92 protein-coding genes, 2 tRNA genes and 2 pseudogenes (2 of these 96 only partly in view) are annotated in these 115,343 nt (G+C 57.8%); 47 read left to right on the top strand and 49 right to left on the bottom strand.

From position 1 onward, the window contains the following. The 8 genes from dpdJ to JFU47_RS01495 form a co-directional block, all read right to left on the bottom strand. A protein-coding gene (dpdJ, locus tag JFU47_RS01530; protein WP_201180327.1) for a protein DpdJ crosses the window boundary here: on the bottom strand, positions 1-4,353 show its 5' portion. 105 nt of this gene lie to the left of the window's left edge; only the first 4,353 of its 4,458 coding nucleotides appear in the window; it begins with the start codon at positions 4,351-4,353; its stop codon lies off the left edge, out of view. Beyond that, positions 4,353-5,105, bottom strand: a complete 753-nt coding sequence (locus JFU47_RS01525) for a hypothetical protein (protein WP_201180324.1) — start codon at positions 5,103-5,105, stop codon at positions 4,353-4,355. Before JFU47_RS01525 ends, dpdJ begins: the two co-directional genes overlap by 1 nt. Continuing rightward, positions 5,092-8,190, bottom strand: a complete 3,099-nt coding sequence (gene dpdH, locus JFU47_RS01520; protein WP_201180323.1) for a protein DpdH — start codon at positions 8,188-8,190, stop codon at positions 5,092-5,094. Before dpdH ends, JFU47_RS01525 begins: the two co-directional genes overlap by 14 nt. Next, the gene (gene dpdG, locus JFU47_RS01515) at positions 8,187-9,080 is read right to left on the bottom strand and encodes a protein DpdG (protein ID WP_201180322.1); all 894 of its coding nucleotides are present in this window, start codon (positions 9,078-9,080) and stop codon (positions 8,187-8,189) included. The genes dpdH and dpdG overlap by 4 nt, the downstream gene beginning before the upstream one ends. Beyond that, on the bottom strand, positions 9,080-11,557 hold the full coding sequence (dpdF, locus tag JFU47_RS01510) for a protein DpdF (protein ID WP_201180320.1): 2,478 nt from the start codon (positions 11,555-11,557) through the stop codon (positions 9,080-9,082). The genes dpdG and dpdF overlap by 1 nt, the downstream gene beginning before the upstream one ends. Then, the gene (gene dpdE / locus JFU47_RS01505; protein WP_201180318.1) at positions 11,557-14,637 is read right to left on the bottom strand and encodes a protein DpdE; all 3,081 of its coding nucleotides are present in this window, start codon (positions 14,635-14,637) and stop codon (positions 11,557-11,559) included. Before dpdE ends, dpdF begins: the two co-directional genes overlap by 1 nt. 8 nt (positions 14,638-14,645) lie before the next feature. Beyond that, complete coding sequence (locus tag JFU47_RS01500; protein ID WP_201180316.1) at positions 14,646-14,900, bottom strand: hypothetical protein; 255 nt, start codon at positions 14,898-14,900, stop codon at positions 14,646-14,648. Positions 14,901-15,209: 309 nt separating this feature from the next. Then, entirely contained in the window at positions 15,210-15,509 is a 300-nt protein-coding gene (locus tag JFU47_RS01495) for a hypothetical protein (protein WP_201180315.1), read from the bottom strand. 119 nt (positions 15,510-15,628) lie between these two features. On the opposite strand from JFU47_RS01495, the gene JFU47_RS01490 reads away from it, so the two are divergent. Continuing rightward, positions 15,629-16,501, top strand: a complete 873-nt coding sequence (locus JFU47_RS01490) for a WYL domain-containing protein (protein ID WP_054615462.1) — start codon at positions 15,629-15,631, stop codon at positions 16,499-16,501. 535 nt (positions 16,502-17,036) lie between these two features. Here JFU47_RS01490 and JFU47_RS01485 read toward each other — a convergent pair. Beyond that, positions 17,037-17,423, bottom strand: coding sequence for a hypothetical protein (locus JFU47_RS01485; RefSeq protein ID WP_201180314.1), 387 nt, complete (start codon positions 17,421-17,423; stop codon positions 17,037-17,039). Positions 17,424-18,037: 614 nt separating this feature from the next. On the opposite strand from JFU47_RS01485, the gene JFU47_RS01480 reads away from it, so the two are divergent. From JFU47_RS01480 to JFU47_RS01370, 23 genes and pseudogenes are all read left to right on the top strand, one after another. After that, positions 18,038-19,465: a DUF262 domain-containing protein gene (locus JFU47_RS01480; protein ID WP_201180313.1), complete on the top strand. Its 1,428-nt coding sequence runs from the start codon at positions 18,038-18,040 to the stop codon at positions 19,463-19,465. Further along, a complete protein-coding gene (locus tag JFU47_RS01475; RefSeq protein WP_201180312.1) occupies positions 19,462-21,420 on the top strand; it encodes a DUF262 domain-containing protein in 1,959 nt (652 codons plus the stop codon). Before JFU47_RS01480 ends, JFU47_RS01475 begins: the two co-directional genes overlap by 4 nt. A gap of 689 nt (positions 21,421-22,109) precedes the next feature. Then, positions 22,110-22,823, top strand: coding sequence for a vWA domain-containing protein (locus JFU47_RS01470; protein ID WP_201180311.1), 714 nt, complete (start codon positions 22,110-22,112; stop codon positions 22,821-22,823). Next, a complete protein-coding gene (locus tag JFU47_RS01465; RefSeq protein WP_088235354.1) occupies positions 22,823-23,092 on the top strand; it encodes a WXG100 family type VII secretion target in 270 nt (89 codons plus the stop codon). Before JFU47_RS01470 ends, JFU47_RS01465 begins: the two co-directional genes overlap by 1 nt. 16 nt (positions 23,093-23,108) lie before the next feature. Further along, positions 23,109-24,422, top strand: coding sequence for a hypothetical protein (locus JFU47_RS01460; protein WP_201180310.1), 1,314 nt, complete (start codon positions 23,109-23,111; stop codon positions 24,420-24,422). Further along, the gene (locus tag JFU47_RS01455) at positions 24,419-24,754 is read left to right on the top strand and encodes a hypothetical protein (protein WP_201180309.1); all 336 of its coding nucleotides are present in this window, start codon (positions 24,419-24,421) and stop codon (positions 24,752-24,754) included. Before JFU47_RS01460 ends, JFU47_RS01455 begins: the two co-directional genes overlap by 4 nt. Next, complete coding sequence (locus JFU47_RS01450; protein WP_096767012.1) at positions 24,747-24,977, top strand: hypothetical protein; 231 nt, start codon at positions 24,747-24,749, stop codon at positions 24,975-24,977. Before JFU47_RS01455 ends, JFU47_RS01450 begins: the two co-directional genes overlap by 8 nt. Further along, on the top strand, positions 24,974-27,742 hold the full coding sequence (locus JFU47_RS01445) for an FtsK/SpoIIIE domain-containing protein (protein WP_201180308.1): 2,769 nt from the start codon (positions 24,974-24,976) through the stop codon (positions 27,740-27,742). Before JFU47_RS01450 ends, JFU47_RS01445 begins: the two co-directional genes overlap by 4 nt. After that, positions 27,739-29,529 carry a Card1-like endonuclease domain-containing protein gene (locus JFU47_RS01440; protein ID WP_242485032.1) on the top strand — a complete coding sequence of 597 codons (1,791 nt, stop codon included), beginning with the start codon at positions 27,739-27,741 and terminating at the stop codon, positions 29,527-29,529. Before JFU47_RS01445 ends, JFU47_RS01440 begins: the two co-directional genes overlap by 4 nt. Beyond that, a complete protein-coding gene (locus JFU47_RS01435) occupies positions 29,526-29,993 on the top strand; it encodes a VWA domain-containing protein (protein WP_201180304.1) in 468 nt (155 codons plus the stop codon). The genes JFU47_RS01440 and JFU47_RS01435 overlap by 4 nt, the downstream gene beginning before the upstream one ends. Next, the gene (locus JFU47_RS01430; RefSeq protein WP_201180302.1) at positions 29,990-30,709 is read left to right on the top strand and encodes a PP2C family serine/threonine-protein phosphatase; all 720 of its coding nucleotides are present in this window, start codon (positions 29,990-29,992) and stop codon (positions 30,707-30,709) included. Before JFU47_RS01435 ends, JFU47_RS01430 begins: the two co-directional genes overlap by 4 nt. Beyond that, on the top strand, positions 30,702-32,045 hold the full coding sequence (locus JFU47_RS01425; RefSeq protein WP_201180300.1) for a protein kinase domain-containing protein: 1,344 nt from the start codon (positions 30,702-30,704) through the stop codon (positions 32,043-32,045). Before JFU47_RS01430 ends, JFU47_RS01425 begins: the two co-directional genes overlap by 8 nt. After that, on the top strand, positions 32,042-35,488 hold the full coding sequence (locus JFU47_RS01420) for a DEAD/DEAH box helicase (protein ID WP_201180299.1): 3,447 nt from the start codon (positions 32,042-32,044) through the stop codon (positions 35,486-35,488). The genes JFU47_RS01425 and JFU47_RS01420 overlap by 4 nt, the downstream gene beginning before the upstream one ends. After that, positions 35,482-37,443 (top strand): hypothetical protein, encoded by a 1,962-nt coding sequence (locus JFU47_RS01415; protein ID WP_242485031.1) that lies wholly within the window; start codon positions 35,482-35,484, stop codon positions 37,441-37,443. The genes JFU47_RS01420 and JFU47_RS01415 overlap by 7 nt, the downstream gene beginning before the upstream one ends. A 3-nt stretch (positions 37,444-37,446) precedes the next feature. Further along, positions 37,447-40,191, top strand: a complete 2,745-nt coding sequence (locus JFU47_RS01410) for a chromosome partitioning protein ParA (protein WP_201180297.1) — start codon at positions 37,447-37,449, stop codon at positions 40,189-40,191. Continuing rightward, positions 40,181-43,552: a DNA-binding protein gene (locus JFU47_RS01405; RefSeq protein WP_201180295.1), complete on the top strand. Its 3,372-nt coding sequence runs from the start codon at positions 40,181-40,183 to the stop codon at positions 43,550-43,552. Before JFU47_RS01410 ends, JFU47_RS01405 begins: the two co-directional genes overlap by 11 nt. Before the next feature lie 171 nt (positions 43,553-43,723). Then, positions 43,724-43,876: pseudogene (locus JFU47_RS01400) on the top strand (DUF4113 domain-containing protein); the annotation flags it as partial. A 202-nt stretch (positions 43,877-44,078) separates the two neighbouring features. Beyond that, positions 44,079-46,037: a patatin-like phospholipase family protein gene (locus tag JFU47_RS01395; protein ID WP_201180292.1), complete on the top strand. Its 1,959-nt coding sequence runs from the start codon at positions 44,079-44,081 to the stop codon at positions 46,035-46,037. Positions 46,038-46,513: 476 nt separating this feature from the next. Then, positions 46,514-46,762, top strand: a complete 249-nt coding sequence (locus JFU47_RS01390) for a hypothetical protein (RefSeq protein WP_201180291.1) — start codon at positions 46,514-46,516, stop codon at positions 46,760-46,762. Next, positions 46,759-46,995, top strand: a complete 237-nt coding sequence (locus JFU47_RS01385; RefSeq protein WP_201180290.1) for a hypothetical protein — start codon at positions 46,759-46,761, stop codon at positions 46,993-46,995. The genes JFU47_RS01390 and JFU47_RS01385 overlap by 4 nt, the downstream gene beginning before the upstream one ends. A gap of 196 nt (positions 46,996-47,191) precedes the next feature. Continuing rightward, entirely contained in the window at positions 47,192-48,139 is a 948-nt protein-coding gene (locus tag JFU47_RS01380) for a toll/interleukin-1 receptor domain-containing protein (protein WP_201180289.1), read from the top strand. Positions 48,140-48,206: 67 nt separating this feature from the next. Continuing rightward, entirely contained in the window at positions 48,207-48,794 is a 588-nt protein-coding gene (locus JFU47_RS01375) for a transcriptional regulator (RefSeq protein ID WP_140678206.1), read from the top strand. A gap of 103 nt (positions 48,795-48,897) precedes the next feature. Beyond that, positions 48,898-49,191, top strand: a complete 294-nt coding sequence (locus JFU47_RS01370; RefSeq protein WP_201180288.1) for a hypothetical protein — start codon at positions 48,898-48,900, stop codon at positions 49,189-49,191. 902 nt (positions 49,192-50,093) lie between these two features. On the opposite strand, the gene JFU47_RS01365 is transcribed toward JFU47_RS01370, so the two are convergent. From JFU47_RS01365 to JFU47_RS01350, 4 genes are all read right to left on the bottom strand, one after another. Beyond that, positions 50,094-51,416 (bottom strand): tyrosine-type recombinase/integrase, encoded by a 1,323-nt coding sequence (locus JFU47_RS01365; RefSeq protein WP_140678202.1) that lies wholly within the window; start codon positions 51,414-51,416, stop codon positions 50,094-50,096. Positions 51,417-51,588: 172 nt separating this feature from the next. Next, positions 51,589-51,675: transfer RNA gene (locus JFU47_RS01360), tRNA-Leu, on the bottom strand. Between the two features lie 195 nt (positions 51,676-51,870). Beyond that, positions 51,871-51,944: transfer RNA gene (locus JFU47_RS01355), tRNA-Cys, on the bottom strand. Positions 51,945-52,148: 204 nt separating this feature from the next. Beyond that, on the bottom strand, positions 52,149-52,370 hold the full coding sequence (locus JFU47_RS01350) for a DUF3079 domain-containing protein (protein WP_033055179.1): 222 nt from the start codon (positions 52,368-52,370) through the stop codon (positions 52,149-52,151). A gap of 172 nt (positions 52,371-52,542) precedes the next feature. Between JFU47_RS01350 and JFU47_RS01345 the strand changes: the two genes are divergently transcribed. The 5 genes from JFU47_RS01345 (at position 52,543) to JFU47_RS01325 (ending at position 56,091) form a co-directional block, all read left to right on the top strand. Further along, positions 52,543-52,890, top strand: coding sequence for a hypothetical protein (locus JFU47_RS01345; protein ID WP_201180287.1), 348 nt, complete (start codon positions 52,543-52,545; stop codon positions 52,888-52,890). A 93-nt stretch (positions 52,891-52,983) separates the two neighbouring features. Beyond that, positions 52,984-53,514, top strand: a complete 531-nt coding sequence (locus JFU47_RS01340) for an iron transporter (protein ID WP_008153602.1) — start codon at positions 52,984-52,986, stop codon at positions 53,512-53,514. Beyond that, positions 53,515-53,847, top strand: coding sequence for a cupredoxin domain-containing protein (locus JFU47_RS01335; RefSeq protein WP_201180286.1), 333 nt, complete (start codon positions 53,515-53,517; stop codon positions 53,845-53,847). It begins immediately after the preceding gene. Positions 53,848-53,869: 22 nt separating this feature from the next. Next, on the top strand, positions 53,870-54,724 hold the full coding sequence (locus JFU47_RS01330) for an FTR1 family iron permease (RefSeq protein ID WP_201180285.1): 855 nt from the start codon (positions 53,870-53,872) through the stop codon (positions 54,722-54,724). Next, positions 54,712-56,091, top strand: coding sequence for a 4Fe-4S binding protein (locus JFU47_RS01325; RefSeq protein ID WP_201180284.1), 1,380 nt, complete (start codon positions 54,712-54,714; stop codon positions 56,089-56,091). Before JFU47_RS01330 ends, JFU47_RS01325 begins: the two co-directional genes overlap by 13 nt. Positions 56,092-56,120: 29 nt before the next feature. On the opposite strand, the pseudogene JFU47_RS01320 reads toward JFU47_RS01325, so the two are convergent. The 12 genes and pseudogenes from JFU47_RS01320 to JFU47_RS01265 all read right to left on the bottom strand — a co-directional run bounded on the left by JFU47_RS01320 (position 56,121) and on the right by JFU47_RS01265 (position 72,609). Beyond that, positions 56,121-57,738 (bottom strand): annotated as a pseudogene (locus tag JFU47_RS01320) (methyl-accepting chemotaxis protein). Positions 57,739-57,831: 93 nt separating this feature from the next. Then, a complete protein-coding gene (locus JFU47_RS01315) occupies positions 57,832-58,527 on the bottom strand; it encodes an anaerobic ribonucleoside-triphosphate reductase activating protein (protein WP_201180283.1) in 696 nt (231 codons plus the stop codon). Beyond that, positions 58,524-58,691: an anaerobic ribonucleoside-triphosphate reductase gene (nrdD, locus tag JFU47_RS33260; RefSeq protein WP_017338867.1), complete on the bottom strand. Its 168-nt coding sequence runs from the start codon at positions 58,689-58,691 to the stop codon at positions 58,524-58,526. Before nrdD ends, JFU47_RS01315 begins: the two co-directional genes overlap by 4 nt. 32 nt (positions 58,692-58,723) lie before the next feature. After that, the gene (locus JFU47_RS01305; RefSeq protein ID WP_201180282.1) at positions 58,724-60,739 is read right to left on the bottom strand and encodes a ribonucleoside triphosphate reductase; all 2,016 of its coding nucleotides are present in this window, start codon (positions 60,737-60,739) and stop codon (positions 58,724-58,726) included. A gap of 388 nt (positions 60,740-61,127) precedes the next feature. Further along, positions 61,128-62,120 (bottom strand): GTP 3',8-cyclase MoaA, encoded by a 993-nt coding sequence (moaA, locus tag JFU47_RS01300; protein ID WP_201180281.1) that lies wholly within the window; start codon positions 62,118-62,120, stop codon positions 61,128-61,130. A gap of 25 nt (positions 62,121-62,145) precedes the next feature. Next, positions 62,146-63,105 (bottom strand): peptidylprolyl isomerase, encoded by a 960-nt coding sequence (locus tag JFU47_RS01295; protein WP_140678185.1) that lies wholly within the window; start codon positions 63,103-63,105, stop codon positions 62,146-62,148. A 10-nt stretch (positions 63,106-63,115) separates the two neighbouring features. Continuing rightward, positions 63,116-63,796: a respiratory nitrate reductase subunit gamma gene (gene narI / locus JFU47_RS01290; protein ID WP_123366638.1), complete on the bottom strand. Its 681-nt coding sequence runs from the start codon at positions 63,794-63,796 to the stop codon at positions 63,116-63,118. Further along, positions 63,789-64,544, bottom strand: a complete 756-nt coding sequence (gene narJ / locus JFU47_RS01285; protein WP_140678183.1) for a nitrate reductase molybdenum cofactor assembly chaperone — start codon at positions 64,542-64,544, stop codon at positions 63,789-63,791. The genes narI and narJ overlap by 8 nt, the downstream gene beginning before the upstream one ends. A gap of 2 nt (positions 64,545-64,546) precedes the next feature. Continuing rightward, the gene (gene narH, locus JFU47_RS01280) at positions 64,547-66,085 is read right to left on the bottom strand and encodes a nitrate reductase subunit beta (RefSeq protein ID WP_123366640.1); all 1,539 of its coding nucleotides are present in this window, start codon (positions 66,083-66,085) and stop codon (positions 64,547-64,549) included. Between the two features lies 1 nt (position 66,086). After that, on the bottom strand, positions 66,087-69,860 hold the full coding sequence (locus JFU47_RS01275) for a nitrate reductase subunit alpha (RefSeq protein ID WP_140678179.1): 3,774 nt from the start codon (positions 69,858-69,860) through the stop codon (positions 66,087-66,089). A 69-nt stretch (positions 69,861-69,929) separates the two neighbouring features. Beyond that, positions 69,930-71,327 carry a NarK family nitrate/nitrite MFS transporter gene (locus JFU47_RS01270; protein WP_201180280.1) on the bottom strand — a complete coding sequence of 466 codons (1,398 nt, stop codon included), beginning with the start codon at positions 71,325-71,327 and terminating at the stop codon, positions 69,930-69,932. Next, on the bottom strand, positions 71,305-72,609 hold the full coding sequence (locus tag JFU47_RS01265; RefSeq protein WP_201180279.1) for an MFS transporter: 1,305 nt from the start codon (positions 72,607-72,609) through the stop codon (positions 71,305-71,307). Before JFU47_RS01265 ends, JFU47_RS01270 begins: the two co-directional genes overlap by 23 nt. Positions 72,610-72,914: 305 nt before the next feature. On the opposite strand from JFU47_RS01265, the gene JFU47_RS01260 reads away from it, so the two are divergent. From JFU47_RS01260 to JFU47_RS01245, 4 genes are all read left to right on the top strand, one after another. After that, positions 72,915-74,717, top strand: coding sequence for a HAMP domain-containing protein (locus JFU47_RS01260; RefSeq protein ID WP_140678173.1), 1,803 nt, complete (start codon positions 72,915-72,917; stop codon positions 74,715-74,717). Continuing rightward, a complete protein-coding gene (gene narL, locus JFU47_RS01255; RefSeq protein ID WP_201180278.1) occupies positions 74,714-75,361 on the top strand; it encodes a two-component system response regulator NarL in 648 nt (215 codons plus the stop codon). Before JFU47_RS01260 ends, narL begins: the two co-directional genes overlap by 4 nt. A gap of 86 nt (positions 75,362-75,447) precedes the next feature. Next, the gene (locus tag JFU47_RS01250; protein ID WP_201180277.1) at positions 75,448-76,122 is read left to right on the top strand and encodes a Crp/Fnr family transcriptional regulator; all 675 of its coding nucleotides are present in this window, start codon (positions 75,448-75,450) and stop codon (positions 76,120-76,122) included. A 74-nt stretch (positions 76,123-76,196) separates the two neighbouring features. Then, on the top strand, positions 76,197-76,595 hold the full coding sequence (locus JFU47_RS01245) for a putative zinc-binding protein (RefSeq protein ID WP_201180276.1): 399 nt from the start codon (positions 76,197-76,199) through the stop codon (positions 76,593-76,595). An 825-nt stretch (positions 76,596-77,420) separates the two neighbouring features. On the opposite strand, the gene ubiT is transcribed toward JFU47_RS01245, so the two are convergent. The 7 genes from ubiT to norR all read right to left on the bottom strand — a co-directional run bounded on the left by ubiT (position 77,421) and on the right by norR (position 84,142). After that, positions 77,421-77,891, bottom strand: coding sequence for a ubiquinone anaerobic biosynthesis accessory factor UbiT (ubiT, locus tag JFU47_RS01240; protein ID WP_201180275.1), 471 nt, complete (start codon positions 77,889-77,891; stop codon positions 77,421-77,423). Further along, positions 77,885-78,775, bottom strand: a complete 891-nt coding sequence (locus JFU47_RS01235) for a U32 family peptidase (protein ID WP_201180274.1) — start codon at positions 78,773-78,775, stop codon at positions 77,885-77,887. The genes ubiT and JFU47_RS01235 overlap by 7 nt, the downstream gene beginning before the upstream one ends. Before the next feature lie 10 nt (positions 78,776-78,785). After that, positions 78,786-79,781, bottom strand: a complete 996-nt coding sequence (ubiU, locus tag JFU47_RS01230; protein WP_033059066.1) for a ubiquinone anaerobic biosynthesis protein UbiU — start codon at positions 79,779-79,781, stop codon at positions 78,786-78,788. A 76-nt stretch (positions 79,782-79,857) separates the two neighbouring features. Then, on the bottom strand, positions 79,858-81,093 hold the full coding sequence (locus JFU47_RS01225; protein ID WP_201180273.1) for a molybdopterin molybdotransferase MoeA: 1,236 nt from the start codon (positions 81,091-81,093) through the stop codon (positions 79,858-79,860). Further along, positions 81,090-81,644 carry a molybdenum cofactor biosynthesis protein B gene (gene moaB, locus JFU47_RS01220; RefSeq protein ID WP_123366649.1) on the bottom strand — a complete coding sequence of 185 codons (555 nt, stop codon included), beginning with the start codon at positions 81,642-81,644 and terminating at the stop codon, positions 81,090-81,092. The genes JFU47_RS01225 and moaB overlap by 4 nt, the downstream gene beginning before the upstream one ends. Before the next feature lie 248 nt (positions 81,645-81,892). Then, complete coding sequence (gene pdxH / locus JFU47_RS01215) at positions 81,893-82,540, bottom strand: pyridoxamine 5'-phosphate oxidase (protein ID WP_201180272.1); 648 nt, start codon at positions 82,538-82,540, stop codon at positions 81,893-81,895. A 72-nt stretch (positions 82,541-82,612) separates the two neighbouring features. Beyond that, positions 82,613-84,142: a nitric oxide reductase transcriptional regulator NorR gene (gene norR / locus JFU47_RS01210; RefSeq protein WP_201180271.1), complete on the bottom strand. Its 1,530-nt coding sequence runs from the start codon at positions 84,140-84,142 to the stop codon at positions 82,613-82,615. 156 nt (positions 84,143-84,298) lie between these two features. Here norR and ytfE point away from each other — a divergent pair, with 156 nt between their 5' ends. Continuing rightward, positions 84,299-84,973, top strand: coding sequence for an iron-sulfur cluster repair protein YtfE (gene ytfE / locus JFU47_RS01205; protein WP_201180270.1), 675 nt, complete (start codon positions 84,299-84,301; stop codon positions 84,971-84,973). A 75-nt stretch (positions 84,974-85,048) separates the two neighbouring features. On the opposite strand, the gene JFU47_RS01200 is transcribed toward ytfE, so the two are convergent. Together JFU47_RS01200 and JFU47_RS01195 are read right to left on the bottom strand one after the other, a co-directional pair. Further along, positions 85,049-85,486 carry a hypothetical protein gene (locus JFU47_RS01200; RefSeq protein WP_201180269.1) on the bottom strand — a complete coding sequence of 146 codons (438 nt, stop codon included), beginning with the start codon at positions 85,484-85,486 and terminating at the stop codon, positions 85,049-85,051. Positions 85,487-85,514: 28 nt separating this feature from the next. Further along, on the bottom strand, positions 85,515-86,705 hold the full coding sequence (locus tag JFU47_RS01195) for an NnrS family protein (protein WP_201180268.1): 1,191 nt from the start codon (positions 86,703-86,705) through the stop codon (positions 85,515-85,517). A 572-nt stretch (positions 86,706-87,277) separates the two neighbouring features. On the opposite strand from JFU47_RS01195, the gene JFU47_RS01190 reads away from it, so the two are divergent. Next, positions 87,278-87,961, top strand: a complete 684-nt coding sequence (locus JFU47_RS01190) for a Crp/Fnr family transcriptional regulator (RefSeq protein ID WP_008156275.1) — start codon at positions 87,278-87,280, stop codon at positions 87,959-87,961. Then, positions 87,958-88,158 (top strand): protein DnrP, encoded by a 201-nt coding sequence (locus tag JFU47_RS01185; RefSeq protein ID WP_201180267.1) that lies wholly within the window; start codon positions 87,958-87,960, stop codon positions 88,156-88,158. Before JFU47_RS01190 ends, JFU47_RS01185 begins: the two co-directional genes overlap by 4 nt. A gap of 200 nt (positions 88,159-88,358) precedes the next feature. On the opposite strand, the gene JFU47_RS01180 is transcribed toward JFU47_RS01185, so the two are convergent. The 6 genes from JFU47_RS01180 to JFU47_RS01155 form a co-directional block, all read right to left on the bottom strand. Next, positions 88,359-90,200 carry a nitric oxide reductase activation protein NorD gene (locus JFU47_RS01180; protein ID WP_201180266.1) on the bottom strand — a complete coding sequence of 614 codons (1,842 nt, stop codon included), beginning with the start codon at positions 90,198-90,200 and terminating at the stop codon, positions 88,359-88,361. Between the two features lie 78 nt (positions 90,201-90,278). After that, positions 90,279-91,706, bottom strand: a complete 1,428-nt coding sequence (locus tag JFU47_RS01175; RefSeq protein ID WP_201180265.1) for a cbb3-type cytochrome c oxidase subunit I — start codon at positions 91,704-91,706, stop codon at positions 90,279-90,281. Between the two features lie 3 nt (positions 91,707-91,709). Next, positions 91,710-92,150, bottom strand: coding sequence for a c-type cytochrome (locus tag JFU47_RS01170; protein WP_123366660.1), 441 nt, complete (start codon positions 92,148-92,150; stop codon positions 91,710-91,712). Positions 92,151-92,413: 263 nt separating this feature from the next. After that, on the bottom strand, positions 92,414-92,671 hold the full coding sequence (locus JFU47_RS01165; RefSeq protein ID WP_201180264.1) for a cytochrome C oxidase subunit IV family protein: 258 nt from the start codon (positions 92,669-92,671) through the stop codon (positions 92,414-92,416). 10 nt (positions 92,672-92,681) lie between these two features. Beyond that, positions 92,682-93,269: a cytochrome c oxidase subunit 3 gene (locus tag JFU47_RS01160; protein WP_201180263.1), complete on the bottom strand. Its 588-nt coding sequence runs from the start codon at positions 93,267-93,269 to the stop codon at positions 92,682-92,684. Next, a complete protein-coding gene (locus tag JFU47_RS01155) occupies positions 93,253-94,056 on the bottom strand; it encodes a CbbQ/NirQ/NorQ/GpvN family protein (protein WP_242485030.1) in 804 nt (267 codons plus the stop codon). The genes JFU47_RS01160 and JFU47_RS01155 overlap by 17 nt, the downstream gene beginning before the upstream one ends. 199 nt (positions 94,057-94,255) lie before the next feature. Between JFU47_RS01155 and JFU47_RS01150 the strand changes: the two genes are divergently transcribed. The 11 genes from JFU47_RS01150 (at position 94,256) to JFU47_RS01100 (ending at position 103,484) form a co-directional block, all read left to right on the top strand. Further along, positions 94,256-95,944: a nitrite reductase gene (locus tag JFU47_RS01150; RefSeq protein WP_140678137.1), complete on the top strand. Its 1,689-nt coding sequence runs from the start codon at positions 94,256-94,258 to the stop codon at positions 95,942-95,944. A 24-nt stretch (positions 95,945-95,968) separates the two neighbouring features. After that, a complete protein-coding gene (locus tag JFU47_RS01145; protein WP_201180262.1) occupies positions 95,969-96,283 on the top strand; it encodes a c-type cytochrome in 315 nt (104 codons plus the stop codon). A gap of 16 nt (positions 96,284-96,299) precedes the next feature. Further along, positions 96,300-96,626, top strand: coding sequence for a c-type cytochrome (locus JFU47_RS01140; protein ID WP_242485029.1), 327 nt, complete (start codon positions 96,300-96,302; stop codon positions 96,624-96,626). Next, positions 96,623-97,801 (top strand): cytochrome D1 domain-containing protein, encoded by a 1,179-nt coding sequence (locus JFU47_RS01135; RefSeq protein WP_201180261.1) that lies wholly within the window; start codon positions 96,623-96,625, stop codon positions 97,799-97,801. Before JFU47_RS01140 ends, JFU47_RS01135 begins: the two co-directional genes overlap by 4 nt. 1 nt (position 97,802) lies before the next feature. Further along, a complete protein-coding gene (locus JFU47_RS01130) occupies positions 97,803-98,261 on the top strand; it encodes an Lrp/AsnC family transcriptional regulator (RefSeq protein WP_201180260.1) in 459 nt (152 codons plus the stop codon). Further along, the gene (gene ahbB, locus JFU47_RS01125; protein WP_201180259.1) at positions 98,258-98,773 is read left to right on the top strand and encodes a siroheme decarboxylase subunit beta; all 516 of its coding nucleotides are present in this window, start codon (positions 98,258-98,260) and stop codon (positions 98,771-98,773) included. Before JFU47_RS01130 ends, ahbB (JFU47_RS01125) begins: the two co-directional genes overlap by 4 nt. Further along, entirely contained in the window at positions 98,766-99,209 is a 444-nt protein-coding gene (locus JFU47_RS01120; protein WP_201180258.1) for an Lrp/AsnC family transcriptional regulator, read from the top strand. Before ahbB (JFU47_RS01125) ends, JFU47_RS01120 begins: the two co-directional genes overlap by 8 nt. After that, entirely contained in the window at positions 99,184-99,699 is a 516-nt protein-coding gene (gene ahbB, locus JFU47_RS01115) for a siroheme decarboxylase subunit beta (protein WP_201180257.1), read from the top strand. The genes JFU47_RS01120 and ahbB (JFU47_RS01115) overlap by 26 nt, the downstream gene beginning before the upstream one ends. Before the next feature lie 206 nt (positions 99,700-99,905). Further along, complete coding sequence (gene nirJ, locus JFU47_RS01110; protein ID WP_201180256.1) at positions 99,906-101,084, top strand: heme d1 biosynthesis radical SAM protein NirJ; 1,179 nt, start codon at positions 99,906-99,908, stop codon at positions 101,082-101,084. A gap of 70 nt (positions 101,085-101,154) precedes the next feature. Continuing rightward, positions 101,155-101,994, top strand: coding sequence for a uroporphyrinogen-III C-methyltransferase (gene cobA / locus JFU47_RS01105; protein WP_140678120.1), 840 nt, complete (start codon positions 101,155-101,157; stop codon positions 101,992-101,994). Further along, complete coding sequence (locus JFU47_RS01100) at positions 101,991-103,484, top strand: nitrite reductase (RefSeq protein ID WP_201180255.1); 1,494 nt, start codon at positions 101,991-101,993, stop codon at positions 103,482-103,484. The genes cobA and JFU47_RS01100 overlap by 4 nt, the downstream gene beginning before the upstream one ends. A 768-nt stretch (positions 103,485-104,252) precedes the next feature. On the opposite strand, the gene JFU47_RS01095 is transcribed toward JFU47_RS01100, so the two are convergent. From JFU47_RS01095 to JFU47_RS01055, 9 genes are all read right to left on the bottom strand, one after another. After that, positions 104,253-104,996 carry an SDR family NAD(P)-dependent oxidoreductase gene (locus JFU47_RS01095; protein ID WP_140678117.1) on the bottom strand — a complete coding sequence of 248 codons (744 nt, stop codon included), beginning with the start codon at positions 104,994-104,996 and terminating at the stop codon, positions 104,253-104,255. 110 nt (positions 104,997-105,106) lie between these two features. Further along, positions 105,107-105,610, bottom strand: a complete 504-nt coding sequence (locus JFU47_RS01090) for a nitrous oxide reductase accessory protein NosL (protein ID WP_201180254.1) — start codon at positions 105,608-105,610, stop codon at positions 105,107-105,109. A 33-nt stretch (positions 105,611-105,643) separates the two neighbouring features. Next, on the bottom strand, positions 105,644-106,474 hold the full coding sequence (locus JFU47_RS01085; RefSeq protein ID WP_140893079.1) for an ABC transporter permease: 831 nt from the start codon (positions 106,472-106,474) through the stop codon (positions 105,644-105,646). Continuing rightward, entirely contained in the window at positions 106,471-107,394 is a 924-nt protein-coding gene (locus JFU47_RS01080; protein ID WP_201180253.1) for an ABC transporter ATP-binding protein, read from the bottom strand. Before JFU47_RS01080 ends, JFU47_RS01085 begins: the two co-directional genes overlap by 4 nt. Then, the gene (locus tag JFU47_RS01075) at positions 107,391-108,680 is read right to left on the bottom strand and encodes a nitrous oxide reductase family maturation protein NosD (protein WP_201180252.1); all 1,290 of its coding nucleotides are present in this window, start codon (positions 108,678-108,680) and stop codon (positions 107,391-107,393) included. The genes JFU47_RS01080 and JFU47_RS01075 overlap by 4 nt, the downstream gene beginning before the upstream one ends. 27 nt (positions 108,681-108,707) lie before the next feature. Continuing rightward, the gene (nosZ, locus tag JFU47_RS01070) at positions 108,708-110,630 is read right to left on the bottom strand and encodes a TAT-dependent nitrous-oxide reductase (protein ID WP_446739625.1); all 1,923 of its coding nucleotides are present in this window, start codon (positions 110,628-110,630) and stop codon (positions 108,708-108,710) included. A 53-nt stretch (positions 110,631-110,683) separates the two neighbouring features. Next, entirely contained in the window at positions 110,684-112,897 is a 2,214-nt protein-coding gene (gene nosR / locus JFU47_RS01065; RefSeq protein ID WP_242485028.1) for a transcriptional regulator NosR, read from the bottom strand. Positions 112,898-112,974: 77 nt separating this feature from the next. Continuing rightward, entirely contained in the window at positions 112,975-114,363 is a 1,389-nt protein-coding gene (gene hemN / locus JFU47_RS01060; RefSeq protein WP_201180250.1) for an oxygen-independent coproporphyrinogen III oxidase, read from the bottom strand. Between the two features lie 6 nt (positions 114,364-114,369). Beyond that, positions 114,370-115,343, bottom strand: partial view of a coproporphyrinogen III oxidase gene (locus JFU47_RS01055; RefSeq protein ID WP_201180249.1) — the 3' portion only. The gene runs 373 nt beyond the window's last position; the window shows 974 of its 1,347 coding nt (coding positions 374-1,347); its start codon lies beyond the right edge, outside the window; it ends in the stop codon at positions 114,370-114,372.

The raw sequence follows: 115,343 nt of genomic DNA, 5'->3' as shown, positions 1-115,343 counted from the left end.
TAACTGAATATCAGAAATCAGTTGCGAGATTTTGGTGATCTGCGCACGCGGCAGTAACAGGTCTGCTCGCCCTGCTCGGCATAACACCTTGTGCAACTCAGCCAAGTAATCAGGAGAAAATTGAACATGCGGTTGGGTCTCAGCAAACAGCAAACTGCCAAGCAAGCGCTCGGTGGTAGCAACACTATGTTGGAATGGGTTGTAGTAACTCATTTCAGACTGGCGAATGGCATGACCACGTGGCCACAACAACCCCTGATTGCGACAAAGGCCTTGGAACACCTCAACGGGAGATGCCTGCCTACCCAACTCTTTGGTCGCTAGTGCATGAGCAACGATATTCAGACCCCACTCAAGGCCGCTATGGGCCTCCAACGCTCGCCAACTGCTCAGTAAATCAAGCAAGTTTGCGTCAGTGGAGTCACTGCTACCAGGTCTTAAAACTCTCGAATGCAACACACTCAAAAAACTGTGACTCAGGGTAAAGCCCTCGCTGAGCAGAAGTCGGTGCAACTCTGCATTGGCATCACGACGCTGCTGCAGATCACCGGCCCCTCTCACCGCGGCTAGCGCATCGGCCAGACTACCCCCAGGGGCTACCTGCTCCAGCAATTGGAAAAGATGAAAATCGATCTGCTCATAGTCACCTGGCTGCAGGCTACGCGCGAGAGTATTAAGAACGCGAAGCGGATCCTCGAAATATGCTTGCTCCAGGCGACTTATAATTCCGTTGCCCCCAGCCTCCGCCTCATTCAACCAAACTTCTAGGCAGTCCTCCAGCCAAAAAGCATCGGCCACCACCACCCGTTCATCAACATCTGGCAACAGTACGCACATTGCTCGCTGGGCAGCGCCAGCCAGGGTATTGGCTAGCAATGTGCGACCCCAGAGGAGCAATTCAGGTAGCAAATCTACATCAACCCACAATGCACGGGCGCACTCCTGTAGGCCGTTAAGCAGATCATCTCGTGCTAGCAACTCACGTAAATCTGTTTGCAGTTTTTGCTCTTGCACAGAGTCCAACTGCTCATCGGGTTGAAACAAACTCTGTGGGATTATGCGCAAACGCTCAATACCGGCCGCCGTGTGCAACCGGGTGAGGGCACTGGTTATTGGTTGAGGTTCTGTAGGATCCAGACTAAGGAACTCTCCAGCCAGCGCAGCTAAATAACACTCTGCAACCCAATTTGCCTTGAACGAATCACCACCAAAAATATCTAGTTGATCAACAAGATGACGGAAGAACACAGGGCGGAGTCCATGTAAAACCTGCGGATTTGCCAACATATCGACAATCACTTGATCACTAATCCGAAATCGAATGCGCATACCATCGACCCATTGCCGAGCACCGATAGCAACAGGTTCACCACTGCGCTCCCAATCAAATCTGACTCGGGTACTTGCACCGTTGGTAAACCGTAAAGTGGCTTGCGCCGCAGTGCTAAAACGCACCACCTCCAGAGGAGTCATTTGCTGGTGCAAACAGAAGGTCACATCGGTAAGATTTCTCCCCCAACTGCCAACTGGAGGCTCATGCAACTCAGTCAGTGACGGCACACGAAACTCGGCCTGCCACACTAGTCGCGCGTTGCTTTTCTCAGTTAAATTTAACTTCGGCTCGAGACGGCGGGTATAGACAGCATTAGGACGCAGTACTGTCAAGGACTGAGCAGCGCTACTGCCAACCGAGCCTTCATCGCGCAACTGCTCGCCAAAAGCCTCACAGACCTCAAACCCAGACTGTTGGATGGAGTCAGGCTCAGGAACAAAATTTACTGGAATTAGCCAGTCAGCATCCAAGTTACTGTCAATGGCATACCGCTTTGAAATTCGTCCTGGGGCAAACTCGCGTAGCGCTTGGAAAATTGGCAAATCTCTCCACTCGACGCTCAAATCCACCCCGCGCACCAAGGCGATAAACAGACTAGGTAAGCTGAGTTCGCTAAACAGCGCTTCGGGGATAAATTCCGGCAGCGGCGAACTCCCTTTAGCCACATCCTCCCACAGTTGGCCATTGGCGCTCCAATCGGTAACTAGTTTGCGCTGCAGCGCAGGTAGTAGTTCAAACATTACCGAACGCGGGGGTGCCCAGAGAATGCGCAGCAGAGTACCGTTATCAACCTGGAGGGCATCTTTTAGATAGGCGGTAAACTGATCTTGCTGGCTGCTTGGTTGCAGTAATTGCTCAACCAAAATCAGTAGTCGCTTGCAACTACTCTTATTAGCCTGAGGCTTACGAAGTATCGTCCACACGGCACCACTACCTAATTGCGCACTTAGCCAGTCGAGCAGTGCCATAGCCGCCTGCATTTTCTGAATATGGCTGTTGTGCAGCGGTAGACCCTGCCGCTTAATTTCTGGGCTAAGCAACTCTTCGTAGCGTTGAAATGCAACTCGATCACGACCGAACTCGGAGAGAACTACCAACATCCAAGGGCGCATGTTGCGAGAGCGGCCTGCACGGCCCTTGCGCTGCAAATAGGATGCAACATCACGCGGTGCCTTATGCTGCAGGACTGCCCCCACTGCCGGGTCATTGAAGCCTACCTCAAGTGAAGCCGTAGCAACGACAATCTCAGCGTCAGCATCGACCCCTGCATCCTGGCTCGACGTACGACCGACTACCGCACGATCATCCTCACCGAGCAAATGGCCGATATCTGTGCCCACTCGCCAGTCTTGCCCCAGACGGATACGTTCTAGTGGATGCGTCGCTTCCTGCTCATCTTCATCCTGCCGATCCTTTGGACCACGCAGGCTAGCCAGTGTTGGGTGATGGGGTGTTAGCCCCCACTTATTCGTGCGCCATCCTTCAGCATCTGCTAGCTGGTGATAAAGACGATTGTTCGCGTCCAAGTCGTCGGTAAAGACAAATGCTTTACTTCCCCACGTCCCCTTAGAACAGCTCTTGCGGGCATCCAGAATACGCCTAGTTAGCATGCTGGCCTGAATGGTGGTCGACAGCAAAGCAGTCTGTGAGACCGGATCACCGCGCAGTACCATCAGGTACTCCGCGCCTTCATCAATCATTTCATCAGACAACGGTTCAACCAGTTCAACATGCTCGTCGCGCGCCCCGACCAGTTCGGCAAAAAAACGTGCGGCATCGACTAAGGTTGCAGATAGCCCAACAAAATGTGGTCGGCATTGAGCGCGTTTCATCCAACGCCGCAGTAAATAGGCCGTCTGAGCTCCGCTACCGCCACCGTAAGTGTGCACCTCATCGAGTAACACTAGCGCTGGCCCCGCTTGCGGGCCAACACCAAACAGATGGTTACAACTGTAATCCCCAAGTCTCCGATTGAGCATCTCAGTGGTGGTAAACAAAATGTCCGGCGGAACATCGGTCTGGCAGCGACGAGTCAAAGCCACCTCGTCATCGGCTACGTGGTGCCCGCAGCGATTGCAGTTAACCTCTTTAAGGTTGGCACGCCATTCCATCTTTCCGCCGCAACTGCTGCTCGGGCAACGTAGTAGGTCAAACGCCAAACTTGGTTTCTTCGTTTTAAAATCTACCCCCGCCCATCGCCACTCAGTAGGAGTATCTCCGTACAGTGCACCGATGCGAATCTTGCGGCCAGTTCCGGTTTGCATCAGACCATCGAGTTTACGACACTGGCTCCAGGCTTCCATAAACTGGTCTTTGAGCAGTTCATTGCGCGGATAGATGGCTAGAATCCGCACCCTGGGCGTGTGATCACTCAGCAGGTCTGCAGCTAGCGAGGCTAGGCCTGGTAAATAGAACGACAGCGTCTTACCACTACCAGTACCGGCACAAACGATGGTGCCGGAGGCATGAGTCGGTCGGTAGCGATGCTCACTAAAAGCCTGCAAAATACTTGATGTGGCGCGGGACTGAAAACCGGCCAAATTTCGCAGATTGCTGGCTGGATTGAGTAACAACTCAATGGCGGCCTTTAAATATTCAGGATCACACAGTGTCGACAACTGCAACCACTTCGGCAGCAATTGCGCCACATCATGATCGCGTTTGGGGTAACTACGAGGCCGACGCAAAAATCGGAAATCCGACACTAACGTACGAGCGCGACCTATCGGTTGGTTGAGAAACCATTGCCGAAGGTTGCGGTACAGGTGCGCCGCCTCGCCCATACGCGTCCGGTAAACATTTGTGAGCCCTTCAGGATGGGGCACCTCGATGAGCATCGCGTGCTTGCTCAACGCAATCAGCACATCATAGGGATCGTGATCAGGCAGTACTTCTTCCAGGATTGTCAACACCTCATCTTCGCTGAAGAAACCACCGGTATCGCCCCAAACCAACAAGCTGGTTTCCTGCTCTTCCAACTTGTCCAAGCAAGCGTGCAACTGCCCCAGAGTAATGGTCATCAGAAAGCTTTCCGACTAACTGTGAACTGCTCCAGCAGATCGTGTTTTTGAAGCCACTGAAAAGCCTCTAGCGTCATCATGGACAGCGGTGCCCGCCCAAGACTTGCGAGTTGATTAAGTTGATTAAAAAAGCGGCCAACATCTGCTGGCAGATCGAAATCCATCTGATCCCGCACCTGCTGCATGCGTTCAGCCAGTTTCTTTAACTCTTGAATAGACCAAACGGTCTCAGGCATCTGTTTGGCTTGTGCCAAGAACTGCTTACGAAGAGCGACGTATTCCGTATAGAATTTCTCGACGCCAGGAATACCGCGCTGGGTATCGAGCATCACCTGCTCAACACGGCATAAGCTATCAAGTTGAGCGGTCCAATTTTTCCAACACGATATAACTTTTTCTTCTAACTCAGTGGTTAGTTTGCCGAGTGCTACCTGAGCATTATCAAGCGCATCATCCTGACGGGCCGCAGATTTTTTCTGAGACCAAACGTCAGTGAAAGCTTTAAGACTTACAATTGCTTTTCCGCATTGCTTTTGTAGTTCAGTACTTAATTGCATCGACTCGGGAGCATCTACCGGAAGCGCCTTGAGCACCGCCGCATTGGCCACCATAACTTTAAGACTACTGGCGATATTTTGGAAGCGCTCATAGATATGCTTACAATCCTCGATGGATTCACGGGACTGTCCAGCAGACTGACTTAACAGTTGTTCACTGCGCAGACTTTGGACCTGCTGTTCAAGCATGCTCATGATTTTCGTCCCGCAGATCAGTCACAGTTTTAGCCATTTCATCAAGTAGACGGGTCACACTGTCTTGAGACTGCTTCAAAATGTCGCCTCCCCACTTCTCATTTTCCGACTCTAACCTAGGCAACACGAAACCGTAAAATATGTTCCAATTGGTTAGCACCTTCACTACTAACTCCAACCGTAGACCATCAAGTTGGTTGACTCGTTGCAAGCGCCTAATCACATCCGTTTCTTCACGGAGTGCAAGCAGGTCTTTAACCACTCTCCAACTCTCACTGTCTTTCAAGGCAACCAGTGAGGCCTGCATTTTCTTAGCATTAGGGAAATCTGGCAGTGTTGGATAATGCTGCCCACCAACACTGATATCACGCACCAGCCCCGCCATCTCATCTAGCAAAGAACAGAAGGTATCTTGTCGAGTACAACCATCTAACACTTCAACAACATTGATTGACGGTCGCAGAGCTTGAGTTATTGTGTTTGACAATTTCACTAGTTGAGGGTCTTGGTTGGTCTTGGCGACTTTAAAAGCGTTGAGTGCTAGATCTCCATCCATCCCGTGATCATTCGCGGAAACTAGTTTCAACCAGGCCTCACGCTGATCATCCCATTTCTCAAGCACTTGCTCGCGTGCTTGCTTTAGCTCTGGCACAACTGCCGACATCTCACTCTCACGAATCTCCTCAGCGGTTCTGAGTAATTCGTTTAAGCGCTGACGGTCATTATTGCTGTCCGTCAGCAAACCCAGTGTCATGGCCGATTGCAGTTGCTTACCTAGTACGCCTGGTAAGGCTTGCCGCATCTCGACCGCCAGTGTCTGCAACATGTCCGGCACCCAGTACGCGGCGAAACTCTGATAGAGAAGATAATCCCCGAACCCGTTGGGATACCCCCACCCGATGTCGCGGTCAGACTTGCGGTTAAAGTATTCGTAACGGAGCAGTGCAAGTGCTACACCCTGCAGAAATTCTGCTTTCTGCGGAAGCTTAAAATCCTCTTCCAAGCAAAAATGCATCTTACTTCCCGCGTTATTACCCATAGCATAAGGAAGCTCGATAAGTATACGACTTGAAATCTTCAGAGAAGGCTTTTCCTTTAGGCCAATCCAGTCCAGGCGTGCATACTGCTCATACATCCCCAAGAGGCCTGCCCGTAGAATACGAGCCTCTTCTTGCCCAAGCTTTTGCTTACGCTGAAACCAAAGGGTGACAACCTCTTCTAATAGGTGCAACTCTAGCTGATTGGAGTCAACAGTCTCAGGGGATAATTCTGGTAAGGCGCCCTGTTTTACCGCTCGAATTGAGGTTTCCGAAACTATGGATCCACTCGGGGTAGCCTCATAAATACTCAATCCGTCCTTGAGCATTGCAGCTAGGCCGTCTAAACCAAAGATCCTGGCAACCCGGCGATCCATCTTTCTTTGCAGATCTTCGATCGAGCGACTGTCATATCCCCAGATCGCGGCTAGTGTTTTGCATCGCTCTGGCTTTTCAAGCTTCTGCAAAGCACCTGACAATCCAGCCTTAACTTTAATCCCGGCAAAGTCAGCGGGCGGAAACGCCTTCGACAAGCATGTTTTCCGGTAATTGCTTAGCGTGCGCAAGAGAATCTCGTTCAATACCTGGCGGGGATTAAACTTGAGTTCTTCATCGCCTTTACGACAAAAACTATCTGCCAGTGCAGCAATGGCATTACGATTAAAAGGGAATAATGGCACTCCAAACGTAGCATACCCGAATGCTTTTAAGTCATCGCTATCGTCATCGGGATCTGACCAAACTGGCGGCCACGAATCAGATTTTCGAACTAACCAAGAAGATTTCAGCGCCTCACTGCCAAAGCGGGCGGCATTCAGATAACGTCCGCAGAAATTGACAATTCGCTCTAAGGTCTGCTCAGGGTCTTGTCCCTGCTCACGAATATGCCACTCATATTGCGCACGGGTTTTAATTGTATCCTGACGCCGCAAATAGCCTTGGTAGCCATCGGTTACCGCAATCGCCGAACGCAGCGTGCATAACTCCTGCTCACCATCACGCACCGATTCCTCCAGCAAACTGTCTATGAGCACGTCTTCAATAGCGGAGATTGCCGCCATGTCCTCTACCAGTACCACCAGAGTGCGGTTTTGTTGTTTCAGTGAGCGGCGTATCTCTTTGAACAGGTCTTGAAAACTGCCACCATTGAATTGAAAAAGATATCCAAAAACCGTACGTGTAGACTCACCAAGAACTTCATTCAGTACGCGGGCCGCACCCTCACGCGCAAGTTGGTTGGTGTTCAACTGGGTCTGACTGACACACTGCCGTGCGCTTAGACATAAGTCATCAAGATTGAAACTAAAGTCAAGATCCCCGTCCTTGATTTGGTAATCGTTACGGAGAAGTTCATGATCAGTTGCCCCCTGCGTCAAACGACTAGCAAACTGGTGTATGCAATGCTCTGGTTTAAGCAGGCTTTTTTTGAAGTTAGGGTCAGTAATTAACTCTGAGAGACCCCGACCAGGCAGTGTATAGGTTTGAATATCTCGCAAGCGCTGCGCCTCTTCAGCCCTCAACTGCTGACGTGCCGATGGATGTTCACGGTAATACGCCACCTTCTGAGCAGCATCTTGGTGCAACTCATTCAACTGCTGAGACATGAATGTTAGCAACAGGTCCGCAACCGCATCGGTCTTTAATTGCTCACCAACCGAACTTATCCTACTACGAGCCTGCTCGAAATCCTCTCCCTCAAGTCCAGCCAATAAGAGTTCCAGTACCTGGCGCAGACTGGCATTTTTCGGAATGCGCACGACATGCCAACTCTGGCAATCAGAGTGTAATTTTAGTTTGGCATCCAACCAGCGAATCAGGTGGGACTTACCTACCCCGGAACGTCCAATGATAGGGATCGGTCGTTCTATCGATAGAAAGTGTTCAAGCAGATTTTCTTCGTCGCATAATTGATCCGCACCAGAGCCCACACGTAGCAACTGCATAGGCTCATGCACCGCCAGCAGTACATGCTCCGCCAGTTCTTCGGCCTCCGTGCGAATGCATTGGGTGACATATTCAGGCTGGGGCCAGTAATTAATCAGGCTCATACAGTCACCGCTGGAACGTAGACAACCTCACTAACAAAACGATGGACTCCGCCAGGAAGTTGTAGTTGCATACTAGTGGTGTCGTCGGAGGCCTTCTCAAAGCGCAGGCGAAAAGCACTCTCCAAACGCACCAATGCGTGGCTTAGTGCCGGACTGACCTGATGAGCCTCCCTCGGATGCCAACCTAACTCCTGCATCAAAGGTTCGAGTAAACAACGGAAGTGCCCCCCGTCCAACAGGGGTATTTGCTCGGCCAATCGCTCAATAAAAACCTTTAACGACAATTTGCTTTCACCTAAAAACATCGTTTCTAAATACGGCACAATAGCTCGAGTTGGATCGACAATATATCCCGCACCGAAAGGCTCGAGAAATCCAAAAAAATCGCCGTACTGTAAAAAAATAGGTAACTCGTTAGTGAGATTAAGGCCTCGTTCACCAGGTAGCCAGCGATTTACCGCTTCTTGTGCATTGCTAGACAACAACGGTTCTCCCCCCATAAAGGTATAGCCCTGCTGCACCAGCAGACAGGTCATAGCCCGAAAAAAAGGTTCAACTCGTCTATCATCCAGAAGGGCCTGATCAGCATTTTTTTTGGCATTGCCGATTATTAATGCCAACACTCTATGTGCTAAATTTCGATCTGTCGCGCCCTCAGGTACAGAGATCATGCCAGTGTCATCTTGCAACCAAAGTCCTTCCTTTAACCAAAAATCCAGATTCCACTCAAACCGTTTTTGAGCATTTGCGGATTTAGGTAAAAACTCAGGACGAAGAATCTCCAAAACATCGACACGAGATATAGACTTACCTTTTCGCACTAGCACTCGATCAATGAGATTCAGCAACACCAAACTGCTGCCTGGATTGGCATTATTCACCATCGACATTATTGAGACTCCTGTACAAAACTTTCCAAAACCATGCTGCCGGGGTGACATTCCCACCACGTGCGATAAGGCAAATACGGGTCAGCCAATCCTTCAGGTGCGACAATAACTCTTAGGGGATCATCAAAACTCGGCAGCGGCAAATGAGTTTCTCCAGGCATCAGTAGCACCAACTCCAGCCATCCCCCAGCACTATCTTGAGGTGCAAGCGCACACCAGAATGGTAGCGTCTTAAGGGCGTCGTCTTGGTACATCTCATCCAGCACTACCTGACTGGCGCGTACAGCCTGAACTTGCCTGGTACGCAGTAAGTTCTGCAACCAGAAACGCCAATTGTGCAGCATCGCTTTGGAGGTAACCCTAGCGTACGACTCAGGTCGGTAGCGGACCCGCAACAACTGTGAAGATGGCATCCAACTCGGAACAGATAATGGCTCCACGCCGCGCAGATGGAATAAATGCCCCAGCGTCGGGGTAAAAGCTCCTCGTCCTTGATTACGACAGCCAGGACATCCGCCACAACTGCGTTCAGGGGCGATGCCGCTAGGGCGATAAAACTCATCCAACTGCCAACATAGCGGTTGCCGCGTGTCCTTTAGCCATCCGGTTAGACGAGAAAAACCATCAGCCCTGGCCTTTTTTTCCTGATCACGGCGCGGGGCTACCTGTTGCTGCCATACCTCTGGAGCCAAATGGGCGTCAATGAGGATCTGAACGCCAATACGGCTGAAATAATCCTCAAAATAATCATTAAGAACCTGCTCATTCTCTGGAGTTATCTCACCCTCGAACTGTGGCGGTTCGGGTGGAGTAAAAAACAGACGAATCACCCCCGCACGCTGCATCAACTGCAGGGTGCGCAGGTTCCATTTTTCATTACGCTTGCTATGTCGTGGCAGGCCGCGATGCAGAGCAGATCGAGAAATTGTGAAGTATTCACCGCTGCTCTCCCTGCTTTCCAACAACATTTTCCAGCGTTCCACCCCCAACTCCGCAGAGATCAACTTCTCCTGCGAAAGTCTTTCCGCCACACTCAACTGTCCTGGGTGGTAGATAAGCCAAGACCAGCAGGCTGTACCGTCACGCCCCCCTCGACCAGCCTCCTGATAGAACCGATCCAAACTCTCCGGCACAGCCGCATGCAGTACCGAACGCACCCCGGACTTATCCATGCCTACACCGAAGGCGGAGGTAGCGACCATGATATCTAGTTCGTCATTTCCCCACTTGCGAATCAGCGCGTCGCGCTGATCTGCGGCTGTTGAGCCATGGAATAATCCGACTCTAGTGAACCCATTGCCAAGCAGTAAATGTTTCCAGTTTTCAGCCTCTTTTTTCTGTGTGGTATACAAAATCAGTGGCCGAGGCAAACACCGAAGCGCGTCCAATACAGCAAGTTGATGCTCTGTAGGGTCCGCGGTTTTCAACACATTAAAATTCAATTCTGGGCGTAAAAAGCTGCCATGAATTTCAATGGCTTGTTTGCCTTCCAGAACAAAAGAATCTTTAAGCAACTGCAGCGTCGGATCACTGAAGGTTGCCGACATCAAGACTGTACGTATGCCTTTCGGTGAATGCTCCCTCAGCGAGCGAAACAGGGGTGCCAGCAACTGGAATTCAGGACGAAATCCTGCCCCCCAGTGGTCAATAATATGCGCCTCGTCAACAACCAGAGCCTCCAACTGCCCTTGCTGTGCCAACCGAAATAGCGCCGGCCGGAGTTTGCCGCTAGCTAACTCAGGCGAGCAGAACAAAATACGCTGCCCCCCGTCTTTCAAACGTTCGAGGACTTGCTGGTGCTCAGCATCCGCCTGGCCTCCATACAAGACATAACTACCGCCATGACCACAGTCTGCACGGTTAAGTACCTCAGCGGCACGGGTTGCCTGCTCCAGCGCCAACCCTACTGTTGGTACAATGACCAGTACCAGTTTCTGCTTGCCCGAAAACAGGCTCAGAGCATGAATGACTAGGGTCTTTCCGCTACCGGTTGGCAGGTTGATGATCAGCGTACTGTCAGGAGGGGATGTTAAAACTGTACGTATTGCTGCTTGCTGCCCAAGCCCCTGGTATGAAGCGAACTGCTCATTTTTGAGCCTTTGCCGCAAAGCTGCATCCATTGGCACGGCCTTCAGATGTCGACGGGGATGATGTCCATAAACATCAAGCGCATCATTATTCTGAACATCCGCCATCCGCACGTAACCCGTCATGGCATCCCGGACTACTCCAGCACGAGAAAGATGCATGTCACTAACGGCATTGGCAGGTAGTCGCAACACGGGGTCGATCATGCCGTGCGCTAATGCACAACCCAAAGCATCCCGGCACACCGCCGCGCGGTCCGCCGGACCAGATTTAAGATCCCGAAAAACCTTTAATAACCGAATAAAAAACGATTCAGACAGTGTGCTGGTTTCGCAAACTAAGCCTGGATTCAACAATGCTGCTTGTAGGGCGTTCCACTGTGCTTGCATCAAGCCCCCTTCAGCATCTTGTTTGTACACACAACTACCGCATGCATCGATAGCAGTTGCAGTTGCGGCTCAAACGAACAGATCTGCACCTGGGGCAGGTCAGCCAAAATCTGTTGGCGACTTCTAGAGGCGATCTCCAAGATCATTCGCTTCCAGTGCTCTGCAGGTAATAAGGACTCAAACTCAGGCCAGGCGTCACTGCGCAGATTGAAATCTTGAAAGCTGGGATTAGCTTTGTCATAAGGCCACTCCAACGACCTCAACATGCTCTCAGCAACCACCAGACTGCCATCCTCCGCCAGCCAATGGCTCTGCACTGAAGGCATCAACGCCTCATCGCCACAGACTTGTTCCAGACGACTAGACCCAAGCTTCACAGCGGTTACCAACCAATTAAGTCGGAAGAATATTTTCGGTGCGCTCAAATTGCCTTTTTCAAGTATGCGCAGAAAAGCGCTGGTTGCTCCTCGCGAATCAACAGTAATCAAATTATAAACTGAGTCTACAAACGGCTGACCATATCGAAATGGATACACACCGGACTGACCAGCAACCTGGGTTCTAGAAACACTCATTGGCGCAGTTGCCGGGGGATTGCCACTTTTGGGATCGATACCGGTTAGGCAGGTAGCAACAAAGGTTTGGACGTCCACTAACGTCTTGGTGCCCTCACGTGATCCCTCTACGGCGAACCGGAGTCTAAATGGACTTTGCAAGTCACCCTCAAAATTGAAGGACAGCCCCTTAGTCATCCATGCGCACATGCGCTTGGCTTGCTCTTCTGCGGAGTCGTCGGCGCTGGCTATTTGTTCGGCGAAGTCCTTAGCCTCGCTGACCTCATCATCTAGCGCCAGCAACTCTTCCTGAACCTTCACGCGACGTCGCTCACGTACAAGCAAGCCATCATCGCCACTTAAGCCTGTTGCGCTCCGTAGCAGCGCCTCATCACCCGAAGAGGCTACTGCTTTCCAGGTGCTCTCAAGATGCTCCTCCAGTACATATTGCAAGCTAGCTACCGTGTTGTTGAATATGCCTACTGACAGATCCAGCACATCAATCCAGCGGCGGATTAATCCGTCATTTGCAGGAAGTAGCGCCAAACTTTCTACTGGACGAACCCCGACCAAGTTGGCACTGTAACGATTAAGTCGGCCAAGTCGCTGCTCAATACGACTGAAGGAGCGTGGCAAACTGTAATGCACTGCAATTCGCTGGCCCCCATGCAGGTTAAGACCGTCCTCACCCCGCTGGTCGCATACCAACACTCTGACAGAACTCACAGGGCGGATGAATCGCAACTCTCGTTCGGGGATATAACGTTCAACCGCCACATCTAACTCGAAAGCCAGCAAAGTGAATATATGTTGCGCAACCTCCTCAACCCCACAGAATACCACTGCCTTGCCGTTTTTATGTTCAGCAAGCCAATTGCGAAGGCTTTCAATCAAGCAATTGTCTTTATCTACCTGTTCGTGAAGGGCTTGCTGGGAGATATCATCAAGAAACTCCTGTTCAGCCTGCTTCAGCGAACCGGACAGACGTTGAATGGTCTGACTAGCGCGCCGACCGACTAGCAAAGGACTGACCAATAGATCATCTACCCATTGCAAGTACACCTCTGCATTCATCGCCTGGAAATCATCAGGATCACGAATTGCTTGACTGCGATACGCCTCAAGCAACAAATCCAAAGACGGCATTTTCTCGGCCAATGGCCAATAACTACGTTTCAAGCCGGCAAGACCTGGAAACAGCCATGCCAGTTGCTGCGACTCGCGCCGGTTACGCAACATTCGCTGATGAAGTCGGTAGTGTTCGCCGATGTAACGCCTTACGGTCTGGACTGCCTGCATTCTCAGATCACCACTTTGCTCAGCAAAAAAATCTACAAGCGGAAGGGTCTCATTGACTAAAGATTGCAGAGACGGATCATCAGGGAATTTACTCACCAAACTTTGAAGTATATGCTCCAAAGCTGCGTTGGAGTTGCTTGGCGTTAGGGCGCTGTACCAACCACCGACTAATTCTCGCTCAGCAATCTGGGTAGTAAAACGACGCACACCCTCCTGTGACAATTCATAGGCCTCAGGACTAAGGCAGTGCAGCATTGCCAAAAAGTTCTTCTCATTACCGTTTAGCGGAGTACCAGAAAGAAGCAGTACAACCGAGGCCACCTGACAGCCTTCGGCCAGGGCACGAAAACGCTCACGCACTGCAAACTGTTGATCCCATGCCCAAGGTGCAATTTGGTGAGCCTCATCGACCACCAATAAGGTCGGCAACCAACCCTTGAGCACACTATTTACTTGCTCATGCGAGCAGATTCGAATCAATCGCTGCGGCTCAGCCTGACTTGCCAACAACTCACTAAGGTGAAAGCGTCCAGACAACTCATCTCGCCATTGCTCGATAAGTGCCGCAGGTACTGTGATAAGCACTCTTGAGTTATGTTTTTTCTCTAACACATGCTCACGAATGATCATGCCCGCTTCAATGGTTTTGCCGAGGCCTACTTCATCTGCCAAGAGGTATTTAGGTATTGGATCCTGGAGAACACGACGCACTACAGCAATCTGATGCGGCTCCAACTCAACACTGCTGCTGGGAATTGACGAAATTGAACGACAGGCTGCGCGCTGCTCGATATAAGCGCTCAAAAAATCATGCCGTAAGGAGCAAAAATAGGGTGCGTCATTTGACCGTGCAGCCAAAAACGCCGCCGGGTCGAGCAGTTCTCCCGGCCCTATATTCAGGCAATTAAGTTGATCAATGTCGACCTCTTGCTGATCTCCACCAGCCCGAAAAATCACTAGATGCCTGTTACCGGGGCGAGGACCAGCGTACCTGCCCCTCCTCCAAATACCGCTTGCACGATCCTGACAATACACAATCGACTCTTCGTACAACTGTGCACTTTCAAGCAAAGCAACATCTACGGCTTTCAGTCGACACTCAGAACTAATGGGCGACTCAAAAAACCCCACCACCCCCTCATTGCTCTTGTGATCCACGCTCAGTAATTTTCCTATACCGGAAAAATTACTGGAACACACGAGATCGCCAACCATCAATCCATTCATTCCATTCCCTAAATGTTCGTCATGTAGCGATATTCGGGGGCAACAAAACCACAACCACTATCGGCACGGACAGACAGCAGCGTACACAGATGATCCAGATTATCCGTGTCGATTGCTTTGAACCGTTTATGGAGGGCCACCCTTGGAGAACCGTGACCTGCCTCACATGAGCAAAGCGTTACATTACCCATGTCACCAACAGGCGGTAAAGCAAACCAGGTAAGCCAGCGGTAATTTTTCGTATTTCTAGTCAACTTATCCATCTACTGGCCATCCTTGTCTTCACAGCGATCCGCATCACCGCAATCCTGACTTCAACTGCCTTCATTATCGAGATCACGATCTGTGCCGCTTTTGTCGTGACCCCATCGGCGGTCGATACCCAGATCGCATTCTGGGTCTACCCTATTGTAGTCCCACTGACCATCGGTGCTCAGCTCACTTTTCTGAGTCTGAATGCTATTTATGCCGGCATGACCAGCGAAGCCAAAATAAAGCTACGGAGCCGCAAGGCAACTCCTTTGCTTGGTTTAAACACCGTAGCGATTGAATCGCTGCATTCTCTCGCCCACTCAAAAACTCACTGCCACGCCACTCAAGTAATCTGTGAGCAAACCTTGGATCAGCAGCACTTTGCGCTGCAACTGCTCGACATGCGCACGCTCTGCTCGTAGTGCCGAGTACACCTCCCGATATTCCTGCGTCAGCCTCTTGCTGACTGTCTGTTGGTGAGTTAAGGCGTCGGCCCGTTGCGCGAGAGCATCCTGGATAGTACGCAGGAGCAACGCTTGAATCAGTAACGCAACCATCAGCGTGATGATGACCAAGCCTGCCCCTCCCAAAATTGACCACACCAACTCCTTACCTTCCATCTCGTTTCCCCCGGCACTAGCGGTCAATCTTGAACCGCAATCGCAGGATATGTAGCCTTTGACGACAGGTCTATGATGTAGGCATATACAGGTAAAGTTTCTGCACAGATGGAGACGTTATGAAACGCAAGCAATCGATCGAACAAGTACGCTGGGATCTGGCCTTACGCTATCGTCTGATCGAGACCATTACCTGGTGGGAGGGCCGCCTGACCACAGGGCACCTGATGCAGAGCTTTGGCATCAGTCGGCAGCAGGCGTCGAAGGACATCAACAGCTACATAAATGAATATGCGCCTAAAAACCTTACATATAGCAAGTCGCTGAAGGGCTATGTGCCGAGCAAAGCGTTCAAGCCACTTTTCATCGATGACAGTGCCAGCGCCTATTTACACCTACTCAACCAGAATCACGAACGCGCGCCGCACATCGACGGCCTAGCTCTGGCCTATGCCCATACTGAAGTACTGCATGTGCCAGACCGCACGATCCGCCCAGAGGTACTAAGACCGCTGCTTAAGGCCTGTCGTGAAGGCCTCCGACTGGAAACCGAGTACGTATCATTTTCCACGCCGATTTCAGAAATCCGCCTGATTGCTCCACACACGCTGATCTACACCGGCATGCGCTGGCATGTACGCGCTTACTGCGAGAAGAATGGCGAGTACCGCGACTTCGTACTCAGTCGCTTGCGGGGTGAGCCGGACGTATTAGACACCTCTGCATTTAGCCGCGAGGCAGATACCGGTTGGAACACCCTGGTTGATGTAATCATCGAACCTGACCAACGCCTGACACCTGAACAAAAGAACATCATTGAGATCGACTACGGTATGCAAAACGGCCAACTCATCCTCCCTAGCCGCGGCGCTCTCGTGCAATACGTACTGCAACGTTTTCAAATTGACGCGAACAAAGTGGAATCCAGGGCGAGCGCACAGCAAATCGTGGTAACCAATCTAAACGCGCTACAGCCCTGGCTGTATCACTGAGGACAGCAGAATACGTGTGAGCGGCGACTGCGTCCGCGTAATTTGCTTCAAATTCCGCGGGCAGCCATAGGCTGAAATAGCAGACACCGGCATAAGTATGGGGATGCCAAGCAGCGCTGCGCCCAAGCAGGACAAATACGATGATGGCGAGTACCAGATACGTTGCCTGCCGAAGACTGGCGACTGCCTACGGCTCACTACCCACCTATCCGCATTTAGATTGGGGGACGCGCAGAGATATGTTCGTGTTTCAGGATGATAGATGCCTAATAGATCTCTGTCAGAGAGTGATGGGAATCGACCCCTTACAGAAACTGGCGGACCGAAAACGGCTAAATTACAGAAGGGTGCTAACGGAATTCTTAACACTAAAGACCTGCAAAATTCGCCAGTCACATGCATTCTTGCCGGGGCAAAGTATCTCGCGCGCTTACAACTAGGCAACATCACGATTTATGGCCGAAAAATCTGCGGGGGTAAATGTGGGGGTATTTTTCAGACATGAAAAAACCTAACCTATTCAGATTGGGCTAAGTCATTGATAAATATGGTCGGGACGGAGTGATTCGAACACTCGCCCCCTAGCACCCCATACATGGAGTAGCCGGATATTGGTGCTCACATCGGCGATGGTCAAATGGGAGGCAGAGGTCGCGGTCCAATACTTATCGCCGAGATGTCCATCTGGTCTGGTCCGGACCGCCCGCCCGCCGGCGGCGTCGAAGCCGAAGACCAGGTCGGCGCTGAAGCCTGCTGCGAGCACGAAGACATCGTCGCCATCGAGCGCCACTAGCGAGTCGTTGCCGGTCCTGCCGCTGATGGTGTTGGTCAGCGGGTTGTCGGCACCGGTGAAACTGCTGCCGGTGTAGGTGAGGTTCTCGACGTTGTTGCCGAGCAGATAGCAGGCCAGGGTGGTCTGCACCAGGTCGACACCCCGCCCGCCGCTTCGTTGACCCCATCGCCGAGATTATCGACCACAAAGGAGCCGTTGCTGGCACCGCCTTTCATCGGGGCGTCGCTGAGACCGCCCATCGAGGGTGTCTTTTCCGCCCAGCCCAAGCAGCACATTGTTGCCCTCCGCCCCCCGGGCGGGTCGAGACTGTCTCGGCCGACCTGGCCCACGCTGGACTTCGTCGCCGGCTGCACCGTCGGCGAAAGCCAGTCGCGGTCGGAATTGAACCTGCGCAATCACTACAACTCGACCGGCCTGGAGACCAACATCCAGCTGTACCGCGTTGGTGTAGTCAGCGTTCTCAGCAGCCAGGCAAGCGCCAACAGCCCCAAGGCCCAAGGCCCAAGGCCCAAGACAAACTCGACGCTACCCGCCAGGAAGTCATCACCGGTACCACCCGCGAGTACCGCGGCTTGCAAATCGGCGCTCTGGAAAAGGCAGTGGCCTCCAATAAACGCTCGCTACTGTCGACCCGCAAGGACTCCGGGAGGCATCCACAAAAGGGCGGCTCATGGCCATCATTCACCATTCGCGGTAGGATTGCCGCCCTTTCAGGGGATGCCCAGCGCAAGGATTCGCCAACGATGATCAGGAACAAGGCTGTGAAGGTCAGAGTTACCCATTTCGAGGCGCTGCTTGCCTCGCAACGGATGCCACTAGCACTGGACAACTACCAGCGTCCCTACGTCTGGGGCAAGGAAAAGGTTCAACAGTTGCTCAAGGACCTGCACGAGTTCAAGTTGGAGATGGCGAACGGACTCGACTACTACATGGGTGCGTTGCTCATTCACCAGGACCGCGCAAAGAACAGGCAATTCGTCATTGACGGACAGCAGCGCCTTACAACGCTGTGCATTCTCTACCATGTGCTGCATGGCACGCTGCCAACCGGGGCCGACTTTGCCTACCGGTCACCGGAGTCGGTCAACAATATCCAACAAGCCCAGCGGATCATCGAAGCCGAGGGGTTAACGAATGACTGCAAGGCCCTGTTCCGGCGCATCATGTTCAGCGTGATAACGGTACCCAACGAAGACCTGGCGTTCACCTTCTTCGATAACCAGAACAGCCGCGGCGTGCCGCTGGGCGCCGCGGACCTGCTCAAGGCTTTCCACCTGCGGGCCATCGAGGGCGAGCACCGGGAGAAACTGCAGGCACGGTTCGCCGGGCGCTGGGAGCATTGGCAGAAACATGACCACTGCCAAGGTATCGCGGGTGACTTCGATGAGTTGCTGTTCGGCAAACTGCTCTGGCGCGGCCGGCGCTGGCGTGGTCAGAAGGCACTTCAGGAAGAATCCCGGGACGGCGTGATCAATGAGTTCCAGGCAAATACCCTGCGCCCTGACCAAGGGAACCGGCTGGACATCTCGCCCGCGCCGCTCGCCTATGCTTCGGCGCAGTTGCTGGTCTCCCGGGCGGGCAATCTCAGGTTGAGCCGCGGCGCCTTGCCCGAGCCGGACGACATCGCTGCCCTGCCCTTTTCCCTACGCCAGCCGATCCAGCGCGGGCTCGGTTTCTTCCTGTATGTCGAAAAGTACGCCGCCCTGGTCAACCAGCTTTTCGGCATCTCGACGCAGGAGCGGGCATTCCGGCAGTTCTACAGCGCGGTGACCCTACGCCTCTCGCCGTATCTGCGCGAGCTCTTCTGCCTGGCGGTGGTGATGTTTGTCGATCGTTTCGGTACCCGCGACCTGCTGCGCTTCGCTCTCAGCCTGGACTTTGTCATCGGCGCCATCCGCATCGAAAAGAGCTACATCTTCGCTGCAGCGGTCACCGTCTACCTGCGCGACGCGTCGCTGAACCTGCTGGATGTCATCGCCCAAGCCTATACCCCGGACGAAGTCATCGGTTTCCTGATGTCCGACCCACGCGCCGCGGCCATCTATGCGGCCGAAGAAATCCAAACAGACTCGACGGTACGCGGACGCTACAAGGCCGCGGTGTTGGCGTTCTATGGCAAGGAAGGCAAGCTGGCCGGGCGTGAGGCCTGGATCAAGGAGCAATGCGCATGACCATACAATCGCACGCCATCACGTTGCGGCAGATCGCCGAGCAGGGCATGTTCTTCCGGATCCCGGTGTTCCAGCGCCTATATGTCTGGAGCGATGAACAGGTACGCACCTTGCTGGAGGACCTGTGGGCCGCGTATGAAGAGCGACGCCCCATCGTCTACTTGGGCGGCATCCTCGTGATGCCCCGGCACCAGAAAGGCTCGACCGTCGAATACGACCTGATCGATGGCCAGCAACGCTTCACCACCTTGTGGTTGTTGGCGCTGACCTTGGGCCAGAACCTCAGGCCGTTCCTCGCAGGCGAACACGAAGGCGGGCTTCGCCCGCGCCTGGGTTTTCCCATCCGGCCGGACATCGACAAAGCGTTCAGGGCCATCTGCGCCTCCGGCCAGGCACCATCTGTAGAACATGACAAGATCGACAACGCGCTTGGGATCATCGAGGAGTTCAGGAACAGGCATGAGAACGCCGAGTTGGCTGCGTTCAGCGAATATGTGTTGAACAGCTTGACCGTGGTCATGACCCAGTTCCCGGCGACGATGGACCTCAACAAGGTGTTCGAGGTGGTTAACAACCGAGGCGCGCAGTTGCAGCACCATGAGATTCTTAAAGCCAGGTTGCTCCAGCACATCGATAATAGCGCCGAGCGAGAGCGGCATGCCGCGCTGTGGGAGGCTTGCGCCTACATGGACGACTATGTGGAGCGCAATCTGCACCGGATCACTCGGCTCGATGTGCACCACCTGTTCTCGAATGCAGATGCAAAGCGCGATGACGAGCAACTGGCCTGGTCGTCCCGCGTTCTGCAAGCTCTGCGCGATGAGTTCTCCGCCACCCGCGCCGCGCCCCCGCTGGCCCTGAGCGAGATCCTGGCCGGCAAGGCGGCTGCGCCCCCCCAGCTCGGTGGCGAGCACCTCGAAATATTCCAGGGCACGCGCAAGGTGCGCAGCATCATCAGCTTCTCGATGCTGCTACAGCACGCGTTGCGCATATGGCTGCACGAGCAGGGTGAAGCGGACATTCCCAGGATCAGCGACAAGGACCTGCTGTCCCTGTTCGACACACATTTCCTCAAGCCGTCCTGCGCGGGCTCCAAGGTCCGAAAGTTCATCGCCCTGGTGTGGGAAGTGCGCTACTGCTTCGACAAACATGTCATCAAATGGGTGGAGGTCGATGGCGATGAACACCACCTCATCCACAACATGCACAAGCGGCAAAGTCCAGCCGCTTCGGGCAAGGTCTACACGACGTTGTTCCGGGAAGAAAGCAGCGATCACGAATTCGCCTTGCTGCAAAGCATGCTCTACCACTCGCAGCAGATCACTACTCACTACTGGCTCACTCCTCTGCTGGCGTACATACGTGCAAATCGAACGGGCCGGGCCAGCTACCTGCGGCAACTCAAGCACCTGGATAACCACTTACTGTGCACTAGCGACAGCCGGCCATTGATCGAACGCAGCCATGTCTTGCTCAACGATGACGTGGCAACCTTGCCGTTACTCGACCCCGATATGGTTTTGGGCGCAGCCTTGGGCCTGAAGTTCGCGCATTACTGGTTCTACAAACTGGAGTTCGTCCTCTGGAGCACCAATGCCGCACAGTTGAATAACCAGCAGCGCGCCCAATTTAGGATGACGGCGAAGAGCTCGATCGAGCATATTTCGCCGCAGACGGCACAGGACGTCGACCTCGATACCGTCTCGGACCAGGTACTGGACACCTTCGGCAACCTGGCTCTGGTTTCGCGGGGCATCAACTCCGAATACGGCAACAAGCCGTTCAACGAGAAGCGCCAGCACTTCCACAACCGGAACAGGGAACGCGTCGACTCGCTGAAAATGAAGCTGATCTACGCCCACAAGCAATGGGGTGACGCGCAGGCCGCGCAACATCAACAGAACATGATCGATGTGCTGGCCGGTTATCTTGCTAGTCAAACCGCTCGCCGATGACAAGCTGCCGGGTATGTTCACCAGAACCGTTTGATTGAGCCACCGGAACGCAGTGGACCGGGGCGCATTTCAGCCGTGCTTTTTCTTGACCTGCGATGCGAGTGGGAGCAATGCAAAATTTTCAGGAACTGAAAGCACCGCATTAGAGCCAAGGCAAAATGTTCTTCGCAGATCCGGATAGCCTATGAGGACATCGAAAAATACTCCTAAACCTCCACTGGCCCCTTTGGGACGGGCGCCAGCCAGCCAATACTGACAACCTGGCCTCCGTGCTCGGTCCGCAGAGGCCCCCTGAGTCGAGACGCCGAGCACCGGCATTGAGGTTTACACGCCGCTTTCGAAAGACGCCAAAAGACTTTGGTCTTATGCCCCACAGGTAGATGGCATATTGCCTACAAAATGAGTAGCATCGACGCAAACTTGATGTTTGTGAGTTGAGATGTAGAACAAGGAAGTCTCATGTCCCAAGCGAAAATTACTCTGCCCAGACTGTTCGCGTTGTCACACCTGATCCCCACCTCAACGCATCCCGTTCCTTACCCACTTGCCAATAGCGATATCCAGGATCAGGCCTGAGGGTTCCCTGTGGACATCCCTCAGTGACGCGCACCATTTTCATCTCACCGATGTAGGACGCATAGGCATGGATGCTATGCCCATCCATTTCATAATTCTCAAGGAGTCTTGCCATGAGCAACACCCCATTCGACCCGTCGAAATTCACGGTGCCGAAGGCCAAGCCGCTCCCGGTCATTCTTCTGCTCGATGTCAGCGCCAGCATGAGCGGAGACAAGATCCGCAATCTAAATGATGCAGTGCGCGACATGCTGCATACGTTCCGTGGCACTGAATCCAGTGAGACTGAAATCTGGGTCTCGATCATCACCTTCGGATCGCAAGTCAATCTGCATCAATCCCTGGCCAGTGCCGGCGATATCCAATGGCAAGCACTTTCCGCCAGTGGCACCACGCCGCTCGGCGTAGCGCTCGACATGGCGAAAGCGATGATCGAAGACAAAGATGTCGTGCCATCACGTGCCTACCGTCCTACCGTTGTGCTTGTCTCCGATGGGCAGCCGGACAGCGGCTGGAAGGAGCCGCTGAACAGGTTCGTCAGCGATGGTCGTTCCGCGAAATGCGATCGCATGGCGATTGCCATCGGTATTGACGCTGACAAGGCGGTACTCGGGCAATTTATCGAAGGCACGCAGAACGATCTCTTCTATGCGGAGAACGCCAAACAGCTACGGGACAGATTCAAGTTCGTCACCATGTCGGTGGTGATTCGTACGAAGTCGCAGACGCCTAATACCCTGCCGGCCGCGAGCGAGATCGAGGATCGTCAGGCATCGCTGGAACCGCAGCCACAGAACACTTCAGACGACGATGGGGGCTACTGGTAATGGCACAAGCAATCGGAGACCCGGACGAACTAGAGCGATTCGCGTATGCGTTGCAACAATTCATCGACTCACTCAACGACTCAGTAGGCACACTGGACGGTGCATTCGCGTCGCTTGGTGATAGTTGGCAGGACGAGAAGCGCTTGCAGTTCGAGGAGGATTACCAGTCGCTCGTTCAGCAATTGCATCAGTTCAGCGCACATGCAACGGAACAGGTGCCGTATCTGGCCGCACTTGCTTCGCGTCTGCGCGACTATCTGCAGAGCTAGGGGAGCAGGGGTCGCGATGGCACAAGTTTCAATCGGCAAAGTGGAGAATCTGGAAGACCTCGTGCGCGATTTGCAGTCAGTACGCGAGGCGCTGGAGTTCTCCTGCCACGCCCAAATTGCGGCGGTGGAACACCAGTGCGAAGACACTCGCAACGAGTCGCAGTGCAGCGAAAACCTGCTGGAAAGTGCTATCCAGCAGGAACAAGCGGCCCATCAGGCGCTTGAAAGCGCTCAGCAGGCCCTGGATAGCAGCCAATCGAGGATCGGTTCTGCCGAGTCCTCGCTGTCGGCCTGTCTTGCTCAGCCGGATGCCAACGACGACGGGGCAGGCCCGGACTGCTCGTGGGAGTACGCTTGCGTTGACGAAGCGCAAGCGGATACAGACCAGGCCCAGAGCATGCTGGAGTTGGCACAGGCCGATTTCGAACGGGCCACAGAGAACCGTCAGGCCATGGAGCGACGGGTAGATCTGACAAAGCAGGCTCTGGCGATGGCGAGCCAGGCGTTGGCTCAGGCGTTGCTGGAATGCAATGCACGACTCCTGTCCGTGACGCAGGCCATCGATATCGGCATCGCTCGTTTGGCGGCTGCGCAACAGGCACTGGATGCCTATCTCGCGACGAATCCCAGCGCTGCTGACTTCCATGCCTGGCTGAAATGGGACCCGACGCAACACGGTGGCCCTATCACGCCGGATGTACTGCGAGACCGGATGAACCTGTCGGCAGAGCACCGACACTTGCTGCAGGAATATCTCTACCAGCGTAATCCTGATTACCGCAGGCTGATTGACAAGTATCGCGGCCAGTGGGTCACCGCCAATGGCGACGTAGAGCGCAACATCGTCGCACGTCGGGCACGGATACACCTGTGTGGCGAGTTCGGCGAGCAAATCGTTCGACACGCACTTGCTCCACTGGGAGGACGGATCGAAACGCAAGGCCGGACGTTCGTTGGCGACAACGGGCGATACACCAAAACCGACCTGCTGATAACGGACTTGCGAGTGCCGGTGATTCTGGGGCGTGGCGAGGGTATGGGCGCGCCGGTGGGCGGTTCGATGGCATTCGAAGTGAAATGCGGCAAGGCGCAGTACCTGTATGCGCAGAAGGACCACATGGTTTTTCAAGCCGAGGGCCACAAGCAGGCGGATGCGCAATGCACGCTTTGCTCGCGAGACGTCCAGGACCTCTCACCGCAGAAGCAGAAAGAGCTTCGCGACGCCTTGCGGCAGGCCGGTTCGCCGATGGTGGGAATGCTGCCGAGGAAAAACGACATAGATCAGTCCTGCCTGGATTTCATTCGCCAAAGCGAGGAGGAACGGCCATGAAAGTACGATTTGCCATTGTTGACCCCGACATCCTCACGCCGGTCCGGGATGCCGTTGACCTGCTTAGACATGCGGTCAACAACGGCCACATGGATGACATTGACGCGGCCACGGCGCAACTCCTGGCATTGACAGCCGATTGCCAATCGATCGACTTGTCCGAAGAGGATTGGCGAGCGTTCCTGAATGGGATCTGGAAAGGCAATCCCCGGATCAAATCCAGTTATCTATTGCCGGGCGCGGTATGTGTATCGCTGTTTCCGACAATCGCCGCTGATGCGGCGGTTCTGGAGTTGCCCATGGATGATGAGATGGGAGACGCAAATGTTTGACGATGTCATGGGGCTGATGAAGGTTTGCACTGGCAGGTTCACCGAAGGAGCTACGGATGCATTTGCCAGCTCTATTGTCGCCGAGGTGCTGACCCCGATACTCAAGGATATCGATTCACTGCGCAGTTTCAGCGAGGGCTACCAACGGCAGGTGCTGATCATCGATGGCATCCTGGAAGAAGCGCAAATTCTCCAGGCGAGATCAGAGGGACCAGAGACATGAACGGTTCCCTGAACACCCCCGACCACACCATGACCAGGATCACCGAAGCCCTCGCTGATTACCGCGAAGGACTGGCGCGCATCAATCGCGAATTCGATGCCGCCGCGCGGACGAAAGATCGAGCTATCCTCGATCTGCAAAAAGACATGGCGAAACACCGGCCCCCCTTGGATGAAGACACGGTGTACCGCCTCATGGCCGAAAGAAAGTATGAGGACGCCAGCCGGGATCAGCGCAAATCGAGTTGGCGATCAACGCTCACCCGCAAATGGGAAAGCATTGCGGCCGAAGCCGTACACTTGAATGTACGACTTCGCCGACACCAGCCCGCGCTGATGGATTTAGCGCCGACTGCTTCGTTGGCAGCGACAGAAATACCCACGAACATTTCTTTCGGCGCGTATCGAGTAGGATTCGAGGACCTTGCCTGCTTTGTCCCTCACGTCCTTCCCTTCCCGTTCCCCCATGCCCTCGCCCTGTCGGAAGACAACCCGGCACACAAAAAGTGGGCACATCAGCTGCTCTTGCGATTGCTCTCGGCTTTGCCACCAGGACAACTGGAGTTAACACTCGTCGACCCGCTGCGCCTCGGGCAATCGCTCGAGCCGTTTTTGTCTCTGCTCAAAGTCGAACAATTGGTACCGGAACAACGAGTGCTCACGCGCTCGGACGAAATCGAGGCCGCGCTTGGCAAATTGCAGGATGAAGTCGAGCAACTGATTCAACATCGCTTCAATGACCTGTCGTCCAACTGGTCGGAACATAACGCAAACAACGCCGACAACCCCCTTCCTTACAAGGTGCTGGTGTTGTTCAACGTGCCGGAACAGCTCTCGGACAAGAGCCTGTGGTTCCTCCAGCGGATTTGCGAGAACGGTCCGCGTTGCGGGGTCTTGCCCATCATCGCGATTGACGGCGCACGCCTTCAAGACCCGCGCTACGAGAAATTTCGGGCGACGATAAACGCTTCTACCACGGCATTCGACACACTGTTCAACGCCGGGAACAGCGAGCATTGCGGACTTTCATTGACGTACCAGCCCGAGCAATGGCCTCGGCAAGACTCGCTGGGCAGCTATTTCTCTGCGCTCGCCGATCTGTATGCCGCGAAAGCGCGGTTAAGCAAATCGATGCCTGATCTCTGGACGGATTTTGCCAAAGGTGCGACGACCTGCGGCGGCTTCGACATCCCCATCGGCTGGACCAGCGCCGGAGGTCCCACGCCTCTGATCCTCGGTGCAACAACCTCCGAGCACCATGCACTGCTCGCCGGTAAAACCGGGTCCGGAAAATCCAACCTGCTGCATGTGCTGATCCACACGCTATGTGAAAGATACTCACCGGCAGAAGTTGATCTTTACCTGCTGGATTACAAGGAATCAACAGAGTTCAACATCTACGCGGACCCGCCGCTTCCCCATGCCCGGCTGGTCGCTACGGAGAGCGATCCCGAATACGGAGTGACGGTGCTCCAACACCTCGTGGGCGAACTGGAAAAGCGGGCATCCATGTTCAAGACTGTAAAAGTCCGCGACTTCGTCGAATATCGCGAAGCCACCAAGGCTCCGTTGCCGCGAATTCTTCTGGTCATAGACGAATTTCAGGTTCTCTTTGCAGGTAATCGCCCGGTCGCGGAGGCAGCAGAGCACCGGCTCTCGCAATTGTTGAAGCAGGGTCGCTCATTCGGCATTCATATTCTTCTCGCGACGCAGACCCTTAAAGGCATCAATGCCCTGTCGCTGGGAAGCATCATTACCCAACTGGGCTGTCGCATAGCACTGGCCTGTGGCCAGGAAGACTCCGCAATGATCCTCGGTGCGAACAACTGGGCGGCAACCGAGTTGCGTAGCCCACCAGAGGGAATCATCAATAATGCCAACGGTGCCAAGTCCGGCAATTTGAAGTTTTCGATTCCACTGGCAGAAAGCAGCTTCTGCCGAACACACATCAGAAGGCTGGCGGATTACGCGACAGCGCGGGGCATGTCGGGCAAAACGAAAGTGTTCAGTGGCTCCCACATGCCCGAGCCGCCAGTCGCGATCGACTATCAGTCGGCCTGCGCAAAACAAGAGGTGCTGCTTCTGGGGGAGCGGCTGACATTTGATGCCGACAAACTGACGGTCCCACTTGTCCACCGCTCGGCATTCAATGTGCTGTTCAGTGGCTACAACGACCCTATCCATGACGGCTTGCTCACCACCACCCTTTCCAGCCTGGCTGCGCTCGACAGTTTCGATGAGGTCATCTATTTCAACGGCCGTGGCGTCACTTCCGACGGCGGTTTCCTCGATGCCTCGCGGGCACTCGGCACACGCTTGAGAGTGTTCGACAACGTCGCTGAGTTACCGCTGCAAGCAATAGCGGACGGTATCGGCACTCGCCGTGTCGCGTTGATCATCGATGGCCTTGATTCCGAGAAACAACTGTATCCATCCGCCTCGTACAAACCGGCGAAAGCAGGCGAACCGCCCTCTCCTGGCGATCTCCTCAAGCGCATTGCCGAAGATGGACCGCGCAAAGGCGTGTTCGTTTTCGCCTTCGTGGAGCGATGGCAACGCTGCGCTGCCCTTTGTAAGGATCTCTTCGCCTTTTTTGAGCTGCGCGTAGCGTATTGCATGAACGAAGACGACGCCGGATCACTGCTGGCCAGTGGAGGCATTGGCAAGTTCAAAGGTATCGAAAAATCCAATCGCGCCGTTCTGATGAACAGAATGACCAATGAGACTTCATGGTTCCGGCCCTACGTTCAGAAGAGTTCCCTATGAAGAAATCCCTGCTTACCTGGTATGGCCTCACGGATTTCCGCGCCTCACTGGGGTTCGAAAACACCATCGGTCCGATCGCCGGAGCCCTCGAGGCGGAGGACTACTGTGAAGTCGTTATCCTTTGCTATACACGGACGGATGACGAAACCGACAAGCACGCCGGGAGTCAGGGCGACCTGGCAGAAAATCTGGCGTTGATCCACGACTCGAACCAACAACATGAATACAGCGTCACCAGCGAGTTTGTGTCGACTTTTGCCAACACTCCTGCGGCACATGAACACTATGCCCGCTGGCTGAAAGATAAGCTGCAGGCTCTCGGCAAGCGTACAGACATCTCCCTCAAGAGCGAGAAGTTGCGCGAACTCAACGATAGCGAAGGCATCTACGCTTGCGCCATGCGTGCCTTGGATTCTGTTGCGAAGACAGCCGGAGACAAACTGGTCACCCTCTATTTGAGCCCGGGCACACCGGTGATGGCCTTCATCTGGGCCTTGACGGCACTCGCACATCCAACCCTTAAAAAGCGCCTGATCGTTTCGCCTGTCATTGGCAAACCACCCGAAGCCATCAGCTTGCCTGCGGAGTGGCTTGAACGGCATGGTGTCAGCCAGAGTGCGGCACGCAACGCCCATGACGGTTTCGATGTGACTTTTCACCTTTTTGGCGAGCAACGCATGCCCTCTTTACTCGGCATCCGCCAGTTTGCATCGAGCCGGCATGTTTTCGTCAACTCGAAGGACTTTCCGGCGGCCTGCATGCGGGCATTCATTCACGACGCAAACTTTGACGAACTGGCCGTCGATCCCTGGGATGCCCACGACGTCCAGGAAAAAATCATCGGTCATGCGAGGACTTTGCCGGCAGGCGCGCGCATCGGCGTCAACCTGACGGGCGGAACGAAACTGATGTTCGCCGGGGCGCTCTCCGCAGCCCGTGCGCTGGGGGGCATCCCGTTCTACTTTGACAGTCGCAACCAGCGCGTGACGTATGTCGACAGCCTTCGCCGCGAAACCATCAGACCGATTGACTCGGTCGAAACGTTTTTGCTGCTCAATGCCGACGGACTGAAACTGTCCTCCGTTGCGCCGTTACAGGAGCTATCGTCAGACCGCCGCCGCCTGACCGAAATGCTCTGGAAGCACCGTCGCAAGCTCTCAAAAGACTACAAAAAATTGTGCAGCTTCAGCAGCCAACACGAAAAAGAGCAGCAAAGAAATGCGCCGCTCACGCCCTTCGTTATCGAAAGCAGTGGATTCGTTTTCAGCTTTGCCAAAGGCAACGTCGCCTCCGTCGTGGGCAACGGACTGGATCTGCGTTTCAACGACTGGGCCGACTTTGCGAAATACCTGTCGGGCGGTTGGTTCGAGGAATACGTCTATCTGCGCTGCAAACCGTACGAAGACCGCGGGATCATCAAGGACCTGCGCATCAATCTGACGCTGCAACTGAATCGGGCAAGTGCCAATTCATTCAATGGCAACGTTCCACATAATGAACTCGATGTCACGTTCACAGACGGTCGTTCGCTCTACATAGTGGAATGCAAGGCGGGCTACGTAAGCCAGGAACAAGTGATGAAATTGCAGAACCTGGTTCGCTACTACGGTGGCGTCGAGGGGCGTGGAATCATTGCCTGCTGTTTTGCTCCCCAGTCGGAGTCGGTGCGCAAAAAGATCGACGATGCACGTTTGACGCCCTGGTGCGGAGACACCTTTTCAGCGCAACTCGACGCGCTGATGACCGCGATCGCGCAACGTACCAAATCGATAAGAGCGTCTGTATGACGCTCTTTGTGGTGTGTGACATCTCCGGCAGCATGGCTGATCTGGCCAAGCCATTCATCATGCGAACAACCGTCATGACGATTGCGCAGTGGGTACGTTTGGGTTATGGCCGCACACCAATCAGATTGTGTGCCTGGGCCGGCGAAGCGTACTTCCCCGATTGGTCCGAGAATCAGGAGTATCCGGCGCAACTGCTTGCTTGCCGTGGAACGTCTAGCGTTGCAGCCCTGATTCAGTTGCTCGGAACGCAACCTGAAGGGAAAATCCTGCTGCTTTCCGATGGGTTCTGGTCTCACGCCGATACGAAACTACTGAAGCAATGGTCCGCGAGCCTGCCGCCGGACACGCTACGCATTATCAAAACAGGCGCAGATGCGAATCCACGATTCAAAGGCCCCGATGTGTTTGTGACTGATGAGTTCTTCGCCGCGCTCGACGGCTGGCTGGAAGACTGTTCAGCATGATGCTCTGGAAAAGTTTTGGTGCAAGCGTTCGAGGCCCGGCACATATAGCCTCGCGGACTCCCAACCAGGATGCCTGGGCATCGTTCCATCATAACTGGGGGGATGGCATCGTTGTTTGCGACGGGCTCGGCTCCAAGCCGTTGTCCAATGTTGGCAGCGCGGCTGCCTGTGTTGCAGTGGAACGCGCGGCACACGCCTGCCGTGGACAAAGCGAAATAACCCCTCGATTCCTGTCGCAATGTATCCAGTCCAACTGGTTATCACTTATTGCGCCGCTTGAACCCCGCGATTGTGCAGCCACCTGCCTGTTCGCATTCCGGCTTGGAAATGGCGTCATCCACTTGGGAATGCTGGGCGATGGCTTGCTCGCCGCCGTCAGGTTCGATGGCTCGATGTTGGCGCTTAGCGAGGACAAGTCACAGAGCTTTTCAAACATCACGGCCGCACTGTCATCGAGCGACTCCGGGAGGGACTGGCAGATTACATCGCTGCCAGAACAAGACTGCCTGGGCATCTTGCTCTGCACCGACGGTGTCGCAGACGACCTGGACGATGTCGACGGCTTCGTTACCGGCGTAATGGAGGCACATCGTTCTCTCGCCACGATGACTGCCAACCAGCGTTTGCAAGAGATGCTCGAAAACTGGCCAACACCAAAGCACAGCGACGACAAGACTATCGCCTGCCTCTGCTGTGAGGAGATCAGCCATGGATAAGCCCGCACGAACCGCTCGCACAAAACCACTCTGCGATGACTACGGCAATCAGCATTACCTCACTGAAGAACTTGCCAGAGGTGGCCAGGGCGTCGTGTACCGTACGCGAGATGCTGATCTGGCGATCAAGCAACCACTCGACACCTCGGGTGAGCCGGACACAAAAGCCGACCTGCGCCGTCGCTTCCAGAACATCCGTCTGTTGCCAATTCCGTCGCGCATTCCTGTTTCTCTGCCTCTGGCCATTCTGCGAGATGAGCCTGGCTATGTAATGCGGCTATTGAACGGCATGAAACCCTTCAATTTTTTCGATCTCGACGGCGATGCGAAAAAAGCGCTCGAATCTCAGAACCCTGCACTTCCTCGGTGGCTGGCAGCCGTTCCTGATCGGGAGTTGGCATTGCGTCTGTGGCATTACGCCAACACAGGCTCAACCCGGCGCCGCCTGTTTGCGTTGGCAGAATGTGCATCGATCCTCGCCCGTTTGCACAGCGCGGGATTGGTGTACGGCGACATCTCCGCGGACAATGCGTTCATTGCCGAGCACGCAAGCGATGTCTGGCTTATTGATGCCGACAATATGCGTCTGGAAATGCCTGGTGAAGGCACTTCCGTCTATACGCCGGGTTATGGTGCTCCGGAAGTTGTTCGGGCAACCGATGCTTCGCGCCCGCGATCGGACTGCTGGGCGTTTGCCGTGATGGCATTCAAGACACTCGCACTCTGCCATCCATTCATCGGCAAGAAAGTGCTGGAGCCCGAGGATGAAGACAGCGGTTGGGACGCCGAGCCGACGACAGACGAGCGCCCTGCCGATCTGCAGGACCAGGCCTATGCCGGGTATTTCCCTTTTATCGATGACGAGGACGACGATTCGAACGAGGGTGATACCGGTTTGCCCCGCGAACTGGTCGCGACGGCTGGGCTGCGGCGGCTTTTCCACGAAACCTTCGGCGCCGGGAGAAATCAGCCGCATCGCCGTCCGACGATTGCGTTCTGGGCGCTGGAATTGAAGAAAGCCTTCGACCTTTCGCTGCAATGCCATGCCTGCGCCATGAGTTACTTTGCCGATGACCATACGCAATGTCCTTTTTGCCGTGCCCCCCGACCGCCCTTTGCCCGCGCCATAACGCCACGTGGGGAAATCGTGATCCCGGCCGACGCAAAAGAGTTTTCCTTGCCGCACCGTTTGTTTCACCCATTTTCATTCGAGCATAACAACGCGCAAGCGTACGAGGCCGTTCTCGACTTCGACGACAAGACTGCACACCCCGTGCGAGGGACGAAAACCTTTCCCGACACCCTGGTTTTCAAATTCGCAGGAGCAGAGAAATGAAGTTCGACGACATTCCGGCCGAGATCCTTACGATCCGCGTCAAGCAGCCTGACAACGCGGTGGAAGGCTTGCAGGGTCGCGCAGTCCTTTCGATTGAGACCAGTGCGGCGCGTCCCGACGATTTCGATCTGCGTCTCAAAGACTCACTCCTCTGCGTGCGGACCGTCGCGGCCATCGACACCCGTCGCCTCAATGCGGAACTCGCCAGCGGACGCGCAATGCTGGCGCGATTGGTCAATCCTGCCGCCGATGGCAGCATGGAGTTGCAAATCGCATTCTTCTCAGGTGGGTGCCTGGAGATGGGTGAAGTCGACATCGGGGTGGACGAATATGTGGAAACCAAGATCAACGAAATCACCGGGCGCAAGGGTCAAACCAAAGGTGAACGTCTTTACAGACTGCTTGATGAGCATTGCTGCTTCCGACAAGACGGCAGCTCATTCTTTTTCTTGATCGCTGGCCCCGCAATTGATGAAGCGTTGAAGCCGGAACCTGCCGTGAACAAGACGAGCAGCGACAGTGACGCTCACTTGGAGCAAGACCCGGAAACCGCAGATGAGGACGATATCGCGATTGGCCACGCAGCCCTCAGCCAGGACAAACAGCCGACCCGCAGCAATTCCTTCTGTGTTACTGGCGATGGCATTCGCTTTGTTGCGACACAAACCTCGCTGCCGGAGGGTAAATCGATATTCTTGACCACGCGCATGACCAAGTCCCGAGGCAGGACGGATCGCGCACTGCGCCTGGTCAAAGGCACGCTGCGCTTTACTGATTGGTCACAGACAGGTCAGATCAGCGCTTTCGCCAAGGCGCAGTTAACCGAACTGACGCAGGACGATGTCAGCTATCTGAAAAAATGGGACGAATTCGGCGATCTCGAAGGCGAATTGCTGCTCAAGCGAGCACGGACAGTCGGCGCCTTGCAGTTCTCCGACATGGCCGAGAAACGCGACGGAACGGTCTCTGTTCGCATTTCCCAAGCCAGCGAGACTGCTTTGAAAGCCTTGGAGCAGGGCCTTGTGCCCGAAGTCAAATTGATCGAACAACTCCCGGATTACCTGGAAGACGCATCACTGCGCTTCAAGGATTTCGCGAGCGGAATAGAGCGAGCCGTAGAAAAAGAAAAGCTTCTTCAGCAAGAAGAGCGGAAAAAAACAAACACCCATTTCAAGGTGATCGCTTTCGACAAGGAATCGAAAATACTGACGCTCAAGACTGAAACCTTGCCAGCGCCGTCGGGCCGTTTCATCCTCTCGCTGGCGGGAGAAATCACCCAGATCAAGCGACGGTTATCCGCCCGGCACTCGATCAGTGAGGGCCGCGCAGCCAACCCGCAACTCGGGTTGCTGGTAGAGGAAAAAGGGAAAATCGCACCAGCCCGCAAGCCACCGTCAATCGCACCGCTGACGGCATTTGTTCGCCGCAAGGTGTTCAAGGAAGACCCCACCCCGAAACAACTGGAGGCAATCAGTTGCGCATTGGAAACACCCGACATTGCGCTGATTCAAGGGCCACCCGGGACCGGCAAGACCACCGTCATCGCCGCGATCCTCGAACGGCTGAACGAGATGGCCGACAAACGCGGCGCGAGTATAAAAGGCCAAGTGCTGCTGACCGGTTTTCAGCATGACGCGGTCGAAAACATGATCGAGCGAATGTCGCTTAATGGTCTTCCCGTTCCCAAGTTCGGCACGCGCTCCAATACACCGCTGGAAGAATTAAGCATCTTCGAAAAGAGGATGGACGAATGGTGCGCAAAGCTTGCAACTGAACTGCGCGAGCGAAATCCGCAAATTGCCGAAATCGAGCAGGAAACGGAAATCAAGCTTCTGTGCCTACACTATATCCAGACGCCTACGCGTGCATTGGGTGCAGACCTTGCCGAAAAAATTGCTTCGCTAGGCATTCGGGTTCTCGGCGAAAACGGTGCACGTCAAGCCGTGAATCTCCTGAACAGGATGCGCCAGGAAGAACAGCTGAATGACAGTTCCGGTCAATGGCTGGATGTCGTGCGCCGTATTCGCTGCCGTTTCGAGAGTTTCGCAGACGATGGACCGGATCGAGCCGCTGACGCATTGGACGACTTGCGCGACATGCTTGATCAGGCGGATCACGATTTACTGGACAACGCCAGCCTGTGGCGCAGCGAAGATGGACCGCCGCCATTTCTCGAGGCGCTGGCAAACCTGAAGAAAACACTGCTCGTCCGCTTCACCACTCCTCCCGTCTTTCGCGTAGAAAAGCGCAATGACGCCGTCGTTGCGCTGGCAGAGTTGGCCATCAAACGTATCAAGTCCGTGGGACATACTGCCAGGGACAAGCGGTCTGCCGCGTTGGCCGAATTCCTCGCTGAACTCGACAGCAACCCTTACAGCATGCTGGAGGCAGTGTCCGATTACAGTTTCGCGTTCGCGGCCACCTGCCAGCAGAGCGTGAGTGGGAACATGCAAAAACAGAAAGGCATCAGGGGCGATGATGAAAACGACAACCAACAGAGACTGGAATACGAGTATGTGATCGTCGACGAGGCCGCACGAGTCTCGCCGCGCGACCTCATGGTGCCGATGGCACAGGGCAAGCGCATCATTCTCGTCGGCGACCACCGCCAATTGCCCCACATCATCGACGAAGAAGTGGCCGGTCAGATGGAAACCGGCGAAACGGGACCGTCAGAATCCGAATGGCTCAAGAAGTCGATGTTCCAGTACCTGTTCTCAGAACGCCTGAAGACACTGGAGGACAACGACAAGATCCCGCGGCGGGTCACGCTCGACAAACAATATCGCATGCACCCGACCCTCGGCGATTTCATCAGCCGTAACTTCTATGAGCATTTCGATCCATCCGAGAAATTCAAATCCGGGCGGCCTGCCAGCGATTTCGTCCATGCCCTTCCAGACACCGACGGCAAACCCGCGGTCTGGCTGGAGGTGCCCGCGGAAAAAGGGAAGCATCTGCGCCGCGACACCAGTTGGATACGTCCGGCCGAAGCCACTGTCATCTCACGCCAGTTAAGGGCGTGGATGGATTGCGACGCTGGCAAGGATCTGTCGTTCGGGGTGATCTCGTTCTATAAGGCGCAGTCCGAACTCATCAGGGAGCAACTCGGTGCGTTTGCGGAAAACGAGAAGAGGCTCCGTATCGGCACGGTGGACTCGTTCCAGGGCATGGAATTCGATGTCGTGTTTCTGTCGACCGTGAGGACCTTGCCACAAGATTGGAAAACCTCTCTAGAGAGTCAAGAGAAGCAGGCACGGTCCCTGTTCGGTCACCTCTGCCTCTATAACCGCCTCAATGTCTCGATGAGCCGCCAGAAAAAACTGCTGGTGGTGGTCGGCGACTCAGGTCTGCTGCACGGAAAACTGGCCGCCGAGCATATCCCGGGACTGGTGGATTTCCATCGTCTCTGCCAGGAACAGGGAGTCATTCTGCAATGTTGAAACTCCTGGACTACGGCACACCAAAGCCGTTCGGTGCTGCCATTGGCGGGCAACGCGATCTGATGTGGCCAGTGAACACTTATCGCGTGACCCTGCCAAAACCCGTTGCAGATGGCGAGCGCCTCAACGCCTTCGAACAACTCATTCTCAAGCTCCTCGCGGTATCCGGTGCGATGGACGCTCAGGCACTGGCGGAGGAAACCCGCATTCCACTCGACCTGATCGAAAGCATCCTTCTGCGCTTGCAGGACAAGGCACTGATTGATCCATTCAACGTTATTGTCGAAAAGGAAGATGTCGGTGCGAACGACGATGAGCAAGTGCCGGTTTTTGCCACCGCGCTGGTGTTTCGCGAACTCGTCACCGGACAGATGCTGCCATTCATGCACTGGTTGGACGACAACAATCCATTGCAGAAACAGGAAGAGAACAAGCGCTATAGGCGCATCCCACTGAATGACGCCCACACGCATAGCCCTCCCACTCAGCGCGATATCATCAGCTTAGTACGCGTGATACAGAGAAGATCCGCGGCTTCGGGACGGGAGGAAAATATTCCGCCGATTCAGAAGATCATGATCATCGATAAAGCAGAACGGCATTTCCTCCACTGTCCGATTGCAATCCAGAAAAGCGATGGTGAATTCCGTATCGCCGACCCGTTCGGCAATGGTTTCTCATTGATCCTTGAACGGGCATTCGAACATCTGCTTGAACAAGATGAAGCGCAGGCCAACTGGTTGAAAAACTGGAAAGCCTCACTGAGCAACCCGAAGGCGCACAACCAGGACGAAAAGCCGAAGGAGGCATTCGAGACCGAAGACAATTGGCTGCGCTTTCCAAAACTTCTTCACAGTCTGCGCCTGCGGCCCAATGCCCCCTTTCACTCTATCGCTCAGATCTACTCGGCCCTGGAATGGGCCCTGTTTTACGCATGCATCAAGTCTCCCTATGAAAGTGAGTTGGAAGGGCTCAAGTTCACAGAGCCTAAAGAGCATTGCGCCTTGCTCGCGCAGGCCGCGACCAAGATCGGCCTGACTGCGCCGCGATCGGGCTTCAGACCCATAAGAGAAGGCAAACTCATCGATTTTCAGAATGGCAAGGCGGAACTGGAGACCCTCCTCGCCATCGCCATCCTGCAAGCAGAAGACGATGAGTCCAATCCCTTGCGGCGCCTCGCGAAACAGCAACCAGAGCTCATAAACCAGCTTCTTCACATCAAAAAGCAGCGCGATGAAAAGGGCCACGGCAAAGGCAAGGCTGACGCCCCGGAGATGGAACTGTCGGACGCAACGTTGATGCGTGAAATCATCGAGACACTGCTTGTGCAGATCAAGTTTTCACAGACTCTCGCGTCCACCTCTCCTTCCGACACAGACAGCGATTTTCGCGCAGACTCGTTGCTGGATGCCCGCGCCAGCCTGCAGAGCGAGTTCGGCTACAAGACATTCAACCGCTTCGGGGCCAACCTGCAAGACCGGCTCGTTCATGTCGAGCGCGCCTTTCTGTCTTTCAAGGACGGGGACGATGCACTCGCATTCGTTCGCGATCTCTACGCAGCTTTGCAGTCCGTCTTCGAGGTGTCGCTGATCTATTGGTTACCCCCTGAGGCCGACGATGCGCAGCTTATCGCGGTCGCCGGAACCAGAGCTGTCAATGCCGGCCTCTGCAGCAAACTGCCTGAAGGTCTGCGCACGGTCAGGCCTGCAGCGGTGCGGCAAACCTTGCAGGGTGTCGGACAGTCGCTGGGGGCCTGCGTGATCGCCCTTCTGCTGATGGCTGATGAGGACGTATTGAAGTCAATTGCCAGTACTGCCCCGTCTTTCGTGGACGATATGACAGCTGTGATTACCAAGCGGGGCCACGGCAATGAACCGCTGCCAATGCTAAAAGAGCAAGTCGCGCAACTTCGCAAAGCATCTTACAAAATAATCAAGACACTGATAGAGGTATAGGGAATGGAGCACTCTGGCAAATTGGAAGATGCCGCGAAGCAGGATGCCGCTGAGCTAATCCGAGAAACCGAAATAGCTGCCCGTGAACAGGCGCTTGCCAAGCGTCAACAATCCTTTGATGAAGAGAAACAGCGCACGATTGCCAAAGTGAATCAGAAGGTGGCCGAGCTCAATCAGCTCGAGCAAAAACTCAAGGCCGATGAACAAAAACGCGAGGCCGGATTTGCCAACGAACGCGCTGCGCTGGCAACTGAATTGCGCGACAAGCGCACCGAGCTGGCAGTTGAATTGAGCGATAAACGTACCGGACTGGAAGTCGAACTGCGCGACAAACGTGCCGCGCTCGAAGATGAATTGCACGATAAACGTGCCGAACTGCAAGTTGAGCTGCACAATAAACGTGTCGGGCTGGAAGTTGAACTGCGCAATAAACGTACCGGCCTGAGCGATGAGTTACGCACTCTGCGTGCCGACGCCGAACGAAAGATTGCCGAAAACCGTGAACAGCAAATTTCCTCCCTCGAAGAAGAGATCGCCAAGCTGAGGGCCAAACGCCTGTCCGAAGTTTGCGATGCCGAAAACGTTGAGCGCGACCGTATCCGCACCGACATCGCCAAAGAACGCGATGCCTGGGCGAAGCATCACGAAGACGCCCGCGCATTGCTGGACAAGGAATATTCGGAGCTTGCGAAACAGAAAGCCGCGCTGTCTGCAATGCAAGGCGACATCCACGGCCGAAAAATGGAGCTGGAAATTTCCGAGCGGAATCTGGAGCGCAGAGAGCAGCGGCAGGAGCAACAATGGAGCAGACGGAACGACTTACTCGCTGAGGAACTTGCTGCGAATCTGGAAGAAGCACACAAATCACTGAACAAGCACAAACAATCCTATGTCGAGGATAACCAGCGCCTGCGGGACAGCCTCGCTACACAAACCGACCTACTGGGCGTATTTGAGCAGTTGAAACGTCAGCTTGGCGGTAACGACCCGGCCGAGGTCCTTCGCGAGTTGAACAGCCAGTCCGATGAACTCAAGCGTCTGCGGGAAGATCTCGCCACAAGGCCCACCGAAGAAATGCGTCTGAGGACCCAGGCGCTCGAATCGGAGTACAAAACTCAGAAGGCCCGAGCAGACGAACTGTCCCGACAACTCGAGAGCAACAGCGCCGATGTTGCGGAGGTCGGCGAGTTGCGCCGCAAAAACGCCGAGTTCCATGCGCAAAACGTGTCCCTGTCGCATAGGGCTTCTATCTTCGAAGGTTCGGCAAACGAAGCGCAAGCCGAACTCAACCGCCTTCGCGCTGCTTACGAACGCCCTGCGGAAGTCGAGGCGCGTCACAAGGAAATCGAGATTCCGCATATCGCTGCAGAAAAAGTCGTGCAGCCTGCGCAGCGCGAAATCAATGAAATGAAATGGCTCACGGACATTGGCAACGCATGCACCGCCTACGGGTTGAATTTCAATCCGCGCATCCTGAAAGCCTTCCATACAGCGCTGAAAACGTCCGAATGGTCTCCGGTTACCGTACTCTCAGGCGTTTCCGGCACCGGTAAATCCGAACTGCCGCGCCTCTACTCGCACTTTGGCGGCATTTACTTCGAGCCGCTGTCGGTCCAGCCAAACTGGGATTCGCAGGAGTCGATGCTTGGCTTCTTCAATTCGATTGACAACAAGTTCGACGCCCAGCCGGTTCTGCATTTGCTCGTGCAAAGCCAGAAGCAATGGAGTGAAGAATATCCGGGGTTGTCTGACTCCGTCTGCCTGGTACTGCTTGATGAAATGAACCTTGCTCACCCTGAACTCTACTTTGCCGAGTTCTTGAGCAAGCTTGAACTGCGGCGTGGCAAGAAAGGCAAGGATGTACCGTTTCTGCCGGTAAAAATCGGCGCGGGAATGGAGCCTTACAAACTTCCGCTAGGCCGTAACGTCCTGTGGGCGGGAACAATGAATCAGGATGAAACCACCAAATCACTTTCTGACAAGGTGATTGACCGCTCGATTATCATCAACTTCCCGCGTCCGACCGAGCTTAGACGTCGCCTGAAACTCAAGCCTCTTAATGAGAGTAATCGTGGCAACACGCTACACAGAAAGACTTGGGATGACTGGCTGACCAGAGAAAGCATCTTCTCGGAAGAACAAATCAACCCCTTCATGCAGTTCATCGAGAAACTGAATGAGGCGTTGTCTGTGTCCGGCCGGGCGCTTGGCCACCGGGTCTGGCAGTCCATCGAATATTACATGGCCAACTACCCGGACGTCCGGGCGGCTCAAGACGCTAAGGACGAAACCCTGCTGGCCGAGGCCATGCACACCGCCTTCGAAGATCAACTTGTGCAGAAGGTCATGCCCAAGCTTCGCGGGATAGACACTCGCGGCAAGAGCCAGACTGACTGCCTCGATAAAATCCGCAACCAGCTCAATACGGGGGTTTTTATCGGTAAACCATTCAATCTTCGCGAAGACTTCGACCTCGCCTGCGAACTGGGCTACGGCCAGTTCATCTGGCAATCGGCAAACTATCTGAATACGCCAGTCTCGCAATCGCCGACAGAGGACAACAAACGAGTCGCGAGTTCGACCACGGCCGCTGAAGAAACCCCTCCAACCTTGTACATGAAAGACGAGGTCGATCAGAACAAGCGCCACAAGATGTGGAACGGGAGGTCTGCTGAAAAACGCGATGAGTTGCGCAGACAACTGGAGGAAAGCGTAAAGGCCGGGAGAATCGTCGGCAATGATATCTGACCTTTCATCACCGGCGGACATCTCGCTGTCCGGGCTTTACGCCGATAACCGAGGCACGCAAAAGGACAGCGACGTCATCCGCACTTTGCTCGATCAGTCAGACTGGTTTTGCCATGCCGTCGAATTCGACCCGAGAAGCGGACAAGCGCTGCCTCAATCGCTGTCATCGGTGCTGGCAAGAATGTCCGGGTATTCGCCGCCTTCTGCAGGACGTCCGGTTCGCGACCGCCTCTGGCGCATCGTTGAACACAGCCGCCACTCGGTTGAGCGCCTTTTCCGTGGGCTTAACGAAGCGCCTCGTCGCGAACAGGCGCTGCTGCCGGTTCATGCCGTACGCGAACTCGATGCCAACAGTTTCATCAAGCTCAGCAACCGCCCAGGGCGCAATATCCGAGAAAAACTGGCAGGTAACCCTTACCTGCAGGGCGTTCGTCGGTTTCAATCGATCAACTTGCCAGAAAACCGCCTGCTAAAAGCCTTTGTCGAGCACCTCGCGCAGCTACTGGAGTTGCGCCGGGATATTCTCGGACACGAAGATGAGCTGCTCTTGCAAATCCTGACCTGGCTACGTTCCGGCGAGGCCCGCGACATCGGTCGCTGGGAGAACCTGCCGCCGAACAACACGCTCCTTTCGCACCGCGACTACCGCCGTGTATGGGATGCCTGGCGCTTGCTGCAGTCGTTGGAGGATGACCTCTCTGCCGATCATTCGAGGCTGCCGGAACGTATCCGGACCAAACGCTTGTGGAACACCTATGCCCAGATGTGGCGGGACGGTAGTCACCGCTTCGCGGACATGCCGGTATTTTTCGATTACGACCGCTTCGAAATTCGACCGTGGTTATCAAAAGTCGTCGCTCAGCGAGTACCGGAGATAATCAACCGCAACGTCAGTGTTGAAGATATCCGTACCCCGGTTTGCGTCGATTTCGCCACCCTGCGTCCTCGTTATGCCACGGGCACAACCGTCAGATTTCTGCCCGACGCGTTTCTCTGGCAAAAATGGCGCGATGCGAATACCGCGGTGGCACTCGACCTTTTCACGTCCGATGCAATTTATGCTCATGCGCAGGCGACTACCCTGTCTTCGGCGGATCTTTTTTTCTCCAGAACCGATCCCGAGCAACTGGACCCTGCCGCCCGCGCATTTGCCTCAAGACTACACAGCGTGTTCAGGCACGAGACGCTGATCTGGCTGGTTCCCGACGCCCTCAACGATTTCGAGCTTGACGTTACCCGCCGCAATGTCAACGCCCGGTTCCAGAATGCGATCCCCCTGCCCCGCAGCATCGCCGCGGCCTTTCTGCGAGCTGATTACTCGAAAGTCAGAAATGACTCCGCGATCGTGGTTATCGATAGTGTCGGCGGAAAAACTTGCGTCACCAAATTGATTGCCAGGTTCGACCCGGAGCTCAAGAAAGTCTTGCCCGAAACGAACGGGTTTTATTGGGAGCGCCATCCTCCAGTCATCATCTCGAACGCGTCGCCAGAGATGCATGAAGAAAAAAAATACGAGATCCCCACACTCGACGATCAAGGGCAATGGCGTGAAGCACCTCGCGCAACAAAGCCCACCGTCGTCGACGCCGCGGCCCTGAGAAACGACCCGCGCATCGGGCAATTCGCTTTCGCGATCAACTTGACGAACAGTCCGGTGACGGGAGGCATACGTCTTCATTCGCTGCAACAACGTGCAGGGGGTATCGCACTGTGGCGCGACCAGATTCCCGAACTCTCGATCAAGGCCGTCAGGGACGGACTCCATCGGCGCTTCCACCTTGTTTCCCGTGGTACGACCGTCAAACCGCTGCGTGGCAGGCCGGTCGCTGTTGAGGTTGGTGAAGATTTCACGCTCCCCGCTGGAAGAACTTTTTATCAGTTTCCTTTGTTTCTGGGCGACAGTACCGAAGACCTCGGATATTCGGCCCGTTTGGAATCGCCGGCGTTTCCACTCAACAAAGACGTTGTATGCAAACTCCACCTGACCTTTGAATATGGTGCGGACGATCCTTACAAACTGATTTTCGTACCACAAAATGGATCGTTCCATCCGGTAACCGCTACATGGTGCCGCACTGCAGAAGTCATCATTACCGACGCCCCTGCCCCGCAATACCCTGCCCCGATGACATGGGCGGATCTGCACCACGTGCCAAGGGATGGCGGCGATGAAACCGCTGATCTGCTTGACTGGATACCAAACGCGATTGCACAGCTGGATCAGGATATCTATATACGCCCCCGGGAAAGGACAACCGGTGTCATCAGTACGACATGGCGCCAGGACAAGAACGAAGGGCATTTCACCTTTGCCAACACTGACCTTTCTGCAAAAAAAGTCTTCATTCATCAAAAAAGCTTCATTGATGGAATAAACCACGCGGACTTTCTTGAAGGCAGCAGGATTTCATTTGAAGTCATCGAGCGCGCTGGCAAGTACTCCGGCCGAAATATTGCGGGTGAACATCATCAGGAAATAGAGCGCCTCAAGGATTTCGATGAAGCGTCAATCAGTATGCCGCTCAACAGAATACGCAAAGCCCTTTATTACCCGGTGATCCAAACCTGGCGCGATGGACGTTCGATTGACGATGCAGACTGCCCCAAGGCTTTTGCCGACGCTGCCCGCACCAACATCGACTACCTCGCGTCCCTGTTGCATGAAAGTCAGCTTCCGGAACAGGTAAAAGACGAAATCCGTTTTTTGATGTGCTGTATGCACAGCGATGCTCCCGATGAATGCGTTCAGTGGATAACCGAACAGGTCAGCAAGGACAGGATTGACAACCCGCGAGCAGTCGGCTTTGCACTCGGTAGTGTTGTCGAACCGTGGCAGCAATCCATATTGTCCGGGTTTATGGAACGTCCGACGGAGAGCGCCCTTCGCGTGTTTGCTTACGCTATCTGGCGAGACAGGCACTTTGTTGAACAATTTGATGTGGAGCAAATGACGGCAATTCTTGATTCGCTGAACACTGTCCTAAGTCAAATCAAGCCGTGCCCGCCCAGAAAGAAGATTAATGACAAAAGGACGACCCTCAACTGGCTCCAATTAACCACCGAACCGCTTGAGCTTTTGCTGGGCCTGCTTCGAGCACGTAACTCCCCGGACGCTCAGATCAGGATGCTCCTTCAGCCCCATCAGAAAGTCACCAAGGAGTTGGCCAATCGTGTCGAACGGGTGACGGAGTTCGTTGCGCAGTCGAATGGTTGCCTTTATTCCCGTATACAGATCAACATCGAGAAGCCCCACGGCGACCATACCCCTGACTTGCTTTTCGCCCTGCGGCTGTATCTGACTGGCGACGATGGCGCAAACGCGATCCATATCACCAGCGTTTCCGATAAAAATGACGAATGAGCAACAGAAACCCGATATCAGATTTCATAAACTCTTGGGAGTCCGGCCAGACCAATCTGCGTGTACAAGGTCGTGTGTAATTCGTGTTCATTTTCGGTGAGGCGCCGATCGCGATCACTCTTGCCGCGCGAATGAGCTTGCATGGTGTACAGAGACTCCGGGGCGATTCAGTCGGTGCTGGATGAGATCAATGGGCGTTGGGGGAAAGGGAAGCTGCGGTCGGATAGTGTGCCGGATAATCCTGTTTGGGGGATGCGGCGGGAGATGATGAGTCAAAGTTATACAACGCGGTTGGATCAGTTGTGGAGTGTCTCGTGCGAGTAATACTCGCTTTCGAGTATTTCATCCAAGGTTCTCCGCAAAATGAGTCCAACCACGACGACTGGATCCAATATGCAGACTCCCATATCCAATGCGGGTCTCAACCTCTGCCTTTTACAGCTAAAACCAAAAAGCCATCACGCCCTCAAACCCCGCCTACACTGAGTATCCCCTAATTGGTTACCTTCATTACGTAGGTGCTTAAATGACATGGAACAATCCGGTCACCGGTGTCATCGCCTTTTCAACTCTCCTAGCAGGATGCATATCGAGCCCAAACTTTCCCGAAACCCCCGACCCGCGAATGGAAAGACGCTCCCCCCTGGCGAGCGCAGACGCTGATTCGATTAAAAAAGATTACGCACAAGAAAGAATCCGGCGCGGCGCACCTCGTATTGGTCTGGCGTTATCCGGTGGAGGAACCCGTGCCGGAATGTTCGCATTCGGCGTGCTGAATGGGTTGAACGATACAAAATTGCTGGATCAAGTAGACGTCATTTCGTCGGTTTCTGGCGGTGGCTATGCTGCTTATTGGCTGTTTGCCCGGCGCTTGGACGCGGATCAAGATAATTTCAAGTACCAGGAAGCCTTTGAAGATTGTCGACCAGATTGGTGGGTTAAATACGATAAGGAAGACAAGGAGGTAAACCTCAGGCTACTCAGACAGAACGAGAACAACCTGCTCGGCCTCAAGGAGCTTCCAGGCTGTAATCTGAAGTGGTCAGGTCAACAATGGACCGGTGCAACAGACGACTATCGTTGGCAGGCCCAACTCGCCCGCTACCCGGACGTGTTTCGAAGAAGCCCGGTCGTTTTTAACGGCGAAAATGGGAGTGGCCCTAGCGCCGGGGCATTTCCCGTCGCACTGGCAACGGTTTTGGAGGTTTTGCGCTTCCCCTTTGTTCCAGACAGCTACTTGGGGCGCAAATACGAGGAAGGTATCTCGCGTACCTGGGGCCTCACACCGGAGCCTCGACTTCATAGCGCTGGCGAGAAGGTTGAATTTGCCAACGCCGATACCGATCTCTTCGGCGGTCCTTATGTAAAGCCTGGAGTTCATACATGGGAAAAGTTGCGGCAATTGGATCATAAGCTGCTCCAGTCACAGGATAACGAGCAGCCTGGTAATGCTCGGCCATTGCCCCTCTGGATCATCAACACCACCGTTCTCCCCAAGCAAAATCAACCCGATGAACGCTCGATTTTTGAACTGACACCATTCAGCTACGGCTCAGAAGCATCAGGTTACCTCTCAACAGCCGACTACCCGGACATGCTGCCTGAACTTCCCGGATCCGTGAGAGCCTCTGCTGCGGCGGGTGACTTCCAGGGCTTTGGCACCAGTCACTGGCGTAAGGTGCAATGGGTCAGTACGGTATTGCCTGCCGCCCGATGGGGCGTCAACGTTAAAGACCATCCCTTCGGTGAGGGCGTAGGCACCATTCGCCTTAGCGACGGCGGTGGCTCCGACAACCTGGGGTTGATCAGCCTCGTTAGGCGAGGCATTCCCGATATCATTCTGGTAGATGCTGAAGCGGACATTGAAGGCCGTTTCGAGGGGCTGTGCTGGGATCGGGAGATTCTCAACAAGGCCGGCTATGACTTAACATTTCCGATGCTTGAGGACTTTTCAAAGTTGTGCGCTCAACGTATCGCTGAACGGGAAGGAAACATCCCTGCCGATCAGCGCGCGTACAATGTCAGCGCCTGGAACAATCCAGTCCTCCAAGGCAGCATCGTAGCGCTAAAAGGCAACGGCAAAGATAAGCTCTTGCCGGCGATGAACGTCTGGTTGATCAAGCTGGCGTGGAATCAGGAAAAGGTTCATTCAGCACTGAACGCGGAGCAGTGTGAAACACACACGCATCCTGTTTCCTGCATGTTGACGGTGTATCACGCTCATCAAACGTACACAGACACCGAGTTGGAGCAATATCAGTTGTTCCCGCACTTATCAACCATGGGGGCGACCTGGAACGCGAGTACGCCTTTACTGTGGGCATGGCGAGAACTTGGCCGGTCAGCAGCTTCGCAGCTTCAGATAACAGGCACGAATGGCGAACTAAAAGTAAGCCTGAAATCCTCTGACCCGAGCCCCCAGAAATTGCTGTTCAGAGCCCCGGATCACCAAGCAGTTTCGATCGCACCTTCTAAAAAACACTAGTCAAACCACCGGGGCGGGCCCCCCTGTCACACTGCGTTACACGGCGTCCGCATCGGTACTGTCGCCAGGATTTTCCCAGCGACATTGGCCGAAAAAGCACCCCATTGACGAGACCGCCAGGCTAACGTGATTGATGAACGATCAGCACCAGTTTTACTCTGCCCGCGCTCATTGCAGACATCCTGTCTGCCAGGCGTTCAACGGTGCTACAGCACCCTGAAGTCCAGCAGCGCTGGCGTTGCAGTCGTTACCTGCCACAGTGTTTTTTTTTCAACAGAGCGTTATGGCTTGGTATCTGAAGGCCTTTGACGACCCCGGCATGGGGATCATACGTGTTGCCGACCGCGCAAACGGTCGCGCCAACTGAGAGGAAGGCCCCAGCCGCAAGATATGGCGCCTTCCTTTTTGTACACCTACCCAGGGAAAATTCGAATTCCCTCCGGGGAGCGGCGTTCTCTTTTATAAGGAGAACAGCCATGCACCATTCCTCCCCCAGTCAACGTCGCAGCAGCATCTGCCGCGAGGAAGAACGCGTCTGGGTCAGTTTTTATCAACGCGTCGGCCGCGATCCATCACTGGCAGCCGAGTTGCTGGCGTTGATGAAAGCAGACGCCGTCATGCACCGAGAACTTTTGGCGTTATATCTGTGTTGTCGAGAATCGATCCGCTGCCACGAGGCGCGTCGATGGCGTGATCAGCAATTGGCGAATATCTTGCCCCGGTGAGAACCGTAGAGGTGCTGGGGCAGCGATACAGCCTGGCCGAACATCAGCGCACCGGCGTGCTGCGGCACTTGATTGAAGTGGCTGAGCTGTCGGCATATGGCTTGGTGAATGCGGTGACGCATTTCAGTCAAGAACTGGATGACTATGATCGGGCAACGGAGTTTGAGGTATTGGGCGGGAAGTTGATGGCGTTGCCGGCTGGACCTTGGAAAGGTTTGGCTGAAGCGGCGTGACAGAAGGGACAACGGGTCGGTGTGGCATACGCCGGCCCTGTTCATCCTTCCAGTCACCACCTTGATCCGGTAAGCGCATGCGCGCCCAGTGCAGCCTTGTGCGAATATTTCTCTTGAGTTGCCACAGGGCACATGGTCTATTTCGGCACTACAGTGTGGACGCGCACGTTCAACCATGGGAAGGTCAGGAGCGACAATGGCAAAGGTCTTTTTTTCGTATTCGCATGATGACGAGCAATACCGTGATCAGCTGGAAAAACACTTGGCGTCATTGCGGCACGAAGGGCTTATCGAGTCATGGCATGACCGGCGCATACAGGCCGGACAGCACCTCGGAAATGAAATTGATCTACAAATCAACGCAGCCGATGTGATCCTGCTGCTCGTCAGCTCCAGCTTTCTCGATTCCCGCTATTGCTATTCCATCGAAATGACACGGGCCCTGGAGCGAAATGCCACAGGAGAAGCCCGGATCATCCCAGTGATCGTCCGGCCCTGTGATTGGCATTCGACTCCGCTGGGCAATCTGCTCGCTGCGCCCAAGGATGGCAAAGCCATCACGACATGGCCGAATTACGACGAGGCCTACACCGATGTCGCTCGGCAGATCCGTGCTGTGGTGACACGCATTTCACCGGCAGTGACCTCGCCTGTCCCACTTGCCGTACCAGGTGTGCCCTGTTTCTCAGCGTCAGTAGTTGCACCCCCTCGCTCCAGCAACCTCGCCCTTAAAAAGACGTTCAGTGAATTGGATGCTGATAGGTACTTGCAGGAATCGTTTGACTTCATCTCACGTTTTTTCGAGGGTTCACTGCTGGAACTGGAAGCACGCAATGACGGGATCAGCTGTCAATTTCGCCGCATCGACGGCAATACCTTCACCGGCGCGATCTATTGTCAGGGCAATAAAGCCAGCGAATGTTCAGTAACACTTGGCGGGATGGGCGGACGAAGTATTGAATTCTCCAGCAGTGCGTCTGCTCGTGGTGGCTTTAACGAGATGCTTTCGGTGGATCATGATGATCAGTCACTATTCCTCAAGTCACTGGGTATGGCCATGCATGTTTCACGCTCACAAAAACTGACCCAGGAAGGTGGTGCAGAACTGTTTTGGTCAATCCTCATCGGACCGTTGCAGCGATGAGATGCCCACGTGTCGATGACTCCACGCTTCGCCAACCTGCTCGCGCCGGACAAGCCGAGCCTCGCGCATGAGTTTGAGCCCTAAAAGCTTCAAGGAAGCCCTGGCCCAATTCCGCGGCGAAGGGCTTTCCGAATTCCGCCAGCGTCAAAAACTCAACGACCAAGCGGTCTGTGAAGCCAAGCAACTGGTCGGACTTCCACCGTCGCAGTGGCCATCGCTGAGTTTCAATTGGGACACCTCTGCCCCCTCTCAACGCCACTCACTGGATGCAACGCCGGCCGAGTCATTCCATGAGCTTTACCCCAAGGGGTTTGCACTCGGGTGGGTCACTTTGTCGGACCTTGACGAGAAGCTCGGCCATTTCAGCCGGCGAGACACCTTAGAGGAACTCTGGGGCAGCGGTTTCAAGGACAAACTGTCTTCCATGATCGCCTATTTGTCCCATGGTGGTCCGGTGTCTCCACCGCTGGTAAAACCGTTAAAAACCGGTGAGGTGATCTTTCAAGGCGGAAATAACCGCTACGCAGTCGCCAAAGCTGTTGGGATCCTTGAGCTGCCGATTTATGTAGAACCCCAACATAAGGCAGCCATTTCCCTCATCCTGCCGATACGCTGGTGTTCAACAGAAACGCCCGAAGAAATCACCTCGAATTAAGCATCATTTTCTTGGTTGATGTGAGCTGAAGCCTTTGCAAAACCCTCAGGGTGTCACCTAACACTCCCTTGCTATGGTCTCGACCTATCAAAGGAGCGAAATCATGTGCCACCTTCAACTGAGCAACGTACAAACCACCAACCTTTACCAGCTCCAAGCCATCAGCCACGGCCTCCTGCAAGACCGTGTCGGCACCATCAGCCGCTTTCACCTCGCGGTCGAACTGTCCGACCGGCTAATGTCACTCAACGCGGGCCAACTCTGGGCCTTGGTGGCCCATGCCGTCCACCACATACTGTTCCCCCCGCGCCCTGACCTGATGGATCTGATCAAACTGCCCCTCCCACTGATCGGTGCCTTGGGCACGGTGCACAGCACAGCCACCCGAGCGCACTAAGGCCAAACCATGGACACACGTCGCGCCAAACACGCTCTACAGGCACTGGGACTGGCACACGCATGCGCAGGTTTGGCGCGCGACCGGTCACGGTGCAACGGCTCAAGCATTTGTTGCCTCGCAACCTCAGGCACTGGTTCTTTCCAAAGCCTGAGGACACGCCGCGTGGTTGTGCCCCTGCTCCACGGAATGGTATCCACGCGCCAATGCCTTGAATCGTGGGGAGGCCTCTATTTTTGTTGAGCTCTTCCATGGCTTAGTTGATGCCGTGGAGATGAAGGTATACTGAATGCCATCCTGATCCATCATGGCCTCTGTCAGGAATCGCCACTCGCGATCGCTCGTGAACCTGATGCTACTGGGGGCAAAACTGGGGGGCATATTTGAAATTTTCTATCTGAAAATATTGTTCTAGAGCCCAGTCAAAATGTTCTTTGGAGAGCAAGAGTTTGACTGTAAATAACAGACTCTAGACTCGCAGCGCTTTGTACGCGGAGCAAGAGCCATAGCTGGACTTACAGAGACAATCGGCAGTACCGGCGGCAGGGATGGATGGTGGCGCATTCAACTCAAGCGCGTCATTTTTCCTTCGTAGTTGAGATGTCTTGCCAAATGGTGCTCTCCTGCGCAATAAAAAATCCGACTCAAGGGCAGCGTATCGCGATCATTAGCCCGTAGAAATCAGATGTTGACCGTCATTTTTCGAGTGTCTTCCGGTGCCTCATATGGCGCAAGAACTCCTGCCCTCCAGCGGCAACTCGAAAAACAACGAACTCCCATCAGGAGCACTCAAGTGTAGCGGTAACATCCATCGTCACCGCTCGAAGTTAACGCCTCAGTTTGAGCCCAGGGCACTACACACGATCCGCTTGGTCACGTCGAAATTATCCGAAGTGAGGGCATCAATTGGCGAACGATCTTTTTGTCGCCAATCGAGTGACATTCTCGCCGGCCAGATTCGCAAACTCATGAGGCGTGACATGCTCCTGAAAATTCGCCGTAAGGTACCGGCTCCACCAGTTCATGATCAACCGACGCTCCTCAATGAACTCTGCCTTGTGAATGTAGGCAGCTCGAACGCTGTTGCGCTCTCTATGACTCATTTGCCTTTCGATGGCCGTCTCAGACCACAGACCTGACTCGATCAGTGCGCTACAGGCCATTGAGCGGAATCCGTGACCACAAATGTCTGTCTTCGTGTCGTATCCCATGGTGCGCAACGCTTTGTTCACGGTGTTTTCTGACATCGGCTTCCAGGCCCTAGCATCACCGGCAAACACCAGGTCGAATGTGCCAGTGAGGGTGTGGATCTGTTCAAGCACGGCCACAACTTGCGGCGATAAAGGCACAAGATGAACATCGCCCGCCATTTTCGTCCCCCGTGTTGAATGGCGTACGTCCTCCAGTTCCGGCCGAGTATCCGGGATCTCCCATACGCAACGCTTGAGGTCGAACTCACACCAACGAGCGAAACGTAACTCACTCGAGCGAACAAACACGTGCAGCGAGAGCATGAGCGTTAGCCGGGTCAGCTCTCGGCCCTTGTAGGCATAGATTCGTGCCAGCAATTCAGGCAGGCGTGACAGGGGCAATGCAGGCCGATGGGAGACTCGCGGCGCTTTGATCAAGCCCTGAAGATCGTACGCAGGGTTTATCGGAATAAGACGAAGGCGTTTTGCCTCACGCATAATACTTTGCAGGTATCTTTGTACCCTTAAGGCGACGTCAATCGTTCCACGTTTTCTGATCGCCTCCAAAGGTTGCATCAGATCATAAGTATCGAGATCAGCAATCGCGCGAGCACCGATAAACGGGAACACATAGTTATTCAGACGGTTGAACACATTTTTGGAATGGTCGGGAGTCCATCTGGCCGACATGTTCTTGTGCCAGTTCAACGCAACGCTTTCAAAAGTACGGCCGTTAACAGCATCTTCCGTTTTGGCTTTACGCTTGTTCTCGACGGGATCAATGCCGTCTGCGAGCATCCGCTTCGCATCTAAACGCTTCTGGCGAGCTTCGGCCAGGCCAATTACGGGATAGCTGCCGAGGGAGGTCAACCCCTCCCGGCCGTCAGGCTTTACATACCTGAGACGCCAGCCTTTACGACCATTGGGTTGAATTAGGAGATAGAGACCATCACCGTCGAAAAGCTTGTAGGGACGGTCCGTTGGCCTTGCTAAACGGCAAGCAGCGTCGGTAAGCGGAGCAGTTGTGCGCGACATAAGGGTATCATCCTTAATCGAACCAAAGACTACCCCTAACTCTACCCTCTAAATGACTGGATTCCAGAAGAATGGACGAGAATCCGACGGAATGCTAAAACGAAAAAACCCGCCAGAAGGCAGGTTTTTCAAGGCTTCCAAAGAACTCAAAAGCGCTCAGTGGAATGCAAGATGGTGCCCGAAGCCGGAATCGAACCGGCACGCCCTTACGAGCGGGGGATTTTAAGTCCCATGCGTCTACCAGTTTCGCCATTCGGGCGGTAGCGCGGTGAAGCAGTCTGAAGACTGTCAAATAACGATCTGGCAGTTCTGACGCCTGTGCAGCAGAGGGGGAAATATATACATCCCGCTCCGGCGAAGCAAGTTCGCGACTGGCCTTTTCAAGACTAAATCTTGCAGGACAGTGCAAATAAAAAAGCTCCGTAAATCATAGATCTACGGAGCTCGTTTAAAGTGGAGGCCGAGGTCGGAATCGAACCGGCGTAGGTGGATTTGCAATCCACTGCATAACCATTTTGCTACTCGGCCTCAAACATCTGATGTCATGTAGCACAACATCAAACGCGTACAAACTTGGAGTAAGATTCTCGATCTAACTCCTTGAAAACATTGAGCTTTTTCAGCGGTCAGTGCTTTCGATGGCGTGAATTATGTACTGATTTCCCGAGGCTGGCAACCCCTTGATTTCAAAAAAAATTCCGTCAGGTGGTTTCCATGTTTCAAGGGGGTTGTTCAGCCCTTCAGGCCGGGATCGTCGGTAACGTCTTCGACCGCGATCAACGGCTCAATACCCCAGTCCCCATGCAGATACCAATCGTCTCCGATCATTTCGGCTGGATGCATTGTCCTGTCGGAGCCATTGCCGCACGCCAGGGAATTGGCTGGACAGTATCTATCGCAGCCCCAGCAAATGCGCTCGGGGTGCTTGGGACTGATGGGAAAATTCTTGGCCATGTCGATCCCCGGTTCGCTTCTAGGATGAGCCTCCAACCTACATTGCTCGCGCAAAAGTGACCTTGATACGGATCAAGGTACGGCTAAGCTTTGTCCTGCCGGGAATTCGACTACGTCAGAGCGTTTTCCCAGTCCTTGGGCAGCCACATAAAAACACCTGGAGAAGCTTCTTATGCCTGGTAAAAAGCCATCTGCCGGAGAACAGAGCCCTGTTCGATTGTCGACCTGGGATGATGAAGGCGCGGAAAAATCACTCGAAGCTGAAGCATTTTCCTCTCCCCCCGAATTGACCAATGCAGAACTGGTCCACCTTCGTGTCCGGGTAATTGCCCTGGAAAACCTGGTCATCGCGTTACTGACACAAGGTTCGGATCAACAGTTAGCCGTCGCCCGCGAAATGGCCGCCTACATTTCACCCCGGCCCGGCTTCACCCAGCACCCTCTGACGATTCACGCGGCTGCGCAGATGAGCGACAGCGTCGACCGCGCCGAGCGGTTTCGAAAGCGTTCCCAGGCATAGGCTTAATCACTGAAAACTTGATAACAATCATTATTGTTTGCAAGAAAGCTTCCTACACTCGGGCTCTTACTCGTCAGTGCCCTGGAAGACATCATGCGTACGACCTTTTCGTTGTCACTCGCCCTGCTCTTGCTCACACCGTTGGCTCAGGCCAAGGAATACCCGATCGGGGAACCACAATTGTGTCCGGGGCTGGAAGTCGGGGCGGTGTATTTGCAGCCGATCGAGATGGCGCCTGCCGGGATGATGCGGGCTACCGCAGATTCCGATGTGCATCTGGAAGCCGATATTCGCGCCACGGCGGACAATCGACAGGGCTTTCAGGAAGGCAGTTTCGTGCCTTACCTCAATGTCTCGTTCAACCTGAAAAAACAGGGCAATGAGAACGAACTCAAAGGCGATTTCCACGCCATGGTCGCCAATGACGGTCCGCACTATGGCGACAATGTAAAGCTGCTCGGTCCAGGCAAATATCAGCTGACCTTCACCGTCCTGCCACCCGGCGGTCATGGGTCCCTTGGCCGCCATACCGATAAGGAAACCGGCGTAGCCCCCTGGTTTGAACGCTGCGAATTGCATTACGAGTTCATCTACGCCGGTATCGGTAAAAAAGGCGGCTATTGAATGAAGCGCCTGCAGATTGCCTGGCTGATGCTCGCCGGAGCAGTTGCGCCGTTCATGGCCTATGCCCAATTACCGAGCTATGAACTCAGCCTGCGCGATGGCCACTTCACTCCCGCCCAGTTGGAGGTGCCGGCCGGTCAGCGCTTCAAGATCATCCTGAAAAATATCGGGCAAGGCCCAGCCGAATTCGAGAGCACGCCGTTGCGGGTTGAAAAAGTGCTGTCGCCGGGCGTGACAACCTTCGTGGTCATTCACCCGCTCAGGCCCGGCCACTACCCCTTCTTCGACGAGTTCAATCCACAACTGCCCGAGGGCGGCATCCTCGCGAAATAACCCGTTCAAACACGGAGCTTTCATGAATCAATCAATGTTCATTGTCTGGCGCGAAAGCGTCGAGGCGCTGCTGGTGATCGGCATTCTTCAGGCCTGGGTCAGCCAGCAGCATCAGGGTGATCGACTGGCGAAGTACTTGTGGGCAGGCGTCGTGCTGGGGTTGATGCTCTCGGGCCTGCTGGCGGTGTTGATTCTGTTTGCCGGTGAGACCATGAGCGGTTCAGCCAGCGAGTGGTTCCAGGCTGCACTCGCGCTGGTGGCCAGCCTGCTGATCGTGCAAATGGTCGGCTGGATGCACCGCCACGGGCGCACGCTCAAGCACGATTTGCAACGGCACGCCGATAGCCACCTGGCCCGGCAAGGTGGCGCAGGCCTGTTACTGCTGGCCATGCTCGCCGTCAGCCGCGAAGGCAGTGAAACGGTGGTCTTTCTCTATGGCGCCGGTGCTCAGTTACGAGGTCCGCAGCTCGGTTTGTTTGCCATCGGCGGCGCAATGGGACTGGTGCTGTCGGCGCTGACCATTGCCCTGCTGCACAGCAGTCGCCGGTTCATTTCGTGGCAGCGATTCTTTGCCATCAGCGAAGCTGTTTTGCTGGTACTCGGCGCGGCATTGCTGGTCAGCGGCACCGAGAGAATTGGCGGTCAATTACTCGCCCTGGACTTGCCGGAGGTGATGTACAGCCTCGTGGGCGATGCGCTTTGGGACAGCAGTGCCTTGCTCAGTGACAGCCATGGACTGGGTGGTTTTCTTGCCGGATTTGCCGGTTATCGCGCGACGCCCAGCGCCATGACGTTACTGGTGCTGGCGGGTTATTGGCTGACCGTCGGCGGATGGCTGCGTCAACGTGCTGCGGAAAAAGTCCCATGCCTGAGCTGAGTCGCCACAATCGTTTACTCCAGCGCCTTGGCGACGTCATGCGTCGTCATGCGCCCGTCATTCGTGCCGTGCAGTGGGTCGTTGTACTGTTTTACGCGTTGTTGTTGGTGATCCCGGCGGTGTTGCCGCTGCCGGACAGCCAGGCACGGCTGCTCGATAACCTGACCCTGTTCGCGCAGTTTTTGTTCTGGGGCATTTGGTGGCCGTTCGTGTTGCTGTCGATCGTGCTGTTCGGACGCCTCTGGTGTGGCGTTCTCTGTCCGGAAGGTTCACTCAGCGAATGGGCCAGCCATTACGGCAAAGGTTTGGGTGTGCCGCGCTGGTTGCGCTGGGGCGGCTGGCCAACCCTGGCGTTCTGCCTGACGACCCTCTACGGCCAGTTGATCAGCGTCTATGACTACGCCCAGGCGGCGCTGTTGATTCTGGGCGGTTCGACCGTCGCCGCGGTCATCGTCGGGTTGCTGTTCGCCCGGGGCAAGCGGGTCTGGTGCCGTTACCTGTGCCCGGTCAGTGGCGTCTTCGCCCTGCTCGCCCGACTGGCGCCCGTGCATTTTCAGGTCGACGAACAACGCTGGATGGAAAACGCCGCGCCACGCCTGCCGCCGCCCAACTGCGCGCCCTTGCTCGATATCCGTCGCATGCAAGGCGCCAGTGACTGTCATGCCTGCGGACGTTGCAGCGGACAACGCGGCGCCGTTCAGTTGATCGCCCGCTCCAGCAATCAGGAGATTCTTCACGCGACAGCGCAGACGCTGTCACCGTGGGACGCGCGCTTATTGCTGTTCGGCGTTATCGGCCTGGCCATGGGTGCGTTTCAGTGGACGGTCAGCCCATGGTTCGTCGCCCTCAAACAAACCCTCGCCCAATGGCTGGTCGAGCACGACCAACTCTGGGCCCTGGAGGACAACGCGCCCTGGTGGCTGCTCACCCACTACCCGCAGCTCAACGACAGCTTCAGCTGGCTCGACGGTTTCAGCATCGTCGTTTACTTGAGTTTGAGTTCGATGGTGTTGGGCACGGCGTTGATGATCCTTCTGCGCCTGACAGCGCGACTGGCGCAAGATCCTGCACTGTATTGGCCCCTGGCGCTGACACTCACGCCCTTGGGTGGTGCGGGATTGTTTCTCGGACTGTCGGCCACAACGGTGAAATTGCTTCGCTATGAAGGGCTGTTGCTCGAGTGGGTACTACCGGCGAGGGCCTGTTTGTTACTGGCCGCGATGGGCTGGAGCCTGTTGCTGAGTTGGAAACGGCTGGACCGCGAAGGCATTTCCCAGGTTCGTCGCTGCGCTGGCAGCACTTGCCTGTTACTCGCCATCGGCTTGGTAGGGTTCGGCTGGTGGTTGCAATTCTGGGGCTGGGCCTGAGCCCCCGACACAACCACCCACCGAATCAACTAGACCTTAAAACGCGCCACCGTCTGGTGCAGTGCCCCCGCCATCTGCGCCAAATCGTGACCCGCAGTGTGAGTATGTTGGGCCCCCAGCAAGACCTGCTCGGACAAGTTGCGAATCCCCATCAGATTACGATCCACCTCCCGCGCCACCAATGCCTGCTCTTCCGTGGCACTGGCAATCATCATATTGCGCTCGTTGATCTGCGAGATTGACCGGGTGATCTCATCCAGTGCATCGCCCGACCGTTGCGCCACTTCAAGGGTTGCGCGCACCAGGTTGCTGCTGCTTTGCATGGCCGTCACCGCATGGCCGGTATCGAGACGAATGTTGCCGATCATCTGCTCGATTTCCTGGGTGGACTCTTGAGTGCGATGCGCCAGGGCGCACTTCATCGGCGACCACGGCAAAACCGCGTCCGGCATCACCCGCACGGGCTGCTTCAATGGCCGCATTGAGGGCCAGCAGATTGGTCTGCTCGGCGATGCTGCGAATCACATCCAGCACCTTGCTGATGTCCTGCACCCGACCCGCCAGTTGCTCGATGCGCTGTGAGGTGTCGGTGACGCCATCGGCCAGTGCGCCGATTGAAACCACGGTTTCCTGAACCTGTTCACGCCCGCGCTGCGCGGTTTGCTCGGACTGCCGCGAGGCCTCGGAGGTGCTGACCGCATTGCGCGCCACTTCATCGACCGCAGCGGTCATCTGGTTCACAGCGGTGGCGGCCTGCTCGATCTCCAGCCCCTGCAATTGCAGGTTGCTGCTGGTCTGGCTACTGACCGCACTGAGCTCTTCGGAGGAACTGGCCACCTGGTCCACCGAGGTCGCAATGTGCCTGACCATGGCATTCAGACTTTGCTGCATCTGATACATGTTCATCATCACGCTGCCGCCGGCACTTGAGCTCACGGGCACCTGAATCGTCAGGTCGCCTTGAGCGATCTGACTCAAAAATCGTGCGGCATCATCCGGTTCGCCGCCCAATGGACGGGTCACACTGCGCGTGACGATCACCGCCGCAGCGATGACCAGCGCCACACAGAACAAAAACAACCCGAGCATATTGCGCCGGGCATCGCTGTACAGTGCCTGCGCCGACTGTTCCCGGTCGGCGAATATTTTGCCTTGCAGCGCCATCAACTGATCCAGGCTGCCATAAACCTCGCGTTCGGCCGGCACGACCTTTTGTTTCAGCTGTGCCATGGCGTCATCGAAGGCCCCTTGCCGGATCAACACCTGCACTTGAGTGAACGCCGCCACGTAGGCTTCGCGATTCTTCTTCAACGCGGCATAAGCGGTTTTGCCCTCTGGCAAATAGAACAACGGTTCAAGCGTTTCGAGCGCCTGGGTGATCCGTTTCTTGGTGGCGTCGATTGACTGCTGCACTTGCTGATTGTCTTTGTCGATCAGCAAATCCCGGGTGTTCCTGGCGTTATCACGTACGCCGGTGGCGATGACCATGATCGGATCGATCTTCGGCCAGTCCTGCTTGACGATGACGACTGCCTGTTCCTTGAGCGTTGCCAGATCGTGCAACGCGTAAAACGCCATGCCCATCAGCGCCAACGGCGCGATGGCAAAGCCGATGACGATACGTTGTGCTGTGGTTAATTTGGCCATATCAAATGCTCCCTGTTTGATACCTGCCGATTGGCAGCGCATTTGAAAACCTAATGATGGATGTCACCGTTAAACGTTGATTCGCAGCCACGGTTACCCCCGTAACACGAAAGCGGGAAACAGCTCGCGCATGGCTTCCCATAAGTCAGGTAGCAAGGCTTGTGCCGAAACGCTTGGCAGCAGCGGATCGAACATCCGCTCGGTGCGGACCAACTGCACGGCGAAGCGTTTGACGCCGAGTTCGCTCAAGCGCTTGGCGAGGATCAGCAGACGCGCCGGTTCGAACAGATGCCAATGCACGGTGGTGCGACATTCGTAGTCGACACCGCTGGCCAGCAGATACTCAAGGCTGCGCCAGTTGGCCGTTCCGCTGCCCTCGACCCGGGTGATCGCCTGGCAATCCTCGGGCAACGCCTTGACATCGAAACCGACCCAATCGGACCCGGTCAGTGCCTTGGCGAACGCCGCGGGCTTGATGCCGGCGCTGTGCAGACCAATGCGAAATCCCATCGCCCGCACCTCATCCATGGCGTCGAGCAATCCGTCCTGCAAGGTGGGCTCTCCACCACTGAACACCACCGCATCGAGCAGGTCCTGGCGCCGTTGCAGAAACGCCAGCACCCGCCGCCAATCCACTTCGTCTGTGCCACGAGGCGGGATCAACTGCGGGTTATGGCAGTACCGACAACGCCAGGCGCAACCCTGGCAAAACAACACGCAGGCGAGCTGTCCCGGATAGTCGATAGTGGTCAGGGGCACCATGCCCCCGACCCGTAGCGTTCGACTCATTGGCGCCCGGCCAGCGCCGCGCTTTCAGTGAAGTGCACCCGCTCGCGGTGCTCCGACTGTTTGCCTGGATTGAACGCCGACACAGGGCGGTGATAGCCCATCACCCGGGTCCAGACTTCGCAGCGTTGACGTTGAGCCTGGGGCAATGTTTGCGATGCAGTCATGGTGAAGCTCCTTGCAGTTAAGGGGATCGAAATCAATGAACGGTGCCCAGCTTCTGTTCTTGCAGCAGCAGGACCTCGTCGCACTTGGGGCAGAACTCATGCTCGCCATCGAGGTAGCCGTGCACCGGGCAGATGGAGAACGTCGGGGTCACGGTCAGGTACGGCAGGCGGAAACGGCCAAGGGCTTTGCGTACCAGTTGCTTGCAAGCCTCAGTGGAAGAAATCCGCTCGGCCATGTACAGGTGCAAGACCGTGCCGCCGGTGTATTTGCATTGCAGTTCGTCTTGAAGTTCCAGCGCCTCGAAGGGGTCTTCGGTGTAGCCCACGGGCAGTTGCGAGGAGTTGGTGTAATACGGCGCTTGCGGGCTGCCGGCCTGGAGAATGTCGGGGTAGCGCTTGAGGTCTTCCTTGGCGAAGCGGTAGGTCGTGCCCTCGGCCGGCGTCGCTTCCAGGTTGTACATGTGGCCGGTTTCTTCCTGGAATCGCAGTAACGTGGCACGCACATGATCGAGCATCTTCAGGGCAAACTGCCGGCCGTGCTCGGTGTGCATGCCCTCCTCGTCGCCGGTGAAGTTGCGCAGCATTTCATGCATGCCGTTGAGGCCGATGGTGGAAAAATGGTTGCGCAGGGTTCCGAGGTAGCGCTTGGTGTACGGGTACAAACCGGCATCCATGTGGTGCTGAATCACCTTGCGCTTGACCTCCAGGCTTTCCATCGCCAGTTCCATCAGTGTGTCCAGGCGCTGCAGCAAACCGCTGGTATCCCCCTTGAACACATAGCCGAGCCGCGCGCAGTTAATGGTGACGACACCGAGCGATCCGGTCTGCTCCGCCGAGCCGAACAAGCCGCCGCCACGCTTGAGCAACTCGCGGACATCCAGCTGCAAACGGCAGCACATCGAGCGCACCTGATTGGGTTGCAGGTCCGAATTGAGGAAGTTCTGGAAATACGGCAAGCCGTAACGCGCGGTCATCTCGAACAGGCGGTCGGCGTTTTCACTGTCCCATGGAAAGTCGTGGGTGATGTTGTAGGTCGGGATCGGAAAGGTGAACACCCGCCCTTTCGCATCGCCGGCCTGCATCACCTCAATGTAGGCGCGATTGAGCAGCTCCATTTCGACTTGCAGGTCGCCGTAGGCAAACGGCATTTCCTCACCACCGATGACGGGTATCTGCTCACGCAAATCCTGCGGGCACACCCAATCGAAGGTCAGGTTGGTGAAAGGCGTCTGAGTGCCCCAGCGCGAAGGCACGTTGAGGTTGTAGATGAACTCCTGGATCGCCTGCCGCACCTCCTGAAAACTCAACTGATCCTTGCGCACATAGGGCGCCAGGTAGGTGTCGAACGAGCTGAACGCCTGGGCGCCGGCCCATTCGTTTTGCAGGGTGCCGAGAAAATTCACCATCTGCCCCAGGGCACTGCTCAAGTGCTTCGGCGGGCCGGCTTCGACACGCCCCGGCACACCGTTTAGCCCTTCGTGCAACAGGGTGCGCAGCGACCAGCCCGCGCAGTAACCGGCGAGCATGTCCAGGTCGTGCACATGCAAATCCGCCTCGCGGTGGGCCTGGCCGATGGCCTCGCTGTACACCTCGTCCAGCCAGTAGTTGGCGGTGACCTTGCCCGACACGTTCAACACCAGGCCGCCCAGGGAGTAACCCTGATTGGCGTTGGCCTGGACCCGCCAGTCTTCACGGTCCAGGTATTCGTTCATCGAGGTCGCCACTTCGACCATGGTCCGCCGGTCGCGGCGCAAGCGCCCGTGCTGTTCGCGGTAGACGATGTAGGCGCGCATGGCGAGGAAGTAACCGGCGTCCATCAACACCCGCTCAACACGGTCCTGGATTTGCTCGACATGCAGCCTCGGCAACCCTTCAAGCCTGGCCAATACCGCCTGAAGCAAACCTTCGACCTCAACCTCGCCGTACTCCTCCGTCGCCTTGCCGGCGGCGATCAATGCCTGACGGATTTTGTCGGCATCGAAGGCGACCTGACTGCCATCGCGTTTGTGCAAGCGGTTACATCCTACTGCGATCAGCGTGCTCTGCATTTGGCCTCCAGACACTACATATAGACTTAAACAAACTTAAAACCACAACATGCAGTGAAGGCTACGGACAAAGTGCTGATCTGCAATTGATCGACATCAAGATTTGCCGGCAAAAAAACCGCCCAAAGGCGGCAAAGGGAAACTATTGAAAGGGCCAGAATAAACACTCGGATCTGAAATCCAACCTCACCCCAGCCCTCTCCCCAGTGGGGAGAGGGGGGAAGGGAGCAGATCTCCATGTGCTTCTATACCTGAGCTCGACTCGGGCTTTCAGGTCGATGTAACTCTAAGAACAACTCGGTCAGTCCCCTCGCCCCTCTGGGGCGGTCCGACGTTTCGGGAGGGTTGGGGTGAGGGGTGGATTTCGGATCAGCACACAGCCCCCGAATCAACCACCACTCATGTTCATGAACCGCACAATCTGCACCTCCCCTCCGGGACTGAAATCATGGCGCAGCGGCTTACCGCGCAACGCCTTCTGCACCGCGTTGATTACGGGTTGATCATCCAGCGGATATCGCCGCAACAATCCGCGTAAATCCAGGGCATCATCCTGTCCCAGACACAGCAACAGCTTCCCTTCAACAGTCATCCGCACCCGATTACAGCTGCCACAAAAGTTGTGACTATTGGGCGAAATGAAACCGATACGGGTCTCAGGATGGCGTTCCAGACGCACATAGCGCGCCGGTCCGCCGCTGTTTTCCGTACTGTCGAGCAACCGATGCCGACTAGCGATCAGCGTGCGCACTTCATCGCTGGAACAAAACGATTCACCCCGGGAACGACCGACGTCGCCCAAGGGCATTTCTTCGATAAAACTGATGTCGATGCGCTGGTCGATGGCGTACTGCACCAACGCCGGGACTTCATCGAAGTTGCGTCCTTTCATTACCACACAGTTGAGCTTGATCCGCTCAAACCCTGCGTCCCGCGCCGCTTCAAGGCCGTTTAGCACCTGGTCGAGATCGCCGTTACGGGTAATCGCCCGAAATTTTTGCCCGTCCAGGCTATCGAGGCTGATGTTCATCCGCTTGACCCCGGCGTCGACCAACGGCCGGGCCAGACGGCCCAGTTGCGAGCCGTTGCTGGTCATCACCAGTTCACGCAAACCGGGCAAAGCGGCGATGTTGCGGCACAGTCCGACAATGCCGGGACGGATCAGCGGCTCGCCGCCGGTCAGCCGGATTTTGCGCACACCCAGGCCAACGAACAGCGTCGCCAAACGCTGCAATTCCTCCAGCGTGAGCACCTGCTGACGCGGCAGGAACGTCATGTTTTTCGCCATGCAATACACACAGCGAAAATCACAGCGGTCCGTCACCGACATCCGCAGATAATCGATCTGCCGCCCAAAACCATCCTGCATCACAGCGTTCATCACTTCTCCCGGTTTGCCTCGATGCTCACTGCACCAGCGGTGAGTCGGCGCCCTGCAAGTGGATGCCACGAATATCGGCGGCACCGATCAGGGTTTGCAGGTATTGCACCAGCGCTTTCTGCCAGACGCCTTGCTGCAACTGCGTGCGGATCGCCGTCGACACCACTTCATAGGGCAACGGCATGCCTTCGATCCGCTGATCGACACTGACCACATGCCAGCCGTAGCGACTTTCCAGCGGTTTGCTGGCCAGGCCTGGCGCCAGGGTGAACAGCTGACGCTCCAGCTCGGGCACGGTCTGGCCCTTGCTGATCTGCCCCAAAGAACCACCTTGAGCCTTCGACGGGCAAGCCGAATATTTCACGGCCAGCTCGGCGAAACTGCCGGGGAATTCATCCAGTTGCTGCAGCAGGACTTCGGCCTGACCCTGCGCAAGCTCGCGGGCCTCGACATCGTCCGGTGCACATTCGAGCAGGATGTGCCGCACCGCCAGCAACGGTGCGCTGTGGAAGCGTCCGCGATTGTTTTCGTAGTAACGCAGACTCGACTCCTCGTCGCACTGCGGCACTTTCACCTCACGTTCGAGCAGCAAGCGCGTAGCCGCTTCTTCTTCGTTCTCACCGGCGCCGATCTCCAGCGACACGCCGAGTTCGGTGATGCGCTGCTGCAACAACTCGCGGATCACCAGTGCCCGGGCGGCCAGGAAGACCGCCTCCTCGCGGCTTTCGGCCGGGTGATATTGCAGCTCCTGGGCCATCGCCTCCGGGGTGATCAACACCTCGTTGACGCTGACGATCGGCCACTCTTGTTCACTGCTGGCGATCAATTGCGCCGGGGCGTCATCGGCCCCTGCGGGCTCAACCGGCAGAGCTTCAAACTGCGCCTGTGCGACCGGCGCGATGTCGAGAACGACCTCGGCTTTTTTAGAAGAACCGCAGCCACCGCTGCCCCCGTTACCACCACCACATCCACATCCACCTGACATGATTGTCTCCTCAGTACTTCTGACGAACGATTTGATAACGACGCCCCAGGTACCAGATCGGTGCGCTGATCATGTGTACGAGACGGGTGAAGGGGAACAGCACAAACAGGGTCAAGCCGAGAAACACGTGCAACTTGTAGATCAGCCCGACCGGCGCGATGGCCGCCGCGGCTTCCACCGGACGCAACAGCACGGTGTTCTGCGCCCAATCGGCGAGCATCACCATCACCGAGCCGTCCATGTGTCCGGTGGACGCGACGATGGTCAGCAGACCGAGCAGCAATTGCGCCAGCAGCACCAGCAGAATCAGGATGTCCGAAGGACTGGAGGTGGCACGGACCCGAGGATCGTTGAGCCGCCGGTTGACCAGCATCAGCAGGCCGATCAGGCACAGCAGACCGAAGAGCCCGCCCGAGACCATTGCCAGCAACTGCTTGTTCTCAGTGCTGATCACGTGGTGATAAATCGACGCCGGGGTCAGCAGGCCGACGAAATGCCCCGCCAGCACGAACAACACACCGATGTGGAAGAAGTTGCTCGCCACGCGCATGCCGCGCTGATTGAGCATCTGGCTCGAACCTGCTTTCCAGCTGTATTGCGACAGGTCAAAGCGGGCCCAACTGCCAATCAGGCAAATGGCCAGGGCGACGTAGGGATAGACCCCGAACAACAATAGATTCCATTTAGACATTGCCTACCTCCTTGGCCGGCACGGCGGCCAGCCCTTCATGCTGAAAATCCACCCAGTGCAATGGCACCGCGCTTTCTTCCCGGGCCTTGCCCGGTGAGCTTGGCAGCGAACTGCAACGGTCCTGCTGTTCGGCCTGGAGGAAGTCCACGGCCTCCTCTTCCCAGATCTTGTCGAGGGCTTCGAGGGAGTCGTCGCGAGGTTCCGCCGCCACCTGTGCCCGCAGGTCGGCGACCGCCTGATGCGGCTCGGCCCCGGCAATTTGCAGCAGTGCCCGGAAGCAGCTGGCATAGGCGCTTTCGCGTTCTTCCAGACGTGCCGCGAGCAAGGCCAGCAAGTGCGAAACATCCGCCAGGCCCTCGCGGGCCTCGATGTCTTCGCGGGTCGACAGGAACTCCAGGTACAGCGGGATGTAATCGGGCAACTCTTTGACGCCGATGGCAAAACCGGCTTCTTCGTATTGCGCCATCATGTCGACCATCGCCTGTCCACGGTCACGGGATTCACCGTGCACATGTTCGAACAACAGCAGCGACAGCGAGCGCCCCCGGCCGAACAGCGCACCGTAGTGCTCCTGCCCGTCCATCAGGTCATTGGCGCAGATCAGTTCGAGCAACTCGAACAACGCACCGCGCTGCTTCGGGCTGATTTCCCGTGACTGGATGATCGCTTGCTCCAGTTCATCGCGACCGCCAATCAGCGTCTCGGTCGGGTAATCGAGCAGCAGCGAAATCACTTTGAGAATTTGCATGCTCATTCCTCCCACAACTGGACGGTTTTCAGGATGTCGCGACGGTTGGCTTTCTTGGCGCCGAACATGTTGGTGTCGGAGCTGCCGCTGCAACCGCTGCCGAAACTGAAACCGCACCCGGAACGCTCGGCGAAGGCGTCGCTCATGGCGTCTTCACGGTGGGCGCTCGGTACAACAAAGCGGTCTTCGTAGTTGGCGATTGCCAGGTAGCGATACATCTCCTCGACCTGGGCCACGCTCAGGCCGACATCCGCCAGCACTTGCAGGTCCTGAACGCCATCGACTTGCTCGGAACGTTTGTAGGCGCGCATCGCCAGCAAGCGTTTAAGCGCACGCTTGACCGGTTTTTCATCGCCCGCCGTCAGCAGGTTGGCCAGGTACTTCAGTGGAATACGCAGGCTGTCGACATCCGGGATCACCCCGTTCATACCGACGGTGCCGGCAGTGGCGGCGTTCTGGATCGGCGACAGCGGCGGTACGTACCAAACCATCGGCAAGGTGCGGTATTCCGGGTGCAGCGGCAGTGCGAGTTTCCAGTCCACGGCCATTTTGTAGACCGGCGAACGCTGGGCTGAATCGATCACCGATTGCGGTACACCGTCTTCCAGGGCCTGACGGATCACCGCCGGGTCATTTGGATCGAGGAAGATCTCCAGTTGTTTCTCGTACAGGTCCTGCTCATTGGCGGTGCTCGCCACTTCGCTGATGCGGTCGGCGTCATACAGCAGCACACCGAGGTAGCGGATGCGCCCGACGCAGGTTTCCGCGCAAACGGTCGGCATCCCGGCTTCGATACGCGGGTAGCAGAAGATGCATTTCTCGGACTTGCCGCTCTTCCAGTTGAAATAGATCTTCTTGTACGGGCAGCCGCTGATGCACATCCGCCAGCCACGGCATTTCTCCTGGTCAATCAGGACGATGCCATCCTCTTCACGCTTGTAGATCGCCCCGCTCGGGCAAGCCGCGGCGCACGTCGGGTTAAGGCAGTGCTCGCACAGGCGCGGCAAATACATCATGAAGGTGTTTTCGTACTCGCCGTAAATGTCCGCCTGGATCTTGTCGAAGTTCTTGTCCTTACGACGTTTGGCGAACTCGGTGCCGAGAATTTCCTCCCAGTTCGGGCCCCACTCGATTTTCTCCATGCGCTTGCCGGAGATCAGCGAACGCGGGCGCGCGGTGGGTTGATGCTCGCCCAGCGGCGCGGTGTGCAGGTGCTGGTAATCGAAGTCGAACGGTTCGTAGTAGTCGTCGAGGCTCGGCAGATCCGGGTTGGCGAAGATGTTTGCCAACACGCGGAATTTACCGCCGATGCGCGGGTTGATCGTGCCGTTGGCATTGCGGATCCAGCCGCCCTTCCACTTGTCCTGGTTTTCCCATTCTTTCGGGTAGCCGATCCCGGGTTTCGATTCGACGTTGTTGAACCAGGCGTATTCCATGCCTTCGCGGCTGGTCCAGACGTTTTTGCAGGTGATCGAACAGGTGTGGCAACCGATGCATTTGTCCAGGTTCAGAACCATGCCGATTTGTGAGCGAATCTTCATCTCAGTTCTCCTCAATATCGGTCGGCAGCGGACGTGGCAGGTCATCGCCACTTGAACCATCGAGCCAGTCGACTTTGGACATTTTGCGCACCACGACGAATTCGTCGCGGTTGCAACCGACCGTGCCGTAATAGTTGAAACCGTAGGCTTGCTGGGCATAGCCGCCGATCATGTGGGTCGGCTTGAGCACGACGCGGGTGACCGAGTTGTGGTGGCCGCCACGGGTCTTGGTGGTTTCCGAACCGGGTACGTTAACGATCCGTTCCTGGGCGTGGTACATCATCACCATGCCGTCCTTGACCCGTTGGCTGACCACCGCACGGGCGGTCAGTGCACCGTTGATGTTGAAGCACTCGATCCAGTCGTTGTCCTCGATGCCGGCGCTTTTCGCGTCGTTCTCCGAGAGCCAGACAATCGGCCCGCCACGGCTGAGGGTGAGCATCAGCAGGTTGTCGCTGTAGGTGCTGTGGATGCCCCACTTCTGGTGCGGGGTGATCCAGTTCAGGACGATTTCCTTGTGGCCGTTACTGCGCTTGCCTTTCACCCCTTCGATGGTGCGGGTGTTGACCGGCGGCCGATAACTCATCAGTTGCTCGCCGAACGCCTGCATCCACGGGTGATCCTGGTAGAACTGCTGGCGACCGGTAATGGTGCGCCATGGAATCCCTTCGTGAACGTTGGTGTAACCGGCGTTGTAGCTGACGTGATCGTCTTCGAGACCCGACCAGGTCGGGCTGGAAATGATCTTGCGCGGCTGTGCCTGAATGTCGCGGAACCGGATGGCCTCGTGGGCCTTGGACAGCGCCAGGTGGCTGTGGTCAATGCCGGTGAATTCCGACAGCGCGGCCCAGGCCTTGACCGCCACCTGGCCGTTGGTTTCCGGCGCCAGGGACAGAATCACTTCAGCGGCGTCGATGGCCGTGTCGATTTTCGGCCGACCCTGGCTGATACCGGCGTCGCCTTCTTTGTGATTGAGTTCACCGAGGAATTTCACTTCGTCGTCGGTGTTCCAGTTGATGCCTTTGCCACCGTTGCCGTTTTTCTCCAGCAATGGCCCAAGCGAGGAAAACTGTTTGTAGATGTTCGGGTAATCACGCTCCACCACATGCAGGTTGGGTGCGTTCTTGCCCGGCTCCGGTGCCACGCCGGCGCTTTTCCAGTCGGTGCCGCCAAACGGTTGGGCCAGTTCGCCGACACTGTCGTGCATCAACGGAATGGTCACCAGGTCCTTTTCAACGCCCAGATGCCCTTCGGACATGCTGGAAAACGCCTTGGCGATGCCTTTGTAGATTTCCCAGTCGGAACGCGATTCCCACGCCGGGTCGATGGCGGCCGACAACGGGTGAATGAACGGGTGCATGTCCGAGGTGTTCATGTCGTCTTTTTCGTACCAGGTTGCGGTCGGCAACACGATGTCGGAATAGACGCACGTCGAGGACATGCGGAAGTCCAGCGTGGTGACCAGATCGAGCTTACCGATAGCGCCCTCGTCCACCCATTCGGCTTCTTCAGGTTTGCAATCGCCGACCTGGCCGATGTCTTCGTTCATCACCCCGTTTTTGGTGCCCAGCAGGTACTTGAGCATGTACTCGTGGCCCTTGCCCGAGGAGCCCAGCAGGTTGGAACGCCAGATGAACATGTTGCGCGGGAAGTTGACCGGGCTGTCCGGCTGTTCACAGGAGAAACGCAGCGAACCATCCTGCAGCGACTTGACCACGTAGTCTTTCGGGTCCATGCCGGCCGCCGCGGCGTCGCGGCAAATGTGCAAAGGGTTAGTGTTGAGTTGTGGTGCGCTGGGCAACCAGCCGGCGCGTTCGGCGCGGATGTTGTAGTCCAGGGCATGCTCGGGGAATTGTGATTTATCGGCCAATGGCGAGAGCACGTCGTGCATGCTCATTTTCTCGTGACGCCATTGCGAACTGTGGGCGTAGAAGAAGCTGGTGCCGTTCATTTGGCGAGGCGGACGGTTCCAGTCCAGGCCGAACGCCAGGGGCAGCCAACCGCATTGCGGACGGAGTTTTTCCTGGCCAACGTAGTGCGCCCAACCGCCACCGGTCTGACCGACACACCCGCAGAGCATGAGCATGTTGATCAGCCCGCGGTAGTTCATGTCCATGTGGTACCAGTGGTTCATCGCCGCGCCGACGATGATCATCGAGCGGCCCTTGGTCTTGTCGGCGTTGTCGGCGAACTCACGGGCAATCTGGATGGCTTTCTCGCGGCTGACGCCGGTGATCTGCTCCTGCCACGCCGGGGTGCCGGGCACCGAGGCGTCGTCGTAATCCTTGGCCACGTTATCGCCGCCGAGGCCGCGATCGATCGCCAGGTTGGCAGCCGACAGGTCGAACACGGTAGCGACTTTGGCCACGCTGCCGTCCGCCAGCACCACGTTATGCACCGGCACGCGGCGGTATTGCACGGCATCGCCGGCCACGTGCTGGAAGTGCTCGTGGGACTCACCGGCAAAATACGGGAACGCCACTTCAGCCACGTCATCGCCAATCAGGCTCAGCTTCAGATCGATCTCACGGCCTTCGCCGCCTTCACGGGGAAGGATGTTCCACTTGCCCTTCTCGCCCCAGCGATAGCCGATGGAACCCTGAGGGGACACCAGTTCGCCGCTGACATCGAGGGCGATGGTTTTCCATTCCGGGTTGTTTTCCTGGCCGAGGTTGTCGGTCAGGTCGCTGGCGCGCAGGAAGCGGTCCGGCTGGTAACCGGCACCCGGTGCCTTGTCGACCATTTGCTTGAGCAGTACCAGCACCGGCAAATCGGTGAAGCGCTTGGCGTAGTCGGTGAAATAGGCGCTTGGTTTGTCCAGGTGGAATTCTTTGAAGATCACATGGTTGAACGCCTGGGCCAGCGCCGCATCGGTGCCTTGTTTAGGGTTCAGCCACAGGTCGGTGAGCTTGGCGACTTCCGAGTAATCCGGGGTGATCGCGACGGTCTTGGTGCCCTTGTACCGGACTTCGGTAAAGAAGTGCGCGTCGGGGGTACGGGTCTGCGGGACATTGGAGCCCCAGGCAATGATGTAGTTGGAGTTGTACCAGTCGGCCGACTCCGGCACGTCGGTCTGCTCGCCCCAGACCATCGGCGAGGCCGGAGGCAAGTCGCAGTACCAGTCATAGAAACTCAGGCACGCGCCGCCGATCAGCGACAGATAACGCGAACCTGCGGCGTAGCTGACCATCGACATGGCCGGGATCGGCGAGAAGCCGACGATGCGGTCAGGGCCGTATTGCTTGATCGTATAGACGTTGGCGGCAGCGATGATCTCGTTGACTTCCTCCCAGTTGGAACGAATGAAGCCACCCATGCCACGCTTGCTTTTATAGGAGTCGGCCTTGGCCTTGTCCTCGACGATGCTGGCCCAGGCTTCCACCGGCGCCATGGTCTGCCGCGCATCGCGCCAGAGCTTGAGCAACGGCTTGCGGATTTTCGGGTATTTGAGCCGGTTGGCGCTGTAGATGTACCAGCTGTAACTGGCACCACGCGGACAGCCACGGGGCTCATGGTTGGGCAGATCGTTGCGGGTACGCGGGTAGTCGGTCTGCTGGGTTTCCCAAGTGATCAGGCCGTTCTTGACGTAGATTTTCCACGAGCAGGAACCGGTGCAGTTCACCCCGTGGGTGGAACGCACGATCTTGTCGTACTGCCAGCGTGAACGGTAAACGTTCTCCCAGTCGCGAGACTCTTTGCGGGTCTCGCCATGACCGTCGGAAAACTCGTTTTGCTTACGGTTGAAAAACCGCAATTGATCCAGTAAATGACTCACGGTGTAGTCCTCTCAGGCTTTGTCGCGGAGTCTGTGCCCCGCCCACGCAATGGTTGGATTCGGGTCGTCTCAGCAGGGTGTCGCGGCGCCTTTGCGCGCGTACCACCACCAGGTCACCACGATGCAGCTCAGGTAAAAGACGACGAACATGTAGAAGGCCATCTCCGGGCCGCCGGTCAGGGCCATCGAAGAGCCGAAGGATTTGGGAATGAAGAACGCACCGAAGGCGCCCATGGCCGAGCTGAAGCCCAGGACCGCGGCCGACTCTTTGCCGGCATTCTTCAGCGCTTGTTCGCGCACGGCGGGTGGTTTTCCTGCCGAGGCTTTTTCGTGCTGGGTGCGGAAGATCACCGGGATCATGCGGAAGGTGGAGCCGTTGCCGATGCCCGTGGTGATGAACAGCAGCATGAACATGCCGAGGAAGCCGTAGAAGTTGCCGCCGGAGCCGTTTTGCGGCAAGAAGTGCAAAACGCAGAAGACCATCACGATCATCAACACGAAGTTCCACAAGGTCACCTTTGCGCCGCCGAGCTTGTCCGCCAGCCAGCCACCCAATGGGCGTACCAGCGCACCCACCAACGGGCCGAGGAAGGCGAATTTCAAGGCAATGACGTCAGGGAACGACGTTTTGATCAGCAACGGAAACGCGGCGGAGAAACCGATGAACGAACCGAAGGTCGCCAGGTACAACCAGCACATCAGCCAATTGTGTTTGCGTTTGAAGATGACGGCCTGCTCGCTGAAAGAAGCGCGGGCACTGGACAGGTCATTCATGCCGAACCAGGCCAGCACCGTCACCAGGACAATAAACGGTACCCAGATGAAGCCGGCGTTCTGCAACCACAACTGACCGCCATCCGGCAGTGCTTGCGGCTTACCGCCCATGAAACCGAACACGCCGAAGGTAATCACCAGCGGTACACAGAACTGCATCACCGAGACGCCCAGGTTACCCAGCCCGGCGTTGAGGCCAAGGGCCGTGCCCTGCTGCGACTTGGGATAGAAGAAACTGATGTTGGACATGCTCGAGGCAAAGTTGCCGCCACCGAAACCGCAGAGCAAGGCAATCAACACGAACACGCTGTAGGAGGTGCTCGGGTCCTGCACGGCGAAGCCCATCCAGATCGAGGGCAACAACAGAGACGCGGTGCTCAGGGCCGTCCAGCGACGGCCGCCGAAGATCGGCACCATAAAGGAATAGAAGACGCGCAAGGTCGCCCCGGACAGGCCCGGCAACGCCGCCAGCCAGAACAACTGGTCGGTGGTGAAGGTGAAGCCGATGGCGTTCAAACGCACGATCACCGTGCTCCAGACCATCCACACCGCAAAGGCCAGCAGCAGCGCAGGAATGGAAATCCACAAGTTGCGCGTGGCGGTCTGTTTGCCGCTACGTCCCCAGAATGCTGGGTCCTCGGGGCGCCAGTCATGAATGACCGGGCCTATGTCAGGCTTTTGCAGAACGGACATGTTCTTCTCCTAGGGCAATGCTGGAAATCGGGGACGGGGTCAGCAGCGGCGCTTTACCCAGCACCGGGCTTTTGCGTATTTCGCTGAAGTACATCCAGGTGAGGGAGACCCAGACCACGCCGTACATCAACATGAAGCAGGAAGAGCGCACGCCGGTGAGGTCCACCAGGGCGCCGAACAGGATCGGCAGCACGAAGCCGCCCAGGCCACCGGCGAGGCCGACAATGCCGGACACCGCGCCCATGTTTTTCGGGTAGTCGTTGGCGATGTATTTGAAGACCGAGGCCTTGCCGAACGCGAAGGCGATGCCCATGACGAACAGCAGCATGGTGAACAGCGCGGGATTGAGGCCGATGTGGAAATCCACCGGACCGTCGATCGTCTGCACTTGCAGTTGGGTCTGGGGATACGAGAGCAGGAACAGGCAGATCCAGCTGACCCACAACACCCACCAGGTCACGCTTTGCGCACCCCAGCGATCCGACATCCAGCCGCCGACCGCACGCAGTACGCCACCAGGCAGGGAAAAACAGGCCGCCAGCAGCGCCGCGCTTTGCAGGCTGAAACCGTATTCCTGCACGTAGTACTTGGTCATCCACAGCGCGAGGGCGACATAACCACCGAAAACGATCGAGTAGTACTGGCAGTAGCGCCACACCGCCGGGTCCTTCAGCGAGCTGAGTTGCTCACGCAAGGTGGCGCCCGTAGCACTGCGGTGGTCCTTGTTTTCAGCGCTGAGGAACCAGAACAACAGCGCAGTAATAAAGAGGATCGCGCTGAAGACTTTCGGCACCAGCTGCCAACTGCCGGCCGCGATCAGCGCGGGGGCGAGAAACTTGGTCACCGCAGCCCCGGCGTTACCGGCGCCGAAGATGCCCATCGCGAAGCCCTGATTCTCTTTGTCGAACCATTTGGCGACGTAGGCGATCCCGACCGAGAACGAGCCACCGGCCAGGCCGACGAACAGGCCCAGGACCAGGAACTGCCAGTAGGCAGTGGCGTGACTGATCAGGTACAGCGGCGCCACGCAGGCCAGCATCAGCAGGAAGAACACGCTGCGCCCGCCAAAGCGGTCGGTCAGCAGGCCCAGCGGCAACCGCACCAGCGAGCCGGTCAGCACCGGGGTCGCGGCCAGCAGGCCGAACTGGGTTTCGTTGAGCTGGAGAAGGTCCTTGATCGGCACCCCGAGCACGGCAAACATCATCCAGACCATGAAACAGACAGTGAAGGCCAGCGTGCTCATGCCCAGCACCAAGCCTTGTCGTACACGCGGTGGGTTCACAAATGCTCTCCAGTCAGTTAGCCATGGCGGCAGACTAGAGAGGCCAACCCCGCAAAAACTTGATCCATGTCAACGAAGCCCTGGGGGGCATGGGCCTATGCTTGCGCGGTCTACCTCTAAGGAGGTAGTGCAGGAAACCCCTAAAACCGTTGGTTTATCAGCGTCTTGAGGTTTTCAGCCAAGGTTTTTGCTGACAAGGATCAGTCGACAACTCTTTAGAGGTAGCGCGCCCGGGATCGGCGGCAAAACCCCTTCCTGGAGCTCCATGTGCTCTGTTTTCCTGATTTCTTCCGGGACTTGCGCCGATGATGCGCTGGTTGCGCAGCTCCCTGCCCGCTCGCGCCGGGCTGGCCGTGATCCTGATCGCCGTGCTCGCCCTCGCCAGTTCATTGAGCGCCGGACTGATCGCCTGGTTCAGCCAGGGCGATGCGGCCGCCATCAACACCGCAGGCTCGGTGCGCATGGAGACCTACCACCTGAGCTGGAAACTGGCCGCGGGTGCAACCGGCGAAGAAATCATCGCCATCACCGACAGCCTGCAAACCCGTCTCACCAGCCAGTCACTCAAAGCGGTGCTGGAAGATGGCCCGACCACCGCCCTTCAAATCAGCTACGGGCAAATCCAGCAGCAATGGAACGAGGATTTGCGCCCGGCACTGGAGCGCGGCGATGCCGCCTATTTTCAGGTCCAGGCCCAGCCCTTCATTGAACAACTGAACCAGTTCGTCAACCTGTTGCAGCGCCAAAGCGAACAGAAGCAAGGCTGGCAACAGGTGATCCAGGGCCTGGCCTTGTTCACCACCCTGTTCGTCCTGCTGATTGGGCTTTACGAATTGCAGTACGGGGTCGTCATGCCCTTGAAAGAGTTGGTGGATGCGACCCAGCGCTTTCGTCGCGGCGATTTCAAAGTGCGGGTCAATCATCAGTCCCAGGACGAACTGGGCCAGTTGGCCATGAGTTTCAACGCCATGGCCGAGACGATCGAAGACTCGCATCGCACCCTTGAGAGTCAGGTCCAGCAAAAAACCCTGAACCTGCAACAAGCCAATGCCGCCCTTGAGTTGCTGTACCAGAGCAGTCGAAGCCTGGCCACTCGCCTGGCCAATGCCGAAGGCCTGGATGAATTGATTCGACGCTTCCAGCAACGCCTGCCCGGCTTGCGCCTGTCGCTGTGTCTGCAAGGACAAATGCAGGCACCGGCCCAGCAGTTGCTCGCCCTGCATGGCGCGAACATCCGGGAAGTCTGCGCCAGCAGCGATTGCGCCACGTGCCAGAAGCACCATAAAGCCAGTCCGCAAACCTTCAGCATCAGTAACCAGGGCAGCGAACTCGGTGAACTCAAAGCGCATTTTGTCGACGGTCACCCGACGCAAGCCTGGGAAACCCAACTGATCCAGGCATTGGCCAACCTGATCGGCACCTCGCTCTCGCTCAAACGCCAACGGGAACAGGATCATCGCCTGCTGCTGCTCGACGAACGCACGATCATCGCCCGCGAGCTGCACGACTCACTGGCCCAAGCCCTGTCCTACATGAAGCTGCAAGTCAGCCGCCTGCAAACCCTGATGCGCCGTGGCGAACCGGTGGAAACCCTGGAAAACGTTACCGCTGAACTGCGCGAAGGGCTGAACAATGCCTACCGCCAGTTACGCGAATTGCTGACCACCTTTCGCTTGCAGATTCACGATGCGGGACTGGTGCAGGAGCTCAAGGACACCGCCGAGGAGTTTTCCCGGCGCGGGGAATTCCAGGTGCACCTGCACGTCGACGCGCTGGCCTTTCAGTTATCAGCCAGCGAGCAAATCCACATCTTGCAGATCACCCGCGAGGCGCTCTCCAATTGCCTGCGCCACGCCCATGCGCAGAACGCCTGGCTGCAACTGCGTCAGGACGGTGAAACCGTCAGGCTCATCGTCGAAGACGACGGGCGTGGCTTCAGCGGCAATGTCGACCAACGCGAACACCACGGCCTGAAAATCATGGATGAGCGGGCCCGCAGCTTGCGCGGCCAACTCGAAATAGTCTCCAGGGAGCCGCAAGGCACCCGCGTGCAACTGGAATTCCAACCGGAGTTTCTCGGGCAGCAAACAGAAGGTAGCGTCACATGAACCCGTCCCTGCAACACACCATCCTGCTGGTCGACGACCACCCGATGATGCGTCACGGCATCCGCCAGATGCTCGAACTCGAAGATGATTTCCTGATCGTCGGCGAAGCCAATAATGGTGAAGAAGCACTCGCGATGATCGAGCCGCTGCAACCGGACCTGGTGTTGCTCGATAACAACATGCCGCAAATGAATGGCATTGAAACCCTGCGCCAATTACGGGCGATGCACTACACCGGCAAGGTGCTGCTGTTCACGGTGTCAGACGCCGAAGACGATATTCGCGACGCACTGCGTCTGGATGCCGACGGCTACCTGCTCAAGGACATGGAGCCCGAACTGTTGATTCAGTACATCCGCAACGCCTTGAACGGCGAACTGGTGATCAGCCCGGGGCTGACCCAAGTCATGGCCCAGGCGCTGCGCTCACCGCAGCGCCAGACCGTGGTGGAACTGACTGAGCGTGAACGCCAGGTGCTGAAAACCATCGCCAGTGGTTTCAGCAACAAAGTCATTGGGCACAAGCTGGGCATCACCGAAGGCACGGTCAAGGTTCACGTGAAAAACCTGCTGCACAAACTCGGTTTGCGCTCGCGGGTAGAGGCGGCCGTGTGGGCCATGGAGCATCTGCGCAATGCCGGCTGACGGGCATGCCTCTTTGGAGGTAGGCCAGCAGAGGCATAGGTCATCCGGCCGGCGCTCTCTACTATGAGCGTCAGCGGAGGTACGCCATGCTGACCCACCCTTCCATCGTTTTAACGTTGCGCCGTCATCATCTGTTCAGCCAGCTACCGGAGAAAATCTTCGAGGAAGTCTGCGGCCTGGCGATGCTCAAGCGCCTGGCCTGTCACAGCACACTCATGCACCAAGGGGATCCGGCCAAGCGCTTTTTCCTGCTGGTCAGCGGCCAGATCAAGTTGTACCGGCTGACCGGCGAAGGTCAGGAGAACCTGGTGGAGATCATTCAGCCCGGCCAGACCTTTGCCGAAGCCTTGCTGTTCAGTCAGGCCCGTCTCTACCCGGTGAGCGCCACGGCGCTGAAGGACAGCGTACTGGTGACTATCGAGGGCAGCCATTACCGCAACGCCCTGGAAGATCAGCCGAAAGTTTGCCTGGCGATCCTGGCGAGCATGAGTGTGCACTTGCACCTGCGTCTGCGGGACATCGACACCTTGACCATGGCCAGTGCGAGCCGGCGGGTGATCAATTTCCTGTTCCAGGAGCGCAACCCGGTCAGCGGTTTGATTGTCTTGCAGGTGTCCAAACGCCTGGTGGCCTCGAAGCTGGGTATTCAGCCGGAAACCTTTTCGCGGATCTTGCACCGCCTGGTGGACTGCGGCCTGATCGCGATGGAACGACGCAATATCAGCATCCTCGCCGAAGAGGATCTGGCGGCCTTCCAATAGACGGAATTGACCGCAGTCAATGCGCAATGCCACCGGCCTTGCACACTGAAGAAGTCCATCCATGGAGAGCGCTCATGTCCCGTTCAACCTTGCCCCTGATTTACTCCTGCTCAGGCTGCTCCAACGTTGCCCAACTGGCCAACACCCTGGCCGTGCAGCTTGATCGCAGCGGCCTGGCGGAAATGTCCTGCATCGTCGGGGTCGGCGGGCATGTGGCGGCGTTGGTCAACAAGGCACGCTCGGCGCGGCGGATTTTTGCGCTGGATGGGTGTCCGTTGCAATGTGTTGAAAATTGCCTGAAGCAGCATGGTCTGCATGCTGATGTGCATCTGATTCTTAGCCATTACGGGTTGCGCAAGCGTTATGGCGAGGATTGCACGCAAGCAGAGAGTGATGAGTTGTTTGAACAGATCAAGCGGTTGATTGCCAGTGATGCTCGGCAGCATGAAAGCCTGCAGGAAACGATGGCCTAAGGGACAACGAAAATCAAAACTGCGGGAGCGAGCTTGCTCGCGATGGCGGGTTGACCGCTGACCTATGATTTTGGTCGGGGTGCATATCCGTTGCTGCGGTAACGGCAACCTAGGGTTCCGCCCTTACGGCGGGTCACTTGGAAAAGCCCCAAGTAACCAAGGGCTCTTGCCCCTGACGTTCGGTGCCTCGCTGTGGCTCGGCATGCCCTCGCTCCGGTCCTGCTCCGTGGGCCCGCCGCCATCGGCCATCCATGGCCGGGGGCGGCTAACCCGGCATCCATGCCGGGTTGCCCACTACGCAGAACCTCCACTCGGCCTCTCGAGGGGGCGAGTACCGCAAAAGCACCGCGAGGCGGCCTACCGGCCGGCCTGTCTCTTCAAGCGTACGCACTCCCCTGTGGGAGCGAGCCTGCTCGCGAAAGACGTGAACGATAACGCGTGCTGTCTGAATGAACGCGGTGTCCGGACGTTTTTCGCGAGCAGGCTCGCTCCCACAGGTACAACGCCAGGCTTTTGATCTTGCTTTTGATCTTGCTTCTGATCTTGATCTGCCCCGTCGGAAGGCCGAGCGCAGGTTCTGCGCAGTGGGCACCGCGGCAAGGATGCCGCGGTAGCCGCCCCCGGCCATGGATGGCCGATGGCGGCGGGCCCGCGGAGCAGGACCGGAGCGAGGGTATGCCGAGCCACAGCGAGGCACCGTACGTCAGGGGCGAAAGCGTTTTGGTTACTTTGGCGCTTTTCCAAAGTGACCCGCCGTAAGGGCGGAACCCTAAGTCGCCATCACCGCAACAACGGATATGTACCCCGACCAAAAACACAGGTCGGCTAACCCGCCGCCAACCCCTTCCCCGCCCGCTCCAGATTGCGCCACAGCCACACAGGCAACACATCAGGATCAAGACTGTCGATCAGGTTCTTCAACGCCAACCCCAACTCCGTATCACCCTCAATCACCAAACGCCGGCGAAAGAACAACGTATCCGGATCTTCCTGACGACTCGCCAGCAATAAAAACTCGCGCCAGTTACCACTGATCGTCACATGCGCCGTGGCGCGTTCAGCAATTCGCAACCCGTCACGAGTCAGCGTCAGGAACCACGCCAACCCCAGGTCCGGAATCCGCAAACACAACCAACGCCCACGTAAAACCTCGAACTCGCCATCGCGCAACGGCTCGGCGAGGCAACGATTGAGCGCCTGCTGCAACGCCAGACGCTGCACCGCAAAAGGCACCCGGCGCACCAACGGCAACAACCGGTCGGCGCCTTTCAACAACCACTTTTTACGATTCAACACAGGCCAACCTCCTCGACGCGCAACATGCCGGCCTGGCCATGCCAGTAGCCATTGCAACCGTCGACGAACAACGGCGGTGCCTCGCCCAGACGAACGCGTTGATAGGCACCAATGACCTCGACCATGCCTTGAGCGCGAGGGCTCAGACGCAACACATCGGCGCCACAGGCCACCAGCTCGGCGTAATCCGCCAGCAGATTGGTTACCTCGGCCGACATCGTTTGAATACCGTTAATGGTGAACAGCGCCTGCCCTTCCTGACTGGTCAGCGGCAGGCCGTCGGGGTAGTTGAGGCAGCAAAACCGGCAGTCGTCCTTGGGCAGGTTTTCCGCCCGGGCCGTGAAGCAGCGTGCGGAATAGGCCAACGGCAAATGCCCGTAGGCAAAAATCTCGACTTCCGGCACTTCACGGCCCAGTTCGCGCACCTGCTCAAGCACATCACCAATCAGCGCCGCCGAGCATTCCACCGGCGGCACCCAACGGGTCATTCCGCAGTCCAGCAGTTGCGCGAGCGTATGACCGTTGTACAAATTCAGTGCCGGACCACCCACGAACGGCAACTTGCGCTCGGCCAGGAACTGCACCGCGCCCATGTCGTTGGCTTCCACCAGCAATTGGCCGTTGTCGCAAAGACGGCGCAGGCTGGAAAGTTCGGAGGCCGCTTCGATCAGCGTCAGGCTGGAAATCACCAACTGTGCCTGACTGCATTCCTGCAACTCGCGCCCCAACCCCAACCATTGATCCAGTGAAAAGGCTCGACGTTTCGAACACACGGTTTCCCCCAGATAAATCACATCCAGGGGCAAGGCCGACATCTCGGCGTAAAAGTTGCTGAGTTGCTCTTTGTCCCAATAAAACAGAACCGGTCCAAGGCTGAGCTTCATGTCGCCTCCCTCATTGCCATGATCGATGGTAAGCACCCAGGGTGGTCTGGCTGCCTTCGGACAAACCGGCCAGTACCCGGCGCCATTCCTCCTTGACCCGAAAACTGCCCGGTGAGCCACGATGGGCATCCAGTGCCGCGCGCCAGACGCGGGTGACTTGTTCGACATAGGCCGGACTGCGTTGCCGGCCCTCGATTTTTACTGCCTCGACGCCGATGGCCGTCAATTCCGGCAGCAAATCCAGAGTGTCGAGGCTGGTGGGTTCTTCCAGCGCATGAAAGCGTTTGCCGCCGACCAGGAAGCGGCCTTTGCACAGGGTCGGGTAACCGGCGGGTTCGTCAGGGGTGTAACGGTCGATCAGCACTTCACTGAGCCGTGCGCTCAAGCCGTCGGCGTCGTCGCTCCAGCGCACCGCTTTGGCCGGCGAACAGACGCCGCACAGATTGGGCGACTCGCCGGTTATGTAAGACGACAGATGGCAACGCCCTTCGGCCATGATGCACAAGCTGCCGAAGCCAAAGACTTCGATGGGCACCGGGCTGCTCGCGGCGACCTGACGCACCTGCGCCAACGACAACACCCGTGGCAGTACCGCGCGCCGAATCCCGTAGCGCTGCGCGTAAAACTCAAGCGCCGCAGCATGGGTTGCCGAACCCTGGACCGACAGGTGCAACGCCAATTGCGGATGGCGCTGGCTGGCGTAGTTGAGCACGCCGGGGTCGGCAGCGATCAGCGCATCCACGCCGAAATCGGCGGCACGATCGACCGCCCGTTGCCAGCGTTCCCAGCCCTTGGGTTGCGGGTACGTGTTGACCGCGACGTAGAGTTTGCGTTGATGCTGGCGGATGTGAGCGACCGCCGCGTCGAACTGTTTGTCGTCCATGTTCAGCCCCGCGAAATGCCGGGCATTGGTGTCATCGCGAAAACCGACATAGACGGCATCGGCGCCTTCGCGCACCGCCGCTTTCAGCGCAGGCAGGTTCCCTGCCGGGCAGACCAGTTGCATGGGTAATCCTCATGGAAAAACGCGCCGCCAGTCTAGCGAGACCAGCAGGCACAGCCTTGACGGCAATCAATTGCGATCAATGCATCAGGTCGGCGAAGGACAGGAACATCACGTTGTCGTGCTTGAGCACTTGCTGCTCGCACTCGATCACCGCCAACCCGTCGGCCCAACACGCGGCGGTCAACATCGCCGAGCTTTGCTGAGGGTGCAGCTCCACGCTCAACTGGCCGTCAACACCCGGCGTCAGCCGAGCCCGCAGGTACTGCCGACGCTTGTTGCGCTGCAACCAGTCAAACCCGGCGGGCACGGCCAATGGCACCGGCAACACGTCTTTCACGCCCTGGGCCCTGAGCAGGAACGGACGCACCACCACCAACGCGGTAATCAGCGCCGCCGAAGGATTGCCCGGCATGCCGATCCAGGGTTTGCCGGCGACTTCGCCGAAGGCCAGCGGTTTACCCGGCTGAATGGCCAGCCGCCAGAAATCCAGGCTACCGAGTTCCTCGATGGCCTGTTTGAGGTGATCTTCCTCGCCCACCGAGACGCCACCGGAACTCAACAACAGGTCGCATTCCGAGGACGCCAGGCTCAAGGCATGCCGGCTGGCTGCCAACTCATCGGCCATGACGCCATAGTCATGCACCTCGACGCCCCAGCCGCTCAACAACGCCGCGAGGCAGTAACGATTGCTGTTGTAAATCTGCCCGGGCGCCAATGAATCACCCGGCTCACGCAGTTCATTGCCGCTGCTGAGCAAGCACACCTGCAACGGTCGATGGACTTCGACCCGCGCGATGCCCGCGCCGGCCAGCAACCCCACTTCTTGCGCACGCAGGCGTTTACCGGCCTGGAGCAACAGGTCTCCCCGGCGAACCTCCTCGCCCCCCTTGCGCACGTGATCACCTGCGCTTAGGGGTGGAAACCAGACACGCTCGCCATCAATCCGACAGCGCTCCTGCGGCACCACCGTGTCGGCACCCGGCGGCAATGGCGCACCGGTAAAAATCTGCACTGCTTGCTGCGCAAGCAACGGCGAGCACGCCGAATCCCCCGCCGCAATTCGTCCAGCAATCGGCAAATAGCCTCCGTCCGCTGGCAGGTCAGCGGCCCTGAGGGCGTAACCGTCCATGGCACTGTTGTCCCAGGCCGGCAGGTTGACGGGGGAATGAATGTCCGTCGCCAGCACCCGACCCAAGGCTTGATCCAGACCGATCTTTTGCGCCAGGGGCGGCGGCGGTGCCTGGTCCAGCAAACGGCTGATGGCCTCGTCCACCGGCATCAGGTGGCCGAGGTCGCACACCCGGCCAGTCATGAGCGTGTCTCGCAGGCGTCGATGACCCGTTGCCCTTGCGGTTTCAAATGCGGGGCGAAATTGCACGGGCCGGTGCGGCTGTCCAATTGTTCAAGCAGGATCTGGTTCCAGGCCGTTCGACACGCGCCCGGCGAGCCCGGAACGCAGCACACCAGCACGCCGTTGCTCATCCCCGCCAATGCGCGGGATTGCAGGCTGGACATGCCGATTTCCGCCAGGGACACCTGACGGAACAGTTCACCGAAGCCTTCCACGTGTTTGTCCAGCAACGGCAAGACCGCTTGCGGCGTGTTGTCGCGCGCGGTGAAACCGGTGCCGCCGGTCATCAATACCACCTGCACCTTGGGGTCGGCGATCCAGTGGGAGACCTTGGCGCGGATCTGATAAATGTCGTCCTTGACCAGGTCACGATCGATCAATACATGCCCGGCCGTTTGCAGCAAATCCGTCAGGGTCTGCCCCGAGGTGTCAGTGTCAAAGGTGCGCGTATCGCTGATGGTCAGCACGGCAATGTTCAGGGGTTCAAACGTGCGTTGCGCCAGATGGGCCATATCCAAGCCTTCCCGTAAATGAGGGTATGGGACGAAGCCTGAACTGGAATTCCCGGTGAGCCTATTCCTCCAAGGAGGTACCTCCACAGGGACATAAGGAGAATGTGCAGGCCACACAAAACCTGTGGGAGCGGGCTTGCCCGCGAAGACGGCGTCTTAGTCGATAAATGTGCTGAGTCGAGCATCGCCTTCGCGGGCAAGCCCGCTCCCACAGTTGATCTGCGTCGCTACATGCTTTGCACGATCGATCAAGGCGCCAAACGATTTCGCTGCCAAACGCCATCGCGCAAACGGTAATCGAGACGGTCATGCAAGCGGTCGGCACGGCCCTGCCAGAATTCAAGACGATCAGGGTGCAAGCAGTAGCCGCCCCAATGCTCGGGCCGCGGCACGGGCTTGCCGGCAAAACGTTGGGTGGTTTGTAGCAACAGCGATTCAAGCTCGGCCCGATTGGCCAGCGGCCGGCTTTGCGGTGAAGCCCAGGCGCCCAGGCGACTGTCCTGTGAGCGGGAATCGAAGTACGCATCCGACAGCGCCGGGTCGAGCCTGGAGACCTGGCCTTCGATACGCACCTGACGCTCCAGCCCCGGCCAGAAAAAGGTCATGGCGGCATGCGGGTTGGCGGCCAGTTGCTGGCCTTTGTCACTCTGGTAATTGCCGAAAAAGGTGAAGCCCTCATCGCTCCAGCCCTTGAGCAACAGCACCCGGCAGTGCGGGCGCCCTTCACTGTCGACGGTCGCCAACACCATGCTGTTGGCTTCGACAGGCGCGCGCTCGGTGTCGCGGGCCAGTTGCAGCCATTGCCGGAACATCGCCAACGGGTCGTCCAGCGCCGAATCGTCTTGCAGGCCAAAAAGGGTGTAGTTGCGGCGCATCTGTGCCAGGGAAAGGGGCATGACAGTGATCTCCAAAAAGGTTCCGCCCAGTGTGCAAGACACTGCGCAACACCACCTTGACCACCATCAACCTTATTTGAGACGCAGACGCCGAGCCAGTTTGTGCAGGTTGCTGGGATCGACTTCCAGAATCCGCGCGGCGCTGGCCCAGTTCTCCCCAGACAGGCTCAAGGCCTGGAGAATTTTCTTGCGCTGGTAATCGTCGACCGCTTCACCCAGAGGCTGGAACGGCTCATCAGCCGTAACGTCCAGGGGACTTTCGGCGACCGCACCCTGCCCGCCCACGGCACTGTCGAGGTCGAGAATCTCGGGCTCCAGCGTCATGATCAGGGTGCGACTGGTGCCGCGACTGAGCTGCTTCAACGCGGCTCGGCTGATCACATGTTCCAGCTCGCGCACATTGCCCGGCCAACTGTACGTCAGCAGCGCTCGCTCGGCCGCCGGCGACAGACGCAAACCGCGCAGGCCGAGCCGCGTCCGATTGAGTTCAAGGAAATGCCCGGCCAGCATCAATACATCATTGCCTCGCTCGCGCAGCGGCGGAATCGGCACCGGGTACACCGAGAGCCGGTGATACAGATCGGCCCGAAACAAGCCGTCGCGGATGCTGTCCGGCAGGTGCCGGTTGGTCGCGGCGATGATGCGCACATCGACATGCAGCGGCTTGTCAGCGCCGAGACGCTGGATCTCGCCGTTTTGCAGGGTGCGCAGCAGCTTCGCTTGCACGGCCAATGGCAATTCACCCACTTCATCGAGAAACAGCGTGCCACCGTTGGCGGCATCGAAACGTCCGGCACGGTCACTGGTGGCTCCGGAAAACGCGCCTTTGACATGGCCGAACAATTCACTTTCTGCCAGAGACTCCGGCAACGCGGCGCAGTTGACCTGCACCAGCGGCTTATGACTGCGGCGCGACAGACGATGCAAGCGCCGGGCGAACAGTTCTTTGCCGACGCCGGTCTCGCCCAACAGCAACACCGGCAGCTCGGAGTCGGCCAGTACGTCCAGTTCATTGAGCAACTGATGCAGCACCTCACTCTGCCCGAGGATTTCGCCTTCGTCCGCCGGCCTGCGTACGTCTTGAATATCGCTGCGGGACAAGCGCAGGCTGCGGTTTTCCTGCTCGAGCCGGGTGACTCGCACGGCGGCTTCGATCTGCAAGGTACAGCGCTTGAGCTCCTCCCGCGCACGGCTGTCGAAGGTCCCGGCGTGCAGCGCATCGAGGGTGATCGCGCCCCAGATCCGACCCTCCACGTACAGGCTCACGCCCATGCAGTCGTGCACTGGCATCGGTTCGCCGGCGTGATTGTCGAGCAAGCCGTCATAGGGGTCCGGCAGGCGACTGTCGGGCTCGAACCAGGTGGGTTCGCGCGACGCCATGATCGCCGCCAGCCGTGGATGCTGGGCGATGACAAACCGACGCCCCAACGCTTCATGCACCAGCCCCACCGTCGCCACCGGCCTGAGGCTGTCGTCATCCAGACGCAGCAATCCCACGGCGCCGCTGTTGAAGTACTCGCGCAGGGTATGGACCAGTCGTTGCAACCGCACAGCATTGGGCAACTCGACAATCAGGTCGGCCGCCAGGCTTTCACGCAGCATGGTAGTTATTACCCTCTATGGTTGGATTCACCCTAAAGCGTCCGGGTGCCTATCACCACAACTAAAAATTAAGTCATATTTTTCAATACGTTAAATATGGCATGCCGGGTGCAATGAGCCTGGGGAACCGTTGAAATCCAAACAAGGAACCCCCTGATGAGCCTGCCCCTACTGGAACAAAGCCTCGGCCAACTGGCTTGCGACATTCCCGGCGCCACGCGGATTTTCCACACCTTCAAACTGGACTTCTGCTGTGGCGGGCATAAAAGCCTGCGCGAAGCGGCGGCTGGCAAAGACCTCGACCCGGTGCTGATCGCCGATGCGCTGCACCGGCTGCAAGACACCGACGAAACCCAACACGATTGGCGCAGCGAACCCTCGGAGCTATTGATCGCCCACCTTCTGGCGCGCTACCACGCCCGCCATCGCGAGCAACTGCCGGAACTGATCCGCCTGGCCCGTCGTGTCGAGCAAGTCCATGGTGCGCGCAACAGCTGCCCTAATGGCCTGGCCGATCTGCTGACCGACATGCAACAAGAACTCGAAGGCCACATGCTCAAGGAAGAACAAGTGCTCTTCCCGATGCTGCAACAGGGCATCGGCCCTCAGGCCGCGCCGCCGATCCAGGTGCTGCGCTTTGAACATGATCAACATGGCGAAGCCCTCGAAAGGCTGCTCGCACTGACCAACAACATCACCCCGCCGGCCGATGCCTGTAACACCTGGCGTGCCCTGTACCGTGGGCTGCTGGAGTTTCGTGATGACCTGATGCAACACATCCATCTGGAAAACAACGTGTTGTTTGTTAATGCCTTGAACCGTCGTCATTGATCGATCGCCGCTCACACCAAACCCGCGCCAGCCCTCCGGTTGACGCGGGTTTTGTCTGTCAGGGACGGCGGCTGATCAACCGTGCCAATAGAACATGGCCTTGGCCAGGATCACGATCAACACCATGTGCCCGAGGATGCTGCGACGAATCCAGCTGGCGCGGGTCGTGGTCAGGCGTGCGCTTTTCAGCCAGTACGCCAGCAGGAAGTAATGGCCGATGATGCTCAGGGCCAGCAAGATCTTCAGGCTCAGCAAGGTGCCAAAACTGCTCGCCAGCGGCTGACTCAATACGCCACGGTGTTGCCACGCCAGGCTGATGCCGGCGCCATACAACAGCAACACCACGCCATGCAGCACCTTGCGCGAGCGCACCGCAATCGCTTGATCGGCGCCCGTTTGCGCGCTAACCGCCACCTGCTGGCGGGCGTTGTGCCAGATCACCACCTCGAAAAACAGCGTGCCGATGAAGGCAATCGCCGCCAGCAAGTGGGTGACCAGTAAAAAGGGATACATCACTGGCAGCCTCCATCAGTTCACGTGGTTAGCCCGGATGGCCGTCCACCCGGGCCCGCAGCAGCATCGGCCCATAGCGCCAGGCGTACAGCGCAAACGCCAGCGCCCAACACAGACCGGCCAGCCACAACGCAGACAGGGGAAAGAACAGGATCAACACGACCCGGCTCAGACACGCCAGGTTGAGCAAAATGAACGCGAGGGTCATGCCCGACGGCGGCTCCAGCGCACGGCCGGTATGCCCCAGGCTGACCCGCGCGATCATCGCCAGCACCAGACCGCCCATGGCTCCGATCGTCAGGCAATGCACCGCCAGACCTGGATTGATCGGCACGCCGAAATGCCACAGCGCCATTGCGAAACAGGCCACCGCCAACCAGGCATAAGCCAGGTACAACGACCACAGCAACGGCACGCGCCAGAGGGCGCGATCATGCCAGCGAACCAGGCGCACCAGATGCCCGGCGGCCAACACGGCGAACAACAGGCCCACCCAGAGATTAGGGTCAAGCGCGGGTCCCGCGGCATACAACAACGCCACCAGCGGTGAGCCAATCAGCAGCAGCCAATCGAGCCAGGGCCAAGGGGTCACGCCATCGACCTTGCCGAGGCCGCGCTGGATGAAGAACGGAATGACTCGCCCACCGATCAACCCCATCATCGCCGCCACCAGCCATAGGCCGGTCAGCACGCCTTGACGCTGCCAGCCTTCATGACCTTCGACCAGGCCGTACAGGGACAACCCGTCGGCTGCCGCTAACAACAGCAGCACCACCGCAATCGGGTAGTTACGTTTCTGCCGCACCTTCCACAAGGTGAAACCCATGAGCGCGGCCACCGCCAGCGGGAACGCCAGTTCCAGCACGGCGAGCACGGGCAACGGGGCATTGACCAGCCAGGCCACCCGCGCCAACAACCACAGCAATGCCAGCGCGGCGAGTGGTCGCCCGCTGAGGCCGGGGCGACCGGTCCAGGTCTGCACCGCCGTCAGTAGAAAACCCGCGATGATTGCCAAGCCGAATCCGAACAGCAATTCGTGTCGATGCCAGCCCAGCCAGCCACCCGCCGGCTGCCAACCGGAAAGCGCACCATTGAAGGCGGCCAGCCAGAGCGGAATGACCAGCACTGCCAGAAGGCAGCCGGCGAGGAAAAATGGCCGAAAGGCCAAACGTAACAGCGGCGCGATAGCCATCGCTTTACGGCGGTCAAGCACTTGCATAAAGCCACTCCTTTACCTTGCTGCTGACCTGACGCTAATCCACACGCGTCGAGGCAAGTCCGGGGGCAATGATCGGGTATTGGCGATCAATTGCCTTTGTCGCAGGTCAAGTGTGCAAGGGGCGTGCCCTGCAGCTTCTCGTATTCCTGTGACGAGGGCCTTTGCCCTTGTGGGAGCGAGCCTGCTCGCGATCACAGCGGTACATCCGGCATCAATGTCGGCTGACCTGCCGCTATCGCGAGCAGGCTCGCTCCCACAGAGGTCTTTGACTTAGGGTGGAAATGACCATTTAAGGGTTATTTGAACCCTAAACTCCGTAGTCGTTTTTACCCTCCTTTCTGACGACCCCAGTAAACAAAGGCCTCCAGGCATGGCCCGCGTCTTGCTCAATGGTTCAGGAATTAAGGAAACCTTGATCCTTCTCGATCCCCAGGAGTCGTCATGAAAAAAGTCATCCAGCCATTGGCCTGGTTTGTGGTGTTGACCTCGGTGCTGGCGTTGGCCAGCGGTGTCTCGCTGGGCCTCGTTTGACTTGATCGCCATCCCCTCCTCAATCTTCAGGATGAATTCTTATGGTGCTTCATCGCGTCCATCACCAGATTCTGCGCAGTCATCACTTGTTCGAGCCGTTGAACGAAGAACAGCTGGATGAGTTGATGAGTACCAGCCACTTGCTGAGCATCGACAAAGGCGAACCGTTATTCCGCCAGGGCGAGCCGGCAGACTCGTTCTATTTCGTGATTGCCGGCGCGGTGAAAATCTATCGCCTGACACCGGATGGGCAGGAAAAAGTGTTTGAGGTCATTGGTGATCGGCAAACCTTCGCCGAAGCGATGATGCTGATGGACACCCCGAACTATGTGGCCTCGGCCGAAGCGATCTGCCCGACTCAGCTCTACCGGTTATCCAACAACACCTACATGCGCCTGTTGCAGAGCAATAGCCGACTGACCTTTGCGCTGCTCGGCAAGCTCTGCGTTCGCCTGCATCAACGGGTCAACGAAATCGAAACCCTGTCCCTGAAAAACGCCACCCACCGGGTCGTGCGTTATCTGCTGACGCAACTGGTGCGCCAGCAAACCGTTGACAGCCAATTCGAACTGCCGATGGCCAAGCAATTGATTGCCGGGCATCTGTCAATTCAGCCGGAGACCTTTTCGCGGATCATCCGTCGCCTGATCGATGAAAACATCATCACCCAGGACGGCCGCCAGATCGCCATTCTCGATCGTCTGCGCCTGGAACAGTTCGAGTGAGTGCCATGCCCGTCTGTTTGTATTGCCAACGCGCCAACCCACCGCAGGAATCCGAATGCCGCCAATGTGGCATGCCCCTGCCGGTATTGGCCGCACACGCGGCACAGCGTCGTTTGCGCCGATTCAAGTGGTTCTGCATCGGCCTGACGATCTTCTGCGTGACGATGTTTTTCTGGCTGCCACGCAGCATCTCCTGAAGACCGCACAAATCCCCTGTAGCAGCTGGCGCAGCCTGCGTTCGGCTGCGAAGCAGTCGTAAATCCTGAACCCACGGTTTTTCTGAAACACCGCGTTGTATGGTTTTACGACTGCTTCGTCCGAACGCGGCCCGAGCCGAACGCAGCCTCGCAGGCTCGGCAGCTGCTACAGGGGCGCAGGCGACAAGGGACGGTGTCGATCACGGCTGGGTCAACTGCCGATACAACTGCGGCAACCGCAGGGGTAATTGCTCGGGCTGGCGGATCAAGGTGTAGCCATTGGCGCCGAACATGTAAGGCAGGTAATCCCCGGCCTCGCGATCAATCGTGATACAGAACGGCGTCAACCCCTGGCGCCGCGCCTCCAGCACCGCTTCGCGGGTGTCTTCAACGCCGTAACGCCCCTCATACAAATCCAGATCATTCGGTTTGCCATCCGTGAGCAGCAGCAACAGTTTGCTGCGTCGTTTGCTCTTGCCCAGCAGTTGGGTGGCGTGGCGGATGGCGGCGCCCATGCGGGTGTAATAACCCGGTTTTAGCCCTTGAATGCGACCACGGGTGTTGTCGTCGTAACGCTGGGTGAAGGACTTGAGTTCTTGCATGCGCACTTGATGACGACGCAGCGAGGAAAATCCGTACAGGGCGAAATCATCACCCAGCACCGACAAGGTTTCACCGAACAGCAGCAAACTGTCGCGGATCACATCAATCACCCGATGCTCATCGTTCAAGTGTGCGTCGGTGGACATCGACACATCGGCCAGCAACAGGCACGCCAGGTCGCGGCGCGTCTGCCGTTGTTCCATGAACAGACCTCGCTCCGCACACTGGCCATGCTCGCGTTCGACGTGAAAATCCAGCCAGGCCTGCATGTCCAGCTCAGACCCTTGAGGTTGCTGGCGTAACCATTGGCGGTCATTGCGCAGGTGCTCGAACTGGCGGCGCAGACGGTGCGCCGGGGCCTTCAGCCGTGTCGGCAGTGGCTGCGCCTCGCAGTCCCGGGGCACCATCATTTGCAGATTGACGAAGCTGTCCTGCATCTGCTGTTTGCGATAGTCCCACTCCGGCAACTTGATGCCCTCGCCCAGGGGAATATCGTCGACATCGGCCGGCGGCAAATCCAGGTGCAGCTTGAGGCCGCCGCCCTTGCGCAGACGGGTGCGCGACAGGCTCAACTCATCGAGGTCCTCGGCGACTCTGGCGGCGTCGGGTTCTTCGCTGTCGTCTGACCAGCGATCCAGGTCCACGTGTTCGGTCCAGCTGAACAGGTTCTCCAGGCGCACGATCAACAACCCACCGTCGCGGCTGCCTTCATCGATCCGCTTGGCGCGTTTGCTTGCGCCTTTCTGCTCACCGGGCGGGGTCGTCAGCGATTCTTCGGACTCGTCACCGAGGTCGGCCGCCTGCGGGCTGGCGAGGTTTTGCGGCGGGTACAGCCACAGCGGCAGCGGCCACGCGGCCCGTTCGCTGCGCGGAAAATGTTCGACACTGCCGGGCTCGCGCAGGGCTTGGCATAACGCCCGTTCCAGTGCCGCTTCGCCGGTACTCAATGTGGCCGGATCCGGGCGCAATTGCAGGTGAGCATCGACCAGACGTTTGTACCGGGCACGCAACGCGGGATAGCGCCGCAACAGCTGCTGCGTCCAGCGTTGATTGTCTCGCCCCCAATGACGCATCTGCCCGGCCTGAGCCGCCAGCAACGCGAGCCAACGATAGAGCTCCTCGTTCAATGCAACTTCAGGAAACACCGCCAGGCTCGACGGCAGACGCAGGTTCGTCTCGTCGCACCACGCCAAAGGTACTTGCTTGCAGGTGCCGGCGATCTGCTGCAGCACGTTGCGCCGCAACAGCAGATCGCGGTCGCTGGCGGCTTCGACACCGATACCACTGGCGCCGCCCATGGCGCGAAACAGCAGCGCCAGCGGACGTTGCTGGCTGGCCAGTTCGACGCGTGCTTCGGGGAAGTCCGGGCTGGCGCGCCGGGTGATGAAGCGATGCCAGACGCTGCCGACCCACTCTTCCAGTTCGACGGTAAAGGCCATGATCATTGCCCTTTTTGTAAAGCAAAAAAACGGCCCGCTGTATCAGCCGGGCCGACCTTTTCTAGCCGTTACAGCGGCTCATGAAGGCACCACGGCAGCCGGGGCGCGCAAGGCTACGCGGCCACGTTGCTTGAAGCTGAACAGGTAACAGAGCAGTCCCGCGAGGAAACCAAGACCGGCGCCAAAACGGGCCCAGAACAGCACCTGCAGATGTTCGACCGTGGCCATGAAGGGTAACGCGACGCCATCGACCTGCCAGCGTTGCAGATAAACCTGAACGACACCGGCTGCGGTGAGGAACAGCGTGATCATCACCATCGACAGCGTCATCAACCAGAAGCCCCAGATTTCGAAGGTCTGCGAGCGCTCATCGCCTGCCTCACCCAATCCGCGCAGTCGTGGCATGGCGTAGCTGATCAAGGTCATCACGATCATCGCGTAAGCACCGTAGAAGGCCAGGTGACCGTGAGCCGCCGTCAGTTGCGAACCGTGGGTGTAGAAGTTGACCGGAGCCAGGGTATGCAAGAAGCCCCAGACGCCAGCGCCGAAGAACGCTGTGACGACGGTTCCCTTGGCCCACAGGGTAGCGGCGCGGTTCGGGTGTTGCCGGCGACGGTTCTTCACCATGCTGAAGGCGAAGATCACCATGGCTAGGAACGGTAGCGGTTCGAGGGCCGAGAAGATTGAACCGACCCACAACCAGACCTCAGGCGCACCGATCCAGAAGAAATGGTGACCGGTACCGATGATCCCGGTAATCAGCGCCATGGCGATGATCACATAGAGCCATTTTTCCACGACCTCCCGGTCTACACCGGTGATCTTGATCAGCACGAATGCGAGCATCGAACCCATGATCAGTTCCCACACGCCTTCCACCCAAAGATGCACCACCCACCACCAGTAGAACTTGTCTCGGGCCAGGTTGCCGGGGTTATAGAAGGAGAACAGGAAGAACACCGCGAGCCCGATCAATCCGGTCATCATCACCATGCTGACGGTGGTCTTGCGACCTTTGAGCAGGGTCATGCCGATGTTGTAGAGGAAGCCCAGGCACACCACCACAATGCCCATCTTGGTGATGGTCGGCTGTTCCAGGAACTCCCGGCCCATGGTCGGCAGCAGCTCGTTGTGGGTCAGTCTGGCCAGGCCGGCATACGGCACCAGCAGATAGCCCAGGATCGTCAACACACCCGCGGCGGCGAATACCCAGAACAGGATGATCGCCAGTTTCGGACTGTGCAGTTCGCGGTCGGCCTCTTCCGGAATCAGGTAATAGGCGGCGCCCATGAACCCGAACAGCAGCCAGACGATCAACAGGTTGGTGTGCACCATCCGCGCTACGTTGAAGGGAATGATCGGGAACAGAAAGTCCCCTATCACGTATTGCAGGCCCATGATCAAACCGAACAGCACCTGACCGAGAAACAGGATCAGAGCAAACACGAAGTACGGTTTGGCCACGGCTTGCGAGGCGAATTTCAGATGCGGATTAGCAATGCTCATCGCTTAGCCCTCCTTGTTTGGCGGCCAGCCATTGGTGTTGATTTTCGAGCTCCATTTGAGGAATTCGGCGATGTCATCCACCTCCTGGTCACTCAACTTGAACTGAGGCATCGCGCGCCGGCCTGGTACGCCCAGTGGCTGCATTTTCATCCAGGCCTGCAGAAAGGGTTTGAAGCCCGCCTCCCCGCCGCGCCGCTGGAACACGTTACCCAGCTCAGGCGCAAAGTAGGCGCCCTCGCCCAGCAGCGTGTGGCAGCCGATGCAATTGTTTTGCTCCCAGACCAACTTGCCGCGCACCACTGATTCGGTGAGCTGCGCTTCATTGCTGCGCTCTGGAAAGGTCTGTTCCGTGTGATAGGTCAAAGCCAGGAATATCAGGAAGAAGAAAATGCTTCCTCCGAAGTAGATGTTCCTGGCCATGCCTTTGGTGAAGGTGTCTGACATGGTCGCTTCCTCTTTGCTAGGCCCGTCCATCATAGGAAGCGAAGGGTTGAAACCTGCTTGATGGCGATCAAGAAAGTCAGATGGTTTTGGTCGGGTATTACACTTGAGCCCTACTCGGTCCATGTAGCAGCTGGCGAAGCCTGCGTTCGGCTGCGAAGCAGTCGCAAACCCAGCCACCTCGGTCAACCTGATACACCGCAGTGCCGGATTTTACGACTGCTACGCAGCCGAACGCAGGCTTCGCCAGCTGCTACAGGGATTGGTTAACGGAACAAAATCAGCGTCAGCCCCACAACGGTCGCCAACACCAACGCCCAGCTCAACATCAACCGGCGCCACAGCCGCGGCGCGTGGCGCATCTCCATGAAACCGTCGGTGATCAGCCAGGCCTTGCCCACCGCCACCAGCAAGATGGCAATCGACAGCAGCGATGTCGCGCCAACGTGTGCCAGCACCACCGTGCAAACACTTAACGTCGCGAGCGCCGCCCAACAGACGAGCAATACCCTGGAAACAGACATGAGAACCTCGTCAACTCAGCACGTAGACCAGCGGAAACAACATGACCCAGATCAGATCGACCATGTGCCAATAGAGCACGCCGGATTCAAATCCACTGCGCTTGCTGGCGTCGTGCAGGCCACGGCGACAGCGCTCGGCCAACCACCCGAGAATGACCATGCCGAGCAGTACATGCAGAAAATGAAAACCGGTAAGGATCCAGTAGAGGGTGAAAAAGGTGTTGTGCTCCATGCCCAGCCCCGAGGCCTGCAAGTGCCGGTATTCCGTGAGTTTCAACATCACGTAGACACTGGCGGCGAGCAACGCCATCAGCAGGAAGACGGCGCCGTGGCGGGATCGTGAGCGCCTGACCTGTTCCTGCGCCAGCGCGGCGAACAGCCCCGCGGTGAGCAGGCTCAGGGTCATCGCCAACCCGGTGGAGGTGTTCAGCAACAGACGGCTTTCACTGAACATCTGCGGCTTGAGCGCCTGGGTCACGGCGAACACCAGGATCAGGATGGCGAACACCGACAGCTCGGCGAGAATGAAAAACCACATCGCCAGATCGCCCGGCAAGTGACGGCGCGAGACGCCCGTGGACTCAGCCGAAGTGGACATCAACCACGTCCATCAGCGCGGCAACGGTCAGCGGATCGTCGCTCAGCGGCTCGGCCAGGCAGGCCATGCAGGCCTCACGCGGGCTCATGCCGGAGCGGATCATACGCGCAGTAAAAATCAGCAGTCGCGTTGAGGCGACCTCCTCCAGATCATGTTGATCGAGCCGGCGCAGCGCCTGGCCGAGCCGCACCACTTGCGCTGCCAGCGCGGTGTCCACCTGCGCTTCCCGGGCAACGATGCGTTCCTCATCAGCCACCGGCGGATAGCCGAAGCGCAGCGCGACAAAGCGTTGGCGGGTGCTGGGCTTCATGCCTTTGAGCAGGTTCTGGTAACCGGGGTTGTAAGACACCACGAGCATGAAGGACGGCGGCGCCTTCAGCACTTCGCCGGTGCGTTCCAGGAACAGCTCCCGACGATCATCGGCCAGTGGATGCAACACCACCACGGTGTCCTGACGCGCCTCGACCACTTCGTCGAGGTAACAGATGCCGCCTTCACGCACCGCGCGGGTCAGTGGTCCGTCCTGCCACCAGGTGCCCTGGGCACCGATCAGGTGACGGCCGATCAGGTCGGCCGCGCTCAGATCGTCGTGGCAAGCCACGGTGTACAGCGGCAGTTTCAGCCGATGGGCCATGTGCTGGACGAAACGGGTTTTGCCGCACCCTGTCGGGCCTTTGATCAGCACCGGCATGCCGTGTCGCCAGGCTTGTTCGAACAGCGCCTCCTCATTATTCAGCGGTTGGTAGAAGGGTTCGATCGGGTGTTCGCAAGACTGGATACGGTCCATGGGCTGCCTGTTCCAAAAGCGGATTCAAGGAACACGCTACGGGCCCCTGCGACAACCTGGCAAGTGAGATGGCCGGCAAACTTGATCGTCGTCAAGCGAACATTGGCCTGCTCGGGCATAGCCTTGCACGGCACTAAGAACCTGCGTTCTGCGCTGCAGTTTCAGCACATCGCAAAGGTCTTGCCTGAGGAGAAATGGAATGCTGATCAGCAATAGAAAAACGTTTGCCCTGACCCTGACCACGCTGTGTTCGGCACTGGCCCTGGCGGTGAGTCATGCCGCCAGCGCTGAAGAGCCCGCCGCCGCGGCCACCCCGCCCATGGTCAAAACCGCTGGTGCTCCCGACATGAGCCAGGCCGAGTTCGACTCGTCCAAGGAAATCTACTTCCAGCGCTGCGCAGGCTGCCACGGTGTGCTGCGCAAAGGGGCCACGGGCAAACCGCTGACGCCGGACATTACCCAGAACCGCGGGCAACCGTATCTGGAGGCCTTGATTACCTACGGGTCGCCGGCGGGCATGCCGAACTGGGGGACGTCCAATGCGCTGACCAAGGATCAGATCACCTCAATGGCCAAGTTCATTCAGCACGCGCCGCCGACGCCACCGGAATGGGGCATGGCCGAGACGCTGAAAACCTGGAAAGTGCTGGTCAAACCCGAGGACCGTCCGAAGAAGCAACTGAGCAAACTCAACCTGCCCAACCTGTTTTCGGTGACATTGCGCGATGACGGCAAGATCGCCCTGATCGATGGGGACAGCAAGAAAATCGTCAAACTGATCGAGACCGGTTACGCGGTGCACATCTCGCGGATCTCGGCGTCGGGCCGCTACCTGCTGGTGATTGGTCGAGACGCCCGGATCGACATGATCGACCTGTGGCCGGTGGACCCGACCAAAGTCGCCGAAGTCAAAGTCGGCATCGAGGCGCGCTCGGTCGAGACCTCCAAGTTCAAAGGCTACGAAGACAAATACACCATCGCCGGTTCTTATTGGCCGCCGCAATTCACCATCATGGATGGCGAAACCCTGGAGCCGAAGCAGATCGTTTCGACCCGCGGCATGACCGTCGACAAGCAGGAATATCACCCCGAACCTCGAGTCGCGGCGATCATCGCCTCCCACGAATGGCCGGAGTTCATCGTCAACGTCAAGGAAACCGGCAAGGTCATGCTGGTCAATTACCAGGACATTAAAAACCTCACCGTCACCTACATCGACGCCGCGCCCTTCCTGCATGACGGCGGTTGGGACAGCACGCACCGCTACTTCATGACCGCCGCCAACAACTCCAACAAGGTTGCCGTGATCGACTCCAAGGAGCGCAAGTTGACCGCGCTGGTGGACGTCGGCAAAACCCCTCACCCCGGTCGCGGCGCCAACTTCAACCACCCGACCTACGGCCCGGTCTGGGCCACCAGCCATCTGGGTGATGACGGTATCTCGCTGATCGGCACCGACCCGACCAAACACCCGCAATACGCGTGGAAGCAGGTCGCCTCACTCAAGGGCCAGGGCGGCGGATCGCTGTTTATCAAAACCCACCCCAACTCTCATCACCTGTACGTCGACACCACCCTCAACCCCGACGCCAAGCTCAGTCAATCGGTGGCGGTGTTCGACATCGACAAACTCGACGCCGGCTACACCGTGCTGCCCATCGCTGAATACGCGGGCATCAAGCAAGGCGCCATGCGCGTCGTGCAACCGGAATACAACAAGGCCGGCGATGAAGTCTGGTTCTCCGTGTGGAGCGGCCAGACAGACGAATCGGCGCTGGTGGTGATCGACGACAAAACACTGAAGCTCAAGTCAGTCATCAAGGACAAACGACTGATCACACCCACCGGGAAGTTCAACGTCTACAACACCCAACACGACATCTATTGAGCTCCATCAATGCAAGGAAACACCATGAAAAATACTCTGTTTTCACTGTTCGCCCTGACCGCTGCGCTGAGTCTGCAGCCGGCCATGGCCCAAGACGCGCTGGAGTTGTTCAAGAGCAAACCCTGCGCAGCCTGTCACTCCATCGACACCAAGATTGTCGGCCCGGCGCTCAAGGATGTAGCGGCCAAGAACGCTAGCGTACCCGGGGCCGTGGACACCCTGGCCAGCCACATCAAGAACGGCACACAAGGCAACTGGGGCCCGATGCCCATGCCGGCCAACCCGGTCACTGAAGAAGAAGCAAAAATTCTCGCAACCTGGGTACTGACACTCAAATAACCGCCTGGAGGGCGTCATGATGATTTACCCACACGCTGTGATTCTGGCGGCCCTCCTCCTCATTTGCGCAACCGCGGTTGCGGCGCCGGACGCCCAGCGTCAGGCGCAACTCGAACACCTGCTGACCCAGGACTGCGGCGCCTGCCATGGGCTGCACCTGACTGGCGGGCTAGGCCCCGAACTGACGCGCGCGGCGCTGGCCGGAAAGTCCAGGGACAGCCTGATTACCACCGTCACCCAAGGCCGCCCCGGCACCGCGATGCCCGGTTGGGCCCCGTTGCTCAGCTCCGACGACATCCGTTGGCTGGTCGATCTTCTTCTCCAGGGATACCCCGCACGATGATCCGTTCAATCCTGCTGTCAGCGGCGACCGGGCTGTTGTTGTCCGCTTGCGTTCAGCCACCGTTGCGTGGCACCGGCGACTTGGGCGTGGTCGTGGAGCGCGCCACCGGTAGCGTACAAATCATTGAAAGCGACACCCGCACGGCGCTGGCTCGACTCGAGGGTTTCGGCGACCTGTCCCATGCCTCGGTGGTGTTCTCGCGGGACCAGCGCTTTGCCTATGTGTTCGGGCGCGACGGCGGGTTGAGCAAAATCGATTTGCTGACCCGGCGTATCGATCATCGCGTCATCCAGGGCGGCAACAGCATTGGCGGCGCCATCAGTCAGGACGGCAAGTTGATCGCGGTGTCCAACTACGTGCCCGGCGGCGTCAAGGTGTTCGATGCCGACACCCTGCAACAAGTGGCCGATATTCCGGCCACGCCCCTGGCCGATGGCACCAAGCGCTCGCGGGTGGTCGGGCTGGTCGACGCGCCGGGGCAACGTTTTGTCTTCAGCCTGTTCGATACCGGCGAGATCTGGACCGCCGATTTCAGTCAGGGCAGCACCCCGCAGATCAGCCGTTTCACCGGCATCGGTGAGCAACCGTACGACGCCCTGATTACCCCCGATGGGCGCTATTACATGGCCGGCCTGTTCGGTGAAGACGGCATGGCCCAACTCGACCTCTGGCATCCAGAACGCGGTGTGCACCGGGTACTCGGCGACTACGGACGCGGCCAGGCGAAACTCCCGGTCTACAAGATGCCGCACCTGGAAGGCTGGGCTGTCGCCGACAATCAGGCCTTCGTGCCAGCCGTCGGCCGGCATCAAGTGTTGGTGATGGATTCACGCACCTGGCAGCAGACCGCCGTGATTCCGGTCGCCGGTCAACCGGTGTTCGTCACGTCGCGCCCGGACGGTCGGCAGCTGTGGGTCAACTTCGCCTACCCGGACAACGATCGGGTTCAGGTCATCGACACCGAAACCCACGCCGTGGTTGCCGATCTGCGTCCCGGGCCAGCGGTGCTGCACATGGAATTCACCGCACGCGGCGACCAGTTGTGGCTGTCGTTACGCGACGGCGATCAGGTTCAGATCTGGGATCCGTACCGCCTGACGCTGCTGAGTACCCTGCCCGCCAGCGCGCCGAGCGGCATCTTCTTCAGCAGTCGCGCGCAGAAAATGGGGTATTGAAATGAACCTTGAGCTGCTCAGCCGCCAACTCATCGACCGCTTCCAGCACGGCATGCCGCTGTGCCCGTCACCGTATAAGGAGATGGCGCGGATTCTCGGCTGCCGCGAATCCCAGGTGATGGCCTGCCTGGAAGAAATGGATCAGGCCGGCACCCTCTCACGGATCGGCCCGGTGTTCGAACACAGTCGCGCCGGGGCCAGCACCCTCGCCGCCCTTGCCGTGCCCGCCGAACGCCTGCAACAGGTGGCCGATCGCGTCAGTCAGTACCCGGAGGTCAATCACAACTACGCACGGGAGCATTTCTACAACCTGTGGTTTGTGCTGACCGCCCCTGATCGCCAACACATCGACCGTGTGCTCAAAGAACTTGAGCACGACACCGGCCTCATGCCGCTCGACCTGCCGATGTTGACCGCCTACCGCATCGACCTCGGTTTTGCCTTGGGAGAACAATCATGAAGCCCGGATTGAGCCCCCAACAAGCGCTTGCGCTGCGCCGGCACCTCGAAGGCGGATTGCCGCTGGTGTCGCGCCCGTATCAGGCCCTCGCCGAACGGATAAACACAGACGAAAACCAGGTGCTCGAACAAATGCGCCAGTGGAGCGAGCAAGGGCTGTTTCGCCGTATCGGCCTGGTGCTGCACCATCGCGCGCTGGGTTTTACCGCCAACGCCATGCTGGTGCTGGATGTTCCCGATGCGCTGATTGACGAAGTCGGCCAGCGCCTGGGGCGAGCGCCCGGCATTAACCTCTGCTACCAACGGCCCCGGCGTTTGCCGCAGTGGCGGTACAACCTGTTTTGCATGGTGCACGGGCGGCAACGTGATCAGGTGGAGGCGCAAATCCAGGCGCTGCTGGAAGAACATTTGCTCAGCGACTTGCCCCATCAATTGCTGTTCAGCACCCAGGTCTTCAAACAGTGCGGCGGCCGCTTTGCGCCCTCGCGCACAGGAGCACCGACCCATGGATGACCTTGACCGTCGCCTGATCAACCGCTTGCAACTGGGCCTGCCGCTGGTGCGCCACCCTTGGCGGGTATTGGCTGCCGAACTGGAGAGCAGCAGCACTGAACTGCTCGACCGGTTGCATACCCTGCTCGATGACGGCGTGCTCACCCGATTCGGCCCGATGTTTGACATTGAACGACTGGGCGGCGCCTTCACCCTCGCCGCACTGGCGGTGCCGGAAGAGCGTTTCGACGACGTTGCCGAGCAACTGCATGACCTGCCTGAAGTGGCGCACAACTACCGACGCGAACACGCCTGGAACATGTGGTTCGTGCTCGGCTGCGCGACCGAGCACGCCATCACCGAGACGCTGCAGCGCATCGAAACCCTGACCGGCCTGCCGCTGCTCAACCTGCCCAAAGAGGAGACCTACCATGTCGGTCTGTATTTCCCGGTCTGAAGACACCCTCGTCCAGCGTCTGATCGTGTTGACCCAGGCGGGTCTGCCGTTGCTGGAAGACCCGTGGGCGTGGCTCGCCGAACAGCTGGGGCTGAACATCGAAGCCACCCTGGATCTGCTCAAGCGCTTGCAAGCCGAGGGCGCGATTCGGCGGATCGCCGCCGTGCCCAATCACTACCGACTGGGCTATCGCCACAACGGCATGACGGTCTGGGATGTGCGCGACACCGACATGCCGCGCCTCGGCGCGCTGATCGGCGCGCAACCCTTCGTCAGCCACTGCTATCGCCGTCCGCGCCGAACCGACTGGCGCTACAACCTGTTCGCCATGGTGCATGGCCGCAGCAGCGATGAAATCAACAGCTACCGCGAGCACCTGCGCTACTTGCTCGGCGACGCCTGTGGGGCCGACGAGATGCTGGTGAGCAGCCGCATCCTGAAGAAAACCGGCTTGCGCTTAATGCCAGTCAGTTCAACGCAGACCTTGTAGCAGCTGTCGAGCTTGCGAGGCTGCGTTCGGCTGCGTAGCAGTCGTAAAACCTGTGTGCGAGGTTTATCTGAAACACCGCACTGCCTGATTTCACGACTGCTCCGCAGCCGAACGCAGCCTCGCAAGCTCGACAGCTGCTACGGGCATCAGGCTTGCGCTTGCCTATTGCTTCGCGCTGAACACGTTCCCGACTCAAGGAGAGTTGCATGTTGAGGATCAGCCAATACCTGCGTGCACTGGCCAGCCAGGCGCCAGCACCGAGAACCAGCCCACCGGGCAGTAACCGGGCGCCGGTGGTGATCTGGAACCTGCTCAGGCGCTGCAACCTGACCTGCAAACATTGCTACGCGACCTCGGCCGACAGTGTCTTTCGCGACGAACTGGATACGGCCGCCGCGCTGACCGTGATCGACGACCTGCACGATGCCGGCGTCAAGGTGTTGATTCTTTCCGGTGGCGAACCGCTGTTGCGCGAGGATTTGTTTGTGCTCAGCGCCTACGCCCGGGCCAAGGGTTTCTTTGTGGCCTTGTCCACCAACGGCACGCTGATCGATGAGCAGAACATCGCGCAGGTCAGCGCGGCGAATTTCGACTACGTCGGGATCAGCATCGATGGACTGGAAGCCACCCATGACGCTTTCCGCCAACTCAAGGGCAGCTTCGCCCGCTCCATGCAGGCGATCAGGCTCTGTCGCGAACAGGGTATTCGCGTCGGGCTGCGCACCACCCTGACTCAGGAGAACCATCAACAGTTGCCCCAGTTACTGGCGCTGATGCGCGAGTACGACGTACAGAAGTTTTATCTGTCGCACCTCAACTACAGCGGTCGCGGTAAACGCAGTCGCAAACTCGACGCGCACCAGCAGATGAGCCGCGAGGCCATGACGTTGATCTTTGAGCGCGCGTGGGAAGACATCCAACAGGGCCGCGACAGCGATTTTGTCAGCGGCAACAACGATGCCGACGCCATTCTGCTGCTGCAATGGGCAGCCCTTCGTATTCCCGAGCATTACCCACGCCTGGAAAACATGCTCCGCGCCTGGGGTGGCAACGCCTCCGGCAGCGGCATTGCCAACATCGACAACACCGGCGAAGTGCACCCGGACACCTACTGGTGGCAGCACTCGGTGGGCAATGTCCGCCGCACGCCGTTCCGCACGTTGTGGCTGGATCAGCCGGATGCCCTGCTGCTGCGCCTGCGTGAGCATCCCCGCGCGGTCGGTGGCCGTTGCGCGCAATGCCGCTGGTTGCCCATCTGCAACGGCAACACCCGCACACGCGCCTGGGCCGAGGGAGATCTGTGGGGCCAGGACCCCGGCTGCCACCTCAGCGATGACGAAATCGGTGTTACGCCGTCAACGACCATCCCTTGCATCACCCACTGAATAGCCCGTCCGGCCAACTACCTGACAAAGGCTGGGGCCGGCCAACCTGATGAAGCACCAAGGACGTCCCATGCCTCCATCAATTGCGATACCGGCCACACTTGAGTCGCCGTTCCGGCCGGGCGAAGTTGCCCTGGTCGGCGCCGGCCCCGGCGATCCACGCCTGCTGACCCTGCGCGCCTGGAGCCTGTTGATGCAGGCCGACGCTGTGGTGTACGACCGGCTGATCAGCCCCGAACTGCTGACGTTGATTCCCCTGACCTGCGCCCGGCATTACGTCGGCAAGGCCAGCGGCTGCCACAGCCTGCCCCAGGAACAGATCAACGAACTGCTCGCGGACCTCGCCGATCAAGGGCAGCGGGTGGTCCGGCTCAAGGGCGGCGACCCGTTCATTTTCGGTCGCGGTGCCGAAGAGCTGGAATACCTGCTGCGACGCGGCATTGATTGCCAGGTGGTGCCGGGCATTACCGCCGCTTCCGGCTGCAGCGCCTACGCAGGCATACCGTTGACCCACCGCGATCTGGTCAATTCCTGCCGGTTCATCACCGGCCATTTGCAACGCGACGGCGAGTTGTCGCTGCCCTGGAGCAGCCTCGCGGACAGTAGCCAGACGTTGGTGTTTTACATGGGCTTGTCGAATCTGGGGATCATCGCTCAGCGCTTGATCGAAGCCGGGTTGTCAGCCGATACACCGGCGGCACTGATCAGCAACGGCACGCGTCCCGACCAGCACGTCGCCCGGGGCAAGCTGCACCAATTACCGACCCTGGCGCTGGATTGTCCACCGGGCATTCCGACACTGACGGTGATCGGCACCGTGGTCGATCTGTTTGGCGCAGAACAACTGGAATACCCGGCGCGGCTTTACCCGGCTCAAGCGCTGCAACGCCACGCCAAGGTGGCGATATGAGGCGCATGGTCCTTGCCCACCTGTTATGGGTCAGTGCGGCGCAGGCCGGCGCAGCGGTTCCGGCACTTGAACAAGCGGCGCAAAACTATCAGCAGCATTGCCAGAGCTGTCACGGCATTAACCGTCTCGGCGGTGCAGGGCCGGCGTTGTTGCCGGAGAGTCTCAGCCGGATCAAACCCGATGAAATCCGCAGCGTGATCCAGAACGGCCGCCCCGCGAGCCAAATGGCCGGCTATGCCACTGTGTTCAGCCCCGCGCAGATCGACGCGCTGGTGGATTACCTTCAGCAACCGCCCGCCACCCCACCCACCTGGAGCAATGACGACATTCTCGGCAGTCACTCGATGCTCGCGGACCTCAGCAAACTGCCCACCACGCCCCAGCATGGCGCCGACCCACTGAACCTGTTCGTGGTGGTGGAAGCCGGCGACCATCACATCGACATCCTCGACGGCGACCGCTTTGAGGTGCTGGCGCGGTTTGCTTCGCACTTTGCCGTGCATGGCGGGCCGAAGTTTTCGCCCGATGGGCGCTTCGTCTACTTCGCCTCCCGTGACGGCTGGATCAGCCTGTATGACTTGCACAACCTGAAACTGATCGCCGAGGTCCGCGCCGGGCTCAATACCCGCAACCTGGCGGTGAGCAAGGATGGACGCTGGGTGCTGGTGGGCAACTATTTGCCCGGCAACGTGGTGGTGCTCGATGCTCGCGATCTGTCGCTGGTCAAAACTATTCCCACAATCGGTCAGGACGGTACCGCGTCACGGGTCAGCGCGGTCTACTCCGCCCCGCCGCGCGACAGTTTCATCGTGGCGCTCAAGGACGTGAAGGAAGTCTGGGAATTGTCCTGGGCTGACACACCCAATTTCGAACCACGACGGATTTCTGCCGGGGATTTTCTCGACGATTTTTCTTTTTCACCGGACTACAAACAGCTGCTGGCCACGTCGCGCAAGGCCCAGGGCGGTCAAGTGATCGACCTCGACAGCGGCAAGGTGATCACCGACATCCCACTGCCGGGCATGCCGCATTTGGGCTCGGGGACTTATTGGAAACGCAACGGTGAGTGGGTGTTCGCCACACCGAATATCAGCAAGGGGCTGATCTCGGTCATCGACTTCAAGACCTGGAAACTGATCAAGGAAATTCCGACCCTGGGGCCGGGATTCTTCATGCGCAGTCACGTCAATTCACGGTATGCCTGGAGTGACGTGTTCTTCGGGCCGGACAACGATGCGATCCATCTGATCGACAAGCAGACGCTGGAGATTGCCCACACCTTGCGCCCGATGCCCGGGAAAACCGCTGCTCATGTTGAGTTCACCCGGGATGGCCGCTACTTGCTGCTGAGCATCTGGGCCACCGACGGTGCGCTGATCGTTTATGACAGCAACACTCTCAAGGAGATCAAACGTATTCCGATGAATAAGCCTTCGGGTAAGTACAACGTGGGGAACAAGATTGAGTTTGCTGAGGGGACTTCGCATTAGGCCTTGGGTGTATATCCATTTTTTCGGTAACGGCGGCTTAGGGTTCCGCCCTTACGGCGGGTCACTTGGAAAAGCGCCAAGTAACCAAACGCTGTTGCCCCTGACGTACGGTGCCTCGCCTAGGCTCGGCATGCCCTCGCTCCGGTCCTGCTCCGTGGGCCCGCCGCCATCGGCCATCCATGGCCGGGGGCGGCTACCGCGGCATCCTTGCCGCGGTGCCCACTGCGCAGAACCTGCGCTCGGCCTTCCGACGGGGCAGATCAAGATCAGAAGCAAGATCAAAAGCAAGATCAAAAGCAAGATCAAAATCCCGGTGTTGTACCTGTGGGAGCGAGCCTGCTCGCGAAAAACGTCCGGACACCGCGATCATTCAGACAGCACGCGTTATCGTTCACGTCTTTCGCGAGCAGGCTCGCTCCCACAGGGGAATGCGTACGCTTGAAAAGGCAGGCCGGCCGGTAGGCCGCCTCGCGGTGCTTTTGCGGTACTCGCCCCCTCGAGAGGCCGAGTAGAGGTTCTGCGTAGTGGGCAACCCGGCATGGATGCCGGGTTAGCCGCCCCCGGCCATGGATGGCCGATGGCGGCGGGCCCACGGAGCAGGACCGGAGCGAGGGCATGGCGAGCCTAGGCGAGCCACCGAACGACAGGGGCAAGAGCGCTTTGGTTACTTTCCGCCGGGCCGCGCAGGCTTTTCGAAAGTGACCCGCCGTAAGGGCGGAACCCTAAGTCGCCGTGACCGCAGCAACGGATATGTACCCCGAACGGATTTCAGCCCAAGGTGTAACCGTTATCAACCTTCCAGTCCTGCCCATAAACCCCCCGAGCACCCTGCGACAACTGAAAAACAATCACATTGGCCACCGCCGCCGCATCAAGAAAATGCCCCGGCAACAGACGTTTACCAAGCGTGTCGGCAACATCGCCAAGCTCCCCATCGCTCAACCCCAAGTGATCCCACATCGAGGTAGCCGTCGGCCCCGGAGAGACCAGATTAATGCGCACCTCATACCGCGCAAACTCCACCGCCAGCGTGCGGACCTGAGCCGCCAGCGCAGCCTTGCTGGCAATGCACGCAGCCAACCCCGGAAAGCTCGAACCGGTCAGGAAACTCCCGACAAACACCACCGAAGCCGGGCTCGCCAATTCACCGCGCAACGCCGCCAGGGTATTCAACGCCCCGGCACCATTAACCGCCCACTGACGCTGGAAGGCCGCCATATCCAGGCTGTCAGCCATCTCGGCAATACCCGCGTTAGGCACCAGATAGTCCACGGGACCCAACGCCGCAGCGCACTCGGCCAGCTCGCGCAGGTCTTGCTGACTCGTGACATCCCCGGCAAACCACTGCAACCGCTCACCGTAGATCTGCTGCAAAGCCGGCAGTTCACCCAGAGTCCGTGACATCGCCAGCACCTTGACCCCGCGCGGTAACAGCGCGGCGCACAGTGCCAGGCCAATCCCGGAGCTGGCACCCGTGACCACCGCCAAACGGTCCTGAAACTCGGTTTTCATCATCTACTCCTGGGCATCACGGATGCCAAGCACTGGGGACATTGCCAGTCCCTATCTTTGAGCAGGAGAAGAAAAAACGACTTGACGGCGATCAGGATTTTTCGACGGCGTTAGTGTTGCTGCAACAGCGCCGGAGTGATCTCGCTGAAGCGCAGCAAGCGACCGCCCTGCTCCGCGGCAAGCTTTTCAGCGGCCTCGCGGCTGGAGAACGACGCCAGCACCACGCCCATGGCGCCTTTGAGTTGGGTGCCGACCACGTAGAACGCGTCTTTGGCATCGATCAGATGGGCGTCATCCGGCGCGTTCCACGGGCTGCGGCCCATGTCGTGGACATACAGTTTTGCATCGCCATGATGATTTTCCGGCTGCAACCACCAACCGATCATTTCCGCCGTGGAGCAGAACTTCTTGACCCCGGCCCGCTCGACCACTTCGCCCTTGGGCCCGGGGAATCCGTCGATAATCATCCCGCAGACATGGCATTCATCACTGGGATGAAAGGCTGTGGCGGCGTCGCTGTAAGTGGCTTGCGCCGAGTTGTCGCAGGCCGTCAGAAACAGGCACATCATCAGGCCCGCCACCGCGCGCACCGTCGTCAGATAAAACGTACTCATCGTCAACTTCTCCAAAACCATCAAAGTGGAAATTCATGTCGCCCGGCGACGAAACAACAGCCAGGCCGAGCCCAATGGCACCGCCACCCACAGCGACAGGCACAGCCAGAGCATCGACCCCGGCATCGGCAAATCACTGCCCAGCGTCAGCACACCCGTGGTGCCGGCGCCGGGCTCAAAACCGGAGAGGTTGATCAGGCGATAGATGTCAGCGGGGTTGAGCAGCAGCAACCAGGGCAGCACTTTCGGGTTGAACTGCCCTTCGCTGAGCACCAACAGCGCCAGCAGTGCCAGGTCGAACACCAGCACAAAGAAGAACCAGACGCCCAGCGCCAGCCCGGCCGCCGTGGATTTCTCGGCAGACACACTGCTCAGCACATAGGCCAGCCCCAGAAACCCCCAACCCAACAACGTCGACGACGCCATGAACCGGCCAAAGGCCCAAAGCAGCAGGCTCAGTTCAACATCGTCCACCAGCACGGCGATGGCCAGCATGGCGCAGCCGAAACCGATCAGTGTCGCCAGCGCCAGGATCAACCCGTGGCCGACAAACTTGCCGAGCAGGATCTGCCCGCGACCCAGCGGATAGGTCAGCAACAGCAGCAACGTGCCGCTCTCGTCCTCGCCGACGATGGCGTCATAGGCCAATAGCAACGCAATCAACGGCATCAAAAACGTTGCCAGACTGGCGAGGCTGGCGATGGTGGCCGGCACCGAGGTGAAACCCAATTGCCCGGAAGCCGCGGCGCCCAGCCAGGCGATGCCGATGGCCAACACTGCGAACAACACACTGATCGCCAACAACCAGCGATTGCGCAAACCGTCGCTGAATTCCTTGCGGGCCATGTTCCAGACAGCGTTCATACGGCCTCCCCGATCGACGCCGCACCGGCCCGGCTCATGTAGTAGCGGTAAATGTCTTCCAGCGACGGCTGATGGATTTCCACGTCGGCCGGTTCGTCTTCATCGAGGAGTTGGCGCAACAGCCCGAGCTTGCTGCCATTGAGCGCGGCCACTTCAAGACCTTCGACGCCCCAGCGTTCGGTGATATGCCCGGCGTTGTTCCAGCGTTGCTGCAACGGCCCGGCGTGCTTGAGGCCATTGGCGCGAATCAGCGTCGGCAACCCGGCCTCCTCGCGCAAACTGTGGAGACTGCCGAGGGCCAGCAGGCGGCCCTGGGTCAGAATCGCTGCGCGGTTGATGTGCGCCTCAACACCCGGCAACACGTGGGAACAGAGAATGATGCTGGTGCCCTGGTTGCGCAGGCGATCGAGCAACCGATAAAGGTCCTGGGTAGCGATGGGATCGAGGCCGACGGTAGGTTCATCAAGCAGCAACAAACGCGGCTCGCCGAGCAGCGCCTGCGCCAGCCCCAAGCGTTGACGCATGCCCTTGGAGTAAGTCTTGACCCGCCGATACGCCGCACCGGCCAGGCCGACTTCCTCCAACAGTGCGTCCACCTGAGCTGAGGCGGCACCTTTGAGTCGCGCGAAATGACGCAAGGTCTCAACACCGCTCAGCTGCGGGTAAAACGTCACGTTCTCCGGCAGATAACCGAGCAGGCGCCGCACGTGGGGATCACTGGGCAAACGGCCAAACACCCTGACCTGGCCTTCGCTGGGCTGGAGCAGGCCAAGCACCAGTTTCATGCTGGTGGTCTTGCCCGCGCCGTTGTGCCCGAACAAACCCAGCACTTCACCTTCCGCGAGGCTGAGGTTCAACCGATGCAACACGGTGGCGTGCCCATAACGCTGGCTCACGCCTTCTATGTCGATGACGTTCATGCGGCAGGCTCCTGGGTCAGGGTTTGAGTGGATGACTTCATCAGCGGATGGCTGTCGAGCACCCCAGGCGATTTCATCACCGGAAAGGCCCGTTGCACCCAGCGCAGCAACTCGATACCGGGGCTGTTCATCAACAGCCGCACCTGCGGATACAGCCACAGCAGACGGTCGACGTTGTCATTGGGTTCGTAGGCGATATCGCCGAGGCCGTCGTTGTTGCGGTCCCAGCCCAAGTAATCGCTCCAGTAATTACCCCGGCCATCCACCGACCATTCCTGCAAGCGGGTGGCGACGTATTTGACCTGCCGTTGATTGCCGACAAACGCGTTGTCGGCGATGCGGTTGTCTTCCGAGCCGGCGGTGAGATGAATACCCACGGCGCTGTGCTCGAAGTGGTTGTGTTCGATGCTGTTGAACAGCGAGTTATAGATGAACAACGCCTTGCCCTCGGCACCGCTGATCATGCTGTCGCCGGTGGAGCCGTCGCGCACGTCAGTGACGAAGTTGTCACGCAAGGTTGAATAGGTGATGTAGTTCATCAGGATCCCGTAGTTCTGATCCTGTTCGGAGCGATTGCCGATCACCGTGAGCTTGCGGCTTTGCATCAAGGCGTAACCGGTGCGGGTGCGGCGGGTGGTGTTGCCGATCAGCTGGTTGTCGTTGGCGAACATGTAATGCACGCCGTAGCGCAGGTCCTCCAGGGTATTGCCTTGCAGCAGGTTGCCGTTGGAAGTGTCGATGTAGATTCCATCGCGGGTGTCGCGCACCTGGTTGCCAATGACCTTGGCGCCATGTACCGCATACAGATGAATACCGTTGCCGCGATCCTGGGAGCGCATCGTCGGATCACCCTGAATACGATTGTCGATCAGGCTCACATCCTGAGTGCCGTCGACCCAGATACCGAAGCCCTTACCCTGCAGGCGATTGCCTTTGATCACCGCACCACGAGCTTTGGGCTGGATGAACAGCCCCGCATTCATGGCGGTGAGGTCGTGCCCCCAGTCCAGAAAGGTGCAGCCCTCGATGCCGACATCCGGCGCACTGATAATCAAGCCGTTGCCCTGCCCCTCCCCCTGAAATACCGCGCCCGGCTCGCAGACAATCTGCATCGGTTGATCGACGCTGAACGAGCCACGGTATTCCCCTGCAGGCAGGTGCCAGCGTTGATCGGCGTCCACCGTCAACGGCAGCGTGGTGATGGGTTGCACCGCCAGCGCGCTGCCGGACATCAGCAGGAGCGCCAGCGCAATGACCTTCACCGGGTTTCCCTTGCTATCAGTCATTGCCTGGCTCCTGTCGATGGGCAACGGTCAGGCCTTCTCGACCTTCATGCGGCCGACCATTTCCATGTGCAGCGCATGGCAGAACCAGCTGCAGTAGTACCAGTGCAGGCCGGCCTTGTCGGCGATGAAGGTGATCGATGAGGTCTGCTGCGGGCTGATCTCCATGCTCACGCCATGGTTGGTCATCACGAAGCCGTGGGTCACGTCTTCAATCTGGTCGATGTTGGTGATGGTCACCGTGACCTCGTTGCCCTGTTTGACGGTGAACTCCGGCAGGCCGTAGGCCGGGGCCATCGAGGTCATGTAGACGCGGACTTTGTTACCGTCTCGGATGACCTTGTTGTCGGTCTCCAGCTTGATCCCGTCCTTGGCGGCGATCGCCACGGTCTCGGCGAAAAACGGGTCGTTGCGGTCCCAGATCTTTTTGGTCTTGATCTGGTCGCGGCGGGCCATGACGCAGTCATGGGGTTCGGCAAAGGCCGGGCCGTCGTGCACCAGTTTCATTTCCTCGCCGGAGATATCGATCAACTGATCGTTTTCCGGGTGCAGCGGGCCGGTCGGCAGGAAGCGGTCCTTGGAAAACTTGCTGAGCACCATCAGCCATTGGCCGTCGGCGTCTCTGGTTTCGGTCAGCGAGGCATGGTTGTGGCCCGGCTGGTATTGCACGTCGAGTTTCTGCTTGATGTAGTTGACCTTCTCGCCGGTGTACGCGCGAATCGCCTCCTCGACGTTCCACTTCACCACCTGACTGTCGATAAACAGCGTGGTGTAGGCATTGCCGCGGCCGTCGTAGGTGGTGTGAAGCGGGCCCAGACCCAGTTCCGGTTCGCCGACCACCACGTCGCGCGGGTCCTTGAATTTGTCGTCGAACAGATCGTCCAGCTTCGCGGTGGCGATGATCGTGCAAGTGGGCGAGAGTTTGCCGGCGGCAATGAAGTACTTGCCATCGGGCGTCATATTGATGCCGTGGGGGTTCTTCGGCACCGGGATGTAACGGGTGAACGCGCTGTCCTTGCCTTCGTCTTTACGACCGTCGACCACCGGCACTTTCGAGCCGTCCAGGGTGATGAACTTGCCAGCCTTGATCGCCGCTTCGATGCGCGGGATGTTGAACACCACCACCCAGTCGCGTTCGTTGCGCATCATGCCGCCCAGGTCGTAGGCCTTCTCCGAGTTGTAGCAGGTCGAAGCAGCATACTTGCCGGTGTAATCGGCGTCGGTGTTATCCAGGTTGCCGTCGACGATGACCTGGAACGCCATCTCCATTTTCTCGGCATCGATGGCGTTAAACATCGTGTAGCTGTTCTTGTCCTGCAGGTCGAAGGTGCTGCCGTCATTGGGGTGCGGAATCACGAACTCGGCATTGGCGAACACGTATTTTGTGTGCGGCACTTTTTGCAGGCGCAACCCGTGAACGGCCTGCACATTGGGCACGGTGAGCATCTTGTCGCACTTCATGATGTCCAGACGGATACGCGCAACGCGGCTGTTGGCCTTGTCATTGATGAACAGGTATTTGCCGTCGTACTTGCCGTCGGTCATCGACAAATGCGGGTGGTGACAGTCGCCATTCTGGAAATGCGCGCTGTCACCCATGATCCGTTTGCTTTCATTGGTCAGCCCCCAACCGGTGGCGGAGTCAACGTTGAACACCGGAACACGCAACAACTCGCGCATCGACGGAATGCCCATGATCCGCACTTCACCCTGATGGCCGCCACTCCAGAAACCGTAGTACTGATCCAGTTCGCCCGGCCCGACGTGGGTTTTCGATTGCGCGTCCTTGGCCGCAGCCGCCCAGGTCTCACGGGTGAAGACCGCGCCACCGATGGCCGTGGCACCGGCCAGTACCGCGCCGGTCACCGCACTGGTGCCGAGGAAACCGCGGCGGCTGAGGCCTGTCGGTTCCGGCACTTCAGCTACTTTTTTGGATTCTGTGTCGTTCATCAGGTGTTTTCCTTGAAGGGATAAAAACGGTCACTGCGGACAGGCGCTCGCGGGGTTCATTCCAGAGCGGTCACTTCCACGACAGGTATCAGTTGCACAGTGGCGGGTGCCGCTTTGCCGCGCTTCTTGCGCTTGTTGATCAGCGGCGGGCATTTGTTGTCGTTCTGGTAAGTCATCTGGCAATCGAGGCAGTAGTGGCACTCGTTGGCATTGATCCGGCCATCGGGATGAATCGCCTGGATCTCGCATTCCTTGGCGCACAGTTGGCAAGGCGTACCGCAGTCCTTGCGGCGTTTGAGCCAGTCGAACAGGCGAAATTTGCTCGGAATTGCCAGCGCCGCACCCAACGGGCAGATGTAGCGGCAATAGACTTTGCGCGTGAAGAGGTTGATGACCAGCAGCGCCACGGCGTAGAGCACGAACCACCACTGGCGGTCGAACCGGAGGGTGATGGCGGTCTTGAACGGCTCCACCTCGGCGAACAGCTCGGCGGTGGACATCGACTCCAGGGAGATGCCGAACAGCAGCAGCAAAATGATGTATTTGATCGCCCACAGCCGCTCATGGACTGCGAAGGGCAATTCGTATTGGGGGATCTTCAGCTTGCGCGCGGCTTCGTTGATCAACTCTTGCAACGCGCCAAACGGGCACAGCCAGCCGCAGAACACACCGCGGCCCCAGAGCAAAATGCTGGCGGCGGCGAAGACCCAGAGCATGAAGATCAGCGGATCGGTGAGAAACAGCTCCCAGCGAAAATGGTCGAACAACGCATGGGTAAAGGTCAGGACGTTGACCACCGACAACTGCCCTAGCGAATACCAGCCGAGAAACACCACGGTAAAGACCAGGTAACCCCGACGCAGCCAGTGCAGAAAATGTGGGCGGCGGGTGAACTTGTCCTGCAGGAACAGGATGGCCGTCAGTAGCAGCAACGCTGCCCCGAGGACGCCGATCTGAAAGGATTTTTGGTACCAGATGTTCAACCACATCGGCCGGCTGGCTTCCTCGAGGGCGGCCAGTTCTTCGGCGCTGGGCAGTGGTCGTTCAAGGTAGGGCTCGGGCAATTGATAGGCCAGTTCGAAGCTGCTGAACGTGCCGCTGACCGGGCCGGTCTGGCGACGTACCAATAGCTCCAGGGACCAGGGCGATCCCGGATCAAACTTCGCCGGTTCGCGCACAATGAAAATCGACATCTCGGTGAACTCGGGCATGCCTTTGGCAAACACATCCGAGAGCCGCTGATGGTCCATGTCGCGAAAGCTGATGACGTTGCCGAACTGACGCAATTGCACCCGATCGAAAATTCCGCCGCGCACATAGCCCGAGCCTTTATAGGAAAACAGCCCACGCCCCAGCACCGCGATGGCCTGCTCGCCGGGCTTGAGGTCTTGCATGAGGAGGCGATATTGATTGTCGCCCAGCAGCGCGCGGCCGATGGTCGGCGGGTTCAGGTCGGCGGTATAGAGCTCGATAAAAGTCTCATCAACCTGATCGGCACTGGCGTTGTCGATGCCTTCGGCTTCGGTGCCTTTGAAGGCGACGTCGACTTGGCCACGGGTCAGGTTCAAGCGGCGGATGGCGCCGTTGCCGGTCAGTTGTTCCCAGGTGGCGGGCTCGAAAAAGTCCAGCCGTACGATGGCGGGCTTGCGTGCCACACCGGCCGTGTCCTCGATCAGCTTGAGCGATACGGCCACTTCATGGGCGGCGCGCATGATGACTTCGTTGACCACCATGGCGGTGACGGTTGCGCCGGCGATGGCATCGACGGTGACTGCGTTCGGATCACTGGAATGGCCGACGACGACCCGCTGACTGACCTTGACGCCTTTGTACTTGGCGGTGAAACCGTGGAGTTTTGCCTCAGGAATGCCAATCAGCAGAATCGGCTCGTGGTGTTCCAGCACATAGGCATCCTGAATCATGCCGGTCGTGTCGAGAATCACTTGGGTGTTGATCGGTTTGCCTGAATAGGCCGGAATATCCACCACGTCCAGGCTCTGGAACACATAACCGATGACCTTGCCGGCGGCAGACAGCGTACGCACCTTGAACCGGCCTTCGGGCGCGGAAACGGAATCGGTCTGAGGGAAGGTTTTCTCAATGCGCTTCTGCTCGATGTCGCCGTACTGCTTGGCTTGCACCGCCTCGAAGGTGGCGAGCATCAACGTCAGCATGACCACCAGCCCGACGCCCCAGGCGCGCAGGTTGCCGTGTATCGAAGGCTGATGGATTGTCATGGGCTCGCTGATTTCGAAAGGGCTTTCGGTCATGTTAGGGAGCGTTGCGCCCCCTGCCCTTGATTGAAATCAACTTGAGAAATTAGCCCCGAAAGACAGGCTCCCGGGTCTCAAACCGTGCGTGAAAACTGGCCTTTTTGTTCACCACCCAGATAGGCGTCAAACGCCATCGCGGCACTGCGCATCATCAAATGCCCTTGTGGCAACAGCACCAATTCGTCGCGGTGAATCTGCAGCAATCCATCGCGCACATGCTCGCCCAGCTGCGCCAGCGCCTCGGCAAAATACTCGGTGAAGCGAATGCCATGCGGCGCCTCATACTTGTCGAACGCGATACGGCCATGGCACATCAGGTCGCTGATCACCTCGCGGCGCAGCAGGTCGTCGGCGTTCAAGCGGTAACCCCGATGCACCGGCAACAACCCTTGATCGATACGGGCGTAGTACTGCGAAAGCTCCTTGACGCTTTGGCTGTAGCTGTCGCCGACCTTGCCGATCGACGACACCCCAAGGCCGATCAAATCGCAGTCGGCATGGGTGGAATAGCCCTGAAAATTACGCTGCAGGGTGCCATTGGCCCGGGCCAGCGCCAGCTCGTCATCCGGCAAGGCGAAATGATCCATGCCGATGTAGACGTAACCGGCCTCGGTCAGACGGCGAATGGTCAGCTCGAGCAGTTCCAGCTTGCGCTCCGGCGGCGGCATGTCGGCGGGACGAATCAACCGTTGTGCGCGAACCATCTCCGGCAAATGTGCGTAGCTGTAGGCGGCAATCCGGTCCGGACGCAGCGCGATGATCTTGCTCAGCGTGACATCGAAACTCTGCACGGTTTGCAGGGGCAGACCATAGATAAGGTCGACGCTGATCGACTTGAATTGCGCCTCGCGTGCCGCAGCAACCAGCGCATAAATCTGCTCTTCACTTTGCTGGCGATTGACCGCGGCCTGCACGTCAGGGTCGAAATCCTGCACGCCGAAGCTCAGGCGATTGAAGCCCAACTGGCGCAGCGACTGAATCTGCTCGGTGCTGATGGTGCGCGGGTCGACCTCGATGGAGAACTCATGGTCATCGCTGTCATCCATGTTGAACGCCTGGTGCAGGCAGTCCATCAGGTCCGCCAGCTGCTCGCTGGTCAAATAGGTCGGCGTGCCGCCACCCAGGTGCAACTGGGTGAGTTTGCGGGTGTTGTCGAACAAGGCCGCCTGCATCGCGATTTCACGCTTGAGGTAGGTCAGGTACTCGACGGCGCGATGGGTTTTCTGGGTAATGATTTTGTTGCAGGCGCAGTAGTAACAAAGGCTTTTGCAAAACGGGATGTGGATATACACCGACAACGGTTTCGGCGCGGCCACCAGATTGCTGTCGCGGGCGGCACGCTGATAGTCGTCAACGGCAAACGCCTGATGAAACTGCGGCGCCGTGGGGTAAGAGGTATAGCGCGGCCCCGGGCGGTCGTACTTTTCGACCAGGGCGCGATTGAAATCAAATGTCGTGTTCATGATCGATCAACTCGCAATGGGCCCGCCCAAATCCTTTTCAAACAGGTTGCAGATGGCATCCACTTCCGGCCGACCGGCGGGAAGGATGCTGATGAAGCGGTCTGACAATTCAATCAACCCGTCCCGACTCAATTGCTCCAGCAACGGCCAGACGGCGGAGAAGTACTTGGAAAAAACCAGCCCGTAGCGCCGCTCGATGGCGCGGATATCCAGTTCCTGATCACAGGCCAGACGCTCCATGACCATGTGCCTGATCTGATCCCCTGCCTCGAAACGCCAGCCTCGACAGGTCGGCAATTGCTTCATGTCCAGTTGCTGCTGATAGCGTCCAATCTCGTCAGTGTTTTGGGTGTACAAATCGTCGATCTGGCTGATGGCGCCCAAACCGAATCCAACATGATCGCAATAGCCATGACGGGAGAAACCCTCACAGGTACGGCGTAACCGGCCGCGCTCCTGGGCGACCGCCAAATCATCATCAGGCCGGACAAACTGCCCCAGACCGATGTAGTGATAACCCGCGTCAAGCAGTTGATCAAAGCAGATCTGGCGCATCGCGCCTTTATCGTCCTGGCTGCACAGCGCTCTGACTTTGTCACCGAGCACTGGCCGATAGCGCCGTGGTGGCCGGGCATAATCGAACACCATGAGCCGGTCCGGTTCCAGCTCGATAATGCTCGCCAGCTTCAGCGCAAAACTGTCTGGCGTCTGCCAGGCATGGCCAAAGCCCAGATCGACGTTGATGGAGCGAAAGCCAAAGGTGCGTGCGGCATCCATGAGCGATTGGATCGGCGCCGGGTTCTGGTAGCAGGCCACCGACCTGTCACAGTCGGCGTCGATATCCGGAACGCCGATGCTGACGTGATTGAAACCCTGGTTGCGCAACAACCCCATGGTCGACCAGTCGGTATGGTGAAGGTCCACCTCGACGCTGTAGTCGCCGCCTTCATGTTCGAGAAAGTTGAACCGGCCACGCAGAT

The sequence above is a fragment of the Pseudomonas sp. TH39(2020) genome, assembly GCF_016650715.1.
Taxonomy (GTDB): Bacteria; Pseudomonadota; Gammaproteobacteria; order Pseudomonadales; family Pseudomonadaceae; genus Aquipseudomonas; species Aquipseudomonas mandelii_C.
Note: the sequence above shows the minus strand (reverse complement) of the source record. Positions and strands in the feature narration are given on the sequence as shown.

Bases quoted from the DNA above. Each gene is read 5' to 3' on its own strand.
- JFU47_RS01525 (WP_201180324.1), bottom strand. From the start codon at position 5,105: ATGAGCATGCTTGAACAGCAGGTCCAAAGTCTGCGCAGTGAACAACTG.
- dpdH (WP_201180323.1), bottom strand. From the start codon at position 8,190: ATGAGCCTGATTAATTACTGGCCCCAGCCTGAATATGTCACCCAATGC.
- dpdG (WP_201180322.1), bottom strand. From the start codon at position 9,080: ATGTCGATGGTGAATAATGCCAATCCAGGCAGCAGTTTGGTGTTGCTG.
- dpdF (WP_201180320.1), bottom strand. From the start codon at position 11,557: ATGCAAGCACAGTGGAACGCCCTACAAGCAGCATTGTTGAATCCAGGC.
- dpdE (WP_201180318.1), bottom strand. From the start codon at position 14,637: ATGAATGGATTGATGGTTGGCGATCTCGTGTGTTCCAGTAATTTTTCC.
- JFU47_RS01500 (WP_201180316.1), bottom strand. From the start codon at position 14,900: ATGGATAAGTTGACTAGAAATACGAAAAATTACCGCTGGCTTACCTGG.
- JFU47_RS01495 (WP_201180315.1), bottom strand. From the start codon at position 15,509: ATGGAAGGTAAGGAGTTGGTGTGGTCAATTTTGGGAGGGGCAGGCTTG.
- JFU47_RS01490 (WP_054615462.1), top strand. From the start codon at position 15,629: ATGAAACGCAAGCAATCGATCGAACAAGTACGCTGGGATCTGGCCTTA.
- JFU47_RS01480 (WP_201180313.1), top strand. From the start codon at position 18,038: ATGATCAGGAACAAGGCTGTGAAGGTCAGAGTTACCCATTTCGAGGCG.
- JFU47_RS01475 (WP_201180312.1), top strand. From the start codon at position 19,462: ATGACCATACAATCGCACGCCATCACGTTGCGGCAGATCGCCGAGCAG.
- JFU47_RS01470 (WP_201180311.1), top strand. From the start codon at position 22,110: ATGAGCAACACCCCATTCGACCCGTCGAAATTCACGGTGCCGAAGGCC.
- JFU47_RS01465 (WP_088235354.1), top strand. From the start codon at position 22,823: ATGGCACAAGCAATCGGAGACCCGGACGAACTAGAGCGATTCGCGTAT.
- JFU47_RS01460 (WP_201180310.1), top strand. From the start codon at position 23,109: ATGGCACAAGTTTCAATCGGCAAAGTGGAGAATCTGGAAGACCTCGTG.
- JFU47_RS01455 (WP_201180309.1), top strand. From the start codon at position 24,419: ATGAAAGTACGATTTGCCATTGTTGACCCCGACATCCTCACGCCGGTC.
- JFU47_RS01450 (WP_096767012.1), top strand. From the start codon at position 24,747: ATGTTTGACGATGTCATGGGGCTGATGAAGGTTTGCACTGGCAGGTTC.
- JFU47_RS01445 (WP_201180308.1), top strand. From the start codon at position 24,974: ATGAACGGTTCCCTGAACACCCCCGACCACACCATGACCAGGATCACC.
- JFU47_RS01440 (WP_242485032.1), top strand. From the start codon at position 27,739: ATGAAGAAATCCCTGCTTACCTGGTATGGCCTCACGGATTTCCGCGCC.
- JFU47_RS01435 (WP_201180304.1), top strand. From the start codon at position 29,526: ATGACGCTCTTTGTGGTGTGTGACATCTCCGGCAGCATGGCTGATCTG.
- JFU47_RS01430 (WP_201180302.1), top strand. From the start codon at position 29,990: ATGATGCTCTGGAAAAGTTTTGGTGCAAGCGTTCGAGGCCCGGCACAT.
- JFU47_RS01425 (WP_201180300.1), top strand. From the start codon at position 30,702: ATGGATAAGCCCGCACGAACCGCTCGCACAAAACCACTCTGCGATGAC.
- JFU47_RS01420 (WP_201180299.1), top strand. From the start codon at position 32,042: ATGAAGTTCGACGACATTCCGGCCGAGATCCTTACGATCCGCGTCAAG.
- JFU47_RS01415 (WP_242485031.1), top strand. From the start codon at position 35,482: ATGTTGAAACTCCTGGACTACGGCACACCAAAGCCGTTCGGTGCTGCC.
- JFU47_RS01410 (WP_201180297.1), top strand. From the start codon at position 37,447: ATGGAGCACTCTGGCAAATTGGAAGATGCCGCGAAGCAGGATGCCGCT.
- JFU47_RS01405 (WP_201180295.1), top strand. From the start codon at position 40,181: ATGATATCTGACCTTTCATCACCGGCGGACATCTCGCTGTCCGGGCTT.
- JFU47_RS01395 (WP_201180292.1), top strand. From the start codon at position 44,079: ATGACATGGAACAATCCGGTCACCGGTGTCATCGCCTTTTCAACTCTC.
- JFU47_RS01390 (WP_201180291.1), top strand. From the start codon at position 46,514: ATGCACCATTCCTCCCCCAGTCAACGTCGCAGCAGCATCTGCCGCGAG.
- JFU47_RS01380 (WP_201180289.1), top strand. From the start codon at position 47,192: ATGGCAAAGGTCTTTTTTTCGTATTCGCATGATGACGAGCAATACCGT.
- JFU47_RS01375 (WP_140678206.1), top strand. From the start codon at position 48,207: ATGAGTTTGAGCCCTAAAAGCTTCAAGGAAGCCCTGGCCCAATTCCGC.
- JFU47_RS01370 (WP_201180288.1), top strand. From the start codon at position 48,898: ATGTGCCACCTTCAACTGAGCAACGTACAAACCACCAACCTTTACCAG.
- JFU47_RS01365 (WP_140678202.1), bottom strand. From the start codon at position 51,416: ATGTCGCGCACAACTGCTCCGCTTACCGACGCTGCTTGCCGTTTAGCA.
- JFU47_RS01350 (WP_033055179.1), bottom strand. From the start codon at position 52,370: ATGGCCAAGAATTTTCCCATCAGTCCCAAGCACCCCGAGCGCATTTGC.
- JFU47_RS01345 (WP_201180287.1), top strand. From the start codon at position 52,543: ATGCCTGGTAAAAAGCCATCTGCCGGAGAACAGAGCCCTGTTCGATTG.
- JFU47_RS01340 (WP_008153602.1), top strand. From the start codon at position 52,984: ATGCGTACGACCTTTTCGTTGTCACTCGCCCTGCTCTTGCTCACACCG.
- JFU47_RS01335 (WP_201180286.1), top strand. From the start codon at position 53,515: ATGAAGCGCCTGCAGATTGCCTGGCTGATGCTCGCCGGAGCAGTTGCG.
- JFU47_RS01330 (WP_201180285.1), top strand. From the start codon at position 53,870: ATGAATCAATCAATGTTCATTGTCTGGCGCGAAAGCGTCGAGGCGCTG.
- JFU47_RS01325 (WP_201180284.1), top strand. From the start codon at position 54,712: ATGCCTGAGCTGAGTCGCCACAATCGTTTACTCCAGCGCCTTGGCGAC.
- JFU47_RS01315 (WP_201180283.1), bottom strand. From the start codon at position 58,527: ATGAGTCGAACGCTACGGGTCGGGGGCATGGTGCCCCTGACCACTATC.
- nrdD (WP_017338867.1), bottom strand. From the start codon at position 58,691: ATGACTGCATCGCAAACATTGCCCCAGGCTCAACGTCAACGCTGCGAA.
- JFU47_RS01305 (WP_201180282.1), bottom strand. From the start codon at position 60,739: ATGCAGAGCACGCTGATCGCAGTAGGATGTAACCGCTTGCACAAACGC.
- moaA (WP_201180281.1), bottom strand. From the start codon at position 62,120: ATGAACGCTGTGATGCAGGATGGTTTTGGGCGGCAGATCGATTATCTG.
- JFU47_RS01295 (WP_140678185.1), bottom strand. From the start codon at position 63,105: ATGTCAGGTGGATGTGGATGTGGTGGTGGTAACGGGGGCAGCGGTGGC.
- narI (WP_123366638.1), bottom strand. From the start codon at position 63,796: ATGTCTAAATGGAATCTATTGTTGTTCGGGGTCTATCCCTACGTCGCC.
- narJ (WP_140678183.1), bottom strand. From the start codon at position 64,544: ATGCAAATTCTCAAAGTGATTTCGCTGCTGCTCGATTACCCGACCGAG.
- narH (WP_123366640.1), bottom strand. From the start codon at position 66,085: ATGAAGATTCGCTCACAAATCGGCATGGTTCTGAACCTGGACAAATGC.
- JFU47_RS01270 (WP_201180280.1), bottom strand. From the start codon at position 71,327: ATGTCCGTTCTGCAAAAGCCTGACATAGGCCCGGTCATTCATGACTGG.
- JFU47_RS01260 (WP_140678173.1), top strand. From the start codon at position 72,915: ATGATGCGCTGGTTGCGCAGCTCCCTGCCCGCTCGCGCCGGGCTGGCC.
- narL (WP_201180278.1), top strand. From the start codon at position 74,714: ATGAACCCGTCCCTGCAACACACCATCCTGCTGGTCGACGACCACCCG.
- JFU47_RS01250 (WP_201180277.1), top strand. From the start codon at position 75,448: ATGCTGACCCACCCTTCCATCGTTTTAACGTTGCGCCGTCATCATCTG.
- JFU47_RS01245 (WP_201180276.1), top strand. From the start codon at position 76,197: ATGTCCCGTTCAACCTTGCCCCTGATTTACTCCTGCTCAGGCTGCTCC.
- JFU47_RS01235 (WP_201180274.1), bottom strand. From the start codon at position 78,775: ATGAAGCTCAGCCTTGGACCGGTTCTGTTTTATTGGGACAAAGAGCAA.
- ubiU (WP_033059066.1), bottom strand. From the start codon at position 79,781: ATGCAACTGGTCTGCCCGGCAGGGAACCTGCCTGCGCTGAAAGCGGCG.
- JFU47_RS01225 (WP_201180273.1), bottom strand. From the start codon at position 81,093: ATGACTGGCCGGGTGTGCGACCTCGGCCACCTGATGCCGGTGGACGAG.
- moaB (WP_123366649.1), bottom strand. From the start codon at position 81,644: ATGGCCCATCTGGCGCAACGCACGTTTGAACCCCTGAACATTGCCGTG.
- pdxH (WP_201180272.1), bottom strand. From the start codon at position 82,540: ATGCCCCTTTCCCTGGCACAGATGCGCCGCAACTACACCCTTTTTGGC.
- norR (WP_201180271.1), bottom strand. From the start codon at position 84,142: ATGCTGCGTGAAAGCCTGGCGGCCGACCTGATTGTCGAGTTGCCCAAT.
- ytfE (WP_201180270.1), top strand. From the start codon at position 84,299: ATGAGCCTGCCCCTACTGGAACAAAGCCTCGGCCAACTGGCTTGCGAC.
- JFU47_RS01200 (WP_201180269.1), bottom strand. From the start codon at position 85,486: ATGTATCCCTTTTTACTGGTCACCCACTTGCTGGCGGCGATTGCCTTC.
- JFU47_RS01195 (WP_201180268.1), bottom strand. From the start codon at position 86,705: ATGCAAGTGCTTGACCGCCGTAAAGCGATGGCTATCGCGCCGCTGTTA.
- JFU47_RS01190 (WP_008156275.1), top strand. From the start codon at position 87,278: ATGGTGCTTCATCGCGTCCATCACCAGATTCTGCGCAGTCATCACTTG.
- JFU47_RS01180 (WP_201180266.1), bottom strand. From the start codon at position 90,200: ATGGCCTTTACCGTCGAACTGGAAGAGTGGGTCGGCAGCGTCTGGCAT.
- JFU47_RS01175 (WP_201180265.1), bottom strand. From the start codon at position 91,706: ATGAGCATTGCTAATCCGCATCTGAAATTCGCCTCGCAAGCCGTGGCC.
- JFU47_RS01170 (WP_123366660.1), bottom strand. From the start codon at position 92,150: ATGTCAGACACCTTCACCAAAGGCATGGCCAGGAACATCTACTTCGGA.
- JFU47_RS01165 (WP_201180264.1), bottom strand. From the start codon at position 92,671: ATGTCTGTTTCCAGGGTATTGCTCGTCTGTTGGGCGGCGCTCGCGACG.
- JFU47_RS01160 (WP_201180263.1), bottom strand. From the start codon at position 93,269: ATGTCCACTTCGGCTGAGTCCACGGGCGTCTCGCGCCGTCACTTGCCG.
- JFU47_RS01155 (WP_242485030.1), bottom strand. From the start codon at position 94,056: ATGGACCGTATCCAGTCTTGCGAACACCCGATCGAACCCTTCTACCAA.
- JFU47_RS01150 (WP_140678137.1), top strand. From the start codon at position 94,256: ATGCTGATCAGCAATAGAAAAACGTTTGCCCTGACCCTGACCACGCTG.
- JFU47_RS01145 (WP_201180262.1), top strand. From the start codon at position 95,969: ATGAAAAATACTCTGTTTTCACTGTTCGCCCTGACCGCTGCGCTGAGT.
- JFU47_RS01140 (WP_242485029.1), top strand. From the start codon at position 96,300: ATGATGATTTACCCACACGCTGTGATTCTGGCGGCCCTCCTCCTCATT.
- JFU47_RS01135 (WP_201180261.1), top strand. From the start codon at position 96,623: ATGATCCGTTCAATCCTGCTGTCAGCGGCGACCGGGCTGTTGTTGTCC.
- JFU47_RS01130 (WP_201180260.1), top strand. From the start codon at position 97,803: ATGAACCTTGAGCTGCTCAGCCGCCAACTCATCGACCGCTTCCAGCAC.
- ahbB (WP_201180259.1), top strand. From the start codon at position 98,258: ATGAAGCCCGGATTGAGCCCCCAACAAGCGCTTGCGCTGCGCCGGCAC.
- JFU47_RS01120 (WP_201180258.1), top strand. From the start codon at position 98,766: ATGGATGACCTTGACCGTCGCCTGATCAACCGCTTGCAACTGGGCCTG.
- ahbB (WP_201180257.1), top strand. From the start codon at position 99,184: ATGTCGGTCTGTATTTCCCGGTCTGAAGACACCCTCGTCCAGCGTCTG.
- nirJ (WP_201180256.1), top strand. From the start codon at position 99,906: ATGTTGAGGATCAGCCAATACCTGCGTGCACTGGCCAGCCAGGCGCCA.
- cobA (WP_140678120.1), top strand. From the start codon at position 101,155: ATGCCTCCATCAATTGCGATACCGGCCACACTTGAGTCGCCGTTCCGG.
- JFU47_RS01100 (WP_201180255.1), top strand. From the start codon at position 101,991: ATGAGGCGCATGGTCCTTGCCCACCTGTTATGGGTCAGTGCGGCGCAG.
- JFU47_RS01095 (WP_140678117.1), bottom strand. From the start codon at position 104,996: ATGAAAACCGAGTTTCAGGACCGTTTGGCGGTGGTCACGGGTGCCAGC.
- JFU47_RS01090 (WP_201180254.1), bottom strand. From the start codon at position 105,610: ATGAGTACGTTTTATCTGACGACGGTGCGCGCGGTGGCGGGCCTGATG.
- JFU47_RS01085 (WP_140893079.1), bottom strand. From the start codon at position 106,474: ATGAACGCTGTCTGGAACATGGCCCGCAAGGAATTCAGCGACGGTTTG.
- JFU47_RS01080 (WP_201180253.1), bottom strand. From the start codon at position 107,394: ATGAACGTCATCGACATAGAAGGCGTGAGCCAGCGTTATGGGCACGCC.
- JFU47_RS01075 (WP_201180252.1), bottom strand. From the start codon at position 108,680: ATGACTGATAGCAAGGGAAACCCGGTGAAGGTCATTGCGCTGGCGCTC.
- nosR (WP_242485028.1), bottom strand. From the start codon at position 112,897: ATGACCGAAAGCCCTTTCGAAATCAGCGAGCCCATGACAATCCATCAG.
- hemN (WP_201180250.1), bottom strand. From the start codon at position 114,363: ATGAACACGACATTTGATTTCAATCGCGCCCTGGTCGAAAAGTACGAC.